The sequence below is a fragment of the Lysinibacillus sp. GW823-FHT06C08 genome, from assembly GCF_058795135.1.
On sequence record NZ_JBXAHN010000005.1, the window covers coordinates 115,343 to 230,685 of the forward strand.

At 37.1% G+C, this 115,343-nt stretch carries 102 protein-coding genes and 1 riboswitch (2 of these 103 running past the window's edge); of the genes, 72 read left to right on the forward strand and 30 right to left on the reverse strand.

Going from position 1 to position 115,343, the window contains the following annotated elements; all coding sequences use genetic code 11:
• From leuC to AC1Q6O_RS13640, 10 genes are all read left to right on the forward strand, one after another.
• Positions 1 to 430, forward strand: partial view of a 3-isopropylmalate dehydratase large subunit gene (gene leuC / locus AC1Q6O_RS13595; RefSeq protein WP_008180497.1) — the final stretch only. Its footprint begins 980 nt before the window's first position; only the last 430 of its 1,410 coding nucleotides appear in the window; the start codon falls outside the window, past its left edge; it ends in the stop codon at positions 428 to 430.
• A gap of 31 nt (positions 431 to 461) precedes the next feature.
• Positions 462 to 1,052 carry a 3-isopropylmalate dehydratase small subunit gene (gene leuD, locus AC1Q6O_RS13600; protein WP_043990735.1) on the forward strand — a complete coding sequence of 197 codons (591 nt, stop codon included), beginning with the start codon at positions 462 to 464 and terminating at the stop codon, positions 1,050 to 1,052.
• 195 nt (positions 1,053 to 1,247) lie between these two features.
• The gene (locus AC1Q6O_RS13605; RefSeq protein ID WP_008180501.1) at positions 1,248 to 1,418 is read left to right on the forward strand and encodes a hypothetical protein; all 171 of its coding nucleotides are present in this window, start codon (positions 1,248 to 1,250) and stop codon (positions 1,416 to 1,418) included.
• Positions 1,419 to 1,494: 76 nt separating this feature from the next.
• Entirely contained in the window at positions 1,495 to 2,379 is an 885-nt protein-coding gene (gene rbsK, locus AC1Q6O_RS13610; protein WP_008180503.1) for a ribokinase, read from the forward strand.
• Between the two features lie 267 nt (positions 2,380 to 2,646).
• Positions 2,647 to 4,497, forward strand: a complete 1,851-nt coding sequence (locus AC1Q6O_RS13615; RefSeq protein ID WP_492401494.1) for a dynamin family protein — start codon at positions 2,647 to 2,649, stop codon at positions 4,495 to 4,497.
• Positions 4,498 to 4,599: 102 nt separating this feature from the next.
• On the forward strand, positions 4,600 to 5,817 hold the full coding sequence (locus AC1Q6O_RS13620; protein ID WP_107922507.1) for an RtcB family protein: 1,218 nt from the start codon (positions 4,600 to 4,602) through the stop codon (positions 5,815 to 5,817).
• Between the two features lie 90 nt (positions 5,818 to 5,907).
• Positions 5,908 to 6,888, forward strand: coding sequence for a LacI family DNA-binding transcriptional regulator (locus tag AC1Q6O_RS13625; RefSeq protein ID WP_258955932.1), 981 nt, complete (start codon positions 5,908 to 5,910; stop codon positions 6,886 to 6,888).
• 95 nt (positions 6,889 to 6,983) lie between these two features.
• Positions 6,984 to 8,405, forward strand: coding sequence for an aldehyde dehydrogenase family protein (locus tag AC1Q6O_RS13630; RefSeq protein ID WP_107922506.1), 1,422 nt, complete (start codon positions 6,984 to 6,986; stop codon positions 8,403 to 8,405).
• A 21-nt stretch (positions 8,406 to 8,426) separates the two neighbouring features.
• Entirely contained in the window at positions 8,427 to 9,272 is an 846-nt protein-coding gene (gene ahlS, locus AC1Q6O_RS13635; protein ID WP_346037839.1) for an AhlS family quorum-quenching N-acyl homoserine lactonase, read from the forward strand.
• Positions 9,273 to 9,289: 17 nt separating this feature from the next.
• A complete protein-coding gene (locus tag AC1Q6O_RS13640; protein ID WP_008180514.1) occupies positions 9,290 to 10,471 on the forward strand; it encodes an iron-containing alcohol dehydrogenase in 1,182 nt (393 codons plus the stop codon).
• Between the two features lie 151 nt (positions 10,472 to 10,622).
• On the opposite strand, the gene AC1Q6O_RS13645 is transcribed toward AC1Q6O_RS13640, so the two are convergent.
• Positions 10,623 to 11,132, reverse strand: a complete 510-nt coding sequence (locus tag AC1Q6O_RS13645; protein WP_069481808.1) for a ferritin — start codon at positions 11,130 to 11,132, stop codon at positions 10,623 to 10,625.
• 340 nt (positions 11,133 to 11,472) lie between these two features.
• A complete protein-coding gene (locus AC1Q6O_RS13650) occupies positions 11,473 to 12,234 on the reverse strand; it encodes a TerC family protein (protein WP_008180519.1) in 762 nt (253 codons plus the stop codon).
• A 416-nt stretch (positions 12,235 to 12,650) separates the two neighbouring features.
• On the opposite strand from AC1Q6O_RS13650, the gene AC1Q6O_RS13655 reads away from it, so the two are divergent.
• Complete coding sequence (locus tag AC1Q6O_RS13655; protein WP_090002614.1) at positions 12,651 to 14,411, forward strand: ABC transporter ATP-binding protein; 1,761 nt, start codon at positions 12,651 to 12,653, stop codon at positions 14,409 to 14,411.
• A 175-nt stretch (positions 14,412 to 14,586) separates the two neighbouring features.
• Positions 14,587 to 15,006 carry an SRPBCC family protein gene (locus tag AC1Q6O_RS13660; protein ID WP_008181801.1) on the forward strand — a complete coding sequence of 140 codons (420 nt, stop codon included), beginning with the start codon at positions 14,587 to 14,589 and terminating at the stop codon, positions 15,004 to 15,006.
• Between the two features lie 39 nt (positions 15,007 to 15,045).
• Here the strand turns inward: AC1Q6O_RS13660 and AC1Q6O_RS13665 are convergent, their stop codons facing one another.
• The 5 genes from AC1Q6O_RS13665 to AC1Q6O_RS13685 form a co-directional block, all read right to left on the reverse strand.
• The gene (locus AC1Q6O_RS13665) at positions 15,046 to 16,533 is read right to left on the reverse strand and encodes a spore germination protein (RefSeq protein ID WP_008181802.1); all 1,488 of its coding nucleotides are present in this window, start codon (positions 16,531 to 16,533) and stop codon (positions 15,046 to 15,048) included.
• Entirely contained in the window at positions 16,533 to 17,657 is a 1,125-nt protein-coding gene (locus tag AC1Q6O_RS13670) for an endospore germination permease (RefSeq protein WP_008181803.1), read from the reverse strand. Before AC1Q6O_RS13670 ends, AC1Q6O_RS13665 begins: the two co-directional genes overlap by 1 nt.
• 144 nt (positions 17,658 to 17,801) lie before the next feature.
• Positions 17,802 to 18,695 (reverse strand): anti-sigma-V factor RsiV, encoded by an 894-nt coding sequence (gene rsiV, locus AC1Q6O_RS13675; RefSeq protein WP_008181804.1) that lies wholly within the window; start codon positions 18,693 to 18,695, stop codon positions 17,802 to 17,804.
• Positions 18,688 to 19,206, reverse strand: a complete 519-nt coding sequence (gene sigV, locus AC1Q6O_RS13680; protein WP_025116216.1) for an RNA polymerase sigma factor SigV — start codon at positions 19,204 to 19,206, stop codon at positions 18,688 to 18,690. Before sigV ends, rsiV begins: the two co-directional genes overlap by 8 nt.
• 156 nt (positions 19,207 to 19,362) lie before the next feature.
• Positions 19,363 to 20,130: a TSUP family transporter gene (locus AC1Q6O_RS13685; RefSeq protein WP_089986340.1), complete on the reverse strand. Its 768-nt coding sequence runs from the start codon at positions 20,128 to 20,130 to the stop codon at positions 19,363 to 19,365.
• A gap of 202 nt (positions 20,131 to 20,332) precedes the next feature.
• Here AC1Q6O_RS13685 and AC1Q6O_RS13690 point away from each other — a divergent pair, with 202 nt between their 5' ends.
• Both AC1Q6O_RS13690 and AC1Q6O_RS13695 read left to right on the forward strand, forming a co-directional pair.
• Complete coding sequence (locus tag AC1Q6O_RS13690) at positions 20,333 to 20,758, forward strand: hypothetical protein (protein WP_043990776.1); 426 nt, start codon at positions 20,333 to 20,335, stop codon at positions 20,756 to 20,758.
• A gap of 76 nt (positions 20,759 to 20,834) precedes the next feature.
• Positions 20,835 to 21,827, forward strand: a complete 993-nt coding sequence (locus AC1Q6O_RS13695; protein WP_008181014.1) for an LLM class flavin-dependent oxidoreductase — start codon at positions 20,835 to 20,837, stop codon at positions 21,825 to 21,827.
• A gap of 391 nt (positions 21,828 to 22,218) precedes the next feature.
• Here AC1Q6O_RS13695 and yfkAB read toward each other — a convergent pair whose 3' ends face one another.
• A complete protein-coding gene (gene yfkAB, locus AC1Q6O_RS13700; protein ID WP_089986342.1) occupies positions 22,219 to 23,331 on the reverse strand; it encodes a radical SAM/CxCxxxxC motif protein YfkAB in 1,113 nt (370 codons plus the stop codon).
• A gap of 275 nt (positions 23,332 to 23,606) precedes the next feature.
• On the opposite strand from yfkAB, the gene AC1Q6O_RS13705 reads away from it, so the two are divergent.
• Both AC1Q6O_RS13705 and AC1Q6O_RS13710 read left to right on the forward strand, forming a co-directional pair.
• The gene (locus tag AC1Q6O_RS13705) at positions 23,607 to 24,308 is read left to right on the forward strand and encodes a YjjG family noncanonical pyrimidine nucleotidase (protein WP_008181008.1); all 702 of its coding nucleotides are present in this window, start codon (positions 23,607 to 23,609) and stop codon (positions 24,306 to 24,308) included.
• Positions 24,309 to 24,447: 139 nt separating this feature from the next.
• Entirely contained in the window at positions 24,448 to 25,083 is a 636-nt protein-coding gene (locus AC1Q6O_RS13710; protein WP_036148871.1) for a 50S ribosomal protein L25/general stress protein Ctc, read from the forward strand.
• Positions 25,084 to 25,167: 84 nt separating this feature from the next.
• Here AC1Q6O_RS13710 and AC1Q6O_RS13715 read toward each other — a convergent pair whose 3' ends face one another.
• Positions 25,168 to 25,794, reverse strand: coding sequence for a YczE/YyaS/YitT family protein (locus tag AC1Q6O_RS13715; RefSeq protein WP_008181003.1), 627 nt, complete (start codon positions 25,792 to 25,794; stop codon positions 25,168 to 25,170).
• Between the two features lie 163 nt (positions 25,795 to 25,957).
• Between AC1Q6O_RS13715 and AC1Q6O_RS13720 the strand changes: the two genes are divergently transcribed.
• The 7 genes from AC1Q6O_RS13720 to AC1Q6O_RS13750 all read left to right on the forward strand — a co-directional run bounded on the left by AC1Q6O_RS13720 (position 25,958) and on the right by AC1Q6O_RS13750 (position 33,549).
• The gene (locus AC1Q6O_RS13720) at positions 25,958 to 26,380 is read left to right on the forward strand and encodes a pyridoxamine 5'-phosphate oxidase family protein (protein ID WP_008181001.1); all 423 of its coding nucleotides are present in this window, start codon (positions 25,958 to 25,960) and stop codon (positions 26,378 to 26,380) included.
• A gap of 95 nt (positions 26,381 to 26,475) precedes the next feature.
• Positions 26,476 to 28,221, forward strand: a complete 1,746-nt coding sequence (gene ade, locus AC1Q6O_RS13725; RefSeq protein ID WP_492401502.1) for an adenine deaminase — start codon at positions 26,476 to 26,478, stop codon at positions 28,219 to 28,221.
• 201 nt (positions 28,222 to 28,422) lie between these two features.
• A complete protein-coding gene (locus tag AC1Q6O_RS13730) occupies positions 28,423 to 29,040 on the forward strand; it encodes a DUF2306 domain-containing protein (RefSeq protein ID WP_043990775.1) in 618 nt (205 codons plus the stop codon).
• A 48-nt stretch (positions 29,041 to 29,088) separates the two neighbouring features.
• Positions 29,089 to 30,486 (forward strand): right-handed parallel beta-helix repeat-containing protein, encoded by a 1,398-nt coding sequence (locus tag AC1Q6O_RS13735; RefSeq protein WP_492401504.1) that lies wholly within the window; start codon positions 29,089 to 29,091, stop codon positions 30,484 to 30,486.
• 111 nt (positions 30,487 to 30,597) lie between these two features.
• Complete coding sequence (locus tag AC1Q6O_RS13740) at positions 30,598 to 31,698, forward strand: alpha/beta hydrolase (protein ID WP_492401506.1); 1,101 nt, start codon at positions 30,598 to 30,600, stop codon at positions 31,696 to 31,698.
• A gap of 233 nt (positions 31,699 to 31,931) precedes the next feature.
• Complete coding sequence (locus AC1Q6O_RS13745) at positions 31,932 to 32,471, forward strand: flavodoxin family protein (protein ID WP_089986347.1); 540 nt, start codon at positions 31,932 to 31,934, stop codon at positions 32,469 to 32,471.
• A 178-nt stretch (positions 32,472 to 32,649) separates the two neighbouring features.
• A complete protein-coding gene (locus AC1Q6O_RS13750; protein ID WP_008180989.1) occupies positions 32,650 to 33,549 on the forward strand; it encodes a LysR family transcriptional regulator in 900 nt (299 codons plus the stop codon).
• A gap of 22 nt (positions 33,550 to 33,571) precedes the next feature.
• On the opposite strand, the gene AC1Q6O_RS13755 is transcribed toward AC1Q6O_RS13750, so the two are convergent.
• Complete coding sequence (locus tag AC1Q6O_RS13755; protein ID WP_089986348.1) at positions 33,572 to 34,600, reverse strand: S-layer homology domain-containing protein; 1,029 nt, start codon at positions 34,598 to 34,600, stop codon at positions 33,572 to 33,574.
• A 126-nt stretch (positions 34,601 to 34,726) separates the two neighbouring features.
• Positions 34,727 to 35,464, reverse strand: coding sequence for an SDR family NAD(P)-dependent oxidoreductase (locus tag AC1Q6O_RS13760; protein ID WP_089986349.1), 738 nt, complete (start codon positions 35,462 to 35,464; stop codon positions 34,727 to 34,729).
• 136 nt (positions 35,465 to 35,600) lie between these two features.
• Here AC1Q6O_RS13760 and AC1Q6O_RS13765 point away from each other — a divergent pair, with 136 nt between their 5' ends.
• The 10 genes from AC1Q6O_RS13765 to AC1Q6O_RS13810 all read left to right on the forward strand — a co-directional run bounded on the left by AC1Q6O_RS13765 (position 35,601) and on the right by AC1Q6O_RS13810 (position 44,692).
• Complete coding sequence (locus AC1Q6O_RS13765) at positions 35,601 to 36,233, forward strand: TetR family transcriptional regulator (RefSeq protein WP_492401509.1); 633 nt, start codon at positions 35,601 to 35,603, stop codon at positions 36,231 to 36,233.
• Positions 36,234 to 36,430: 197 nt separating this feature from the next.
• Positions 36,431 to 36,586 (forward strand): hypothetical protein, encoded by a 156-nt coding sequence (locus AC1Q6O_RS13770; protein ID WP_008180975.1) that lies wholly within the window; start codon positions 36,431 to 36,433, stop codon positions 36,584 to 36,586.
• A 165-nt stretch (positions 36,587 to 36,751) separates the two neighbouring features.
• The gene (locus AC1Q6O_RS13775) at positions 36,752 to 37,666 is read left to right on the forward strand and encodes a metal ABC transporter solute-binding protein, Zn/Mn family (RefSeq protein WP_008180974.1); all 915 of its coding nucleotides are present in this window, start codon (positions 36,752 to 36,754) and stop codon (positions 37,664 to 37,666) included.
• A 9-nt stretch (positions 37,667 to 37,675) separates the two neighbouring features.
• The gene (locus AC1Q6O_RS13780) at positions 37,676 to 38,404 is read left to right on the forward strand and encodes a metal ABC transporter ATP-binding protein (RefSeq protein WP_043990773.1); all 729 of its coding nucleotides are present in this window, start codon (positions 37,676 to 37,678) and stop codon (positions 38,402 to 38,404) included.
• A 12-nt stretch (positions 38,405 to 38,416) separates the two neighbouring features.
• Positions 38,417 to 39,289: a metal ABC transporter permease gene (locus AC1Q6O_RS13785; RefSeq protein WP_090002617.1), complete on the forward strand. Its 873-nt coding sequence runs from the start codon at positions 38,417 to 38,419 to the stop codon at positions 39,287 to 39,289.
• Positions 39,286 to 40,155, forward strand: a complete 870-nt coding sequence (locus AC1Q6O_RS13790; protein WP_008178609.1) for a metal ABC transporter permease — start codon at positions 39,286 to 39,288, stop codon at positions 40,153 to 40,155. Before AC1Q6O_RS13785 ends, AC1Q6O_RS13790 begins: the two co-directional genes overlap by 4 nt.
• A gap of 226 nt (positions 40,156 to 40,381) precedes the next feature.
• Entirely contained in the window at positions 40,382 to 41,569 is a 1,188-nt protein-coding gene (locus tag AC1Q6O_RS13795) for an MFS transporter (protein ID WP_008178607.1), read from the forward strand.
• A 155-nt stretch (positions 41,570 to 41,724) separates the two neighbouring features.
• Complete coding sequence (locus tag AC1Q6O_RS13800; protein ID WP_090002618.1) at positions 41,725 to 42,375, forward strand: ArsR/SmtB family transcription factor; 651 nt, start codon at positions 41,725 to 41,727, stop codon at positions 42,373 to 42,375.
• A 70-nt stretch (positions 42,376 to 42,445) separates the two neighbouring features.
• Positions 42,446 to 43,714, forward strand: a complete 1,269-nt coding sequence (locus AC1Q6O_RS13805; RefSeq protein WP_492401513.1) for an MFS transporter — start codon at positions 42,446 to 42,448, stop codon at positions 43,712 to 43,714.
• A 189-nt stretch (positions 43,715 to 43,903) separates the two neighbouring features.
• On the forward strand, positions 43,904 to 44,692 hold the full coding sequence (locus tag AC1Q6O_RS13810; protein ID WP_090002633.1) for a lipid II flippase Amj family protein: 789 nt from the start codon (positions 43,904 to 43,906) through the stop codon (positions 44,690 to 44,692).
• Between the two features lie 92 nt (positions 44,693 to 44,784).
• Here AC1Q6O_RS13810 and AC1Q6O_RS13815 read toward each other — a convergent pair whose 3' ends face one another.
• Entirely contained in the window at positions 44,785 to 45,669 is an 885-nt protein-coding gene (locus AC1Q6O_RS13815; RefSeq protein WP_090002620.1) for a gluzincin family metallopeptidase, read from the reverse strand.
• Between the two features lie 210 nt (positions 45,670 to 45,879).
• On the opposite strand from AC1Q6O_RS13815, the gene AC1Q6O_RS13820 reads away from it, so the two are divergent.
• From AC1Q6O_RS13820 to AC1Q6O_RS13835, 4 genes are all read left to right on the forward strand, one after another.
• Positions 45,880 to 46,554, forward strand: a complete 675-nt coding sequence (locus AC1Q6O_RS13820; RefSeq protein ID WP_089986356.1) for a response regulator transcription factor — start codon at positions 45,880 to 45,882, stop codon at positions 46,552 to 46,554.
• Positions 46,551 to 47,909, forward strand: a complete 1,359-nt coding sequence (locus tag AC1Q6O_RS13825; RefSeq protein ID WP_492401515.1) for a HAMP domain-containing sensor histidine kinase — start codon at positions 46,551 to 46,553, stop codon at positions 47,907 to 47,909. Before AC1Q6O_RS13820 ends, AC1Q6O_RS13825 begins: the two co-directional genes overlap by 4 nt.
• Positions 47,910 to 48,110: 201 nt before the next feature.
• Positions 48,111 to 49,052, forward strand: coding sequence for an alpha/beta fold hydrolase (locus AC1Q6O_RS13830; protein ID WP_492401575.1), 942 nt, complete (start codon positions 48,111 to 48,113; stop codon positions 49,050 to 49,052).
• A gap of 144 nt (positions 49,053 to 49,196) precedes the next feature.
• Positions 49,197 to 50,069 (forward strand): DMT family transporter, encoded by an 873-nt coding sequence (locus AC1Q6O_RS13835; protein ID WP_492401517.1) that lies wholly within the window; start codon positions 49,197 to 49,199, stop codon positions 50,067 to 50,069.
• 29 nt (positions 50,070 to 50,098) lie between these two features.
• Here AC1Q6O_RS13835 and AC1Q6O_RS13840 read toward each other — a convergent pair whose 3' ends face one another.
• Complete coding sequence (locus AC1Q6O_RS13840) at positions 50,099 to 50,785, reverse strand: ArsR/SmtB family transcription factor (RefSeq protein ID WP_008178590.1); 687 nt, start codon at positions 50,783 to 50,785, stop codon at positions 50,099 to 50,101.
• 86 nt (positions 50,786 to 50,871) lie between these two features.
• Between AC1Q6O_RS13840 and AC1Q6O_RS13845 the strand changes: the two genes are divergently transcribed.
• The 4 genes from AC1Q6O_RS13845 to AC1Q6O_RS13860 all read left to right on the forward strand — a co-directional run bounded on the left by AC1Q6O_RS13845 (position 50,872) and on the right by AC1Q6O_RS13860 (position 53,594).
• Positions 50,872 to 51,174 carry an antibiotic biosynthesis monooxygenase family protein gene (locus AC1Q6O_RS13845; RefSeq protein WP_089986358.1) on the forward strand — a complete coding sequence of 101 codons (303 nt, stop codon included), beginning with the start codon at positions 50,872 to 50,874 and terminating at the stop codon, positions 51,172 to 51,174.
• A gap of 35 nt (positions 51,175 to 51,209) precedes the next feature.
• Positions 51,210 to 52,040: a CbrC family protein gene (locus AC1Q6O_RS13850; protein ID WP_427071121.1), complete on the forward strand. Its 831-nt coding sequence runs from the start codon at positions 51,210 to 51,212 to the stop codon at positions 52,038 to 52,040.
• Between the two features lie 27 nt (positions 52,041 to 52,067).
• Positions 52,068 to 53,180: a PA2928 family protein gene (locus AC1Q6O_RS13855; RefSeq protein WP_107922490.1), complete on the forward strand. Its 1,113-nt coding sequence runs from the start codon at positions 52,068 to 52,070 to the stop codon at positions 53,178 to 53,180.
• Positions 53,181 to 53,306: 126 nt separating this feature from the next.
• Positions 53,307 to 53,594 carry a hypothetical protein gene (locus AC1Q6O_RS13860; protein ID WP_008178582.1) on the forward strand — a complete coding sequence of 96 codons (288 nt, stop codon included), beginning with the start codon at positions 53,307 to 53,309 and terminating at the stop codon, positions 53,592 to 53,594.
• Positions 53,595 to 53,688: 94 nt separating this feature from the next.
• Here AC1Q6O_RS13860 and AC1Q6O_RS13865 read toward each other — a convergent pair whose 3' ends face one another.
• Genes AC1Q6O_RS13865 through fdhF form a run of 3 tightly spaced genes read right to left on the reverse strand, consistent with a single transcriptional unit; the run spans position 53,689 to position 58,167 of the window.
• Complete coding sequence (locus AC1Q6O_RS13865) at positions 53,689 to 54,735, reverse strand: Mrp/NBP35 family ATP-binding protein (RefSeq protein ID WP_089986361.1); 1,047 nt, start codon at positions 54,733 to 54,735, stop codon at positions 53,689 to 53,691.
• 11 nt (positions 54,736 to 54,746) lie between these two features.
• On the reverse strand, positions 54,747 to 55,226 hold the full coding sequence (locus AC1Q6O_RS13870; protein ID WP_089986362.1) for a helical membrane plugin domain-containing protein: 480 nt from the start codon (positions 55,224 to 55,226) through the stop codon (positions 54,747 to 54,749).
• Between the two features lie 4 nt (positions 55,227 to 55,230).
• Positions 55,231 to 58,167 (reverse strand): formate dehydrogenase subunit alpha, encoded by a 2,937-nt coding sequence (fdhF, locus tag AC1Q6O_RS13875; protein ID WP_089986363.1) that lies wholly within the window; start codon positions 58,165 to 58,167, stop codon positions 55,231 to 55,233.
• 579 nt (positions 58,168 to 58,746) lie between these two features.
• On the opposite strand from fdhF, the gene AC1Q6O_RS13880 reads away from it, so the two are divergent.
• The 3 genes from AC1Q6O_RS13880 to moaA are packed head-to-tail and all read left to right on the forward strand — an operon-like array spanning position 58,747 to position 60,943.
• Entirely contained in the window at positions 58,747 to 59,094 is a 348-nt protein-coding gene (locus AC1Q6O_RS13880) for a Na-translocating system protein MpsC family protein (RefSeq protein ID WP_492401520.1), read from the forward strand.
• Between the two features lie 13 nt (positions 59,095 to 59,107).
• Entirely contained in the window at positions 59,108 to 59,926 is an 819-nt protein-coding gene (fdhD, locus tag AC1Q6O_RS13885) for a formate dehydrogenase accessory sulfurtransferase FdhD (RefSeq protein WP_375106265.1), read from the forward strand.
• Positions 59,927 to 60,943, forward strand: a complete 1,017-nt coding sequence (gene moaA, locus AC1Q6O_RS13890; RefSeq protein WP_492401522.1) for a GTP 3',8-cyclase MoaA — start codon at positions 59,927 to 59,929, stop codon at positions 60,941 to 60,943.
• Between the two features lie 46 nt (positions 60,944 to 60,989).
• On the opposite strand, the gene moaC is transcribed toward moaA, so the two are convergent.
• The 3 genes from moaC to AC1Q6O_RS13905 are packed head-to-tail and all read right to left on the reverse strand — an operon-like array spanning position 60,990 to position 62,546.
• Positions 60,990 to 61,472 carry a cyclic pyranopterin monophosphate synthase MoaC gene (gene moaC / locus AC1Q6O_RS13895; RefSeq protein WP_492401524.1) on the reverse strand — a complete coding sequence of 161 codons (483 nt, stop codon included), beginning with the start codon at positions 61,470 to 61,472 and terminating at the stop codon, positions 60,990 to 60,992.
• Positions 61,465 to 62,055: a molybdenum cofactor guanylyltransferase gene (locus AC1Q6O_RS13900; protein ID WP_171365059.1), complete on the reverse strand. Its 591-nt coding sequence runs from the start codon at positions 62,053 to 62,055 to the stop codon at positions 61,465 to 61,467. Before AC1Q6O_RS13900 ends, moaC begins: the two co-directional genes overlap by 8 nt.
• On the reverse strand, positions 62,052 to 62,546 hold the full coding sequence (locus AC1Q6O_RS13905) for a MogA/MoaB family molybdenum cofactor biosynthesis protein (RefSeq protein ID WP_492401577.1): 495 nt from the start codon (positions 62,544 to 62,546) through the stop codon (positions 62,052 to 62,054). The genes AC1Q6O_RS13900 and AC1Q6O_RS13905 overlap by 4 nt, the downstream gene beginning before the upstream one ends.
• 175 nt (positions 62,547 to 62,721) lie before the next feature.
• Between AC1Q6O_RS13905 and AC1Q6O_RS13910 the strand changes: the two genes are divergently transcribed.
• Genes AC1Q6O_RS13910 through moaD form a run of 5 tightly spaced genes read left to right on the forward strand, consistent with a single transcriptional unit; the run spans position 62,722 to position 66,232 of the window.
• On the forward strand, positions 62,722 to 63,738 hold the full coding sequence (locus AC1Q6O_RS13910; RefSeq protein ID WP_107922542.1) for a thiazole biosynthesis adenylyltransferase ThiF: 1,017 nt from the start codon (positions 62,722 to 62,724) through the stop codon (positions 63,736 to 63,738).
• A gap of 13 nt (positions 63,739 to 63,751) precedes the next feature.
• Positions 63,752 to 65,041 (forward strand): molybdopterin molybdotransferase MoeA, encoded by a 1,290-nt coding sequence (locus AC1Q6O_RS13915; protein ID WP_008178562.1) that lies wholly within the window; start codon positions 63,752 to 63,754, stop codon positions 65,039 to 65,041.
• A complete protein-coding gene (gene mobB / locus AC1Q6O_RS13920; RefSeq protein WP_107922487.1) occupies positions 65,005 to 65,529 on the forward strand; it encodes a molybdopterin-guanine dinucleotide biosynthesis protein B in 525 nt (174 codons plus the stop codon). Before AC1Q6O_RS13915 ends, mobB begins: the two co-directional genes overlap by 37 nt.
• Positions 65,526 to 66,002, forward strand: coding sequence for a molybdenum cofactor biosynthesis protein MoaE (locus tag AC1Q6O_RS13925; RefSeq protein ID WP_492401527.1), 477 nt, complete (start codon positions 65,526 to 65,528; stop codon positions 66,000 to 66,002). The genes mobB and AC1Q6O_RS13925 overlap by 4 nt, the downstream gene beginning before the upstream one ends.
• Positions 65,999 to 66,232 carry a molybdopterin converting factor subunit 1 gene (gene moaD, locus AC1Q6O_RS13930; protein ID WP_008178556.1) on the forward strand — a complete coding sequence of 78 codons (234 nt, stop codon included), beginning with the start codon at positions 65,999 to 66,001 and terminating at the stop codon, positions 66,230 to 66,232. Before AC1Q6O_RS13925 ends, moaD begins: the two co-directional genes overlap by 4 nt.
• Positions 66,233 to 66,268: 36 nt before the next feature.
• Here moaD and modB read toward each other — a convergent pair whose 3' ends face one another.
• Together modB and modA are read right to left on the reverse strand one after the other, a co-directional pair.
• A complete protein-coding gene (gene modB / locus AC1Q6O_RS13935) occupies positions 66,269 to 66,925 on the reverse strand; it encodes a molybdate ABC transporter permease subunit (protein WP_008178554.1) in 657 nt (218 codons plus the stop codon).
• Positions 66,926 to 66,928: 3 nt separating this feature from the next.
• A complete protein-coding gene (gene modA / locus AC1Q6O_RS13940; protein ID WP_107922485.1) occupies positions 66,929 to 67,714 on the reverse strand; it encodes a molybdate ABC transporter substrate-binding protein in 786 nt (261 codons plus the stop codon).
• 158 nt (positions 67,715 to 67,872) lie between these two features.
• On the opposite strand from modA, the gene AC1Q6O_RS13945 reads away from it, so the two are divergent.
• The 12 genes from AC1Q6O_RS13945 (at position 67,873) to AC1Q6O_RS14000 (ending at position 95,714) form a co-directional block, all read left to right on the forward strand.
• Positions 67,873 to 68,793: a substrate-binding domain-containing protein gene (locus AC1Q6O_RS13945; protein ID WP_008178550.1), complete on the forward strand. Its 921-nt coding sequence runs from the start codon at positions 67,873 to 67,875 to the stop codon at positions 68,791 to 68,793.
• 241 nt (positions 68,794 to 69,034) lie between these two features.
• On the forward strand, positions 69,035 to 69,628 hold the full coding sequence (locus AC1Q6O_RS13950) for a trimeric intracellular cation channel family protein (RefSeq protein ID WP_427421890.1): 594 nt from the start codon (positions 69,035 to 69,037) through the stop codon (positions 69,626 to 69,628).
• 504 nt (positions 69,629 to 70,132) lie between these two features.
• Positions 70,133 to 70,855 carry a 4'-phosphopantetheinyl transferase family protein gene (locus AC1Q6O_RS13955; RefSeq protein WP_492401531.1) on the forward strand — a complete coding sequence of 241 codons (723 nt, stop codon included), beginning with the start codon at positions 70,133 to 70,135 and terminating at the stop codon, positions 70,853 to 70,855.
• Positions 70,848 to 78,245, forward strand: coding sequence for a condensation domain-containing protein (locus AC1Q6O_RS13960; RefSeq protein ID WP_492401533.1), 7,398 nt, complete (start codon positions 70,848 to 70,850; stop codon positions 78,243 to 78,245). The genes AC1Q6O_RS13955 and AC1Q6O_RS13960 overlap by 8 nt, the downstream gene beginning before the upstream one ends.
• Positions 78,242 to 79,555, forward strand: a complete 1,314-nt coding sequence (locus AC1Q6O_RS13965) for an MFS transporter (protein ID WP_008178539.1) — start codon at positions 78,242 to 78,244, stop codon at positions 79,553 to 79,555. The genes AC1Q6O_RS13960 and AC1Q6O_RS13965 overlap by 4 nt, the downstream gene beginning before the upstream one ends.
• Positions 79,533 to 83,381, forward strand: coding sequence for a beta-ketoacyl synthase N-terminal-like domain-containing protein (locus tag AC1Q6O_RS13970; protein WP_239355157.1), 3,849 nt, complete (start codon positions 79,533 to 79,535; stop codon positions 83,379 to 83,381). Before AC1Q6O_RS13965 ends, AC1Q6O_RS13970 begins: the two co-directional genes overlap by 23 nt.
• 41 nt (positions 83,382 to 83,422) lie before the next feature.
• Positions 83,423 to 84,676, forward strand: coding sequence for an ACP S-malonyltransferase (gene fabD / locus AC1Q6O_RS13975; RefSeq protein WP_090002627.1), 1,254 nt, complete (start codon positions 83,423 to 83,425; stop codon positions 84,674 to 84,676).
• Positions 84,677 to 84,698: 22 nt separating this feature from the next.
• On the forward strand, positions 84,699 to 89,555 hold the full coding sequence (locus AC1Q6O_RS13980; RefSeq protein ID WP_492401536.1) for an amino acid adenylation domain-containing protein: 4,857 nt from the start codon (positions 84,699 to 84,701) through the stop codon (positions 89,553 to 89,555).
• 22 nt (positions 89,556 to 89,577) lie between these two features.
• Positions 89,578 to 92,775 carry a condensation domain-containing protein gene (locus tag AC1Q6O_RS13985; RefSeq protein ID WP_089986373.1) on the forward strand — a complete coding sequence of 1,066 codons (3,198 nt, stop codon included), beginning with the start codon at positions 89,578 to 89,580 and terminating at the stop codon, positions 92,773 to 92,775.
• A gap of 2 nt (positions 92,776 to 92,777) precedes the next feature.
• The gene (locus tag AC1Q6O_RS13990) at positions 92,778 to 93,566 is read left to right on the forward strand and encodes a thioesterase II family protein (protein WP_008178530.1); all 789 of its coding nucleotides are present in this window, start codon (positions 92,778 to 92,780) and stop codon (positions 93,564 to 93,566) included.
• Positions 93,556 to 94,944: a lysine 2,3-aminomutase gene (gene kamA, locus AC1Q6O_RS13995; RefSeq protein ID WP_089986374.1), complete on the forward strand. Its 1,389-nt coding sequence runs from the start codon at positions 93,556 to 93,558 to the stop codon at positions 94,942 to 94,944. Before AC1Q6O_RS13990 ends, kamA begins: the two co-directional genes overlap by 11 nt.
• 14 nt (positions 94,945 to 94,958) lie before the next feature.
• Entirely contained in the window at positions 94,959 to 95,714 is a 756-nt protein-coding gene (locus tag AC1Q6O_RS14000; RefSeq protein ID WP_346037859.1) for a class I SAM-dependent methyltransferase, read from the forward strand.
• A gap of 316 nt (positions 95,715 to 96,030) precedes the next feature.
• On the opposite strand, the gene AC1Q6O_RS14005 is transcribed toward AC1Q6O_RS14000, so the two are convergent.
• Genes AC1Q6O_RS14005 through crcB form a run of 3 tightly spaced genes read right to left on the reverse strand, consistent with a single transcriptional unit; the run spans position 96,031 to position 97,081 of the window.
• Positions 96,031 to 96,378 (reverse strand): hypothetical protein, encoded by a 348-nt coding sequence (locus AC1Q6O_RS14005; protein WP_239355155.1) that lies wholly within the window; start codon positions 96,376 to 96,378, stop codon positions 96,031 to 96,033.
• A gap of 14 nt (positions 96,379 to 96,392) precedes the next feature.
• Entirely contained in the window at positions 96,393 to 96,722 is a 330-nt protein-coding gene (locus AC1Q6O_RS14010; RefSeq protein ID WP_008178522.1) for a fluoride efflux transporter FluC, read from the reverse strand.
• Complete coding sequence (crcB, locus tag AC1Q6O_RS14015) at positions 96,719 to 97,081, reverse strand: fluoride efflux transporter CrcB (protein ID WP_008178520.1); 363 nt, start codon at positions 97,079 to 97,081, stop codon at positions 96,719 to 96,721. The genes AC1Q6O_RS14010 and crcB overlap by 4 nt, the downstream gene beginning before the upstream one ends.
• Positions 97,082 to 98,070: 989 nt before the next feature.
• On the opposite strand from crcB, the gene AC1Q6O_RS14020 reads away from it, so the two are divergent.
• Both AC1Q6O_RS14020 and AC1Q6O_RS14025 read left to right on the forward strand, forming a co-directional pair.
• On the forward strand, positions 98,071 to 99,813 hold the full coding sequence (locus AC1Q6O_RS14020; RefSeq protein ID WP_008178515.1) for an ABC transporter ATP-binding protein: 1,743 nt from the start codon (positions 98,071 to 98,073) through the stop codon (positions 99,811 to 99,813).
• The gene (locus AC1Q6O_RS14025) at positions 99,810 to 101,543 is read left to right on the forward strand and encodes an ABC transporter ATP-binding protein (protein WP_089986377.1); all 1,734 of its coding nucleotides are present in this window, start codon (positions 99,810 to 99,812) and stop codon (positions 101,541 to 101,543) included. Before AC1Q6O_RS14020 ends, AC1Q6O_RS14025 begins: the two co-directional genes overlap by 4 nt.
• 235 nt (positions 101,544 to 101,778) lie before the next feature.
• Here the strand turns inward: AC1Q6O_RS14025 and AC1Q6O_RS14030 are convergent, their stop codons facing one another.
• Positions 101,779 to 102,147 carry a hypothetical protein gene (locus AC1Q6O_RS14030; RefSeq protein ID WP_008178511.1) on the reverse strand — a complete coding sequence of 123 codons (369 nt, stop codon included), beginning with the start codon at positions 102,145 to 102,147 and terminating at the stop codon, positions 101,779 to 101,781.
• Between the two features lie 216 nt (positions 102,148 to 102,363).
• On the opposite strand from AC1Q6O_RS14030, the gene AC1Q6O_RS14035 reads away from it, so the two are divergent.
• The 3 genes from AC1Q6O_RS14035 to AC1Q6O_RS14045 all read left to right on the forward strand — a co-directional run bounded on the left by AC1Q6O_RS14035 (position 102,364) and on the right by AC1Q6O_RS14045 (position 104,672).
• Positions 102,364 to 103,119 carry an SDR family NAD(P)-dependent oxidoreductase gene (locus AC1Q6O_RS14035; protein WP_008178510.1) on the forward strand — a complete coding sequence of 252 codons (756 nt, stop codon included), beginning with the start codon at positions 102,364 to 102,366 and terminating at the stop codon, positions 103,117 to 103,119.
• A gap of 25 nt (positions 103,120 to 103,144) precedes the next feature.
• Entirely contained in the window at positions 103,145 to 103,579 is a 435-nt protein-coding gene (locus AC1Q6O_RS14040) for a MarR family winged helix-turn-helix transcriptional regulator (RefSeq protein WP_025117349.1), read from the forward strand.
• A gap of 319 nt (positions 103,580 to 103,898) precedes the next feature.
• Positions 103,899 to 104,672 (forward strand): IclR family transcriptional regulator, encoded by a 774-nt coding sequence (locus AC1Q6O_RS14045; RefSeq protein ID WP_008178508.1) that lies wholly within the window; start codon positions 103,899 to 103,901, stop codon positions 104,670 to 104,672.
• Between the two features lie 23 nt (positions 104,673 to 104,695).
• On the opposite strand, the gene AC1Q6O_RS14050 is transcribed toward AC1Q6O_RS14045, so the two are convergent.
• Together AC1Q6O_RS14050 and AC1Q6O_RS14055 are read right to left on the reverse strand one after the other, a co-directional pair.
• Positions 104,696 to 105,910: an aminotransferase class V-fold PLP-dependent enzyme gene (locus AC1Q6O_RS14050; RefSeq protein ID WP_492401541.1), complete on the reverse strand. Its 1,215-nt coding sequence runs from the start codon at positions 105,908 to 105,910 to the stop codon at positions 104,696 to 104,698.
• Between the two features lie 14 nt (positions 105,911 to 105,924).
• Positions 105,925 to 107,010, reverse strand: coding sequence for a M24 family metallopeptidase (locus AC1Q6O_RS14055; RefSeq protein ID WP_492401542.1), 1,086 nt, complete (start codon positions 107,008 to 107,010; stop codon positions 105,925 to 105,927).
• Between the two features lie 302 nt (positions 107,011 to 107,312).
• Between AC1Q6O_RS14055 and AC1Q6O_RS14060 the strand changes: the two genes are divergently transcribed.
• The 3 genes from AC1Q6O_RS14060 (at position 107,313) to lepB (ending at position 109,419) form a co-directional block, all read left to right on the forward strand.
• Complete coding sequence (locus tag AC1Q6O_RS14060; protein ID WP_089987376.1) at positions 107,313 to 108,251, forward strand: LCP family glycopolymer transferase; 939 nt, start codon at positions 107,313 to 107,315, stop codon at positions 108,249 to 108,251.
• A 345-nt stretch (positions 108,252 to 108,596) separates the two neighbouring features.
• Entirely contained in the window at positions 108,597 to 108,707 is a 111-nt protein-coding gene (locus AC1Q6O_RS14065) for a hypothetical protein (protein WP_008178501.1), read from the forward strand.
• 151 nt (positions 108,708 to 108,858) lie between these two features.
• Positions 108,859 to 109,419 (forward strand): signal peptidase I, encoded by a 561-nt coding sequence (lepB, locus tag AC1Q6O_RS14070; protein WP_036126595.1) that lies wholly within the window; start codon positions 108,859 to 108,861, stop codon positions 109,417 to 109,419.
• A 7-nt stretch (positions 109,420 to 109,426) separates the two neighbouring features.
• Here the strand turns inward: lepB and AC1Q6O_RS14075 are convergent, their stop codons facing one another.
• The gene (locus tag AC1Q6O_RS14075) at positions 109,427 to 109,663 is read right to left on the reverse strand and encodes a hypothetical protein (RefSeq protein ID WP_008178497.1); all 237 of its coding nucleotides are present in this window, start codon (positions 109,661 to 109,663) and stop codon (positions 109,427 to 109,429) included.
• A gap of 160 nt (positions 109,664 to 109,823) precedes the next feature.
• Positions 109,824 to 109,923: riboswitch (purine riboswitch) on the forward strand.
• Positions 109,924 to 110,128: 205 nt separating this feature from the next.
• Here AC1Q6O_RS14075 and AC1Q6O_RS14080 point away from each other — a divergent pair.
• The 3 genes from AC1Q6O_RS14080 (at position 110,129) to AC1Q6O_RS14090 (ending at position 114,553) form a co-directional block, all read left to right on the forward strand.
• On the forward strand, positions 110,129 to 111,319 hold the full coding sequence (locus tag AC1Q6O_RS14080; protein WP_025117356.1) for an MFS transporter: 1,191 nt from the start codon (positions 110,129 to 110,131) through the stop codon (positions 111,317 to 111,319).
• 90 nt (positions 111,320 to 111,409) lie between these two features.
• Positions 111,410 to 111,697, forward strand: coding sequence for a hypothetical protein (locus tag AC1Q6O_RS14085; protein ID WP_008178492.1), 288 nt, complete (start codon positions 111,410 to 111,412; stop codon positions 111,695 to 111,697).
• Positions 111,698 to 111,946: 249 nt separating this feature from the next.
• A complete protein-coding gene (locus AC1Q6O_RS14090) occupies positions 111,947 to 114,553 on the forward strand; it encodes a cation-translocating P-type ATPase (RefSeq protein WP_089987375.1) in 2,607 nt (868 codons plus the stop codon).
• Positions 114,554 to 114,699: 146 nt separating this feature from the next.
• Here AC1Q6O_RS14090 and AC1Q6O_RS14095 read toward each other — a convergent pair whose 3' ends face one another.
• On the reverse strand, positions 114,700 to 115,176 hold the full coding sequence (locus AC1Q6O_RS14095) for a DUF3231 family protein (protein ID WP_008178489.1): 477 nt from the start codon (positions 115,174 to 115,176) through the stop codon (positions 114,700 to 114,702).
• A 107-nt stretch (positions 115,177 to 115,283) separates the two neighbouring features.
• Positions 115,284 to 115,343: the 3' portion of a cupin domain-containing protein gene (locus AC1Q6O_RS14100; protein ID WP_237068898.1), read on the reverse strand. It continues 615 nt past the right edge of the window; 60 of the gene's 675 nt are visible here — the last part of the coding sequence; its start codon lies beyond the right edge, outside the window; it ends in the stop codon at positions 115,284 to 115,286.

Sequence of the window (115,343 nt, forward strand, 5' to 3'; positions counted from 1 at the left end):
AGAGGAAGGGCAACCATTAACGTCCATTGATATCCAGCATGTCTTTATTGGCTCCTGTACAAACTCGCGTATTAGTGATTTACGTGCAGCTGCTGATGTTATTAAAGGAAGAAAGGTACATGGCGATGTTACAGCAATCGTTGTTCCAGGCTCTCATACTACGAAAAAACAAGCAGAGGCAGAAGGTTTAGATAAAATCTTTATAGACGCCGGCTTCGAATGGCGAGAGTCAGGTTGCTCCATGTGTTTAGCGATGAATGATGATGTAGTCCCAGCTGGTGAACGCTGTGCCTCCACATCCAACCGCAACTTTGAAGGGCGTCAGGGAGCTGGTTCTCGTACACATTTAGTATCTCCACCAATGGCAGCTGCAGCCGCAATTGCAGGGCATTTTGTAGATGTACGTGAATTTGTAAAGGAAACTGTGTAAAGCTTGTTTTTACACGGAAGGGATGTTGAAAATGGAACCAATTAATATCGTAAAGAGTGTTATTACACCACTGGATCGTAAAAATGTGGATACAGACCAAATTATTTCAAAAGAGTTTTTAAAGCGTATTGAGCGCACAGGCTTTGGACAGTATTTATTTTATCACTGGCGCTTTGATGCAGACGGCAATGAAATAAAAGACTTTGTATTAAATAAACCAGAATTTAAAGAGTCAAAGATTCTAGTGGCACAGGATAATTTCGGCTGTGGTTCTTCTCGAGAGCACGCACCATGGGCCATATTGGATTATGGATTTAATGTCGTCATTGCGCCTTCCTTTGCAGATATTTTCCATAATAACTGCTTTAAAAATGGGATTCTTCCTATTAAGCTAACAGAAGCAGAATGTGATGAAATTCTAGCGAAGGGCAAAGCAAATCCATATTCAGTGGAAGTGAATCTTGCAGCACAAACGGTATCAAATGATGATGGAACAGTCTATCATTTCACAATTGATCCGTACTACAAGGAAACATTGCTAAATGGTTGGGATGAGATTGCCTTAACTTTTAAATACGAAGAACATATCGCTACTTATGAAGAGAAGCGAGTAGCCTATTAATATATTATTGGAGACTGAAGACAAACTGAGAGTTGTCTTCAGTTTTTTTGCGTTAGCAAATAACCATACTAATAATTATGGATAGAATGTGAATAGAAGTAAGTTTGACAAGAATATTCTGAATATAAACATTGTGAATAAATGGTATTTTTTGATAATGTGGAAGTAGCAAGTTATTTGAAAGGAGAATAGATTATGATTACTTATTCAGTTTCCTGTATTTTTTGCAAAAAGACGTTTGAGGTTGTGGAAGGGACAAGGAAATATACCTTGTATAAAAGAAATATGAAAGGAAAATTCTCCTGCGAAGATTGTGATAGTAAAATTGAACGTGAGGCTAGAAAAGGATTATTAGGAAAACTTTAAAAAGGCTATTAAAACACCCTGTCCTTGACCTTTTTTCTCCATTAAAATAGAGCTTAGAAGAAAGGTAGGGAAATTAATGATTACAGTTATAGGAAGTTTGAATATGGATTTAGTTGTACAAATGAATGCTTTTCCAAAGCAAGGAGAAACCATTCTTGGCCATGCATTTCAAACAGTTCCAGGAGGAAAAGGGGCAAATCAGTCAGTTGCGGCTGCTCGACTTGGGAGTGACGTGGCGATGATTGGCTGTGTCGGTCAGGATAGCTTTGGTGAAACATTATGTGCAGGTTTACAGCAAGAGCAAGTAAACACAGATGCCATTGTTCATAGTGCTACAGCTCCAACAGGTATTGCTAATATACTTATTTACAATCAAGATAATCGAATTGTAGTGGTGCCTGGCGCAAACTATGAATTAGCACCTACACATATTGAGGCATCCAAAGAGTTGATACAAAAAAGCCAAATGGTGATCATTCAACTGGAAATTCCAAAAGAGACAACAGCATATGCCATTCAACTATGTAAAGAGGCGGGAGTGCCAATATTATTAAATCCTGCACCAGCGGCAAATTTTGATAAACAGTGGATGAAGGATATCGCCTATTTAACGCCAAATGAAACAGAATGTGCAGAAATTTTTAACGAGCCCATCGATCAGCTGCTAGAAAAGTATCCTAATAAGCTCATTATAACGCTAGGAAGTGATGGTGCGCGTTATTTTGATGGTATATTTCCCGTTCATATACCAGGCTATATGACGACTGCTGTGGATACAACTGGTGCAGGTGATACCTTTAACGGTGCACTAGCTTATGCCTTAGTAGAGGGTCAATCATTAGATGAGGCAGTGTACTTTGCTAATCTTGCTGCCTCATTGTCTGTTGAAAAATTTAGTGCACAGGGAGGCATGCCTACACTTGGGGAAGTTTACGCGCGTATGGCAGGCACCGGGGAATAGTATTCCAAAAAGAACAGGTAGATCTAAATAGCTATAATAAAGGTTATTTACGCTGGCGATTTTAGTAAAATTCATAAAATTGGCTATTTCTTTTAGTCTGAATTGTGAATGAAATGTGAAATGACATTACAACGGTATAAGGATGAATTCCTATTTGTCGTATAAATGCATAAGTATATTGTCCTCTTTTCGTTGATCTATATATTAGTAAAGCATTAGTATCATTTATAATGGTCTTATAGATGCATACGAAAAGAGGTTTTGAGGATGACGAACATTGACCATACGCCAATCGAATATACAACCTCAGCGAATAATATATTGCCACAATTTGTTGATCAACTTCGACAATTGTACGGTATTATTGTCCAAAATACATATGTGAAAGATACAGCTAAACATTTAAATCGTATTATTCAAGATGCTAATAACCAAACGATGATTTTAATCGTCGGTAAACAACGAGTAGGCAAAACGACACTAGTCAACGGACTCCTCGGACGTGAGGTTTTATCTGTAAATGATCAACATCCGACAGGTGTCAATACATTTATTCGATATGGCGAACAAGAAGAGATTAAAGCCTATTTTTTAGATGGCGTTGTAGCCATATTTGATCTTAGTAAATTAGAACTACTAACAACAGGTGATACATTTGCTTCGCAGATTTTACGTGAACATTTAGATTACTTGGAAGTATATTTAAAAAATGATTTATTAAAATCTGTGACAATCATTGACTCGGTTTCCTTAGAAGCTGGGGGAGGTGAAATGGCCTATTTCTCTGAAGCACTGATGAACCGTGTAGATGAGATTTTCTGGGTTTTACGTGCCGGCTCTAGGGCGATTGATGCTGAGCTTTTATTAATGGATACGTTAAAGCATAAAGGAGTGGAGCCTTTATGTGTCATCAATGGTATTGATGCTGATGAGCATGCAGACGCATTTATTACTGCTGAACAACAGCGTATTGGCCATTTGATGAGTGATTTTATAGCTATTTCCGCAACGAATGCACTGGCAGCCAAGCAAACGGGCAACCTTGAGCTTTGGCAGAAAAGTCAATATGACCATTTAATAGCTCACATACATCGTGTGGCTGAAAATAGTGAAAAAAAAACCTATGCCATTTTAATTCGCTTCTTGCAATGGCTTGAACGGTTCCGCTTCGAATTAACTGTTATTCCACGACGTGACCCATTTCAGTCTGCTGTTGAGAATATTGAAAAATACGCAGGTGATACCCAATTTGAGTTTTCTCGCTATCAGCGTGACTTAGCGATAGTTAAGGAATATGAGCAAGAATATGAGCAGGTGGCCAATACATTTACACATGTTCAAACCCTTTATCAGCTCTTACAAACTATCTCGCAGCATGATTATTTACAAGATGAGAAGGTAGAAAAATTTACTGAAATCGCTGTATATTATCAACAAATGTTACGGGAGTATCGTACTATGCACAGTGAGTATTCACGAGAATATGAACGCCTAGATGCACAGCATAAAAAGATTCATGGTAAAGGGCTTATGAAGGCTATCTTCGGTCAGCATACCCAAAATGAATTTTTCAAAGAGCGTGTGCAAAAATTAAATGAGCAGCAAGTGGTTTGTGTAGCTCAATACGACAATGTACTGCAAGCAGAAACGTCCATGTTGCAAGCAGTTCGAGACATTCAACCTTATTTAGTCAATTTAGTAAAGGAACGTATGAGTCGTATTGAACAAAAAGTGCAGGAATTAAATCAACAACGTGCGAAAGAGAAGCGACAATTAAAGCGCTATGCTGAAAAATTAAATGAATTTTCATGTTTAATTGAAGCACAGGGCTATATTAAGGAACATCTTCAACCTTTCTTAATGCAGGAACAAATGCCACTGAAAGCAAAGGACCTAGAAATGCTTGAAGAAACGGTGCAGGCTATTTTGAACATCGATCTTTCGAGGAATGGTTTATTGGCACGTAGTCAAATGAATAATAAAATGGAGAGTATTGCTATACCTTTTGAGGTGGAGGAAATGTATCCACAGCAATGCTTAACGTTACAAGAAGAAGATGTGAAATCGAATGATATTCCAGAGATACCAAATAAACTAGCCATACAATATGCAGAATAAACTTTACAAAACGTTCTAAAAGAATGAATCTTTTAGGGCGTTTTTTTATGGAATGAAACATATCATTCCATTTGTACGTATAAATGGTAAGGAGGGGTAAAAATGATTGAAATTAAAGGACGTTACACGGAGGCTAAAATTTATGCTGAAACAGCATTGCCATCAGCGATCGATCAAATTCAAGAATTGACGAATCAGGCGTTTATGTCAGGTACAAAGGTACGTATTATGCCTGATTATCATGCAGGGAAAGGCTGTGTTATTGGCACGACCATTCACCTACAGGAGCGGGTTGTGCCAAATTTGGTCGGTGTGGATGTGGGCTGTGGTGTATTTGTAGCGCAATTAGATGTAACGAAGGTAGATTATGAGAAACTCGATACTGTCATTCGAACGTATGTACCGAGCGGTCAAGAGGTTCATAAGGAACTATCGCCTGACCGACAATTTTTAGCGTTCGAAGGTAAACAGTTCAAAGCAAGTGGCTTTAAGGATGAGTATACGAATCTATCGTTAGGGACACTTGGTGGAGGCAATCATTTTATTGAATTGGCTAAAGATGAGGAAAATCAGTTCTATTTACTAATTCATACTGGTTCACGTTATGTGGGGGCAAAAGTAGCAAACTGGCATCAAAAAAGAGCCTATGACAATTTACGTCAGCAAGATTTGACTGAAAAAATAGAGGGCTTTAAACAACAAGGGCGAGAAAAGGAAATCCAAGCGATGATTCAAGCCTATAAAGAGAAACACCCTGTGGTTCCGAAAGAGTTAGCCTATCTGGAGGGCGAACATTTCCATGACTATATTCATGATATGAAAATCGCGCAGCAATTTGCGCAGATGAATCGTTGGACTATTGCTGAAACCATTGCAAAACATATGAATTGGCAGTTGATAGATACATTTGATACGATTCATAACTATATTGAGACAGAGACAATGACGCTACGTAAGGGAGCCGTCCGTGCCAATAAAGGAGAGAAGCTTGTCATTCCTATGAATATGCGCGATGGATCACTTATTTGTATAGGGAAAGGCAATGCTGATTGGAATAATTCAGCCCCACATGGTGCAGGACGTATGTACTCACGCCGTGCCGCTAAAAAAGCGTTGAATATGGAAGATTTTAAAGAGACGATGGAGGGAATCTGGACAACATCAGTCAATGAAGAAACATTAGACGAGGCACCAATGGCCTATAAGCCTATGGCAGAAATTACATCTGCTATTGGAGAAACAGTGGATATTATTAAGATGATTAAGCCTGTCTACAATTTCAAAGCGAGTGAAGCGGTAAAGCCTTATGAGAGAAAGTGACCCCCTAACTCCCTATCATCAATAGGTATGTATGGTATAATATAGCTTTACAACAATGAAATGGGTGGTTTTTTGGTTTCTTCAAAAGATGTGGCAAAGCATGCTGGTGTATCTCAAACAACCGTGTCAAGAGTGTTGAATACACCAGAGCTAGTAAAGCCAAAAACAGTTGAAAAAGTGATGAAAGCGATTGAGGACTTAAACTATATTCCAAATGATATAGCTAGATCGCTTGTTCAGAAAAAGACAGGCATTATAACATTAATATCAGGTCCTTTACACAATCCTTTTTTTGTTGATACGACGACCGCTATCGTTAATTATGTCAACGCCCGTGGCTATAAAGTTAATGTTTATTTTGGTACAGAAGATAATTTACACTCGATTTACAATGCAGTTTTAGAAACGAAGGCAGATGCCATTATATTATCTTCGATGCTCTATCAAGATGATTTATTTTTTACATTAGAAAAACTAGGAATTCCATTTATTATGTTTAATCGTAAGCATCAAGAAAATAGACATTTTGTAGAAATAGATAATGTGCAAGCAGGATATCTAGCAGCTAATCATATTTTATCATTAGGGCATCAATCACTGTGCTGGATTGGTGGTCCACATCAAATGAGTACTTTTTTTGGTCGCTACCATGGGTTTGAAAAGGCACTAAAGGATCATGAAATAGAAGCTAAATCTGTACCTACATTTTTTACCAATACTAATAAGGAAGATATCGAAAAGGCTTTTGAGGAACTATTAAAACTGGACAGAAGACCTACAGCAATTTGTGCAGCAACAGATGCCATCGCTATAGAAATTTTGAACCTTTGTTTAGAAAGAGGCTTTCAGGTTCCTAGGGATTTCAATGTGATCGGCATTGATAATGTGGAGCTTAGTAAACATCATTCCATTGCTTTGACAACAGTAGGGATTACATCAGAAGAAAACTTAGGATTTTTAGCGATTGAAAAATTATTTGAGGTTATGGAGAAAAAAAATACTTGCATCCAGCAAACAGAGTCTGTTAAACTTTTCCCAAGAAATACAACGTGTAAAAATGAACTGATTTAACGTCAGTTTATTTTTTGCACCGAAATGGTTACGTATTCATTTCTTTATTTTCAGAAATGAATACGTAACCATAAATGAAAGGAGTGAGATAAGTCTTGAAAAGGGGCTTATGGATTCATGGAGAATGGAAGATGACTGCAGAGTATATGGAGGTTCAAGCCCCGCATTCACAAGAGGTGATTGCCCATTTTGCAATGGCCACTGAACAAGATATACATGAGGCCATTGCAAGTGCACAAATAGCTGCGAAGAGCATGGCTGCGTTAACGGCTTTTCAACGAGCAGAAATTTTGGAGCATTTATCGACACTCTTTTTGGAAAATCGAGAAGAGGCAGCTAGTATTATTTCACTAGAATCAGCAAAACCGCTCAAGTATGCCTATGCTGAAATTGATCGCACCATTGAAACCTATAAATTTGCCGCAGAGGAGGCTAAACGATTATCTGGCGAAATGATTCCGATGGACGCTTCTAAAAATGGGGAAGGGCGTTTTGCCTATACCATTCGAGAGCCAATCGGCGTAATTGCAGCAATTACACCGTTTAATTTCCCACAAAATTTAGTTGCGCATAAAGTAGGTCCTGCTTTAGCGGCAGGTAATACGATTGTGTTAAAGCCAGCTACTCAAACGGCTCTATCCGCTCATTTTCTAGCAAAACTATTGGCACAAACCAATTTACCGGCGGGAGCTTTTAATCTAGTGACTGGGCAGGGGAAATTAGTAGGAGATGTATTTTTAGCACATCCTCATGTGAAAATGATAACGTTTACGGGAAGTCCTGCTGTAGGGATTTCGCTACGAAATCGTGCAGGTTTAAAAAAGGTAACGTTAGAATTAGGGTCGAATGCAGGAGTGATTGTTGACGAAGGCGTTCAACTTGATCAGATTATGGACCGAATAATTATGGGGGCATTTTCAAATCAAGGTCAGGTATGCATTTCATTGCAGCGAATATATGTAATGGAAAGTATCGTAAATGAGTTTTTAGACAAGCTCAGCGCTAAAGTGGCACAGCTAGTCATTGGTGATCCTCTTGATGAAACAACGGATATAGCCATGATGATTTCAGCAGCAGAACAAGAACGAGCCCATGAGTGGATTGAAGAAGCAGTTGCTGAAGGGGCTAAAATCATTGCTGGTGGTTATATTGACAATCAGGTTTTATTGCCAACTGTTTTATCGAACGTATCTTCACAAAGTAAGGTATCCTGTGAAGAAATTTTTGCGCCAGTTGTTATCGTGAATTCAGTATCTACTATAGAGAAGGCAATAGAAGCTATTAACGATTCTCATTATGGACTACAGGCAGGTATTTTTACACCATCAATTGAGACGGCTTTTAAAGCTTCCAAAGCATTACAGGTAGGGGGCGTCCTTATTAATGATGTGCCAACTTATCGTGTAGATCATATGCCATATGGTGGCGTGAAGGAAAGTGGTACAGGCCGTGAAGGCATTAAATATGCAATGGAAGAAATGACAGAAATGAAGCTCATTATTTGGAATAACCAATAATCACGAATGGAGATGGGAAACATGAAAATGATCAAACAACACCCAAAATTGTATGTAATGGACAACGGTACGATGCGAATGGATAAGAATTATATGATTGCCATGCACAATCCAGCAACAATCGATCATCCAAATCAACCAAATGAATTTGTAGAATTCCCCGTTTATACAGTACTTATTGATCATCCAGAGGGCAAAATTTTATTTGATACGGCGTGTAATCCAAACGCTATGGGACCCGATGGACGTTGGGGAGAATTTACACAAAAAGCGTTCCCTATTAATATGCCAGAAGAATGCTATTTACATCATCGATTAGAAGAATTAAATGTTCGTCCTGAGGATATCAAATATGTTGTAGCATCCCACTTGCATCTCGACCATGCAGGCTGCTTAGAATTATTTACGAATGCGACGATCATTGTACAAGAAGATGAGTTTAATGGCACATTACAAACGTATGCAAGAAATGTTAAAGACGGTGCCTACATTTGGGGCGACATTGATATGTGGATTAAAAATAATTTACAATGGCGCCTTATTAAACGTGGTGAAGATCATGTGAAGCTTGCAGAAGGCATTCAAGTATTAAACTTTGGTAGTGGCCATGCGTGGGGTATGCTCGGTCTGCACATTAATATGCCAGACACAGGTGGAATTATTTTAGCGTCAGATGCCATCTATACGGCGGAAAGCTTTGGCCCACCTGTTAAGCCACCGGGCATTATTTATGATTCGGTTGGCTATAATTCTACAGTTGAACGCATTCGCCGACTTGCCAATGAAACGAATTCTCAGGTTTGGTTTGGTCATGACCCTGTCCAATTTAAATCATTTAGAAAATCGACAGAAGGATATTATGAATAGATAGGAGTAGAGAAGCCATGCATAAATTAACCTTTACGCCTGTAAGCTATACAGGTTGGGGATGTTTAAATCAGCTTCTGCCTGAAGTAGAAAGATTTAAAGCTACAAATATTTTAATTGTCACAGACCCATTTTTAAAGGAATTAGGGCTAGCAGATAAAGTCCAGCAGCCCTTGCGTTCAAAAGGATATGCAACGACCATTTATACAGATATTGCCCCAGAGCCCCCACTTGCTATTGGAGAAAAGCTAGTTGATTTTACTAGAAAACATCAATTTGATTTGGTCATCGGTTTAGGTGGAGGAAGTGCTCTTGATTTAGCTAAGCTTGCTGCTGTTTTAGCCGTACATGATGGGAAAGTAGCGGATTATTTAAATTTAACAGGCACAAAAGCACTTGAACAAAAAGGATTACCTAAAATTTTAATACCAACTACATCTGGAACAGGCTCAGAAGTGACAAATATCTCAGTCCTGTCCCTCGACACAACAAAAGACGTTGTGACACACGACTACTTATTGGCGGACAGTGCGATTGTAGACCCAGAGCTAACGATTTCATTACCACCAAAGGTAACAGCTGCAACGGGGGTTGATGCTTTAACACATGCCATTGAGGCATATGTTTCAGTCAATGCCAATGAAGTAACGGATGCACTTGCACTACAAGCTATTCGCCTAATTAGTGGCTCTATTCGTACGGCTGTGCTGGAAGGGGAGAATAAGCAGGCACGTTCAGATATGAGCTATGGTAGTTATTTAGCTGGTTTGGCATTTTTCAATGCAGGAGTAGCCGGTGTTCATGCTTTAGCTTATCCTTTAGGAGGTCAATTTCATATAGCCCATGGCGATTCCAATGCCGTACTATTACCATATGTCATGGGGTATATTCGTCAAAGCTGTGAAAAACGAATGAAAGATATTTTAGATGCCATGGGTTTATCATCTGCCTACTTATCGCAAGAAGAGGCTTCCTATAAATGTGTGGATGCATTACAACAGCTCGTTCAAGATGTAAAAATTCCTTCCACGTTAAAGGGATTTAATATACCAGAAGAAGCCCTAGGACAATTAACTGACGATGCAACAAAGCAAACAAGAATTTTAGCTCGAAGTCCGATGCCATTAGAACGAGAAGATATTTATGCTATTTATCGGGCTGCATTCGATGGAGAAGTCCGAGAGCCAGCTGAATCATAAAGAAGAAAAGAGAAACGTTGATTGTTGACGTTTTTCTTATAAAAAATAGCTATAGTTTTATAGTATATTTAAAGCCTAAAAATCAGGCTACGAAGCTTCTTTGATGAAACTTCGTAGCCTTTGTCATGGGTTAGCTAATTTAGTAAGTATGTTATGCTTCTGCATCAGGCGTAAATGTACGCGTAGCTAATTCTGCATCTAGCATAAAGATAGCGTTGGAGTCGTTTTCGATACGTTCGATTTTACGAATTAATGTATCAAATGTAGATTCTTCCTCTACTTGCTCATCGATGAACCATTTTAAAAAGGCCATTGTCGCATGCTCACGTTCATCTAAAGCGATATCTGATAAATTATATATACGGCGCGTCACTTCTTTTTCATGAGAAAGAGCTGTTTTAAAGGCATCTAAAATCGATTCAAAATGATTGCCTGGGCTTTCAAAGCCTTGAATTGTTGCACGGTAGCCCATATCACTTAAGAAGTTGTAAAATTTCATCGCATGGAAGCGTTCTTCTTCGGCTTGTACTAAAAAGAAGTTAGCGAAACCATCGTAATCCTGGTCTGTGCAATAAGCCGCCATTGCCATGTAAGCATGAGCCGAGTAAAATTCAAAATTCATTTGTTCGTTAAGTGCTGTGTGTAGTTTTTCAGATAACATAAAAGTTTTCCTCCTTTTGCAGTAAATGCCTTCTTCACTAGTATACAATGTTAGAGGTTCTTCATACAAAAATTTTAAATTTCATGGAAATATGTGCAAAACTTAATTGATATTTGTTCTCAATTAGAAAATTTACACTTCTTTATTTTTCGATACAACGGCAGGAAAGGCTATTGTGTCGTTTGTAAAGTCAAGTATTAGTCGGGGGAATTGGATAGGGCGACCTAGCGAGGTTACAATGACATGAAAATTTATTTAGCATGGCGCTGTTAATAAAATAAAATGTTACATATAAAATAGAAAATCGCCTCGACATAGGTCGTGGCGATTTTTTTAATCATTATTGTGCTTGAGTTTTTTGGTTTTTGACCCCAATTAAGTAACCACCTAGGGCAATTGCTACTAGGACAATCCAGAAAATAGCTTTCCAAATTGTAGAATGTGGGAACTCATGTGGAATAATGCCTAATTTTTCATGTGCTAATGTTAACACAGCTAATTTCACACCAACCCAACCAACGATTAGGAAGGCAGCCGTTTCTAGTGAAGGGAATTTATCAAGAACTTTCACGAACCAACGAGCCGCGAATCGCATCATGATAACCCCGATAAGACCACCTAAGAACATAACGGCGAACTGTCCTGCATTAATACCACCAATATCAAAATCACCGATATGTGGTAATGTTACAGCAATAGCAACCGCAGCTAGAATAGAATCTACCGCGAACGCGATATCAGCAAGTTCTACTTTTACAACCGTCATCCAGAAGCCGGATTGCTTTTTCGGCTCTTGGATCTCATCGGAGCTTTGCGATGCTTTCCGTGAATCATAAATATGCTTAATAGACATAAACAATAGATAAGCTGCACCTATTGCTTGAATTTGCCAGAAATTAACGAGTGTTGTAATAAGGAATAATGCGGCGAAGCGGAAAACAAATGCCCCCACTAATCCATATAACAAAGCTTTTTGTTGTTGTGCTTTTGGTAAATGCTTAACCATAACTGCCATTACCACTGCGTTGTCAGCTGCCAACAATCCTTCTAATACAATTAATACGACGAGTACCCATGCGTATTCTAAAATAATTGCCTCCAAATTTGTTTCCTCCTTTAATTATTGAACAGAAATGAATGGTTGCTTCTAACATATTCTTCCCAATTTTAAGCAAAAGAAAAAGACCCCTGCCTAAAAAATAGGCAAAGGTCTTGCTAAGCAATTTACTGTTCGTTGCACAGAAATTATTCTGTGAGACAATTTATGCCATCACACCCGATGGTACGAAACCATGTAATGACGAATGTGAATCAGATGCTTCGATCGCATCCGCTAGCTACTCCCCTTTGACAATAAAGTCAAAAGCTATTCAATTCTTACACCAATCATAGCATGCGAAAAACTGAAAGTAAATAAAAATATACTGCTATGGAGAAAAAATACTTTTCCGTTACGTTTGCACAAATGGTACTATTAAAAGATAGGCGAAATTTTTACAACTTAGAAAGGAGACAAACATGTATAGAAAATTTTTTTCCTATTATAAGCCGCATAAACGATTGTTTGTCATCGATTTTTCAAGTGCAATCATTGTAGCCATTTTAGAGCTCGCCTTTCCATTAGCCGTTCAGTGGTTTATTGATGAGCTATTACCAACAGGCGATTGGGGAATGATTGTAAAAATAAGTGTATTATTGCTGCTAGTGTACGCAATAAGTACGTTTTTAAACTTTATCGTGAACTATTTAGGGCATAAATTGGGGATTAATATTGAGACAGATATGCGTCAGGAATTATTTACGCATGTACAAAGGCAATCATTCCGATTCTTTGATAATACGAAAACAGGTCATATCATGAGCCGTATTACCAATGATTTATTTGATATTGGGGAATTTGCCCATCATGGACCTGAGGATTTATTCATTGCCATTATGACCTTTGTTGGGGCCTTTGCTATTATGTTTAATGTGAACCCAACACTCGCTTTAATTGCAGCGATCATGGTGCCATTTTTAACATGGCTTGTGACATTTAGTAATATAAAAATGAATAATGCTTGGAAAACGATGTATGGCAAAATTGCTGATGTTAACGGACGTGTAGAGGATAGTGTGTCCGGAGTCCGTGTTGTGAAATCCTTTACAAATGAAGATTTTGAAATCAAACGCTTTAAGGAGCAGAATGGATTTTTCCGTACGGCTAAATTATATGCCTATAAAATAATGGCAGGAACCCACTCGAGTATTTACATGATGACACGCCTCCTTACATTAATGGTGTTAGTAGTCGGCGCTTGGCTAAGCTTTAATGGAAAATTATCTTACGGGGAGCTAGTGAGCTTTGTTTTATATACAAATGTACTCATTAAACCAATTGATAAGATTAGTGCTTTATTAGAGCTTTATCCGAAGGGGATGGCTGGTTTTAAGAGATTCCGTGAATTAATTGAGCAGGAACCAGAAATTCAAGATCATGAGAATGCGAAGGTCATTAACCATTTAGATGGTAATATTTCCTTCAATAATGTTCACTTTAATTACGATACTTCGAAACAGGTTTTAAAAGATATTTCATTCGATGTAAAGGCTGGACAAACTATTGCTTTTGTTGGCCCTTCAGGTGCCGGTAAAACGACCATTTGTTCGTTAATTCCTCGCTTCTATGAGGTTTCAAAAGGTGCTATTTCGATTGACGGTATCGATATTCGCAATATGACCCAGGCTTCCTTACGATCTCAAATTGGTATCGTACAGCAGGATGTCTTCTTATTTACAGGGACAATTCGTGAAAACATTGCCTATGGAAAGCTAAACGCCAGTGAAGAAGAAATTCGTGAAGCAGCGAAAAAGGCCCATTTAGAGGCATTCATCGCTGAGCTACCTGATGGTTATGATACGCAAATTGGGGAACGAGGCTTGAAATTATCCGGTGGACAAAAACAACGATTAGCCATTGCGCGTATGTTCTTGAAAAACCCACCAATTTTAATTTTAGATGAAGCGACCTCTGCATTAGATACCGAAACAGAGATGATTATTCAGCAATCTTTATCAGAGCTAGCTGAAAACCGTACTACGTTAGTTATTGCCCATCGCCTGGCAACTATTAGAAACGCAGATCGGGTAATGGTCGTGACGCCAAAAGGTATTGAGGAAGATGGTACTTATGATGAGTTAGTGGCTCACAATGGTATCTTTGCGAAGCTCCATCACATTCAATTCCGTAAGGGACAAAACGAACAAAGCATACAAAATGATTATGTAGAGCTGACGTAACCGTATGTCGGCCCGATTATTAAAAGGCAGAAATGTGTGAGAGCATTTCTGTCTTTTCCTATTTTTATATATTTATCGCAAAGGATAAGGACTAATAGGACAAGGAATTTTAGAAGAGGGGAGGAATTATTAGTAGTGAATAGACAATGACAGATTAATAGATGGAGGTTAAGACATGGACAGCCACAAAAGTATTGGACTAACCAAAACAGTTGGTTATCAAGTAGGGGTTAGAAAAACGTTTCCAATCTCGCAACAGCAAGCATGGTCACTTATTACAGCGGAGGAAGGTTTGAATGCATGGTTAGGAGGAGGGGGAAATATAATCCTTAAACCTGGTCATCAGTATCGTACAACGGTGGGAACCGGAGAAATTCGGATCGTCAAACCACTTTTGCAACTCCGTCTTACTTGGAAAAAAGAGGAGTGGCAACGACCTTCTACCATACAAATTCGAATCCTATCCAAAGAAAATAATAAAACGACCATTAGTTTTCATCAGGAACATCTTGCTAATCAGCAAATAAGAGAAGAAATGAAGCGATATTGGGAATCGAGGTTAGCATCTATCGAAGAGAGCATACAAAAGATGTAGCCAAAAATAACTAGCATCTCCTCAATATGTGAGGGGATGCTAGTTATTTTCTTGGTCTTTTTTGTCTACGCTATGAGCATCAGCTGAACGGGTTGCATCCTGAGGAGCAAGTGCTTTATTGCGCTCCGTGTAACCTTTTGGTGATAGACGAAAAATAGATTTTTTGATGGTAGACCAGTTTAAATCTGTTGCAAGGTTCATGTAAGAGTAGCCGTAAATACGGATATTGCATAAGTAAAGAAGTGTCAAATATAAAGAAACAAAGAAGCCAAATAATCCGAAAAAGGCACTAGCTAGGATAAAGGCAACACGTAATATGCTGACGGATGTCACTAGGGATTGATTGACCAAGGTAAATGAAGCGATGGTAGAGATGGCGATAACAACAATCATTTCAGGACTTGTTACACCTGCTCGAATTGCAGCATCTCCAATAATGATTCCACCTACAACACTGATGGTTCCCCCAATTACTGAAGGAAGCCGTAACCCTGCTTCACGGAACAATTCAAACATCAAAAGCATTAGTAGCATTTCAAGTGAAGAAGGGAGGGGTAATCCAGCTTTGGCCTGTACAACGGTTGCCAGTAACTGTAATGGCAATTGATTTTGATGGTAGGTTGTTAAGGCAAGCCAAAAGGCAGGCAGTAGTAATCCTATAAGAATACCGAGTATCCGTAGTACTCGTTCTACAGAACTAAAAATGACCGGATATTCATTATCTTCCGCAGATTTCAATAATAAGAAGAGATTCACAGGCGTGATAATACAATAAGCGACACCATCTACGAAAATAACAAAGCGGCCCCTTGCTAATGCTTGAACGGCATAATCGGGTCGCCCTGTATAATCGAACTTTGGAAATAATTTAGAATTTTTATTCACGCGTTCCATCAATAAATCGCCACTAAAAACGATATCTGTATCGACCGCAGCTAGCTGTTTCTTAATACCATGTAGAATGTCCATATCCACAATATCTTCAAAGTACAGAATCGCCACTGTTGTTTTTGAGCGTTTTCCGAGCTCCACCTTTTCGACGCAAAATGAATTGGTCGGTAATCGTTTGCGAATTAAAGCGATATTGACGCGGATATCTTCAATAAAGTTATCCCTTGGCCCTTTAATAAGAACCTCCATACGCGTTTCTTCCGGCTTACGATTAGGTTTTTTAGCGATATTGCTTGCATATAACAGATGATCTTGCTCAAAATACATCAACAGGAAGCCACTATAAACGGATGAAATAAGCTGTTCCTTATCTTGGATTTTTTGAAGGCTTGGAACATGGAGATGCCTCGCTATATTTTCCTCAAAAGAAACGTCATCCAAATGATCATACAAATACTGGGTCCGCTGAATAATGACACCATTCAGCATTTGCTGATCAATCATGGCATCACATGTGATAAATTGTACCTTTTGTTCATTAAAGCTATATTCCTGAAATTGTATATCTGCAGATTTTTGAAATAGTTTTTTTATTGTATTTAAATCTATCTCTAACTCATGCTCCTGTTGAGACATTATGATTCACCACTTTTCATGTCTTGTTTTTCAGTTTTCCCCTTTTTAGAAGAATTATCCGATAAGTAAGCAACGACAATGAAAAAAATTGATAAAGCAAAAAAGAAAATAAACGTAGCACTTAAAATATAATGTCCCTTTACTTTTAAAAATAAGCTTTCATTTAACATAATTAACGGTAAACAAATGATGAAGAAGGGTGGAGCGAGCATTTGCCAAATACGCTTTGGATCGCCAGTCATTTTTAATAAGTCTGCCACAATATATAAGAGGAAACTTACACGAATGAAAGTCCCTGTTAACCATTGGTAAATAGAGAAGAAGTCTAAATGCTCAATATAGCGTCCGATGGTCACTAATCCCCATTCTTCATAAGCAGGATAACGTTGTTTCGATGCTTCACTTGGTCCGAATTCAGTAATGGCTCCAATTAATGGACCTAATGTAAGGCCAATTAAGATAGCCAGTATAATAGTGAAATGGTACCAACGAAGACGTTCTTTAAATTGGTGCTGCAAAAATAATAGTAATAATAGCTCTATAAATCCTGAAGCAGGAAAAATCATACCATGTATGATAGGCTGAAAACCATGTTCAAAAAAGGGGCGCAATAAACTATAATCTTTTACTTGTATATTGGTAAAGGCGACAAAAAAACCAAGGATTACAACTCCAAATAATACAAAGACATTGACAATAACAATTGTTTGTAAGCTAGTTGTCACAAGTAAAATGCAAAGAATAGTATAAACAAACAATAATATAAGGACAGGTGTTTGAGGTAAAAATGTGCTATTTACCCATTGTAATGTTTCCACCATTGTAAATGCTGCGATAATCAATAGAAAAATGGCGACAATATAGATGATGGTAGTAGAAGCGACTTTTCCTATTTTTTCGCTGAGCCAGTCTCGAATGGGTTCCTGTTTAGATTTTTTTTGGATGTAAACTAATAAAAATAACCAAAAGAAAATAACACCCCCAGCAAATAGTACAGATAGCCAGCCATCTCTTTTGGCGGCATCTAGCAGTGGAGGAATAATAGTTACATGATTTTTTAAGCCAATAACGGTCATTGATAGGAAGATTACATGTAAAATACTGATGGATCCTACACTTTTCATGATGAAAACCCTCTAACATTGATTGATACATATTAGCTTAGACAAAAAACAGTAGCTTTATAAGCAGAAAATGGGTTCTTCTCCATGAAAAAAACGAGGTATTTGATGATGTAATCGTCAAATACCTCGTTAAGTCCTATATAATTAATGGATGTATTTTGCGCTCACAAGATCATCCTTTAAGATGTCTGTTGGGATTTCAAATTCCACAACGCCCATAAAGCCTGGTGCCACTTCATATTTATCAAAGGAAATCACAAGCTTACCTTTATCTGAAATGTAGAACTGCTGATCAGGTTGAATGGCTGTAAATTCCTCCATCAAATCTTCATCGGCCATGCCAGCACCCTTCACCCAATAAACTTTATCCTGATTGGATTCAGCGATTTGCGTACGCATTTGTTCCTTAATATTTTCACTAATAGCTTCAATATAATTTTTATCTTTAAAAAGCATAGGTAAAGTAATTAAAATTTCGTTTTCTTTGTCAATCGTATCGTATTCCATCACAGTGGAAGAAGAGCCGACAGTATTTACCACATAACGACCAATCGATAAAATTTGGTCATTATCAGTTTTAATTTCAAAGCCACTATCAACGCCTAAATGACCACCACTACCACTGGCTTTTAAATCACCCACTTCAGTGATAAATTCATCGTAAAGAGCTTTCCCTTCTGCACGATATTTTTCATTTAATGTATTGGCAAGATCTTGATTGTCTAAATTTTCAATAGCAGGTACTTTAATATTGGCATCAAAATTATCTTCTGCCACCTCATATTCTGTCCAAGTTAATACTTTGACAACACTTCCTACAACAGGTATGTCTGAAAGTGTTCGAGCCATTGCTGGACTCACATTTAAACTAGCAGTAAATAGCATAGCTGCAGCTGCCGAGCCAAGCAACCATTGAGGAGTACGGTTTTTTTTCTTTTTTCGACCTTGCTTTAATGCTCGTTCTACCACCAAATCTAATTCCTTAGGAATGGAAACATCTGTATATTGTTTTTCTAAATTTTTTAATTTTTTATCCATGTGCAGTTTCTCCCTTCACATCTTCCAATTGTATTTTCAATAGTTTTAATGCTTTATAAAGACGCGATTTGGCTGTACTTAACTTAATATCGAGGATGTTCGCAACGTCTGCGAGCTTTAAATCCTCGAAATAATGGAGAATCACAACCTCTCGATACATTTGCGGTAGCTCATCTAACGCATGCTCTAAATCGACGTTTTCATAGACATCCTCTTGAGCGGGGGTTAAATATTGCAAAGTATCATCATCAGTTACTTGTAAGCGTTTATGCTTTCGTAAAAAATCAATGGCTGTACGAACGACTATTTTATAAAACCAGCTTTTCATATAATCAACATTTTCAAGTCGATCTAATGACAGCATGGCTTTTTGAACACTGTCCTGTACAACATCTAGTGCGTCCTGTTCATTTTTTGTATAGCTATACGCGAGCAAATAAAAACGCTCTTTTTGTTCACGAATGAATTGGACAAACACCTCTTCATGTTGAAATGCATTTCTTGTTTTCATGTCCAAAGAAGCTCCTTTTTTAACATTGTCAAATTGTATACATGTACTAGACGTACGAAATGAGGGAAAAAGTTGAAAGCCATTAAAAAAACTTACCCCAATATGAGATAAGTTTTAGCCTTCTATATTGTTGGCATACGTCAGCATAACAGATGATTATGAGAAATAGTCATATGTATTTTTCAAGAGTAATAGAATGGTCACAACGATAAATAACTTACGTACATAACCGCTGCCACGTTTAATCGCAAATTTGGAGCCCACAATGGCCCCAGCAATTTGCGCAAGCCCCATTGGTAAACCATAGGCATAATTAATTTGCCCTAAGTATATAAACATAAGAAGGGCTGCAACATTACTACCGAAATTTAAAAATTTCGCATTACCTGCAGATTGTAAAAAATCAAAACCGACCATGAGAAAGGCAAATAATAAAAATGAACCTGTACCAGGACCTAAAAAACCATCATAAAAACCAATGCCAGTAATTACTACTACAAAAAATAAATAACGTTTTGGTGTTAACTTTTTAAAGGTAGTGATGCTTCCCCAATCCTTTTTAAAGATCGTATAGATAGCTACGGCAGCCAGCATAAACAGCATGAGCGGCTTCAGGACACTAGGATCCATTAAATGGACAACCCAAGCTCCAAGCATTGATCCGAAAAAGACAAATGGAAATAGCTTATAGACCGCTTTAATATCAAGCTTGCCAGAGCGATAAAATGTCAAAGTACTTGTAAGTGATCCCATTGTACCTGCTAATTTATTGGTTGCCACAGCGCTAGAAGGTGGGAGACCTACAAACATAAGGGCTGGTAAAGAAATAAGTCCACCGCCGCCAACAACTGAATCAATGAATGCGGCTAAAAAACCAAAAACGATAAGAATGACTAAAATATTTAAATCTAAATCAAATGGCACAACAGGTCATCTCTTTTCTATCATAATAATCTGATAGTAGCGAACTGAGGTTGGGCTGTAAATACTCTTTCTATAATTTTGCGGAGCTTGTATAATGAGTTTTCGTAAAATTTCTACAATAATCAAATATTTTCTACTTGGAGTTAGAAATTTGATGTATTATGTAAATGGTGGTGTTTTTACGTAAAGGGGACGTGATGACATGAGTTTAGCAAATCATATACGTGTATTTCTCTGTGTCGTGTTTATGGGGATGCTTGTTGGATATGTCTTTAATGCTAAAAAAGATATAACAGATCATGAGTATATTGATATTGTCAAAGAAGGTTATTTGGAAAATTTTTCTGATGTCACGGTTCGTAATGCATTTAACTATGCATTCTTTGAACCATATTGGCGATATTATCAAGCGAAAACAGGGGAGCAAGTTGTAGAATTATCAGGTGATATTACGTTTCAAGATGAAAAAGGACATGCTATTTTACAATTCGTCGTTGACGAACAAACAACGCAATTTTCCCTTCGTGCGATGAAATTTAATGAAAAAGTTCTAAATGCTGAACAAAAACAGAAACTCGTCGGCATGGTCTATCAAACATGGGAAATGAAACAACTAGCTTATGAGTAAGGTTTTTTGCTTTGTAAATAAGCAGAACTATATTACAGTTAAAAGGGGGAGCTTACAGACAGAGAGGATGTTTTGAATGAAGTTAAGTATTTTAGATCAAATGCCTATACCAAAAGGTCATTCGGCAGAGGAAGCCTTCCAACGTACAGAACAACTAGCTTTATTAGGGGAAGAACTCGGTTATCATCGTATGTGGCTAGCTGAACACCATAATAGTCAGTCGCTGGCAAGTTCAGCTCCCGAAGTAACCGCTGCTTTTTTAGCTGCGAAAACGAAGCGACTTCGCATTGGGACGGGTGGCGTCATGATGATGCATTATTCACCATATAAGATTGCAGAGGTTTTTAAAACATTGTCAGGATTAGCACCTCATCGAATTGATTTCGGAGTGGGGAGAGCGCCAGGTGGTGATCATGCCTCTATTTATGCGCTTGCAGAAGGAAGAAGACAACGCTTCACTGAGCAATATGATAAGCTTGAAATTATTTTAAAGCTGATGAATAATCAAAAAACGGGTGAACATGTCTATGATCAAGTCGTTGCGGCACCGGTTCATATTACATTACCTGAGGCGTGGCTACTAGGTTCAAGTGGTCAAAGTGCGATGCAGGCAGGACAGCTAGGTGTTGGTTATTCCTATGCCCAATTTTTCACAGGCAATATGTCGAAGGATATTTTTGATGCCTATAAAGCCTATTTTACGCCTTCTTATTATATGGAAAAACCACAAATCATTGTGACCTATGCGGCGACGGTGGCTCCTACTTTAGAGGAAGCGGAATACTTGGCAAAACCAATCGATATTTCTCGTCTTCAGCTGATGAAGGGGCAAATTATTCAAACTATATCACCCGAAGAAGCAAAGGATTATCCATTAACAGAAATGGATAAAATGACAATCGCCAATAATCGCAAAGCAAATCTTGTCGGCACACCAAAGGATATTGCCGCATTTTTAGTGAAAGAACAAGAACACTATGGCTTTGATGAAGTCATGCTGAACTGTAATCAATATGAATTAGCAAGTCGTTTAAATACCTATAAATTCCTAGCGAAGGAATTATTATAGAACAAAATCACCTCGTTGTTACGCTTCGAGGTGATTTTTATTGGGCTTGACTGCTTTTTACCATACATAAAATAGAAAAACCCGGAAATAAATTTCCGGGTTCGATTACCACTTACATTAAATACTCCATGACACACTGCCTCGCTTCCGCATAGAATCTTAAGATATTCCTAAGAACTGTACTTTACTCAGCTTTGATGGTCCTTTTGAGTTATCGATCAATCGCACTCATCGGGTTAACCCTCCTAGTCATAGGATTTGAAGTGAAATCTTTAATAGTATAGACCACGACATATTTTTTATACATTGTTGAGAAATTTTTTTAAACAATAAAAAAAAACTCCATTTTGATACAGATTCTTCAAAAGGAGTTTCTTTAGTTATAAGTCGCTTAAACGCGGCCAGAGCCACTAACAAACGCTTGATCTTGATAATACATATTTTTTACTAAAACGTTAGGGCCAAGGCATTTAACAGCTGGACAATGACAATTGAGTGATTTAGCCAGATCAGTTGCCATCCATTTATCAAACACAGCTGGAAGCTTGTCATGTACAATGTTACCTAGAGCTGGTGTATCACCGAAATCAGTAACGATGACATCGCCCGTAAAAATGTTGATATTCAAACGTGAACGGCCATCTGGGTCATTACGCATTGTGACATTTTTCGCTGTACGAAGACGTTGAAGTAATCGTCGATCTTCCTCATTCGTACTGCAAGGGTAAAATGGAAGTGTTCCGAATAACATCCATGTATTGTCATCACGAATATCTAGTAGATGATGGATCGCTTCACGTGTTTCCTCTAGTGAAAGGGATGTCAGGGCACTAGCAAAATCTGATGGGTACATAGGATGCACCTCATGACGTGCACATTTCATTTCATGGATGATTTGGTTATGAATATGATCTAAGTATGGTAAAGTTTTTTTGTTTAGCATGGTTTCGGCTGAAACCATGACACCGTGTTCCGCAAGCATTTTTGAGTTATCAATCATACGTTGGAACAGAGCTGCACGTTGGTCATAGGTAGGCTTGCGCTCCATCATGGCAAAGCCTGTTTCAACGAATTCATCGATAGTACCCCAGTTATGTGAAATATGCAAAACATCTAAATACGGGGCAATTAATAAGTATCGTGCCGGCTCCAATGTTAAATTAGAGTTAATTTGTGTGCGTACACCTCGTTCATGAGCATATTTCAAAAGTGGCAACACATAATTTTGTACCGACTTTTTACTCATCATCGGTTCTCCACCTGTAATACTAAGTGTTTTTAAATGAGGTATTTCGTCTAAGCGACGTAAAATTAAATCTATTGGCAATGCCTCAGGGTCTTTATTTTGTAATGTATAGCCGACTGCACAGTGTGCACAACGCATATTACAAAGGTTAGTTGTTGTAAATTCAATATTGGATAGAGTCATTTGTCCATGTTGTTCAACATCTAAATACGCTTCCCATGGATCAAAGATAGGCGTTATTTTTTGTAAGGTCGTCATCTTTCGTACATCTTCCTTTCTAGCATTCTATTGTCTCATATTCATCGATAATTTCAAATATGAAATTACTGAAAGGGCTATTTTAGGATTAGATGAACATTTTTTTACCCAATAAAGGAAAATGCTCGCAAATCCAATAACACTGAAATGGATGAAGATAAAGCGCCTACAAGTCCTACTATTCTGAAAAAGGTGGTTTTACTGTTATTTTTCTAAAAAAACGTTATCATGGATAGAGAAAATAGCACAATGCATCATAGAAAGTAGGTACGGACATGACGAAATATGAAATATTATTATTTGACGTGGATGATACGTTACTAGATTTTGATTTGGCTGAAAATGCTGCACTTGACCGCATGTTTAAAGAAGAAAACATAGTAGTTACTTCCGAGATGATTGCACGTTACAAAGAAATTAATGAGTCGATGTGGCGAGCGTTTGAGCGTGGAGAAGTAACGAAAAATACATTACATAATACCCGTTTTTCGATTGCTTTAAAGGAATTTGGCATAGAAGTTGATGGGACCTATTTTGAATCACTTTTCCAAAAATATTTACGTGAGGCCCACCATTATGTTGAGGGTGCTTATGAGGTAATCGCTCAGCTAGCCAATCATTATCATTTATATGTCGTATCGAATGGGGTAACCGTTACACAAAATAAACGTCTTGTGGATGCGAATTTAGCGCAATATTTTAAAGGCATTTTTATTTCGGAGCAAACAGGCTATCAAAAGCCTATGCCCGACTTTTTCGATTATGTGTTTGAACGAATTGATAATTTTGATAAAGAAAAAGCGTTAATTATTGGCGATTCTTTGACATCCGATATAAAGGGTGGTTTACAGTCCGGTATCGATACTTGTTGGTTTAATATCCGCAATGTTGAAAACACAAGTGGCATTGAACCGCATTATGAAATTAAAAAATTGCAGGACTTACATGACTTACTGAATCAAAAAGTAGCACTATAAGTAATCATCAGGCACCTTCTTTGTTTTTTAGACAGAGAGGTGCTTTCTTTTTGCTCAGTACAGGTCATGCAGGTATAAAAAACCGAGGAAAGGGCAAAACCATTTATGAGACTAGTTTCCATGAAAGGGGAAATATTCGATGAATACGGTTTTAACAGCCAATAAACGCCAAAAAGGACGTCAATCCTCATTAACACAACTTCGACAAAACGGTGCCATCCCAGGTGTTGTCTATGGCTTTCAAATGGAATCAACAGCCATTACATTAGACGCAAGAGTATTTGCTAAATTACTTGCAGCGCATGGTACAAAAAGTGTTTTTCAATTAGATGTTGATGGAAAGCGTATTAATGCTGTTTTATCAGAAGTTCAGCGCTGTGCTTTAAAGGGGAATATTAAACATGTTGATTTTAAATCGATCAATATGTCAGAAGAGCTGGAAGTAGAAATTCCAGTAACCGTAATCGGTGATGCCATCGGAGTAGCAGATGGAGGCTTCCTCTTACAGCCTAATCGTGAGGTTCGTATTAAAGTGAAGCCAACAGAAATTCCCGAAACAATCGAAATCGATGTCACGAATGTAGCAATTGGGACGTCCCTATACGTAGGAGATATACGTCAACAATTTTCATTTGAAATTTTACAAGAAGATGACTATACACTGGTGACGATTACACCGCCATCTGCTGAAAATGTTCAAGAAGACGACACTGTGGACGACACGCCTGAAGTGATTGAAGCGACAGGGCAAAATACGTCTGAGCCAGAAGCATAGCGTGAAACAAGGAGCCATTTCCCAACATGGCTCCTTGTTATTTCCCTAAAAAAAGACAATGCATTCTTTGCATTGTCATAAAGCTTAAATGACGGCGCTTTTCACGCCCGTCCATCTCATAAATAATTTTTCGTTATAAGTTAAGGCAAATTGTACAATTGGTCCAAGTCCAAAGGCCATAATCACCGTACCAATGCCGATAGGACCGCCAAGTAAGAAGCCGAGTACAGCGACCGTAACTTCCATGGTTGTACGGGAACGTGTGACGCTCCAGCCAAGTTTATGAACCATCATTAGCATTAAGGTATCACGAGGACCAATTCCTAAATTAGCCACCATATACATACCGCAGCCCCAGCCTAGTAATACTAACCCTGTTAGGTAAGAAACAAGTTGCATCCAAAAGCCATCGATATCAGGTAGCCAATAATTAAAAATATCAATGAAGATGCCAGCTAAAAACATATCGATAAAAGTTCCTGGCAATGGGAATTTTTTTGTTATTAGCATATCAAACGCTAAAATAGCCAGTCCTAAAATGATGGACCATGAACCGATTGTTAGCCCGAGTGTTTTGGTTAAGCCAATATGTAAAACATCCCAAGAGCCTACGCCAAAAAGCTGCCCTTTAATGGTTAATGTGATGCCAAAAGATAGCACGATAATGCCTGTTATGAAAAATAAACAGCGCGTAAAAAAAGCTTGTTTCATTTTTTAACCCTCATTCATCCGTAAATTCCTGTTGTCCATCCAATTATTATAACAAGAGATTTTCAATTTGTCCGAAGTTTGTCATTTCACATTTTTCAAAAAAAACAGTTTAGCTTTAGGTGGAGAGGGCAAAATATAGGTATAGGAGAAAGGATGGGATGAAATGACTTCTGTACGCGAAGAAATTTTAGAAGTATTGAACCGTGAAAAAATTGGAACAATGGCTACTGTAGAAAACGGGAAACCTTATTCGCGCTATATGACGTTCCAGCATGAGGATTTTGTGTTATATACTGTGACAAATAAGCATTCTGAGAAAATGGAGGAGCTCCGTCAAAATCCATATACCCATATTTTATATGGCTATGAAAATGGAGGCTTTGGTGATTCTTATGTGGAGATAGAGGGCAAGCTCACTGAAGTACACGAAGAAGGAATCAAAAATAAAATTGCAGAAATTTTCACGAGTATTTTTATTGGCAATCAGGATGAAATGGTGACCTTAAAAATTGAACCTATTCGTATGCGTTTGATGAATAAAAAAGGACAACCACCAAAAGAGCTAGAATTTTCGAGCGACCATTAAACTATGGTCGTTTTTTACTGACTTGACGATTAATAGTTGCAATGATAGACAACTTTCAGGCATGATAGTTCTTAAAAGAAAAAGGAGTATAGGCTATGACAACAAAATTACAACAATTAACGCAAAATATTTTATCATCTCAAGGTAAATTAGAGGCAGATTTTATTCTTAAAAATGCACAAGTTGCCGATGTCTTTACATTAACGTGGAAGAAAGCGGACATTGTTGTGAAGAATGGCATGATTGTGGCACTGGATACTAACAACAGATTTCATGCAAAAGTGGTAGAGGATGCAGCGGGGAGCTACGTCATTCCTGGATTAATAGATGGCCATATACATATTGAATCTTCGATGCTAACACCGGGGGAATTCAGTCGTGTCTTAATTCCTCATGGTATTACAACCGTGATTACAGATCCACATGAGATCGCAAACGTAGCAGGAGCAGAAGGAATCCAATTTATGCTGGATGATGCACAAAAAGCTGATATGGATATTTTTGTAATGCTTCCTTCAAGTGTACCAGGGACACAGTTTGAAAACGCTGGCGCAACATTAACAGCCCAAGATTTGGAGCCATTTCTGCACCATGAACAAGTTCTTGGCTTAGCGGAGGTTATGGATTTCCCAGCCGTGTTAAATGGAGAAGAGGGAATGCTTCAAAAAATTTTATTATCAAAGGAAGCAAATCTAGTTATTGATGGGCATTGTGCGGGCTTACAAAGTGAGCAAATTACAGGCTATCGGGCTGCAGGTATTCAGACGGATCATGAATGTGTGACAGCCGAAGAAGCCATTGACCGTGTAGAGCAGGGGATGTATGTCCTTATTCGAGAGGGATCAGCAGCGAAAAATTTACGTGATTTATTACCGGCCGTTCAGCCACACACTGCACGTCGCTTTGGTTTTTGTACGGATGATAAATATGTGGATGAGCTGATTGATGAAGGTAGCATCAATTACGATGTTGCGATGGCAATAGAGGAGGGGATGACACCATTGCAGGCAATCCAGCTAGCAACCGTGAACACAGCAGAATGCTATCGTTTATTTGATCGAGGGGTACTGGCACCAGGCTATAAAGCTGATTTTGTGTGTATAGATGATTTATCGACGATGCAGGCAAAAGCAGTTTGGAAGAATGGTCATAAAGTTGCTGAAAATGGCAACATGCTGACAAATCGTCAGGAGACAATAGTTCCTGCCCATATTCATCACTCTGTTCATTTACCAAGCATCACAAAGGATAGACTACAATTATCATTCACCAAGGGAACGAAGGCGAATGTAATGGAAATTGTACCGAATCAGCTAATTACCAATCATTTAGTCATAGATGTACCTGTGAAAGACGGCGTATTTGTCCCATCGGTAGAGGAAGATTTACTGAAATTAGCGGTTATCGAACGCCATCATCAATTGCATACGACAGGCTTAGGCATAGTGAAGGGATTTGGGTTACAAAAAGGCGCAGTAGCTACTACAGTAGCCCATGATTCACATAATGCTCTTGTTGTAGGCACAAATGATGAGGATATGGTTCTGGCACTTTCCCGCATTCAGGAAATCCAAGGTGGCTTCGTTATTGTAGCAGACGGTGAAATTCTCGCAGAGATGCCTTTAACAATTGGGGGCTTAATGACAGATGTACCAGCACAGCAGGCGAAGGAACAGCTAGCTGGCTTACACGGTGCTTTACAGAAGCTCAACCCAACTTTAGATTTTCATTTTCTACTGACATTCTCTTTTGTAGCATTACCAGTAATTCCTGCTTTAAAATTAACAGATACAGGGTTATTTGATGTAACAACCTTCCAGCATATAGCAGTGGAAGCATAGAAAAAAACGACCTAGTTGCGGAGAGCGATTAGGTCGTTTTTTTGCTTAAAATTGTCTAGTAACAAAGGTGAATGATTAGTATCGGAAGAAGAGTCCTTAATGATAGACTGTTTATAGATACTTTGAGATAGACAGATGTACCATTTTGATCGGACACTAGTGTATCTAAAGGGCACTTTACAAACAGAGAGGAAGCAGGACATGAGAAGTAGAAAAGGCTTAGTCATTAGTTTATCGGTGATAGCTGTAATGTGGATTTTACATACAACATCTAAAAATTTTATGGTCGATCCGACATTTTCGACATTTCTTTCGAACAAGGAAATAGAACTTCCGAATGAAAAATTATGGATTGTCATGATCCAACTACATATCGCTTTAGCCATTATTGCTTTAATTACTGGGCCATTAGGTCTTTCGAGAGCGATGAGAATGAAAAACCCTCATCTACACCGCTGGAATGGTCGAATCTACGTAATGGTGATTGTATTTAATATACTTCCAGGATATTATGTAGCTCTCTACGCAAATGGGGGTATATGGAGTACGATTGGTTTTCTCATTTTAAATACACTCTGGTTGCTTACGACGATAAACGGTTATCGCTTTATAAGAAAAGGACAAGTTCATCGTCATCGGAGCTGGATGCTAAGAAGCTTTTTCTTAACGTTTGCCAATCTAACTATTTACATACTTGTGACGATATTTCAATATGTAGCGGGTCTTTCATATGGATTTTCGTATTCGTTAGGAGCGTGGTTAGCCTTTATGATTAATTTAGTATTGGCAGAGATTGTGATTAGAAAATCGACCATTTAACGTCGTTTCAAAAAAGATTTTAGAAATTATCGTGAAAAGGGAGAATATATGAAAAAATGGATTTTATTTTTTTTGATTATAGCTGCTGTGATGATCGTTTTATCGACGAATGATACAGAAACAAAACAGGATAGGACAATATTTGTAGACAGCAATGGAAATGATTCTAATAATGGTACAAAATTAAGCCCATACCGAACACTAAAAAAGGCAGCATTAGAAGCGGAAGCAGGGACAACTGTATTGATACGGAAAGGCATTTATAAGGAAAAGCTTTCTGTTATACATAGTGGTACAAAATTAAACCCCGTTATTTTCAAGGCGTATGAAAATGAAGAAGTTATTCTTAGTGGAGAGTCGATGGAAAATACTGACGATGATGCAACTCTTGTAACGATAAAGAATAAAAATTACATTACCATTAGTGGATTCACTATCCAGGATTTAACGACGGAACAACAAGATGAAACAGTGATGGGAATCTATGTAACAGGCTCCAGTAGCCATATTACCGTAGCGAATAATCATGTGAAAAGCATAAAAACCTTTGCCGAGGATGGAAATGGCCATGGTATCGCTGTCTATGGAACAGGTTCAATGAGAGATATAAATATTGTAGGTAATACAGTGGAAGATTTAATAGTAGGTGCAAGTGAATCGATGGTCCTGAATGGGAACATTGATGGATTTACAATAGAAAATAATGTAGTTCGTCGAAGCAATAATATCGGAATTGATCTGATTGGGTTTGAAGGAATTTCAAATGATAAAAAATTGGACTATGTACGAAACGGTGTTGTAAAAAATAATCAAGTTTATGAAATTTCCTCCTATGGTAATCCAGCATATGGCGAGAATTATTCTGCTGGGGGGATATATGTCGATGGTGGAAAGAATATAACGATTGAGAACAATACTCTTTATAAGAATGATATCGGAATTGAAGTAACATCTGAACATGCAAATAAGTATGCAGATAATATAAAAGTACTAAATAATACAGTATATAATAATTTTTTCACAGGAATATCGATTGGTGGGTATGATGAAGAAAGAGGAGGGACGAAAAATTCGATTATCTCACACAATATTATTTACCGTAATGATACGATGGAATTAAATGGAGGACAGCTTTTATTACAGTATGATACTCAAAATAATGTAATCGAAAAAAATATACTAACAGCTGGATCATCTCGAATATTTATAGCTAACTATTTTACTAGTAATAAAAATAATAAATTGGCGAGGAATGTGTTTCATCAAGAAAAAGGGGAGGATGGTATTTGGATATGGAAGGATACCGAGTATGATTCGTTTAAAAAGTTTAAAATCGCTTCCAATAGTGATGCGACATCTAGTTATCTAGATCCTCAATATAAAAACATGGACAAATTTGATTTTAGACTTGAAAAAGATTCACCTGCAGAACATATAGTGAAGTAAAAATTACGAAGGCTAAGGCTAAAAAGATGCTTGAGTTGTCAATAAAATCATCTTTGGGTAATTCGTAGATGCTCGTCAAACTTTTTTCACTACTTACGGAGGTTAGTGATTATGAAAATAATGAAGAAAACAGCCAAGTTTGTGGGATTATTGCTAGCTATATTGGTTTTGATCATAGGGTTTGGTTATGCTTTTCTTGAGATCAATCCATTTGGCAATAAACCAGGGAAGCCAGTTGCCGATATTGAACGTAAGGTTGAAATTTGGGGAGAAGAAGTTGCAGGTAATCATTCTGGAAGCAAGCTAGACGATATGAATATTAAAGGCAATCCTAATAGACTGCTGGCTACATTTAAATTTATCGGCAATATTGTAGGAGAAGACTATCAAAATAATGAGGCTGCCATTGATACGTTTACATATGTCCATGAAATAGAGGGAGGCTATGAAAAGTCTACCTATGAGGATGAGCCATATTTGATTCCATATACGGTGTCAAACAGTGATAGTGCGGTCATTGTGATTCCAGGTGGTGGCTATGGCTTTAAGGAAATGGATGGCGGCACTACTGAAGGAAAAGATATCGCTGAATCATTAAATAAGGCAGGTATCAACGCGTTCGTTCTACACTATCGTTCCAATCCCTATGAATGGCCCATTCCCCAATTAGATGTGCAGCGTGCTGTCCGTTATCTACGTTATCATGCAAATGATTATGGTATACATCCTAATAAAATTGGATTGATAGGCTTTAGTGCAGGTGGTTTTCAAACAGGAAGTTTTATTAATCTCATTCAGGGAGAAAAACGGCTTCCAAAAAATTATCAGCTTGATGCTATCGATGCAGTTGATGACCAAGTAGCATCTGCAGCTATGATTTACCCTGCATTGACGTACCGCTATAATATCCCAATGCTCTTTGCATCTTTTGATGATAAAGTGGTTAGAGATCCAGAAGAACGAGAAGAGCTTTTGCTTAAGACTGATTTATCCAAGCATTTCAGAACGGCTCATATCCCTCAATTTATTGCTTATGGAACAAAGGATTCAGCAGTTGGGGTAAAAGGACCTCAGGAATATATTCAGTCCGCACGAAATGCAGATGCGGATGTCACTGTGATTGTAGCAGAAGGTCAGAATCATGGCTTTAAGCAGCAATACTATATGCGTGAGTATCTTGAATGGGTAAAGAAAATTTTTGATTCTGTATAATGTGGAGGTCTAATCATGAAGAATCATTCAAGAGGATAGCCATTTATCCCATTAAAAAAATCCTTTTTCTGAAATTTTTCATGATGTATTTCCCATGCTAGTCACTTCTCTATAATCGATTTTTTCGATTCATTTTATGGAAATAATCATCTTTATCGATTTGTGAAATCATAATAAGATATAACTATTCGGGAATAATACTAGAAAACTTTAAGGAAGAAGGGATCACCAACATGTCAATAGCCGTTATTTATGGTGGAAATCGTCCGAATGGCAATGCAGAAACGTTAACAAAATTAGTCACTCAAGATTTAAAAGTTGAAGAAATTTATCTAAAGGATTATTCAATTCTACCTATAATAGATAAACGCCATACAGAGGAGGGTTTTTCTACAGTCAATGATGATTATAATTCCATCATTGAACGTATACTTCCGCATGATATTCTACTATTTTCTACACCTATTTATTGGTATAGCATGACAGGGCCGATGAAAAACTTTATTGATCGTTGGTCACAAACTTTAAGAGATTCAAATTACCCCAATTTCAAGGACAATATGTCTTCTAAAAAAGCGTATGTCATTGCAGTTGGTGGTGATATGCCCTATATAAAAGGGCTACCAATGATCCAGCAGTTTCAACACATCTTTGACTTTATGGGGACATCATTTGAAGGATATATTTTAGGAGAAGGAAATAAACCAGGAGATATAGTTCAAGATTTAAAAGCGATGTCAGCAGCCGAATGTCTTAGAAAAGAACTGCAATAGCATGAGATTAAAAAAGGATTTGGACGATAAAGTTTCCAAATCCTTTTCTGTTTAATGGACCTCGTTTGGTTGAAAAGTTATTCATTTTTGCTAAGCTAGTGTAAACTGGATTTACTATCGATAAATGTGAATGATTCATAAAAATATATCGAAAAAGTTGTTTAAGAGGGGTGCGGAAATGGATATAAAGCAGCTTCAAACATTTTTAACAGCAGCAGACACATTAAGCTTTACACAAACGGCACAGCGCCTAGACTACGCTCAATCAAGTATTACTGCGCAAATTAAAACATTGGAACAAGAGTTAGGGGTTATACTTTTTGAGAGGCTTGGGAAGCGGATCATTTTAACAGAGGAAGGCAAGCGTTTCCAACAATATGCTGAAAAAATGTTAGAGCTAGATCGTGAAATGAAAAAGGCGATGTCCAATGAACAAGAACAAGTAGTGTTAAAAGTAGGGGCACAGGAAAGTCAATGTGTTTATCGACTTCCAAGCATTTTGCAGCAATTTCAACAGGCGCATCCCCATGTGAAAATTATATTTAAGCCTGTGCATACGACTGACATTGCCAAGGAGTTATTGCAATCAGGTAAGTTAGATGTGGCCTTTATTACAGATACATATCAGGAAACAGCGATGCTACATCGAGAACGTTTACTCGAAGAACAGCTTATTTTTGTGAGTGCCTCGAAAGCTAGAAGAGAGCCTCTCGTCGCTTCTCATCTTTCAACAGAAACCATGCTACTAACGGAAACGGGGTGCTCCTATCGCAATCATTTAGAAGCACAGCTACAGCAGGAAAATATTTTGCCTCTACAAATGATAGAGTTTGCGAGCATAGAAGCGATTAAGCAATGTGTGATGGCTGGTTTAGGTATTACATTTTTACCGAGAATGGTCGTAGAAAAGGAATTAGCAAATGGACAATTAGAGGAAATTCACTCGACAATCAACTTAGCACCAATCTTTACAGACATTGCTTGGCATAAAGATAAACATATGCAGCCTTGCCTTCTAGATTTTATTGCCATAGCCAAGGAGCAATATAAAATTTTTGGTGCTCAAAAAAGAGCCTGAACGAATCAGACTCTTTTGTGTACTATTGTTGTTTTAGTGTACCAGAATAATTGGTGCCTTCACTACGCTCTGCACGGCAATCCACTTCTGTAACTTTCAGCGCATTATTTGTTAATCGCTCTAGCTCAACGACACAACGATTGCCGTTAGAGGACTTATTCATTAATGCCTTATTCGAACTTGTTATCGTGGCAGTTCCGTTGACTTTCCCTGTAGCTGTCCCATCATTCGCAGTTAAAGCAATGGAAAAGCTATTGCTTGTGGCGTTTGAAATGATAGCATCTCGACGGTTAAAGTCATTTGTTCCTTTACCCCATTTATAATAATACGTATAAACCCCTTCCCAAGCACTCTTGCTAGGTGTAGTTTGTTGCATTGATTTATCGAGCTGATTTTGGGCATTTTTAGCACGAGTGTTTAACGATAATTTGTTGGCATTGTCTTGAATGGCTTGTGCATCCCCTGAAATTTCATAAAAATTTCGTTCATCCATGCGATACAGCATTGTCACAACCTGTGCTCGTGTCATATTGTTGGTCACACCATAAAACTTTTGTAAATTACGGTCTTCATACTGTGGATTTTGCCCAGAAGAAATATAGTAATCAAGTAAAAATTGAATAGATGAATCTAATCCTTTTTTTCCACTGGCTAAATGAGTAATAGCCTGTGCCACGACACCACGCTTCACGGTAGCAGCTCGTAGCCGATTATCGAAATAGCCGTTTAAAGGGACACCATAGCTAGCAAGCTGGTTATAAAATTCATCCGACCAGATGGCAGAAGGGGTCTGTTTTTTTAATTCATCGATGGGAGATTCAAGCTCGTAAAAGATAGCTAAAAGTTTAGCTAATTGCTGTTCGGTAATAGTAGCATTCGGTTTAAATGTACCATCAGCAAAACCATTCACAATATCATATTCTTCTGCCCATAAGATAGCTTCATAGGCATAATGATCCTCTGACACATCTTTAAAACCAGCAGCTTGTACATTGCTTGCACTGCCTACGATAAGAATGGAAAATAATAATATACCTATTAATTTTTTCATTTGTCATCTTCATCCTTTCCTGCTCGATATGTTAATAGTTTGCAGGAAATGGATAAAAACTGCAAATTTTTCTTAATAAAAAAATAATCGCTACCCTCTACAGGGGAAGCGATTATTTAGTGTTATTTATTGGGCAGTATAGCCACCATCCACCGTTAATGTGTTGCCTGTCATAAATGTTGAATCATCGCAGGCCATGAATAAAACGGCTTTTGCCATTTCCTCTGGTTGACCTAAACGTTGCATGGGTGTTACTTGACGTAATGGCTCTTTGCTTTCTTCAGGAATAATCGGTGTATCAATAAAACCAGGGCAAAGGGCATTGACACGGATGCCGCGCGTAGCAAACTCTAGTGCTAGTGAACGTGTTAAGTTGATAACGCCACCTTTCGCTGCATTATAGGCTGCAGACCCTGGTGAACCAACCCATCCATACATGGAGGCAGTATTGACAATTGTCCCGCCTTGCGCTTTTAGCATTTCCTTAATGGCAGCCTGTGCCATTAAAAATACACCATCTAAATCTACATTCACTGTTTGACGCCATTCTGCATAAGGTAACTCCTCAGTTGGCGTTACTCGTCCAATTCCTGCATTATTAAATAGAACATCGACTTTGCCAAATGTCTCTAGTGTTGTTTGATAAATAGCGGCCACTTCATTTTCATCTGTTACATTCGCTTTAATAAAGAGAGCCTCTGCTCCGCCTGCCTGCAGTTGGGCTGCAAATGCTTGGCCTTTTTCTTCATTAAGATCTACAAGTACTACTTTAGCACCTTCTGCTACAAATAATTCAGCAGTTGCTGCACCAATTCCTGAAGCACCACCTGTAATAATTGCGACTTTATCTTGTAATTTCCCCATATATGACACTCCCATAAAAGTAAATTTTCTTGCACACTGTGTCAATCACGGTGTACTTTTATTGTAAAACTCTATAAAACAGAAACAATCATTAATGTTATGGCAAGTGTCTAACTAGTAGACATATCTATATAAAATGTCTAAAAGGGAGGAAGAAATAGTGACAAAATGGACACAAAGACAGGAAAGAACCCGTCGTCATTTTTATAGCACTTTAGTTGATTTAATTAAAAAAAAAGGATTTCAGGCAATTACAGTAAAGGATATTGTAGAACAAGCAGGCTATAATCGTAGTACTTTTTATGTGCATTTTCAGGATAAAGTTGAGCTAGCAGAAAATTTGCTAGAGCAGATGTTGAATGGACTAGAACAAGCAGTGGGGGAACCATATTTATTTGGTGAAAGAGTGTACACAACGAAGCTCAAAGCTCCTTCATTTAATATTATTCATTACATGTATCAGAATCGTACATTTTTTGAGCTATTAAATTTTGAAGATACGATTCCTAGATTGCATACGCGCATGCCTTTGACGATTACGAAAATTTATCAAGAGCAATTTAACTTTGAGACCATAAACAATCAACCAGTGAATATGGATATGTTCAAACATTATACCTCTTACGGCTTCTACGGATTAATGATGCAATGGATTGCAAGCGGCTATGAAAAATCAGAAGAAGCTTTAATAAAAGACGTCATTGAATTGACTCGGACGCATATTTATGCATTTGAATATATAGGAAAACCGCTAGCAATCAACGATTGACCGTATTTAATATCACTATTTTATAAAAAATCTCTAATCATAGCATTAGAGATTTTTTTGTTTGGGCGAAAGTAAATTTTCCTCTAGAAAAAAATTTTTTTAAAGAAATTTTCATAAAGTAGTTGAATTATTTTTGTTTTAAGCATATATTTTTCCTAAGGGAAACAAAATATCTCTAAAGAAAGAAGAGTGCATGAATGAAAGAGTTAGGTGAATTCAAGCTGACGATTCTTCCAATGGTTGTTTTATTACTTCTTACGATTCTTTGGAAACTTACAGAGTCTGTAGGAGCAGGCATAATATTAATCCTTTTCTGGATGAGCTGGCGCCAGTTTATTCGGAAAATTATATAAATAAAGTGGCAGTATGAGAAAGAGCGATGCATGTAATGATGCAAGTCTGACAAGGCGGGCGTAGCCGAAAGATTTAATAAGGCATGTCCGCCACCCCCTTTATAGGTGCAGCATGACCGCTTTTTTTCAAGCAATGACTAATAAAATGAAAGTAGAGGTAAGTCAATGAAACAATGGTTAGGTGTATTCGTACTATCACTCTCACTTCTGTTATTCGGTTGTTCAACTGAAGCAGATGGAGAAAAAAAAGGAATTGTTGTCGCCACAACAGGACAAATTGCAGATGCTATAAAAGAAATTAGTGGCGATCATTTACAAGTATCAGCATTAATGGGACCAGGGGTTGACCCCCATTTATACAAGGCTACCCAAAGCGATTTATCGAAATTGGATAAGGCCGAAGTTATTTTTTACAATGGTTTACATTTAGAAGGACAGATGCTCGACATTTTTGAACAAATGGCAAAAGATAAAACCGTGTTAGCTGTTGGGGAAACATTAGATACTAAGCAATTACTTGCTAGTGATAGTGATGCCATGCTACATGATCCTCATATATGGTTCGATATTGAACTTTGGAAGGGAGTTGTCCAAGCAATCAGTTTGCAACTCCAAGAAGAATACCCAGAATTCAAAGAGGATTTTCAACAGAATGAAATGTCTTACTTAAAAAAGCTAGATGATTTACAAAGCTATGCAAAAAAACGTGTCGAAGAAATTCCAGAGCCGCAAAGGATTTTAGTAACTGCCCATGATGCTTTTAATTATTTCGGTCGAAGTCAAGGCTTTGAAGTGCGTGGCTTACAAGGCTTAAGTACAGATTCAGAGTATGGAGTCAAAGACGTTCAGGAAATGGTTGATTTCTTAGTCGCTCATAAAATCAAGGCAATTTTTATCGAGTCTAGTGTATCTGATAAAGCGATGAAGGCGGTTATAGAAGGGGCTAAAGAAAAGGGACATGACATTGTGATCGGTGGAGAACTATTTTCGGATGCAATGGGTGCGGAAGGCACAACAGAAGGTACGTATATAGGGATGTATCAATATAACATCGACACAATTGTCGATGCATTAAAGTAGGTGGATAAAATGGATGCATTAACAGTGGAAAATCTTTCAGTAGCTTATGATAAGAAAACAGTATTGGAAAATGCCTGTGTGACGGTTCCTAAAGGTCATCTAGCTGCGATTATCGGGCCAAATGGTGCCGGAAAATCAACGTTTTTAAAGGCTATATTAAACCAACTTCCAAATAAAGTTGGAAAAGTAGAAATTTTAGGAAAAATCTTTGAGCCAAAAAGTTTAGTAGTTGGGTATGTACCACAGCGAAATGCCGTTGATTGGGATTTCCCGACAAATGCTCTCGATGTTGTGTTAATGGGGAGATATGGTCATACAGGTTTATTTAAAAGACCGACGAAACAGGATAAACTAGTCGCTCGGCAAGCATTAGCAAGTGTAGGGATGCTGGACTTTGCAGAGCGTTCTATAGGTCAGCTTTCGGGTGGACAGCAGCAGCGTGTATTCCTAGCAAGAGCTTTAGCACAAAATGCAGATATTTATTTCTTAGATGAACCCTTTGCTGGGGTCGATGCTGCAACAGAAAAAACGATCATTGATATTTTAAAAGAATTAAAGGCTCAGGGAAAAAGTATTTTTGTCGTGCATCACGACCTTCAAACGGTCAAAGAATATTTTGATTATACAATTCTATTAAACAAAACGATATTAGCATCAGGTGCAACAGAAGAAGTTTTTACACCAGAACAATTGCAAAAAACATATGGTGGTAAACTATTCATGATGCAGCATGCGTAGGGAGGGATCAGGATGATAAGTGGTAACTTATTGTGGGTACTTAGTGGCACTATGTTACTCGGTATAGCTGCAGGCATAACAGGTACCTTCTCCTTCTTGCAAAAACAAAGCTTAGTGGGCGATGCTGCGGCACATGCAGCATTACCAGGCATCGCGCTTGCATTCCTCCTTACAGGGCAAAAGGAATTACCAATTTTGATGCTCGGAGCGGGTATTACATCTGCTTTATCTGTGTATTGTATACAATGGATTGTGTCTTTTTCAAAGTTGAAGGCGGATGCGGCTATTGGGTTAGTACTGACCGTATTTTTTGGCATCGGTGTTGTGTTTTTAACTGTTGTTAACAGAAGTCCAATTGGAAACCAGAGTGGTCTTAATAACTTTATTTTTGGTAAAGCCGCAACGATGACAAAGGCTGATTTAATGTGGCTGTTCATTAGTGCAGCCGTAATTATTTTAGTTAGTCTGTTCTTTTATAAGGAATGGAAATTACTCATCTTTGATCCTGTTTATGCAAAAGGGATTGGCTTACCGATTGAGGCTTTAAAGGCTACGCTAACCGTATTAATTGTCATGACGATTGTTACAGGTATCCAAGCTGTAGGTGTAATATTAATGTCAGCTTTATTAATTATCCCTGCTGCAAGCGCCAAATTATGGACGAAAAAACTGAGTACGATGCTCCTGTTGAGTGCAGCGATTGGAGGTATTTCAGGTGTTACAGGTACTTTTATTAGCGCGATTCGAACAGGATTATCAACTGGTCCAATTATCGTTCTAGTGGCGGCTGGTATATTCTTTATCTCCTATTTTATAAGTCCTGCTGGTCAAATTAATCAATATCGTAGAAAAATGCAATTTCGAAAGCAGGGTGATATAGGATGATAGAGTTTTGGGTTGTATTAACTGGCTTATTAGTGGGTGTAACATGTGGGATTGCAGGCGTTTTTCTTATTTTGCGTAAAATGTCTATGATAGCCGATGCCATTAGCCATACTGTCCTCTTTGGTATTGTGATGGCCTATATCATTACCCAATCATTGAATGGCTTTTGGATGCTAATAGGTGCAGCAGTTGCGGGTATTTTAACTGCTTATCTCGTACAATTATTACATTCTTCTGGTATTCAAGAAGATGCAGCGATAGGGGTGGTATTTACATCCTTATTCGCGGCGGGTGTCCTGCTCATTACATTATTTGCAAGTAATGTCCATTTGGATGTAGAGCATGTTTTAATGGGAGAAATTGCTTTCGTTCCATGGGATCGATGGACGGTTTTAGGTCTAGCCATGCCTAAGGCTGTATGGATGCTTTTACTCGTATTAGTCATCAATATTGTATTTTTGCTACTATTCTTTAAGGAAATGAAGCTTGCAACCTTTGACCCTGTCTATGCCGCAACAATTGGTATACCCGTAGTCTTTCTCCACTATGGATTTATGACCTCGATTTCATTTACAACGGTTGCAGCATTTGATAGCGTAGGAGCCATTTTAGTCGTTGCCATGCTAATTGGACCAGCCGCAACTTCTTATTTAATTAGTAAGACGATTAAGCAAATGTTTATCTACAGTATGCTCTTTGGTGCTGGTGCTTCTGTCATTGGCTATTATTTAGCGAAGCTATGGGATACCTCTATAGCAGGGATGATGGCCACAACTGTAGGCTTATTATTTATCATTACATTAATTAGTCAAAAAATAATCGAGCGCAGAAGAAAAGCGCTTGTGCATAAACTAGAACTATCATAATAAAAAACATCGTTTGATACTTTCATCAAACGGTGTTTTTTGCTTGAATAATTCAAACTTTTGGATGAGTATTTTTTATAGGAAAAATAGTATACTCTTTAAAAAAGATTGAATTGGGTGGAATGGCATAGAAGCTAGTAATATTTTTTTATATCGCTATGTACGAATATTTAAAATTTTGTTACGATAGGTTTTATGACATTGTAAGATCAACGAGGAGAACAGCATGTGGCGAAATCGAAATGTATGGATTATTTTATTAGGTGAATTTGTCGTAGGTCTAGGCTTGTGGGCTGGTATTATTGGAAATCTCGCCTTTATGCAAGAGGTAGTACCTTCAGACTTTCACAAATCATTAATTATTTCTTGTGGGATTTTAGCGGGCTTGGTCGTAGGGCCTATGGCTGGTCGCATTATTGATCAATCGAAGAAAAAAACAGTTGTACAAATGGCAAGTATTGGGCGAATCGTGAGTGTTTTATTTATGTTTATCGCACTTTATACCAATTCGGTCGTATGGATGATTTTATTTTTAATTACATTGCAAATAGCAGCTGCCTTTTATATGCCTGCACTGCAATCGATTATTCCAATGATTGCAAAGGAGCAAGATTTAATTACGCTAAATGCTTGGCAAATGAATGCTAGAACTATTTCTAGAATCATCGGCACGGCCGCAGCAGGATTTATGCTAAGCTTTTTTGATTTAAAGTGGTTATATATCATTTCATTTATCGTTTATATCGTCATGTTTGTGATTACTAGCTTATTACAACTAGATGAAACGACAAATGAAACAGTAACGAATAAAGAAAAAGGAAACTTTAAAGAGGTATTACCGATGGTAAAAGAGCATCCAATGGTTCTAATGACTTTGGTTCTTATGTTAATTCCAACGTTATTTTTAGGCTCTTTTAATTTAGTCATTATGAAAATTTCGGAAATGCATCAATCTACAACGATTTCAGGTTTGTTGTATACAGTGGAGGGGATTGGCTTTATGCTAGGTGCTGCAGGCTTAAAAATAATTGCTGATCGAGTACAAATGGGTACGCTCCTCTTTACATTGGCATTTATTATTGGATCTATGGAGCTCTTGCTGTTACTAGCAGATATCAAACTTTTTGCTTTAGTAGCTTTTGGGGTATTTGGCTTTACAGTAGGCTGTTTCTTCCCAACTACTATGGTTATTTTTCAGAAACAGGTTCCTAAACAATTCCATGGGCGTTTTTTCTCTTTCCGAAATATGATCGATTCGGTGGTCTTTCAGGTCGTGCTGTTGTCTACAGGTATGATGCTAGATTTAATTGGCTTAAGTGGAATGGGGCTTGTGTTCGGCATTATTAGTTTAAGCTTAACGACGACATTTTTATTGTATTCTAAGAAGAAGAAAGTCGTTATGCATGCCCTCTAGTCCTATTGAAAGAACATGTTTTTAAAACATGTTCTTTTTTTGTGCTTAAATAATGGTTTTCTTCGTAACATTAAGTACTTGACAATGGTAAAATAAAGAATTAATATTCAACTATTCAATAAATTAATTGAATAGTTGAAAGGTGGGACTCGAAATTGCATGAACGACATTTAAAGGACTTGTTATATCAAGAGTTCGCTAGAATTGGCAAAAGTTTATCCAGTCCTAAACGATTAGAAATACTTGATATTCTCTCTCAAGGTCCAAAGTCTGTTGATGCATTAGCTAAAAGTACAGATATGTCCGTAGCTAATGTGTCTCAGCATTTAAAGACACTTTTTAATGCCAGATTAGTAAAGTTTTCAAAGGAAGGTAATTTTGTTATTTACGAATTGGCAGATGAAGTGATTGCTAAATTCTTAACAACATTACATGCACTATCTGAAAAGCAATTGATTCAGGTTCAACAAATAAAAGAAGAATTTTTTAATGAGCATCTTGGCATAGAGGGGGTATCGCTTTCGGATCTCGTAACACGGATGGATAAGGGAGAAGTGCTATTACTCGATGTTCGACCAAAAGAAGAATTTGAACAAGCACATATTCCAGGAGCCGTTTCTATGCCTATCGAAGAGTTAGAGGATCAATTAGCTACAATACCAACTCATGTTGATATTGTAGCTTACTGTAGAGGGCCTTATTGCTTAATGTCAGCCGAAGCTGTAAAAATGTTGAAGGAAAAAGGGATCAAGGCTTTCCGGCTAGAAGAGGGTGTTTTAGATTGGCAGAGGTTGGCTGGAGAATAACGTAGTGCTAGCTGGAATGAAATATAGGGGCAAATAAAATCTTGTGCAAACTAGAAAGAGGGGGTAAAGAATGTCTGGAAAAGTGGAAGTCACGATAGAATCATATATAGAGTCACCAGAAAAACTAAAAAGCTTATACAGGCGTGTATTAATCGTAGTGAGCCTATCTCAAATATTTGGGGGAGCAGGGCTGGCAGCTGGTATTACAGTAGGTGCTTTATTAGCTCAACAAATGCTTGGAACTGATGCTTATGCAGGAGTACCATCCGCATTATTTACGTTAGGGTCAGCTGGTGCAGCTTTCATTGTTGGTAAATTATCACAACGTTATGGCCGTCGAACAGGATTATCTACTGGCTTTATTGTTGGAGGGCTAGGAGCCATTGGAGTCGTCATGGCTGCGATATTTAATAGTGTTAGTATGCTGTTTATCTCTCTATTAATCTATGGAGCTGGAACTGCAACCAATTTACAGGCACGATACGCAGGTACAGACTTAGCGAATGACAAACAACGTGCGACAGCTATTAGTACGACTATGCTTATGACAACATTCGGCGCAGTTTTAGGTCCCAATTTAGTAGAATTGATGGGAAAAGTGGCGCTATCGATTGGTATTCCCGCGCTTGCTGGTCCTTTTCTATTATCTGCTGCTGCTTTTATAGTAGCAGGACTTGTTCTATTTGTGATGCTGCGTCCTGATCCCTTAGAAATTGCTAAAGGAATAGAGGCACATAAGCAAAAATATGCTCAGGAACATCAAGTACAGTCCACACATCCAATAGGGAATAAACGTGGCCTGGCAGTAGGGGCAACCGTGATGGTTTTAACACAAATTGTTATGGTAGCGATTATGACGATGACACCCATACATATGAAACATCATGGACATGGTTTATCGGAAGTAGGCATTGTTATTGGATTTCATGTAGGTGCTATGTATCTGCCATCGCTTGTAACAGGTATTCTTGTTGATAAAGTTGGACGAACAGCCATGAGTATTGCCGCCGGTGTTACGTTGCTACTAGCGGGTTTATTAGCGGCATTCGCTCCAAGCGATTCGATGATTTTATTAATAGTAGCACTTTCTTTACTAGGGTTAGGCTGGAACTTCGGTTTAATTAGTGGTACCGCACAAATCGTTGATGCGACCGAGTCGTCTACACGAGCCAAAACACAAGGGAAAATGGATGTTTTTGTAGCATTGGCAGGGGCGTCTGGTGGTGCTCTTTCAGGGATGGTCGTAGCGAATGCTAGTTATGCGGCATTGTCCTTAGCAGGAGGGCTATTGTCGTTACTGCTCATTCCCGTAGTGATTTGGTCTAGAAGAGCAGTTTAATATAATGGGAGAAGGAGACTAGAACTAAACTAGTACTCCTTACGCCTAGTGGAAAAAAATCTTACCCTTTCATTTGTGGGGTAAGATTTTTCTATCGGAACTATTTTGATTGTTTTGCGTCAGTATGTAAAATCGTTAGAAAGCAAAGAGTAGGTACACAGTGTGGATTTAATAACAAATAAATTAATAATGATTGCCTTGTTTATTTTAATCATTCATGCCATTGAAACGCTTGCCTATGCGGTACGTTTATCTGGAGCGCGTGTCAGGTTACTAGCATCTGCTTTAGCTCTTTTTAATGTAATGGTCATGGTTTCACGGCTCGCTAATATGATGCAACAGCCATTTACGGGTAGTTTGGTCGATACTGCACCTGTGGACGATGCCTTGACACATGTAGAACAGCAGTTTCGAATCATTATTGGAGCGGCATCTCTTGGTACACTCATAGGTATCTTACTCATCCCAACTTTCGTAGCCATTTTTTCAAGAGCTATCGTCCATTTGGCTGAGGAAAGGGGCTCCATCCCAGCATTAATGAAAAAGGGTTTTACGTATGAATATGTAAGACGTGGCTTGAAGCATATTCATACGCCACGATTTACCTATTTAAAAGATATTGGATTACGAGATATCCCTCTACAATTATTTATTACGAATATAGTCATTACGGCAATCTATACTATCGGCGTTTTATCTGCTTTGTATGCAACTTTATTAGTACCGGAATTAAAAACAACTGCCGTTATGGCATCTGGTTTAATTAATGGCATAGCGACCATTCTGTTAATTTTATTCATTGATCCAAAAATCTCCATTCTAGCCGATGATGTAATTAATAAAAGGGGAAGCTATTTAGATTTAAAAAAAGCCTCGGTCATGATGATGTTTTCAAGATTTTTAGGGACGATTGTGGCACAGTTATTATTCATTCCTGGAGCGCATTATGTGGCATGGTTTGCCAAGCTAATTGCCTAATTGAAGTTGAGAGCATGTATAGGCAAAAAGGAAAGATCTAAGTCCGGTATGTTGCGAACTTAGATCTTTTGTGCTGAACGTAGGGCTCTTTACTACTTTTTAAAATATGTAGGATCAAGCTGGAGAATAATTGTATTTTTATCATAGAAATCAGGCGATTTAAACTTTTCTTCATAGGTAAATCCGGGTTGATTGTTAATAAAGGCTAACCAATCCATTTCAATTTCATGTACTCCTTTTCCGTATACTTCTTCTATTTTATTTGCCAAGTCCTTCTTATCGTATATGTTTTCAAATTTTTCGAGTCCATAGGTATCAATTAAATATTTAACAAATGAAGCTGCGTGAGTATAGCTCATCCATCTAAGTGTATTCAACTCATTTAGATTTGTAAGATTTGGGCGGAAATAGGCATCGTCTTGATATGGATCTATTAATTTGCTAATGGGAATTAATTTATCTGAATCCATAAAATACTTCATATACTTTTCGATATCATATTCACTTTTACTAAATTGTTCGTCCATATAGACCGCATAACCCTCTTGTGTAAAATAACCATGATCAGTATCAAAATTGCCCCCATAACCAAGTAAGGAATGTGTCATTTCATGAACAAGTGGATAAAAACCTTCTTGACTGATAGCTAATTCTATTCTCGATGCAAAACCCCATGATTCAGTGTCTTCCCCATTTAGAAATATTGTTATTTGCTCAGATGGAACATATGATGTATGGATGGATTGCATAATATCATCATAAGCCTTTAGGATTTCATCTTTTATCGTATCCACAGTTTCTTTCGGAGCCTCTATGTTATTCATAATTTTAAAGGTAAGTTTACCATCTGCTGTTACCACGATATTTTCATCCATTTTTTCTTCTTGTAGTTGCTCTTTAGGAACTACATTCTCCTGAGAGCAGGCTGCTAATAAGCATATAATAAAGATAAGGGAAAAGCCTCTAATTTTAAACATATGACCTCCAGAAAAATCAGTATTTTCTAATAATACGAGCCTAAAAACCAAAAGTTTCATTTTATGTAAAAATAAAAGGAATTAGAGAAGGGTGTTCTTTTTCTTAATGGAAGTTTTTCTCTTAGAAAGGAGAGTCATGTAGGCGAGAAGTGAAGTTCATTTATAGTATAATAGGGTTGACTTTTATATTGGAAAAGAGGGAACGGATGTATGACGACTATACTTGTTGCTGACGATGATGCGAATATTCGCGAGCTTGTATGCCTGTTTCTGCGCAAGGAAGGATTCGCAACAGTGGAAGCCGAAGATGGTAAGGCAGCATTATCCATCTATCACTCAACACCTGTTGATCTTGTAGTGCTTGATATTATGATGCCAACGATGGATGGTTGGACTTTATGTAAGGAGCTACGGAGAGCAAATGCTGAAATCCCATTACTTATGCTGACGGCAAGAGGTGAAACATGGGAAAAAGTCAAGGGCTTTGAGCTCGGTACAGATGATTATTTGACCAAACCATTCGATCCTTTAGAATTGACGGTACGTGTAAAGGCTTTATTAAAGCGCTACAGGATTGGCTACTCGCAGACCATTAAGCTCGGTGCTATTACCCTTGACCGTCAGACCTATAAAGTTATGACAAGAACGGATTCGATTACGTTGCCACTGAAAGAGTTCGAATTATTATATAAGCTAGCCGAAACGCCTGGACAGGTTTATACACGTGAACAGCTGATCGATCAAATCTGGGGAATAGATTATGCTGGCGATAATCGAACAATTGATGTACATATAAAGCGCTTGCGTGAACGCTTCGCGATGATAGCTGATTTTCATATTGAGACGATACGAGGTCTTGGGTATAGGTTAGAGGTTGATGAATGATTAAATCTTTATATACACGTGTAGTGTTGACATTTCTTGTTGCGGTCATTGGGGGGACAGTCGTTTCCTTCTTCGTAGCCACATGGCTATTTAAAGATAAATTGAATGAGTACTTACAAATCCCCTTGCTGAATTTTGGACAGGACATTGTCTTAATTTTTGACACAATGCCTTTTCAGGAGGCAGACAATTTACTTAGCCAAATGAATCAACTGAAATCGTATGATGTCTATGTTTATGATGAAGCAGGGAAGATGAAGGCTTATGGAGATGCTCCAAGCGATAAATTAGTTGACGTGACTAAGACGCAAGTTCGAGACGTGTTGGATGGTAAAGTTGTGCAAGTGAATCCGAACGTTTCTTCAGGACTTGTCGGTATGCCTTTAACAACTGACAAAGGAACCAAAGCGATGTTTATCGAACCAAAAGCTGTCTCCTCTGCCTCTTTTGCGCTCACGGTAATTTTAAATTTTTCCACATATGCGCTAGTTATAGGCAGTGTAGTATTTCTAATAGCGGCTATGTTTTTAGTGAGACCGATTAAAAAATTAACAAAAGCCACGAGACACATAGCAGGTGGAGATTTTAATGTCGAGCTCAACATTAAACAATCAGGAGAATTAGGTGTTTTGGCCAGAAGCTTTGAAGAAATGGCTTACGATTTGCAGCAATTAGAGCAAATGAGGAAAGAGTTTGTCTCGAACGTATCCCATGAGGTTCAGTCACCCCTTACCTCAATATCTGGCTATGCTCTGGCACTAAAGCAGGTAGACTTAACGGATGAGGAAAAAAACCGTTATCTTGATATTATTATGGCTGAAGCTCAACGAATGTCTAAAATGAGTGATAGTCTATTAAAACTAAGTTTACTTGAATCTAAGGCACCGCCGATGCAGCCTGTGTCGTTGAGCCTAGATGAACAAATTAGACGTGTAATCGTCGCAATCCAGCCACAATGGATGGCTAAAAACATCCATTTTAACCTCCAGTTGCAGTCGATGTATGTCATGGCAGATTACGACCAATTAAATCAGGTATGGACAAATCTTCTTACGAATAGTATTAAATTTTCAAAGGATGGCGACATGATAAAGATCAGCATGTCACAAGAGGCTCATCATGTGTTAGTTCGTATAACAGATACGGGCATTGGCATTTCTCAAGAGGATCAGAAGCGGGTATTCGAGCGATTTTTTAAGGCGGATCGTTCCCACAGTCCAAAATATGAGGGAAGTGGGATGGGACTTGCTATTGTGAAACAAATCGTTTCCTTGCATAAAGGGGACGTTCGGGTGGAGAGTGAGCTTGGACAAGGAACGACATTTATTGTTACATTGCCAATCACAGCCCATTAAAAGATAAATGTTAGGATTCCTATGTAGCTATTCACATAGGATATCGTAACATTTTTTTATTGTTCATATTGCGTTCATATTACCGTCATTGGGAAGACATCTTCGTCCTTTACACTGTTGTTAACGGCTCATAAGGTAGCTGTTAACAACAGTGTAAAGGAGGCAGGCACGAGTAAAGGTGAACCCCCTCGTGTGTCAAATATGAAAAAATTTACTAGAATCTTATTGAAATCGATAGCGATTATAGGTGCAATAGGATTGCTACTACTCGCTATTGTTTTTACAGTTAACATTATTTGCAACAAAATAGAACAAGGTAAAATAGAACCCTATGGTCAGCTCGTTGCTGTTAATGGAGAAAATATGAATATTACTATTCAAGGGAAGGGGACAGAAACCATTGTCTTACTACCAGGCTTCGGAACAGCAGCTCCAACGCTTGATTTTCAGCCACTGATTGAGGAACTAGCTCCACACTATAAGGTAGTTTCTGTAGAGCCTTTTGGCTATGGGCTAAGCGATGATACTAAGAAAGAGCGCAGCACAGAGAATATAGTTAGTGAGATTCATGAAGCGCTACAGACATTAAAAATTGACAAGTATATGTTAATGGGACATTCGATAGCAGGGATCTATGGACTCGATTATGTCAATAAATATCAGGATGAGGTAACTGCATTTATCGGAATTGATAGCAGTGTCCCTACTCAGGGTGGTATGGATACGGAGTTCCCAATTAAGTCGTTACAGTTTCTAAAAAAATCAGGCATTGCTCGAGTAGCTCTAAAATTATCGGGAACTGATCCATATGCTGGATTACCTTATGACGATAAAACAAAAGAGCAAATTAGGATGATTACCCTTAAAAACTTTTATAATACGAGTACTTCCAATGAACTAAAGGGGATATATCAAAAATTTAAAGAAGCAGAAAACCTTACATTCCCTAAAGATTTACCTCTATTGTTATTTGTTCAGGCGAACAACAATGATGGAATTGAGAAAAACTGGATACCACTCCATGAAGAGCAAGTCAAAAATTCAGTGCATGGCAAAGTCATTATAATGGATGGAGATCATTACTTACACCATACAAAATCACGAGAAATTGCTGAAAACTTGAAGATATTTATGGAAAATTGATATTTATAGCATCTTACCTCTTAGTTATTAGAGGTAAGATTTTTTATTACATGCTTTTTTTGTAATCCATACTTCGATAAATGTTGAATTACTTCCTGTTTATAATCGATATAAAGTGATTAAATCAGGTAAGGAGAAATTTGTATGAAAAACTATCAATTTATTGCACTATTAGTAGTTACGACCTTTTTAATGGGTTCATCTTTTGCCATCGTAAAACTAGGACTACCCTATTCATCCCCATTATTATTGGCTGCATTGCGTTTTATATTGGCAGGGATCATTATGACTATCGTTGTTAGGTTCTTTAAAAGACCACATCCAACCACAAAGGAAGGGTGGTTCAAGTTATTGATGATTGGAGTCTTTCAAACGGCTGGAGTGATGGGGTGTATTTTTCTAAGTCTACGTACCATTTCAGCAAGTGAGTCTTCTATATTAACATTCACAAACCCATTACTAGTTGTCATATTTGCCACTATTTTTACCAAAGTACGTTACAGGTTCCATCAATGGATAGGTGTTTTGCTCGGTTTAATCGGCGTGATCATCACAATGGGTACCCAAGTTGAATGGAAGATAGGTATTCTATTTGGATTTTTATCTGCTGTTTTTTGGGCCATTGCAACATTATTAGCCAAAAAATGGGGTCTATTATTTGATACTTGGGTTTTATCAGCCTACCAAATGCTGTTTGGGGGCTTCCTTCTTTTCCTTGGGAGTACCTTGTTAGAGCAACCATTTTTCATTGTCAATCAACAATCATTATTGATTTTAATATGGCTTAGTATCTTTTCTTCCATCATTCAATTTGCTGGCTGGTACTATCTACTTCAAAATAGCGATCCTGGAAAAACAAGTGCCTATCTGTTTTTAGCGCCCTTTTTCGGAGTTTTAACGGGCTGGCTGTTATTAGATGAGCCATTACAACCATCTTTAATGATAGGAGGGCTATTCATACTGGTCGGAATTTATTTAGTAAATCGCACTTTTAGTAGAGGAAAAGACTTGAGGTAATAGCGACCTACCTCAAGTCTAGTTACTCTTTATAGCTCTATTTGAAATACCTCTTTCAATCCAATTTTACCTTTCTCCGTCACCTGAATGGCGCGAATAGAAGGGACACGAGTAAGCCAGCCAAGCTGGAATAAATGATTGAATAGCTCACTACCAAGAGCACCAGCCAAATGATAACGCCGTTCGCTCCAATCTAAACAGGCATGTGAGAAGGATCTTCTTTTCTTTTTTAATGCAGGTAAATCGATACCAAATGATGTGAAAAATAATGTGCCTTCATCTGTTAAAACAAACTGCTTTTCTTCTAATTTTAAATAGCCCGCTCGCATCATCGATTCTGTCAAATGAACACCTAATTTACCAGCCAGATGGTCATAGCAAGTTCGAGCCTCCTGCAACAATTTTATTTGGCTAGATTGTTTTAAAGATCGTATTTCAGGAGGAGGTGAAATGGCTAGGAAGGATTCAAGAAATTGAGCAATTTCCTCGTCTGCTAATTGAAAATAGCGGTGTCTACCCTGTTTTTCCACCTTTATTAGTTTTCCTTCTACTAATTTAGCTAGATGGAAGCTAGCTGTTTGAGGTTTAATAGCAGCCATATAGGCTAATTCACTAGCCGTATGGAAACGACCGTCCATCATACTAGCGAGTATTGTAGCTCTTGAAGTTTCGCCGAGGAGCGCTGCGACTTCAGCCATATTTGGATTAATTCCCATTTGTCACAATCCTTTCGTTTGCTATATTTTGATTTTAGTCAAAGTCATTATCGTTTACAATAAAAGTTATAGAGGGGGAGAAATAAATGGAAACATATTATGCAGTGATCTTTACATCACAAAGAACCGAACATGATGGGGAGGGCTATGGTAAGATGGCCGAAATAATAGATGCTTTAGCCAAGCAACAGCCTGGCTTCCTACGTGTTGAAAGTGTAAGGGATGAGGACGGAAAGGGCATTACCGTATCCTATTGGGAATCACTAGAGGCTATTCAAGCTTGGAAAGCTAATGCCAAGCATTTAACGGCCCAGCAATTAGGAAAAGAGAAATGGTACACACATTATCAAGTTGAAATTTGCCAAGTCATGAAAGAGTATTCTTTTTAATATTAAAATTAGGTAAACGAAGGAGGCAGATTTTGATGACAATTGCTGAAGAATGGCAGGAGCTTAGAAATAATTTTAATCCTTCTCAACCAATAACGGTTAACCGGATGCATATTTTTAAAGATCAATTAAAGAATGAGCCACAAACGCAAGAAACATTGAGAATACTAGTCGAGGTCTATTGTTTACTAAGGATGTATCCAGAGGCGTATCGACTATTTACAGCTATTATGAATAATAAAGATAAAAAAGATCGAAAAAAATTAGGAACGCTACAAACCTACATAAATCAACCAAATTCAGTGGTTCCGTTGATGCCACAAAAGATAAGAGATCAACGGACTATCCAAACGTTCATCCCTACGTTTAAATATTTACCAAATCCAATAGAGGCGAAAATTTTTGAAACAGATGACATCGTTGAATGCGATTGTTGTCAACAGGAAGTGGATGTCTATTATACAGGTGGTATTTACGCGATAGAGGATGTTGATTATCTTTGTCCTTCTTGTATTCATAGTGGAGAAGCTGCCCTAAAATATGATGGTTCCTACCAGCAAGATTTAATTCATGATGAACAGATTACAAATCCTACATTAGCAGAGGAAGTGCTATATCGAACGCCAGGTTATGTGAGCTGGCAAGGGAATAATTGGGTAGCCCATTGTTCAGATTACTGTGCATTTATTGGCTATGTTGGTTGGAGTGATATGGTGGAGCTAGGCATAGACGATAAGTTTGACAATTATACGGGCTTTTCGCTAGAAGAGCTTTCTGCCTCCTTAATGAATAATGGGCATCATCAGGGGTATTTATTTCAATGCCTGGAATGTGACAGCTATGTGCTTTATTCAGATTTTAGCTAATGGTTGTTTGGTAAAGGAGGTAGTAAAGTGGAACAATTTCTTCAACGGTACATGTATTCTTGGCGCTTAAACGGCTGGCTTGTTCACGATATTTTTTTAGAGGTTATCTTTGGACTGGGATTGTTCCTGCTATTATTTATAGCTATTAAACGGAAGCGTCTTATTATTTCTATCAGCTTGCTCGTCATTTATATAGTAGTAAGTAATGCACTAATGATAGTTTTCGGTTTAGCAGGACGAGGCTTTCCGATCAAATCGGACTCCTCTATTTATACAGATGAATCACAAAAAATTGCTGTCCAAATGGTGCAGGGCTCTGAAAATAATGGAACATCCAATGGCATTACACACTTGATTTCACATTATCTTATTGTAGCTGTGAATTTGGAGACAGGTGAAAAGCAATGGACAAAATCGGCTTCTTATAAAGAAACGCTTATTGGAAACTTTATGGGTGGCTTACTTATTCACCATCGAGATGGTGAGTATGGGCAATTGTCACTTTTAGATATAGAAACGGGAAAAGAAATTCTTTCTGAAAAGGAATTTCGCCAGCAGCACCAGCCATTAATAGATATTTTAAGCAATGGTGCGCAACAGATGGTAGCTTTACAACACGAACTTTATTTAGAAGGTGTCGATGGTCATTTTTATCATTATGATGGTAAGACTTTAAACAAAGATGATAAAGCCCAAAATTATATAGCTGCTCGTTTCTTTATTGAGTCGGATTTGCCAGGTTATTTTGCTACGCATCAGCATCCCTTAGATAATTATGAGGAGATTCAAGATTTTAGTCACCAGGTGTTGTCAGAGACTGCTATACGAACCTATCAAAATTTAGAGCCAAAAGTGATGGATGTAGATTTAGCCAACGGCACTGCCCTCCTTTCATATCGAAGGACTCAGCGAGAGAGTGCAGATCATCTGCTCGTGCTGTACGATATGAAAAAGCATCAATTACTATGGGAAGAGAAGATTGGTGCCATTAATTCCTATCAACAGCAGCCTAAAGTACGAACAGTGGAGAAGGGCTATATCATCCAAACAGGGGATCAGCTTATAGTCCTAGATAAACATTCTAGGGATAGGGTTGTTCAATATCACCTACGTTGGAATCGACCAATTGATGAAATGTAAATGACAGTGTGATGAAATAACTTGTGGCAAAAAATGATTTAGCTCAGGAAAGCATTATTTGCTTCTAATAAAAAAGAGTATAATTTAATAGGAAGAAACTCTGTAAAATAAGGATGGAGTAAGCTAATGAATGAGCAAATAATAGATTGGATTATTCGCTTTCAAAGGGATAAAGATATCGAAGCTCTCGCGCATTTAAAAGACTATTGCTTTGCGATGATTGAACCTTTGATTGAGGAATTTACAGAGAAGCATGGTGAAGAGGCGGGACAGTTATTACGTTTAAAATGGGATAAACGATTTTATTTTATTTTTACAAAATATCAGGTGAATGTAGGGCTCCCATTAGATACTTTTGTCCAAAATACGTATCGTTTTTATTTCATGCAAGTATTAAAAAAGGCTGGCTATTAGTGATCCGTTAAATTCGGTGAATGCTTGAAAAAAATAACAGGAAAAATAAAATCCCTTGATTTGTGTATGTATAAACAAATCAAGGGATGATTTTTTATTGATAAAGTATATCTTCTGCTAGGTGAGTAAACACTTCACCAATAATTGTATCTGCATCGTATACGGAGGAGCCCGTATTTTCTTCAGGTTGAGCAAAAGGAATATGTGCTAAAACATTAGTTTGCAATAATTCGGCTAGTTGCTCAGCGCCACCTTGTCCAAAAAGATAGTTTTTTTGACCATCTGTCCCTTCAAAATAGGCCATATTTTCAACGACACCAAGTATGGTGTGCTTGGTATGTTGAGCCATTAAACCTGCTCGGGAAGCAACGTGAGATGCAACAAGATGCGGTGTTGTGACAATCACTTCCTGTGCTTGAGGAATCATCGCCGCCATATCAATTGCCACATCACCTGTACCTGGTGGCAAATCGATGAGAAGATAATCTAATTCTCCCCAATGGGTGTTGACCAGGAAATTTCGAATCCATTTGTTGAGCATAGGTCCACGCCACATGACAGGCTGGTTGTCATTTGTAAAAAAGCCCATCGACATGATTTTGACGCCATGAACCATCACGGGAATAGCAGTTTGGTCCAGCATGGTCGGTTTTTGGTCAACATTCATCATCGTTGGTATACTGAAGCCGTAAATATCTGCATCTAAAATACCGACACGTTTCCCAAGACGGGCAAGAGCAACAGCTAGGTTGATCGTTACGGTAGACTTACCAACACCACCTTTACCACTAGTTACTGCAATAAATCGAACACCTGAATGGGGCAATAGCATTTTTGGCATCCCTTTATCTGTCACATTTTTCGCTTGTAGAGAGGCGATTAAGGTGCGACGTTCCTCTTCAGTCATTGCCCCAAAGCTAATGATAACAGGGGAGACACCAATCGCTTTTAATGCCCCCTCCACCTCCTGCTGAATTTTTGCTTTTAAAGGGCAGCCAGGAATAGTCAAAATGATATCAAGCGATACTTGTGTACCATTGATTTGAATATTACGCACCATATTTAAGTCTATAATACTTTGGTGAAGCTCTGGATCTTCTACCTGTTTCAAGGCGTTTAGTATATTTTCTTTCGTTAACATGTAGGCACCACCTAATCTTTTAAGCCTTTACCAAGTCCTTTTAAGAAATGGACACCGAAATTGACTGCACGATTAACATCTGGATCATTTAACATTTTAACTAGCTTAAAAGCACTCACTTTTTCATCAGTTTCTAGAGCTTTGTTCGCTTCGTCTACTCCAGTATTTAAGCCTTCAATAAGTTTTGTTGTCGTTTCAGGATTTAGCTCTGTCAAGGCTCCTGCAACACCCATCAAATTATTAATGATATTCGTCACAGGCTTTCGTGTTAATTGTCCAAGTGCTATATGAGCAACATCTTCTTTCGCTTCAAGTAACTTAGTAGCGGCTTCTAATGCACCAATATCATTTAATTCTGCCATAATGGTAAATACTTGCTGAACTGCTTCTTCATGATCAGAAAGTAGTTGTTTTAGATTATCTAATTTTTGTTCTTTTAGTTGTTCTTCCGTAAATTGTTGCTTTTTTATGCTTGTAATCGGTACAGCCATGCTCTCACTCTCTTTCGTTAGTAGTTGTTAAGTGAACGTAGCCAGGACGATTCCATTTCCGTTGTACCTCGACGCCATTTTGAGGATGACGCTTTTTATAGCGTGGGTTTGTTCGAGGAAGTGGTGATTTTCCTTTTGCTTTTAGCACTTCTACTCGAACTTTCGTTTGTTTATAGGCAGGTGTTGACGTATTCACATCTGCGGCTGGACCCGTTAGGAAATTAATTGCGGAATCCTTGCTAACAGAGTTCATTGGTAAGAATAGCTCGTTACCTTGTACGCGATCTGTAACAAGAGCATTTAGCTTTAATGCACCATATGGCGATACTAAACGGAGTAGGGCACCATCCTCGATGCCTCGTTCTTTCGCTAGTTCGGGTGATACTTCTACAAAAATCTCAGGAACTTTTGATTGAATACCCTTTGATTTATTCGTTAAGTTGCCTTCATGGAAGTGTTCAAGCATACGACCGTTATTAATATGACAATCATACTGTGCCTCAAATTCAACTGGTTCCTTCCAGTCATTTAATGCAAAGCGTGCCTTTTTATCAGGGAAGTTAAATCCATCCTCATATAGTAAAGGAGTATCTTTCCCATCATGACTACCCCAGCAGAAGCTACCCCAGCCCTCTAAAACATCATAGTTGGCTTGCGAGAAAAGGGGAGATAGGCTAGCCATTTCGTCGAAGATGTCGCTTGGGTGATTGTAATGCCAGTCAGCACCAAGACGATGAGCAACTGCTTGTAGAATTTCCCAATCTGCCTTCGACTCACCAAGTGTCGGCAAAACCTGATATAGACGTTGAACGCGACGCTCTGTATTAGTGAATGTACCTTCTTTTTCAAGGGAAGGAGCAGCTGGTAAAATTACATCCGCATATTGTGCCGTGCGTGATAGGAAACAATCTTGGACCACAAAGAAGTCTAATTGGGATAGCACCTCATCCACATGGTTCGCATTGCAGTCAACAAGCGCCATATCTTCACCTACTAAATACATCGCCTTCATTTTACCTTCCATAATCGCATCTAACATTTGCATATTATTACGACCTGGCTGTGGTTGAATGTTGACACCATATGCTTTTTCGAATTTAGCACGGGCTTCATCATCTGTTACTTTTTGATAGCCCGGCAATAGATTTGGTAGTGTACCCATATCACATGCGCCTTGAACATTATTATGACCGCGAAGAGGGTAAGCACCTGCACCTGGACGACGGTAGTTACCAGTTGCTAAAAGTAAATTAGAAATGGCAGCCGATGTATAAGATCCACCTGTATTTTGTGTGACGCCCATACCCCAAAGAACGCAAGTGCCGTCTGCGTCACGAATCATTTCTGCCACCTGAATGATGGTTTCTTTTGAAATTCCAGTCATTTCTTGTGCATAGTCAAGTGTATATTTTTCAAGAACTTGTTTGAAATCGTCCAAGTGTAGGACATTTTCCTGAATAAAGGCTTCATCATGCCATCCTTGATCCATCATATATTTGGTTACAGCCATTAACCATACTTGGTCAGTACCTTGCTTCGGACGCATAAATATATCTGATCGCTCAGCCATTTCATGTTTACGTATATCAGCAACAATCAGTTTCTGACCATGTAATTTATGGGCACGTTTGACACGAGTAGCCAAAACGGGATGACCCTCAGCCGGATTAGCCCCAATAATAATGACAAGACCTGCCTTGGCAATATCTTTAATTGTTCCTGCATCGCCACCCATACCTACAGTGCGCAATAAACCGTCCGTCGCTGGTGATTGGCAATAGCGAGAGCAATTATCAACATCATTTGTCTTAAACAATTGACGTGCCATTTTTTGAATTAAGTAATTTTCTTCGTTTGTAATTTTAGATGATGAGATAAAGCCAACAGAGCCAGGGCCATATTGTTGTTGAATGCCCCCCAGTTTAGTGGCAATTAAATCAAGTGCTTCCTCCCAAGAAGATTCCACAAAGGCATCAGCTTTACGGATTAATGGCTTTGTTATACGTTCTTCAGAGTTGATAAAGTCCCAACCGAATTTCCCTTTGACACAAGTAGAAATTGCATTTACAGGACCATCGGAAGGTTGTACTTTTAAAATTTTGCGATCTTTTGTCCACACTTCGAACGAGCAGCCTACACCGCAGAAGGTACAAACTGTTTTTGTCTTTTTCGTCCGTTTACTACGCATCGCTGCTTCCACCTCAGAAACAGCAAAGATACCACTATAGCCGGGCTCTACTTCTTTTATCAAACTGATCATTGGATCTAGCATATCCTGTTTAAGACCAGTCATAAATCCAGCCTCTCCGAGCATGGATTTTTCCATTAACGCATTACATGGGCAAACGGTTACACATTGACCGCAGCTGACACAGGAAGAATCATTAATCGCAACGCCAGTATCCCAAATTACGCGAGGTCTTTCTGCCTCCCAATCCAAAGATAGCGTTTCATTCACCTGTAAACTTTGACAAACCTCCACACATTGTCCACATGCGATACATTGGTTTGGATCATATCGGTAAAATGGGTGTGACATGTCCACTTCATGTGGCTCCACTTTTGGTTTGTATGGATATTTTTGATGCTCGATTTCCATTAACTCAGCTGTGTTGTGTAAAGTACAATTCCCGTTGTTATTATCACAAACTGTACAGTACAATAAATGATTTTCAAGAAGTCGATCCATCGCTTCCGTTTGTGCCGCCTTTGCTTTGTCAGAAGTTAATAATATATTCATGCCATCAACTGCCTTCGTTGAGCATGACCGAACTAATTGGCCGTTCACCTCAACGATACATGTATCACAAGTCTCGATTGGATCAACGGTAGGTACATGACAAATTTGTGGATGTGGGATGTCATGTTGATTAATGGTATCAAGGATTGTAGCTCCTTCTTTTACATCGTACGTTACGCCATTAATATGAATTTGAGTCAAGGTAACTTCCTCCTTTTACACTATGAGACTACTCGTACAACCTGTTACGGCTTAAGACAAAAGGGAATTACATTGCGAGTTTTTATTAATGATGAAAAGATTGTCTTGTTATCATTGTAATTCTCAAATGGCCTTGAAGCTACCTCAAAATAGGGTAATTGCTAGAACATAACAAGTTATCCATGTCCCGGATTAAAAAATAAAAAAATCCACCATGAAATGGCACGTCCAAGACATGCTAATACATTCATGGTGGATAAAATTCTTAGCAGGCCTTGCTAAAAACTCAATCAGCTTTTATTTTTGGGTCATAATAGAATTCAAATATTCATAAACACTATGCGATTTCTAAGTAGATGCGACATAGGGATCAAAATACATAAATTCCATTTGTGCTATTATTATAGCCCTTTGCCGCAAAAGGAACAATATAAATCATAAATATTTTTACATGAGAATGATTATCAAAAACATTTTCCCTTTTATTTTTTAAAAAGTTACTATATGATTAACAAACTGTAAGGGTGACCCCATAGTGATTGCCTAAAAAAGTATAATGATGATGGGAGAATCATTACGATGTCTAAAAAAGTTCATGAATTTAACGATATGATTCGTAAATTACGAAAAGAAGTTTTTGGTAAAGGACCAGAACGTATTCATACGGTTTTTGTTGAAAATATGGCTGTCTCCACTTTATACGGGAATATCACCCCAACTGAAAAATTCATTGCGGGTTCACCCGAAGGATTGAAAATGGTTCATGCCGCAAGGACGAGCATGATTCAAGATTTATATGCACAATCGCCACCTGAGGGCATGGAAGAATTAATGGGCAGTAAATTACTCCATTTATTTTCAGATATTAAAATTGAAGAGGATTTTGCGATTTCAGTCTTTGTTTTTGAAAAGAATATAAGTGAATAAAGGAGGATGCCTTATGGAGAGAGCCGTTACGAGGAAGATTGTGCGGGTTCAGGGGCAGCAAGTGAAGGAAATAGATGATTTAATTGTCTCAGAATATGCTGTGACCGTAAAAATTAATCAACAAGAATTTGTCACGATGGTTTGTACGCCAGAATATGTCGAGGATATGGTCATCGGTTATTTAGCGTCTGAACGGGTGATCCGTAATTACGAGGATATTGAGGATATTTGGCATCAAGAACAAGAAGGCTTTGTGCACATTAAAACCAAGCATGTCAATCCTTACTATCAGCAAACGCAAAACAAACGCTATATAACGTCTTGCTGTGGAATGAGTCGACAAGGCTTTGTTTTCACAAACGATGCTTTAGTAGCAAAAAAAATGGAAGATATTCATGTCCAAATTACGACTGAAGATTGCTTTCGTTTAATGCACGTCATGCAGGAGACGGCTGATATATTTAAAAAAACAGGTGGTGTGCATAATGCAGCGCTATGCGATGTCAATGGCATTGTTTTAAGTCGCATGGATATTGGTCGCCATAATGCTTTAGATAAAATTTACGGCTATTGTTTACGTCAAAATATAAGTATGCACGATAAAATTATTGTTTTTAGTGGACGGATATCATCAGAAATATTACTAAAGGTATCTAAAATAGGCTGTGAAATAGTATTGTCTAAATCGGCACCAACCGAATTAGCCTTGCAATTGGCTGAGCAGCTTGGCATTACGACCGTAGGCTTTATTCGACAACAAACATTGAATATTTATACACATCCAGAACGCATCATCATGCCAGCACAGAATGTACGGAAAGAAGGAGATTAAATGACGGATCTACAAGACCAACTACGCAGACCGTTAAGAGATTTAAGAATATCCGTGACAGATCGCTGTAATTTTCGCTGTCGTTATTGTATGCCAGCAGAAGTATTTGGTCCAGATTATGCATTTTTACCGTCTGATAAAATATTAAACTTCGATGAGATTGAAAGATTAGTCAAAATCTTCGTCTCATTAGGTGTTAAAAAAGTTCGTATTACAGGTGGAGAGCCTTTATTACGCCGTGATTTAACGGAATTAATTGCCCGAATTCATCGCCTAGAAGGTGTAGAGGATATCGCCTTAACAACAAATGGCACTTTATTAAAAAAATATGCACAGCCATTGGCACAAGCAGGCTTATCCCGAGTTTCAATCAGTTTAGATTCACTAAACGACGAGCGTTTTTTTGAGATGAATGGACATCGAGGGAAGGTGTCAACGGTGTTAGAGGGTATTGAAAAGGCAGAGGAAGCAGGTTTACAAGTAAAAATTAATATGGTTGTTCAAAAAGGAAAAAATGACCAGGATGTTTTAGAAATGGCACGATTTTTTAAAGAAAAACAACATATTTTACGCTTTATTGAGTATATGGATGTTGGGAATTCGAATGGGTGGCGCATGGATGATGTATTGGCTAAAAAAGACATCATTGAGCAAATCCATCAGCATTCACCGCTGCAACCGATTGCTCCTAATTATCACGGGGAAGTGGCGACACGTTACCAATACAAGGATAATAAGGGGGAGATTGGTATTATATCATCCGTCACAGATTCCTTTTGCACTTCTTGCTCACGTGCCCGCCTCTCAGCAGAGGGCAAATTATATACTTGTTTATTTGCTACAGAAGGTACGGATTTAAGAGAGCTATTAAGATCAGGACAAGATGATACAGCAATTATTAATTGTATAAAAAATGTCTGGAGAAAAAGAAATGATCGCTATTCAGACGAGCGGAACGAACAGACGATGGCAAGCAGGAAAAAGGCTAAAGTTGAAATGTCTCATATCGGGGGGTAAACATGAAAAACAGAAAAAAATCGGCAAGATGCCGAATTTTTTCTGTTTATTTATGCGTAAAGGCACCGCTTTTTCCGCCTGTTTTTTCTACAAGATAGGTTTCTTTAATGACCATCGTTTTATCAACCGCCTTACACATGTCGTAAAAAGTGAGGGCAGCGATGGACACAGCTGTAAGGGCCTCCATTTCGACACCAGTTTTTCCATTGCATTTGACAGTAGCTTGAATGTGTAGCTCATAACCATGATCCGTTTTCTGATAATCAAATTGCAGATCCGTGCCCTGTAGCATAATAGGGTGGCACATTGGGATGATATCTGCCGTTTTTTTAGCGCCCATAATACCTGCAATTTGAGCGACTTGTGTAGGGTCACCTTTCTTGATACCCCCTTGCTGGATGGCCTGATAGACCTCATTGGATAATGTAATGGTACTGCGTGCTATGGCTGAACGCGTTGTTATTTCTTTTTCAGATATGTCGACCATTTTGGGACGACCTGCTTCGTTCCAGTGGGTAAAATTATTCATTGTTAGACTCCTTTGTAACTGTTTGTAGCCAATCATGATGAGCATTGATATTAATAAATGTTGGACAGTTCTCATTAAAAGGAACATAACTAACACGAAGCTGATCTAAAAGCACTTTCATACTCCGTTTGTTTTGTTCCATCAATTGTTTTGCTAAGGGTAGGGCAGTGCGTCGATATAAGGCTGCTAATGGCTGGTAGCGTGAATTTTGTTTTGGAACAATCGCATCATAAGAATCATTGATATTGCCTAGCATCTCTTCAACAAAAGGTGCATTCATATAGGGCATATCACTAGCGACGACAAAAAACCATTCTACCTCAGGAAAAGCTGTCAGTATATGATGCAGGGCAAAAAGTGGCCCTTGATGAGGCTGCTGTTCTATGATCCATTGTACATTCTCAGGACCAAAACTTGGTTGCAGGCTAGCGTTTGTAGCGATCACCAAAGGATGTAGCTGATTTCCTTGGAGAGCGTTGAGGCTATGCTTATATAAAGGCAGCCCCTCAAACGTCTCAAACATTTTCGGTTGACCATACCGAGAGGATTGACCACCAGCTAAGATAACACCTGCAACGTTCATAGACGATTCAATTCTCCAACAAAATGTTGTACGGTCGGTAAAATAAGCTTGGTTATGGCCAATGTCACAGCATTAGTAGAACCCGGTAAAACATAAATAGCCGTTTGATGGCGGCTGCCAGCTGTGGCCCGACTAAACATAGCTTTTGGACCAATTTCCTCATAGCTTAACGTTCGAAATAATTCTCCGAACCCCATCATTTCTTTTTCAAAAAGAGGGGAAATGGTGTCGTAGGTTTGGTCTCTTGGTGTAAAACCAGTTCCGCCAGTGACGATAATGACATTGATGTTGGCATGATTGCACCATTGATGAATAAGTTCTGAGATTTCAAGCGGTTCATCCTTTGCTATTTGGTAGTCAACTACTTCAAAAGCAGCCTCTTGAAGTAAAGAAAGAATGCGCTGACCCGCTAAATCATCTGCCTTTGTCCGTGTATCACTCACAGTTAAAATGGCCGCATGGATGGGTTGTTGATGATGTGTAGGATGCAAGGTAGAATGACCTCCTTTTCTTGCGTTATTGGAGTTTTTCACAAAAAAGGCTCCATTCGTGAAGTGAGGAACGAACACGAAATAGAGAAAAATTTTCTGAGTAAGTTTCACTTTATTATAATGCTATCGACGAAAAGGTCAAACGAAAATTCATAGAAGGAAAGGCAAAATGCTCATGAATAATAGATATTCGAGACAACAATTATTTAGCCCTATTGGACAAACAGGGCAGCAGGCAATGAAACAAAAACATGTCCTCATCATAGGGGTTGGCGCCCTAGGGAGTGCTAGTGCAGAAGCACTCGTGCGTGCAGGTGTTGGGAGATTGACGCTGATTGATCGAGATTATGTGGAATGGAGTAATTTGCAACGACAACAATTATATACGGAGCAAGACGCACAAGAGAAATTGCCGAAAGTGATCGCAGCGAAAAATCGACTGCAACAAATTAATGCAGAGGTGGCCATTCAGGTTGCTATTATGGATGCCTGTACAGAATCATTGCTACCGTTGCTAGACGATATAGATGTCATGGTAGATGCTACTGATAATTTCGATGTTCGCTTTTTGATGAACGATCTTGCACAACAGCATCGTATTCCATGGGTGTACGGTTCCTGTGTAAGTAGTTATGGAGCTACCTATACGATTGTGCCAGGAAAAACACCATGTTTACGATGTTTGTTAAAGGTAATGCCTCAAACAGGGATGACCTGTGATACAGTAGGAATTATTAGCCCTACAGTCCAAATAGTAGCGGCATATCAAGTAGCAGAGGTGTTAAAACTGCTAGTTGGCGATGAAAAGGCCTTACGAAAAAGCTATTTAACGTTTGATGTTTGGCAAAACCAACATTATGAAATCAACGTAGATAAAATGCGTCAGGATGATTGTCCAACCTGTGGTCACCATCCTACGTATCCATCTTTAGCTTATGAAAATCAAACAAAACTAGAGGTGCTTTGTGGTCGTGATGCGGTACAAATCCGACCGCCAAATCCGACTCACTACAATTTAGAGCAGTTGGCAGACCAACTTCGTACCTATGGTGATATTCAAATTAATCCTTATTTGCTATCTTGCCAAACAGAAGATTATCGCATTGTTATTTTTCAGGATGGGCGTGTAGTGATTCATGGAATTCAGGAGATCCAACAAGCAAAAACCATCTACTATCGTTTATTAGGATAAAGGAGTGTGCCAAATGTTAGAAAAGAGACAACCAATTCCAGTGTCAGAAGCTGTACATCGTGTAATGGATTATGCTTTTCAAGCCAAAAAGGAGTTTGTGCCATTATCACAGGCATATGGACGCTTTATTGCGGAGGATATTGTCGCCGATCATGACGTACCAGCCTTTGATCGATCCCCTTATGATGGCTATGCCATTCGTTCTATCGATAGTCAAGAAGCATCATCAGCACAGCCAGCCATATTTCAAGTCGTTGGAGAAATTGGTGCTGGCTTTGTTTACGAGGATGAAGTTGGATATGGCCAAGCAGTACGCATTATGACGGGGGCGCCAATACCAAAAGGATGCGATGCAGTTGTAATGCTAGAATTAACCCAGACATTCGTGGAACATCAGCAAACATTTATGTCGATTAAACGGGCGTTTACAGCAGGCACTAATATTTCTTATAAAGGTGAAGATGTACAGCAGCATACTGTTCTAATTGAAAGAGGACAATATATTAACCCCGGTGTCATGGCCTTACTAGCTACCTTCGGCTATGCGCAAGTGCCTGTCTTTCGTAAATTAGTGGTAGGTGTCATTGCCACTGGCAGTGAGTTACTAGAGCCAGAGGAATCTTTACAGCCAGGAAAAATTCGAAATAGCAATGCTTATATGATCATGGCACAAATTGAACGTACAGGTGCAGAAGTTCGATACTTTGGCAAATTTAGCGATGATCTTGATTTATGTATTCGTATCGTTGAAAAAGCATTACAGGAAGTCGATATTTTACTGACAACGGGAGGCGTTTCCGTTGGAGATTATGATTATTTACCGGCTATCTATCAAGCTATTGACGCTAAGGTATTATTTAATAAGGTGGCGATGCGTCCAGGAAGTGTAACAACAGTTGCTGCTAGAAATGATCAATTATTATTTGGACTTTCCGGTAATCCTTCAGCATGCTATGTGGGCTTTGAGCTATTTGTACGCCCTATTATTCGCACAGCATTTGGCAATCAACAGCCACATGTCCGCAGAGAGCAAGCTATTTTAGGGGCAGATTTTACAAAGCCCAATCCATTTACTCGCTTTGTAAGAGCTCGTGCATATTATGAAAATGGTCAGCTAGTAGCTGTGCCATCTGGTTTTGATAAATCGAGTGCCGTTTCGTCTTTAGCGTCAGCTAATGCATTTATTGTCTTACCTGGTGGCTCCCGTGGCTATGAAAAAGACATGCAGGTAGCAGTTTTATTGCTAGAAGATTTGCGAGGAAGTGAGTGGCCTTGGAACACCATCGAAAAATCATACAGATAGTTGGCTATCAAAATAGCGGAAAAACGACTTTGATGGAGCAATTAATCAAGCAAGCCACGTCAGAAGGGCTACGAGTTGGGACCATTAAACATCACGGGCATGGTGGAGCACCGGTAGAAAATTCTTCGAAGGATAGTAGTCGACACGAACAGGCAGGTGCTCGTGTTTCAGCAGTAGAAGGGGAAGGTACTTTACGGTTAAGTATTCACCAACATAGCTGGCAGCTTGCTGATATACTTGCGATTTATGCTAACTTTTCAATGGATATTATTTTGATTGAAGGATATAAAAGAGAAGATTACCCAAAAGTCGTATTACTACGAACAGCACAGGACTATCTGTTACTACAACAAATGTCTAATATCCTTTGTGTAATTTATTGGCCGAGCTATCCAATTGATCAAAACATAAGGATTCCAAGCTTTTCTATTAATGAAGAAACAGAATATATGGAATTTTTGTTGAATGAAATGAGGGAAAAACTATGACGACAGCCATGTTTGAAATTATTGATAAGCCGATTGATGTGGAGGAGGTACGGCACAAAGTACTTAGTCGAAATGCTGGAGCGATTACGCTGTTCATCGGAACTGTACGTGAAATCACACAAGGTAAGAAAACATTGTACTTGGAATATCAAGCATACCCAGCTATGGCAATTAAAATGTTTGAGCAAATTGCACAGGAACTAAAGCTGCAATGGCCAGAAGCAGAAATAGCGATTACACATCGTGTAGGGCGATTGGATATTACGGATATTGCCGTAGTCATTGCGGTATCATCCCCACATCGAAAAGTAGCCTATTTGGCAAATGAATATGCAATTGACCGCATTAAACAGATTGTGCCCATTTGGAAAAAAGAACATTGGGAAGATGGTACACAATGGATCGGGGATCAATTAGAAAATGTCCCGTATTCTGAAGGAAAACCCGCGATTGATGAGGAGGAAAAATTGTGATTAATATCTTATTATTTGCTCATTTACAAGAAGCGGTTGGTGCGTCAACACTATCAGTAGAACTGTCAGACGTGACGGTTGCTCAAGTAAAAGAATGGATGGAACAGCATTATCCTCAATTGACATTGCAGCAAATGATGACAGCCATTAATGAGGAATTTGCAATGGATACAACCATTGTTAGATCAGGTGACACAATCGCTTTTATTCCACCTATTAGTGGGGGATGACGAAAAAGAGGTGGCTGTTTAAACCAGCTACCTCTTTTATACTTTTAGAATATGAATGCTAAGAAGCATTAGGAAAGAAATAGCGATCATGCACAAAACCCATGTCCAGGCAAGGGTCATGTTCCCCGAATCAATGGCCATATAAATAGCCAATGGCGTTGTTTGGGTTTTTCCTGGAATATTACCCGCAAACATTAATGTGGCCCCAAACTCACCTAATGCACGAGTGAAGCTCAAAATTCCTCCTGAAACAAGAGCCTTTAATGCAAGTGGAATGGATACGAACATAAAGACTTGCCATTCGTTAGCCCCATCCACACGTGCTGCATGCTCAATATCGCAATCAATCGAAGAAAAGCCCGTTTTCGCCGATTGATACATTAAGGGAAAGGCAACGATGGTAGAGGCAATGACGGCTGCCCACCATGTAAACATGACAGGCTGATCAAAAAGCCAAATAATTAGATTTCCTAATAAACTATTCTTGCCAAATATAACGATGAGCAGGAAACCTACTACAGTTGGAGGTAATACTAAGGGCATCAGCAAAACCGTTTCCAGTAATAGCTTCCCCTTAAAATGATGGGTCGCCATCCATTTGCCCATTAAAATACCTGCCAATATAGCAATGATACCAGCAACAAAGGCAATTTCTATCGAAAGCCTAAGAGGAGACCAAAAATCGGTACCCATCCTTTATTGTGCTCCTTTAAACCCATACTTTTTAAAGACTTCCATTGCTTCATCACTTTGTAAGAAATGATAAAAATCTTCAGCCTCTTGTACATGCTTACTATTTTTAATGACACCAACAGGATAGATAATTGGTGTGTGTATTTGATCATCTGCAGTTGCAACGACTTCGACCTTATCTGATACAAGCGCATCTGTTTTATAAACAATTCCTGCATCTACATTTTCTGTTTCACTATAAGTAAGGACTTGGCGTACGTCTTTTGTATACACTACCTTGGATTCAAGTGACTCCCACAATTGCATATTTTTTAACGTTTCCACACCGTATTGCCCCGCAGGCACTGTTTCAGGTGTACCCAATGCAATTTTTCCTGCTTGTTTTAAATCTTTAAAGGATTGGATTTGTTTGTCATTTTTTTTAGGAACGATTAATACTAATTCATTTGCTAAAAGATCCACCCCCTGATTAGGATCAATCATCTCTTTTTCTACAAGCGCATCGAATTTATCTTCGGCTGCCGAAAAGAAAAGATCTGCAGGAGCACCCTGTAAAATTTGTTGCTGTAATGCGCCAGAACCTCCAAAGTTATAGAGAATTTTAATTGTATCGTGTTCTTTTTCATAAGCTGTTTTTAGTTCTTCTAGGGCATCTTGTAAACTAGCAGCCGCAGAAATGGTTAATTCAATTGGCACTTTTACTTGCGGATCTTTTTCTTCGTTTCCACAAGCAGCTAATAGACCAACTAGAATGAGTATGGATGCAAAGAAACTATAAAATTTTTTCACTTTATTTTTCTCCTTTTATAACTCGTTATAACAAGACATAACTAATTATAATAAGTTATAAGTGAAAAAGAAACCTGTAATTGGTAGGAAATTTCAAGATGTTCACACGTAAATAAATAAGTTACCATGTAAGAAGAGGCTTATAGGAGGAGAATGATATGTCACAAGAACAATCCTATACAATTGAAGAGGTTGCACAATTATTAAAGGTTTCGAAATTAACGGTCTATGATTTAGTGAAAAAAGGAGATTTGCCTGTTTTCCGAGTAGGACGCCAAATGAGGGTGGACCGTGCTGATTTACAGGGCTATATACAAAAACGTAAGACAGGTAATGCCGCATCGACGCCAGTAGTAGCTAGGCAAACAAAAAAACTTCCAAAAATGATTATTAGTGGACAAGATGTAGTGTTAGATGTATTAGCAAAATACATGGAAAAAAGACAGTCTAGTAAAGTATTGAGATCTCATGAAGGTAGTTTTAATGGTATCATGGCGATGTATAACGGGGAATGCGATATAGCCAGTTTACATATGTTTGATGGGGACACAGGAGACTACAATACACCCTATGTAAAAAAGATTTTTGTGAGCCATCCTTTTTTGCTCATTAATGTAGTGTCCCGTAGAGCAGGTTTCTATGTTCAGCAAGGAAATCCTCTCCAACTAGAATCCTTTAAAGACTTTAAGACCAAGTCATTTACGCTCATCAATCGTGAGAAAGGATCGGGTGCACGTACTTTATTGGATGAGCAATTGCGCATTCATCACATAGCTCCGTCTATGATTGATGGGTATGACAAAGAAGAAATGAGCCATCTCGATGTCGCATCGGCTGTAGCAAATGGGCATGCAGATGTTGGCATAGGGGTTGAGAAAATTGCTAAACTAGTAAACGTTGATTTTATTCCTGTTATTAGAGAGCGCTATGATATTGTGCTGTTAAAAACACCTGACAATCAACAATTAATTGATACGGTGAAGGAGATTTTGACTTCAGCAGATTTCCAATCTGAAGTGGCTGCATTAGGAGATTATGATGTTTCTCAAATGGGTCAGGTCATCTATGAAACACTGTAACTCAAATTATCGTTTGTATTTCTAGCATAAATGGTTTACAATTTTACTTGGAAATTTTATGGTCGTTGTGTTTTCTGTACATTGCAGAACGTCTATGAAATTTCAAATGAAGATTTGGTGAGATGGATAATTTAGTAGGTAAAACTGCTAGGATATTAGCCCACCATAAAATAGTTGGCGTCAAAGATGCGCAACTATTTTATGGTGGGCTTTTTACTGTAAACAAAAGGAGTTGGATCAGATGACGTGGACAGTGTTACACATTATTGGCATTATTGCCTATGCAATTAGCGGCGCATTTGTCGCCTTACAGGCCAAATACTCTTTTATTGGTATATTTGTACTTGGCCTAACAACCTCTTATGGTGGGTCCATTATTCGCAACGTTGTCCTTGATATACCTGTGTCCGATATATGGGAGCGACAATCCTTTCTAGTCGTTTTAGTGACGCTGACAACTATTTTATTTGTGAAAAGAAATTGGATACATCACTGGAACCGCTGGGGCTATTTCTTTGATTCAATTGGTCTTGCTTCTTTCGCAATACAGGGTGGATTATTAGCCAAAAGCCTAGATCACGATCTAGGGATCATTATTATAGCGTCCATGTTTACGGGTGTTGGCGGTGGCATGATTCGGGACTTATTGGCTGGTAGAACGCCTCTTGCATTAAGAGAAGAGATTCATGCCGTCTTAACATTTGTCTGTGGGCTTTGTATTTGGGCAGGGTGGAGCAGTCCGCTTGAATTATCAGTTATCGTTATTTTCATTGTGGTCATTCGAATGTTATCTGTGAATAATAAATTGAAGTTTCCTTTGAAATTTTTGCATTAACCCAAATTCTCTTGTGGACTTTAAATGAAAGAATATTTGCTGTATCTAGTACAAATGGTTTTAAGAAGGGAAATTTAAACGTTTAATTTATGATGTTGTTTTTCATCATAAAGGATATTCCTCTGCTGGTGTTGGATTGGTAATAGATCTTAGTAATCGAACATTCTAATATTTGTTCAATAAACATTCATGTTTATAACTATCAACATAGTATAATTTTGTTTTAAAAGGAATTCTAAATGGGTAGAATCCTTTTTTTTTGTGATTTTTTAAAGTGTTAACAAGACTCTATGGAAATACTCGTAGACTAAGAATAATTAGTGTTAAATATAACTGAATTGGTATTTTTTATAAATTTTGGTGGGTAATTTATTGACTATTTATTCCATGGTGTTTAATATTATAAATGGAAAATAGCTTTATTTTTACAAGTTAATATCCTTTATTGTAATTTTAAGGAATTATCACTCTGAGGTTATGAATAAAATTTTGGGGGCGTGATATGTGATAGAAATTTGTTTAATTAAAGTACCTGTACATATTTCAAATTATTCTGAACTAATGAATTTTGTATGTACAAGAAAAGCAAGAAGAATAGAAGCTTACTTAAATAAAATAGATGCATATAGGTCCTTACTATCCGAATTGTTGATGAAATATTTATTGATGAAGTATTTGAAATGTCATCCTTCCGACATAAATATCCAAACGAATACATATGGGAAGCCATATTGTATCAATGGGGATTATGAATTTAACGTTTCTCATTCAGGTGAATGGGTTATAGGTATCATTGGCAATTGTGATGTAGGAATTGATATTGAAGAAATGAAAGATAATTACGAAGATGAAATAATTAAAAATTATTTTTCGAGTATAGAATACGCTTCGTACAATCAAACACCAACTGAAATGAAAAAAGAACGTTTTTATGACTTATGGACTTTGAAGGAAGCTTTTGTGAAAAATATTGGACTAGGTTTAAGCATTCCTTTAGATTCTTTCAGCATTGAGACTAGTCATAATGAAATTTCAATTGTACAAGATATTAGTCCGTATCCTTATTATTTCAAGCAATATAACTTGATTAATGGTTATAAAATTTCCGTATGTAGTAAAGTAAATGTATTTCCATCAGAGCAACAACTAAAGATAAAAGAGTTTTCGGCCTTAGAAAAAATTTTTTTGAATAATCTAATATTAGAGGAGGATAAATATTATGAGTAAATTAATACCTCAAGTTTTAAATCTTCTTAAAAATAAGGAACTAACAAAAGACGCAGCGAAGCAAATCATTGAATCGGTGAATGAAATTAAAAGTGAGTCTAAACCGAAAGTGGATAAAAAAATTGCCATAATCGGCATTTCAGCAGAATTACCCGGTGCTAAAAATTTTGATGAATTTTGGAATGTTTTAAGCAATGAACAGGACAAAATAACAGAATTAAGTGATAGTAGGAGATCGTTGTGTGAGGGGTTCCTTGTTAATAATATGGAAAAACTTAAAATTTCAAAAGAGAAGCCGTTTTGGGATGCAGCGTGGCTAGATGAAGTTGATAAATTTGATGCTGGATTTTTTAATATTTCAGCTGCTGAAGCAAAAGTAATGGATCCACAACAGCGTAGATTTCTTCAAATCGCATACCAATGTTTTGAAGATGCTGGATACGCAGGGAGTCGAATAAAAAATTCAAATACCGGTGTTTACATTTCAGCAGCTATGACCAATTACTCTGAAGGATTGGCTGAATTCACACCATTAAGTGTTCCAGGAAATATTCCTGCTTTTACGGCTTCAAGAATTTCTTATATTTTTAATTTAAAAGGACCGTCTTATGTTGTGAATGCTACCTGTGCCTCCTCCATGTTGGCAATTCATGAGGCCTGTGTGGGTTTAATGAATAATGATTGTGAAACGGCATTAGTCGGCGGTGTTAATATTTTCCCTTATCCAATAAATAGTGAAAAACTGTTTATGAATGCTGCGGGTATTATGTCTGAGCAACAAAAGTGTAAACCTTTTGACGACTCAGCTAGTGGGATAGGAAGAGGAGAAGGGGCAGTAGCCCTGTTATTAAAACCTTTAGATCAAGCAATAGAAGATAATGATAATATCCACGCTGTTATAATTGCCTCTAAGGTAAATAATGATGGGACTTCAGCGGGTATTACGGCGCCAAATCCTAAAGCACATGCGGATTTATTAGCTGAAACATGGGATTTAGCGGGCATTAAGCCTGAGCAAATTGACTACATTGAAGCGCATGGCACAGGCACTCATTTAGGTGATCCTATTGAAATAAAAGGCATTCAAGAAGCAGTTGAACGAAGTAATAACGATAAACAATTCTTACCAATTGGTTCTGTGAAGGGAAATATTGGCCATTTACTTGATGGAGCTGCAGGTTTATCGGGTGTAATCAAAGCGCTACATGTAATAAAAAAAGGAGTAGTTCCACCTACAATAAATTTAGTTGAACCAAATACACATATTGATTTTGTAAATTCGCCAGTTTTTATTCCGACAGTACCATTTAACATTAAAGAGAATAAAAAAGAAAATGAACCTATTATAGCTGGTGTAAGTTGCTTTGGCTTTAATGGTACAAATGTTCATTTACTATTAGAGGGAGCTCCAACGAAGGCTGAAATTCATAACAAAGATCATAAAAGAAAAGCATATGTCATTCCTTTTTCAGCAAAATCTGAATTATCTTTGCGAGGTACGATTGAACATTTCTCTAATTTATCTGGGGATACGATTAATCTAAGTAATTTAGCATATACGATGTGTACAGGTAGGGAGCATCATGAAATAAGATTAGCTATTATAGCTGAGACAATGGACGATCTAATAGGTGCCTGTAAAAATTTAGTCAATCTTGATATGACTAATTGGGAAAAAATTATTGATATGACAACCGATGACGATAACACTATCAAAAAATTAGCAGAAAATTTTATTACAGTTGAAAAATGTAGTTGGCATAAACAATTTCAGGATGAGAATAATCATAAAATTTCTTTACCTACATACTACTTTGATGAAAAATCTTATTGGTTACAGAGTGATGCTAGCGTAAAAGCTATAGAGGTAAAAGGAAAAACAGCTCTTGAAGAAATCATTAGTTTAGCGGAAATAATCTTAGAAACTGAGAATATTAAGCAAACGGATAGTTTTATTTCAGTAGGTGGAAACTCTCTTTCAGGACTACAATTTATTACCCGTTTGAAAAAACAATTTAATAGAGACTTTGTCTTAGATGATGTATTTCTTACATTTGAACAACTAAGTAAACAAGTAAACAATGAACATTCAGAATCGACAGAGGTCATACCTCAAATTAGTGTAGAAAACCATGAATTTCCATTATCATATGGTCAAAACAGATTGAGCATTATAGAACAATTAACAGACCAAAAAATGGTTTACAATACTCCATTTATTTTTAAAGTTAACGGGTTAGTTGACATTGAGAGGTTACGCCAAACATTTGATGTACTTTCACAAAGACATGAATCTTTAAGAACAGTATTTGTAAAGCATGAGGATGGAAATAAACAGAAAATACTGCAAAAACCAAACTATTTATTTGAATACAAAGATTTCAGTATAGAAGATAACGCAGAAGCAAAAGCAATGGATCAACTAAATCGTTGGAAAGAAACTCCGTATGATTTAGAAGCGGGACCACTTTTAAGAGTATTTGTGTATAAAACAGAAAAAAATAAAAGTCTGTTTGCTTTAATGATGCACCATATTATTGTAGATGGCTGGTCATTATCACTATTATCGGATGAACTTTTCACTTTGTACAATAGTAGTAATAATGAAACCTTGCCGGAAATAGAAAATACGTATGTAGATTTTGCTGCATGGCAACGTGAAAATATAGAAGGTGGTAGGTTTAAACAACATGAAGATTACTGGCTTGATACATTAAGAGGAAGTCTACCTATTACAGAAATAACGGGCGATAAATTAAGACCAAGCACTTTCCGATATACTGGAAGGCTTACAAGATTTGATATTAGTGCTAGCTTAGCAGATAAATTAAGAGCTTTTGCAAATACAAATGAAAGTACATTATACATGGTTTTAGTGTCGAGTGTATTTAAACTAATTAATCAGATGACTGGTGATACAGATATGGTGATCGGTACACCTGTATCTGGAAGAGTAAATGAAGAACTGGAAAAAATCATTGGTTTATTTACGAATACTATCCCATTAAGGGTTAATTACGAAGAACATGATAATTTCCTTACTTTATTAAGAAATGTTAAGACCATGTTATTGGATAGCTTTAAACACCAAGAATATCCTTTCGATTTATTAGTGGAGAAGTTAGATTTACCTCGGGATACTAGTCGTTCACCTTTATTTAATATAAACGTGGCACTTCAAAATTTTAAATTTAAAAATACGACGTCAGCTTTTGATGAAGCAGAATTAACACCTATTCTTTCTGAACACAAAACTAGTAAATGGGATCTTGAATTCGAATTTGTTGAATTACCAAATGGAGAGCTATTCTGTAATCTTGAGTATTACGACGGTGTCTATTCATCTAGATTTATTGATTCATTAATTGAAACGTATTTAAAAATACTAGATATGATTTTACATGAGCATGAATTAACTAATATTGATGTAGAAAAAAGTAAAAGTGCTATAAATGGTCAATTTGTCGAGGATGGCAAAAACTTTTTAACTACTATATTAATGATGGCAGAAAAGAACCCACAAAAAACAGCATTGAAAGATAGCGCAGGTTCATTAACATATCAAGAGTTAGTAGATAGAAGTAAATCAATAGCAGAAAAATTGTTGAACAGCAACAGTGAAGTTAAAAATGCTGTCATTATTTCTGACAATAATAGAACGGCTATTTTAGGTATTTTATCTTGTTTAATGAGTAATGTCACATTTATACCTGTATCACCTAAAAACCCAAGAGCTAGAATTGAATCTATTATCAAACAAAGTCAAGCTAACTTTATTATTTCGGAAAAGAAATTCTATTCCTTGTGTAATAGGCTGTTATTTGAAAATAAGAATATTCAAACGGTTATGGTGTTAGGAGAAACAGATTTAGATCAGTGTGCTGTTGTTGATTCAAGTGATTTAATGAACGAATCATTGTGGAACTATTTTGCAGAAGGACAGAAAACAGAAATAGAGGCTAGTGGTTGGAATAGTAGTTATACAGGTGAAGCTTTCAGTGCCTTAGAAATGCAGGAGTATGCGGAAAACGCAGTAAACAAAATAAGAAAGTATTTACCTCAAGATTCAAATGTATTAGAGCTTGGCTGTGGCTCAGGTTTGACAACATTTGCACTTGCTCCATATACAAAAACGTATACAGCTATGGATTTATCTTCCTCTATTATCGAGAGGAATAAACAGATTGCTCAGAAATCTAACTTTAGCAATATTAAATTTGACATTTCGAAGGCTCATGCCTTTAAGAAGTTTGAAACAGCATTAGATGCAGTTGTCATTAATAGTGTTATTCATTGTTTCCCAAGCTATGGCTATTTAAAGGTAGTCCTTCAAAAAGCTATTGACTCTTTAAAAGAGGGCGGAATAATTTTCTTGGGGGATTTATTAAATATTGATACAAAAGATGAATTTGTCTCTTCTTTACAAGCATTTAAAGAAGAAAATATGGATAAGAATACTAAATTAGATTGGGATACAGATTTATTTATTAATGAAGAAATTTTAAAAGAGCTTCTCAGTGATGTAGGAGCAGATATACAAATTGAATGTTCGGAGAAGACATACACTGTAAGCAATGAGCTCAATCAATTTAGATTTGATGCTGTGATCATTGTAAAAGATAAGGGCGAAAAATATAAACGAAGCAGCTCTAAAAATATGCTAAGTGAAGGTATTCATCTAGATAAGCATGTGGAAATTGAGTTAAATTCTTTTGCTAAAACTTCCCCTGCATATATTCTCTTTACATCTGGAAGTACTGGAAAGCCAAAAGGTGTAGTTGTTTCAGGTAAAAATCTTAATAATTATTTAAACTGGGCTACTGCATACTATTCACCTACTGGAAAATCGTTAGATATGCCATTTTTCACTTCCATATCTGTCGATTTAACAATTACTTCAATGTTTATTCCATTGATAACGGGCGGAAAAATCATTTGCTGTGAAGGGGAAATCGATCAGGCTTTTGAAAGTGTAGCCAAGATAAAAGAAACCATAACGATAAAGGGTACACCTAAACAGATCCAATATTTAATTGAGGATGAGAGATTTGCACCAAATGTAGAATGCTTCATTCTAGGGGGAGAAGCTTTAGATATAACTTTATGTAAAACGTTGAGAGATCAATTCCCTCATGCTCGTATCATTAATGAATATGGGCCAACTGAGGCTACTGTTGGAACGATTTATCATGAAGTAACAGAGGAAGATTTACACTCAGATTATATTCATGCGCCAATCGGATTACCGATTTATAACACGTCTGTTTACATTTTGAATAATCAGAATCAGCTAGTCCCTTCATACGGGGTTGGAGAAATCGTATTAAGTGGTGAGAGTGTTGCCCTAGGCTATTTGGGAGAGCCTAATTTAACTAGAAATAAGTTTATAGCTAACCATATTAATCATTTACAATCAGGATATTTATATAAGACAGGGGATTTAGGACAAGTATTGCCGAACGGTAAAATTGTTTGTTATGGACGGAAAGATAATATGGTTAAAATTCGAGGCCACAGAGTGGAACTCGAAGAAATCGAAAGATATTTGCGAGAAATTCCAAGTATTAAAGATGCCGTAGTTAAACTATATAAAAATGAAGATGGTGAACAGCTTTGTGCTTACTTAGTCAGTCAACAAGAGATTAATCAAAGGGATTTTGAAAAACATCTTTTACGATATTTACCAGAATCATTAATTCCAACGTATTATCAAAAAATAGAACAAATTCCAATGTCTAATAGTGGAAAAGTAGATAGACTTTCACTGCCAAGTCCTGAATTATACGACGATAGAATAGTTCAGATAGATGATATTAGTAGTTTGACAGAGATTGAAAGAGAATTGCTGTCCATACTAAAAGGGATTTTAAGTGACCGTCAATTTAACATTGATTCTGATTTCTTTAAAATTGGAGGGGACTCCATCAAGGCATTAAAGTTTATCTCAAAGGCAAAGGAAAAAAATATTAATTTGAAAATTGACCATATCTTTAATTGTAGAAGTATTCGAAAAATAGCTATGAACACTACTAAAGAAATGGACATTCAAAAAGAATGGCAGGAATTAAGTTCTAAGGAGATTCCACTTGCTCCAATGCAAAGATGGTTCTTCCAACAAACATTTAAACATGCCCACTATTGGAACTTATTAATGTCAGTAGAACTGCCTAAGAAAGTGGATATAGCTGCTTTAGAAAAGTCTTTCCAATCAATTATTTCGGTTAATGAGAGCTTGATGACATGGTTCGATGTGAACGAGAGCAAACCAAAGGCTTTTGTTGAACCAAGCTTAGTAAACACATTTAAGCTCATTGTGAAGGATCTAAAATTAACACCTCCGGGTAGGCTAAAAGAGGAAATTGAGAACATTCAATTCCAATTACAAAATAACTTTAATTTTGGAAAGGTATTACCAATAGGAGCAGTAGTGTTCCTAACAGCTAAGAAGCCTATTTTGACATTCTTTATTCATCATCTAGTTGTTGATGGAGTTTCATGGAGGGTTTTATTAGAGGAATTAGAAAATAATTATTTAGCTATAGTAAATGGCGAAGATAAAATCAGCTTCCCTATGACGCAGTTTTCTGATTGGATAGGAGAATTATATAAAAAAGAATTACACACGAATCATTCTTATTGGGAAAATATAGATGTGGAAAATGTACATCCATTATGCATTCAGCCTGTCAGAAAAGATTATCTATTTAAGGATCGATATCATGTAACCAAAACTCTGAGTGAGGAAAGTACAAAGCAATTTTTAAATGCTAGAGAACATTCAGAAATTTATAAACCTGATGTTTTGATTGCAGTAACATTTGCTCAAGCGTTTAGTCAACTATTCGGTCAACAAGATGTGTTATTTAACTTTGAAGGGCATGGACGAAATAGTCGCCAATCAGCGTTAGATCTTAGTAGAACAATAGGTTGGTTTACTACGATGTATCCACTACAGGTGACAATTAATACGCTAGAAGAAATGCTTTACACAGTTGGACAATCATTGAGCGAAATAGGCAGTGGATTGGACTTTATGATAGCAAGATGGATCAAAGAAAATAACAACATTACGCATATTCAACCATCCATATTGGTCAATTATTTAGGGGATTTTGATAACGATATTAGTACTTCTACAAATAGTAAAAATGGAGGGGACGGGGTGCTACAATACTCCTCAAATCTTCCTCAGGCTCCTGCTATTCATCCTGATAATGAGCTTTCTAATATTTTGGAAATAAACATCTTTATTTTGGATGGAAAACTTAATCTAAGCTTAGAGGTAGATACACAAGTTATTAGTAATGAAAAAGCTCAACTTCTCTTATCAAAATTTGAAGAAGCTTTGGTTGAATGTAGTGGAAATGCAAAGGAGCCCCAAAATACATGATAACTTCTTTTAGCAAACAAACAAACAGAGGATTTACAATCTTTTTAATGGTTGTAGCTACTCACTTTATATCTTTATTAGGTTCTTCTGTTGCAAGGTTTGGGCTTGGTGTCTGGGCTTACCAAAGTACAGGTCAAGTATCTAGTTTTGCGGTCGTTTTAGTTGCAGGATTTCTTCCAGCGATTGTGTTATCGCCTTTTATAGGAATATGGATAGATAGGAAAGGTCCACGATTATTAATATTATTAGGAGATATTATTGGACTAATTATTTCTTCAATAATTTTCTCCTCCCTTTTATTAGGGAATATAAGTATGGTTCATGTAATTGCAGGTGCTATATCGCTTTCGATAGTTAGCTCAATGCAAACGCCAGCATTACAAACATTAGCACCTAATCTAGTGCCTAAAGAAATGTTATCAAGAGCAAATGGTGTATTTTCTATGGCATCATCGACTAGTGATGTTCTGGGTCCTGTAATTGGTGGTGTAATAATGGGGTTTGGAAGTATTGTCTATATCATTGGTGCAGAGCTAGTTACTTATTGTATTGCTATTCCTATTCTCTTAATACTTTGGACAAAATTAACTGTAAAAGTGAACAATGACAATGAAGATAGCCATGAAAATAACTCCATTTTAGGTGATCTAAAATATGGTTTCAATTATTTAATCGAGCATAAATCTCTTCTAACTTTAGTGCTATTATTCACGGTTTTAAATTTTGCACTAGGGTTCAATCAAGTAGTTGGACAGCCATATATATTGAGCTTTGGAACTGTTGAACAATTTGGCTTACTAAGCTCTATATATGGCGGAGGAATGGTATTAGGCGGGGTACTAATGTCATTCATCAAGCTGAAGAAGCACATAATATGGTTAGTACTGATTTCCAATTTTGGTATCGGTGTATTTATAACGCTAACAGGGTTATTCAATAATATGCTGCTAATTGCAGTTTTTTGGGGTGGTTTAGGGTTATTACTGCCAGTGGTTAATACAGGTACACTCACTTTAATTCAACTCCATACAGAACCCAAATTATTAGGAAGAGTTTTTTCAATTGCTAGAACATTCGCTTGGATTTCATTACCCCTCGCTTATATTCTAGGAGGAATACTTGCTGATAAATTAGTTGCCTCAAACGTAAATATTATCCCTTATTTAGGTAGTGGAGAACGAGGAGTGTATGGGACGCTACTCTTACTAGCTGGAGGCTTAATTATAGTAACTGTGGCAATTTTCGCTCAACTAAAATACATTAAAGAATTGGATAGGAGAGAAGAAAATGATGTACAGCACAATGTCTAAAAAAATATTAAGTTTAGTAGAAGAAAATAAATTAGATACAAATTTAGCATTAAATTTACTAGATGAAATAGAAAAAGAAACAAGTGAACCACTCGCAGTTGTTGGTATGTCTTTAAGATTTCCCAATGTCTCCAATCTGGATGATTTATGGACAGGTCTTATAAATAAAAAGGATTTTGTGACTGAATTTTCAAAAGAGCGTTTTGAATTGATTGTTAATTCTAATCCTAAATTACATGAATTGTATAGCCATTTGAAAAATAATATAACAAATGATCCAAGATCTTATGGCTCATGGCTATCTAGCATTGAACAGTTTGATCCTGAACAATTCGGATTGAATGAACATGAAGCTCAATTTATGGGGCCAGCAGAGCGTCTGTTTTTACAGGTGGCATTAGAGTCCTTATACATGGCAGGTTACAAGGAAAATCATCTAAAGGATTCAAATACTGGCGTATTTATAGCACACACACCTCATCCTGCATTTGATTATTTAAATTTATTTGAAGAAAAAGATGAACGAGCTTTTATTTCAAACATACCTGCTAATCTGGGCTATCATTTATCATATGCATTTGATCTTAAAGGCCCAGTTATGACCATTAATACGAGTTGTTCGTCTTCTTTAGCTGCTGTTCATGTTGCTAAAAATGCGCTTAAGCAGGGGGATTGTAACTTAGCAGTAGTTGCGGGAGTGAATTTGAATTTATTTCCGTATTGGGAAGAGGAAGCACCTGATTATGTTGTAAGGAGCACAAAATATAGATGTTCACCATTCGATGAAAGTGCAGATGGGATTATCGGAGGTGAAGGTGTTGCTGCTATTGTTGTAAAGAGATTATCTGATGCTATAAAGGACAACAATCACATTCATGCTGTGTTAAAGGGTTCGAGTATAAGTAGTGATGGTGCATCAAATGGAATGCAAGTCCCTAATCCTGACGCACAATCTAAAGCAATAATGGATGCTCTGGACGATGCAAAGTTATCATTTAATGATATTGATTTTGTTGAGGCACATGGCGCAGGGACTCAAGTAGGTGATTTACTCGAAGTAGAGGGGCTTAAAAAGGCCTATCTACAAAAATCAACTAAGACAACGGAATGTCAATTAGGCTCAATTAAGTCGAATTTTGGCCATATGGGTGATGCAGCAGGTATTGCAGGATTAATAAAAGCTGTACTATCCATAGAAAAAAGAACAGTTCCTGGTCTTAATCATTTTGCAGCAGAAAATCCTAAAATAAACTTCAAAGAAACGCCGTTCAAAGTTAGCTCAGAAAATAAAACGTTTGATGAACATAAAATTTTAAGCGCAGGTGTGAATTCTATTGGCATAAGTGGTACGAATGTTCATGTCATACTGGAGGAGTATCGACACAATAAACAGGAGCAATTAACTGAAAAATTGACACCATTGTTTATTTCAAGTAAAACTCGTAGAGCGCTTTGGGATCAAATAAAAACCTTAGCTATTCATCTTAAAAATAATGAAAATTACAGTATTCAAGATTTAGCCTATACATTCAATAATAGAAGAAGCCATGAGCAGTCTAGAGTATGTATTTTTGCAAGCAATTGTCATGAACTACTTCGAAAAGTCGAAAGATTATTAAATGTAAGAACATTTGAAAAGGTACCGAGGAATTTTTATACACAAGGTATATTTTTAGCTGATGAACATGAAACGAAAGTTGATAGTATTAAAAATTTAGATGAATTTACCGCTACATCTCCAGCAGATAAAGCACTTATTAAGCGATATCTAGAAGGTAACAATATTATGGAGGAGTGTCGCGAATTATTTAAAGATGGGAAGTTACTACCGTTACCAGTCAGTATTTTTAATACAAAAAGAATATGGCCATCTAGTAAAGAGACATTCCGAAATCAGACGAAAGACCTGTTCTTTGAGAAAAAATGGTTACATTATCCTCATGATAATGAGACTACACATGAAGCATTAAAAGAAGGAACGACTTGGCTATACTTTATGAATAAAGATGATGAAAATATAGTTGCACTAAAGAATAGAATGACTGCTTTAGGTATAAAAATAATTGAAGTACTTGAAGCAGATAAATTTGTGCAATATACACCTGAACAATATGGTATTGACATCAATTCTGAAAAAGATATGTATAAGCTGTTTGAAAATATAGGTCTGGAAGAATTAAGAAATTTAAAAGGGATTATCCACTCTTACACATTTAAGCATTTAGATGAAACAATGGAATCAAAAGAAAATATGGAAAAATCCCAAGAAGAAGGTATTTTCTCACTATTCAATATAACAAAAATGTTATTAGAGTTTGAGGTGACACATCCAATTCAATTAAATGTCATATCATCATTAACTGAGCAAGTTAAGAACAATGAAAAAATAATTCCTGCTAGGGTAACAACCTTTGGCTTAGCGAAAGTTATCTCGCAGGAACAACCGACTATTTCATCCTACTCTATCGATCATGATTTGGACGGAAGCTCTCAAGACATTGCTTCCCAATTATTAAGAGAGTTACAACAAGATAAAGATCATAGACCAGAATTAGTGGCATTTAGACAATCAAAAAGATATACAAAAGTTATTGAAAGACAAAGCGATGACTTTAATGGCAATGAAATTATAGTAAGAGAGAATGGAAATTATGTTATTGCCGGTGGTACAGGATATTTAGGTGTTCAATTAGGAAAGTTTTTAAGTGAAAAGCAAAACGTCAATATCATTTTATTGGCTAGAAATTTATTACCAGACCGAATGGAATGGGAAAAAATTATTGAGAATAATCAAGAAGAAGATGACATGTTGATTTATAAGCTGACGTCAATTATGGAAATTGAAAGTCGAGGTTCTACAGTTACAATCATGGAGTGTGATGTGACTGAGGAACACGCTGTTAAAGAAACGTTTGCGAAAATTAGACAAGATTTCGGTGAAATCAATGGTGCGTTTATGTTGGTCAAACAACTTTACCATCTATGGATAAAAGAGTTAAAGCTTAGTCAATTCAAAAAAGGCATTCATAACAGAGTAATCGGCACCTATTTAGTAGAAAAGGAATTAAATCCAGAACCATTAGATTTCTTTATACTATTTTCTTCAATCTCTTCTTTAATGGGAACGAAATCTGCAAGTGAATGCTGCGCTGTGAATCAATATTTAGACTCAATGGCTGGGTATTTGAATCAAAAAGGAATAAAAGGTAAAACGATGAACTTTACGTTAATACTAGATAATAAAAAAGATTTTGGAAGTGATACGGCCATACCTCCGATTGATTTTGTAGATTTCCAAAATTCATTGAACTTATTCTTCAATAAGGGCTATGAATGGAGTCTAATTTCACGTTTTGATTTAGAGCAAGTCCATTATCTTAAACCAGTCATTAAAATCCCATTTGGTGAGAGTTTCTGGAGCGAAGTAGAGCACTTTAATCATTCAAAAAATAATCAAAACGAAAGTATTTCAATGGAAGAAGAAGTAGTGAAAAGTGAGTTTACACTATCTGAAATTGAAGCAAGTATACGTGAAATTTGGAAAACAGTTTTAGGCATTTCAACTATTAAAGAAATTGATAATTTCTTTAGTTTAGGAGGAAGTTCTTTAAGTGCTCTAAGATTTGTTCATTTATTTAAAAATAAATTCATTGGTTTAAAATTTGAAATCTCTGATTTATATAGCAATCCTACATTCCAAGACCAAATTGTATACTGTGATCATTTTTATAACGCTAAAGATGAATTAAGCGATATTCTAGATGCATTTGAAAGTGATGATATTTCATCAGAAGAGGCACTGTCTCTATTATTGAATAAGCATTGAGTTGAAAGGGAAATGACTATTAACATTTGGAGGGATATCGTTTGAACACTGCAATTGTATTTCCGGGTCAAGGTTCACAATATGATTCTATGGGACAAGAATTATGCGAGAATTACCAAATAGCTCGCGATTTGTATAATGAGGCTAGCGATATTTTGGGCTACGATTTATTGAAAGCTTGTGAAAACAAAAATGGAGAGCTTCGTAATACGGTAATAGTTCAGCCTGCAATTCTAGTTTATAGTATTGCCTGCTGGGAGATATTTAAAAAGAATAATGATGTAAAACAACTCTATTTAACTGGACATAGTCTAGGTGAACTGTCGGCAGTAGTTGCTGCCGACGGAATCCCTTTTGCAAAGTCCGTTGAATTAGTAAAGCTTCGTGCAACTGCTATGAGTGAATGTACTCAAGAAGGCGGTATGGTTGTTTGCTTTGGACTTAGTGGAGAAGAAGTGGAGGAAGTATGTCAAAGATTAGATACTGACAATAATCATGTAACTGTTGCAAACTTTAATTCGACAAATCAAATTGTGCTAAGTGGTCATAAAAGCGCATTGGAGCAGGCATCCATTGAGTTACAGAAAAAGGGAGCCGTTACAAAGATACTACCTGTTAGTGTTCCAGCTCATAGTAGACTCATGAAGCCTGCAGAAATAAGATTTAAAGCAGCTCTACAGCAAACAAAGATGAATGATTGTCAATATCCTATATTTTCCTGCGCTACAGGTCAACTATACAGTAGGGCTGACGAAATAGCAGATCAATTAAGTAAACAACTTACCGAAAGTGTTAGATGGCCAAAAGTTATGAACGTTCTCATTAATAAAGATGTTGACACATTTATTGAGATGGGTCCTAAAACAATTCTAACGGATATTATGAAGATGGAATATCCTGATTATCGAGCGATACCGGTTAACGAGAAAAATGGCATCCATTCTATTTTAAATAATCTTAATGAGAATATGTTAAAAGTAGAAGAGACTATCCACTTTTTACAAGCCTGTTTAAGAGTTATCATTGGGACACCTTTTAAAGCGAAAATCGATAAGCAAGACTTTGAAAGAGAAATCCATTCTCCTTATCAGCTCATTAAACAGGAATTGAAAGAGATGAAAGAGAGCAAACAAATTACAGTAGATTCTCATAGAGTGGCAAGTTTATCTCAACAATTTTTCTCTATTTTAACGCATAAAGGATTCCATAAAAATGAAACATTAGAAATTTTAAAGTTATCAATCGCAAATCCGAATTTATATTCTAAATATCTAAAAATTAATAGTTTTAAATAATTTGTTAGATTGGGGTAATAGAATGTCAAATTTCTATGAAAGTTTTTTTAGTGAAGAAATTGATTACTATGACGGACAAAGCTTATGGTTCAATCAAAAAAAATACAGTTTAAAACAATTGACTCATAAATCGTTTAAATTAGCAACCGCTATGCAAGAGAAGGGGATTAAACCGGGCTGTGAACAAAAGGTTTTGATTGTTCTTAGGAGGTCACCTGCTCTTCTTGTTGCACATTTATCAACATTTATTGCTGGTGGGGTTATTGTTTGTATTGATCCAGAAACACCAAGGGACAGAATCGACAACATCATTGACGATATCAAACCTAGCATAATCATTACCCATCCAGATATTTATAAGGCAAATGCTTTTCAAGATCAGATCACTTTTAAGCTTGATGATGTTCTTCAGCATTTTAATCTGGATCATAAGGATATTAACATAAATATTCATTTTTCTTTGAAATCAGCTGCTTATATTGTTTTTACATCAGGTACTACAGGCAAACCTAAGGGTGTAGTCGTTGAATGGAATTCTTTAAATCGCTTAATCGATTGGCATACAAAAACGTTTGATGTGACAAAAGATTCAATAGTATCTTTAACCTCTTCACCTGGATTTGACGCTTCCATTTGGGAGATTTGGGGTGCAATAGCTTCCAGAGCGTCTATATATATGACGACAATAGATGAAAGACTTAATCCAGAGCTTCTAAAAAATACTTGGATAAAGCACCAAGTAACGCATTCATTTGTATCTACCCCTATTGCTGAGCGACTAATGGAACTGGACTGGGATAATAGTCACGTAGCTTTAAAATATCTTTTAGTAGGGGGAGATAAACTAACAAAATACCCTTCAAAAGATTTACCTTTTCATGTGGTTAACAATTATGGACCAAGTGAAGGGACTGTTGTAAGTACTTCTGGGATTGTAGAGAGAGCAGATGGCAAGGTGAAAAAGCTACCTCATATTGGTTCCGCTTTACCTTATGTAAAGTGTTTTATTTTAGATCGAAATTTACAAATCATTCATGAGGTAGATAGAAGAGGAACACTATGGATATCTGGTGATGGATTAGCGCGAGAGTATATTAATTTGCCGCATGAGACAAATGAAAAATTTAAACAGTTAGAAATTGACGGTGAAAATGTAAGAGTCTACAACACTGGAGATGTCGTAAGTAGAGATGTTCAAGGGAATTTTAATTTCCATGGTAGAGAAGATTTTCAATTAAGCATTAATGGAGTGAGAATTGAATTAGGGGATATTGAAAGTACTCTTCAAAAACATAATAGAGTAAGTCAAGCTATAGCACTACCATTACATATAGCTTCAAATACGCTATTGACAGCATCCATTGTCTTAGAAGAGGAATCATCGATTTCAGAACTTGAACTATTTAGCTATTTGAAAGAGAAGCTGCCTAAAAATATGATACCCGTTCAACTTATTTTTCATAAACATTTACCGTTGACTAGAAACGGGAAAATAGATCGTGAATTGTTGAACAAACAGCATATAGAATATTTCAATAGTAAACAATTACTTGAATCTTCATCTAATATAAGTGAATCTTTGCAAAAGATTATTGATATTTTTTCTTCAACCTTAAACTTAAAATGCTCATCACAAACAGATTTATTTGAAGTTGGAGGAAATTCCTTAGACGCAGCACAAATTGCTATGAATGTTTCAAAAGCATTTAATGTTGATTGTTTACCATGGCAAGTACAGCAGCAGAGAAAACCATGTAATTTATTGGATATTCTTTCTACTTTACCAGCCTTATCATCAAATAATGAACCTACTATGTTTAATCAAAACGAGTGGTTTCCTGCAACGAGTATGCAGAAAGGTCTTTGGTATTTGTGGAAAACAAATGAAGGAAATCCATTTTATAATGTAGGCGCTACTTTTCAGATTAACGGTCTTTTTGATGAACATAAGTTTTATAGTGCCTTTGTCAATATCATAAAGAAAAATGCCGCCTTTTTTGTGAATTTTAGAGAAAATACCTCCTATGGAATTGAACAAAAAATTAGAAATATAGATGAAATAGTAGAGCATCTGGATCATCACATACAAATCTTACAGGTGAAAAATATGGAGGAGGCGCGCACACTTGCAAAGACAATTTATAATCAACCTTTCCAGTTAGAGAGCGATTTATTGTTTAGAGGGGCAATCATTCATACAGAGAATGCAGGAGCTGTTTTTGTACTTGTATCTCATCATATTGTATGTGATGGCTTATCTTTAAAAAATATACTGCAAAATATAGCTAAAGTTTATAATGAGGAAATTACTATAGATGACATAAAATCAAGTAGTTCTGAAAATTTATATAAGAATATCAATAAATTGGTTAAAAAATCACAGGATCAAAATTTGAAGGATTTTTGGTTTGAGCAATCTAAGGCATTTAAACTTGCTCAACTACCTATTCAAGAGAAATCCGAAGAATATATAAGAATTGGAAAGATTTTAGAGATTGAAAGCCATAAAGGGCTAGGTAAAAAAATTGATCAATTTTCACAGGAAATGAAATTGAGTCAGTTTACAATATTACTAACTGCTTGGGCACTAAATTTAGCAAAATATTGCATGCAAGATACAATAACGATAGGAATTCCTTATCATGGCAGAACAAATGAAAGTTTAAATGATGTTGGAATGTTTGTTAATTTAGTTCCTTTAACGCTTTCATTAAATAAAAAGGCCTCTTTTAAAGAGCTCCTGCTTGAAATTAGTAACACTGTTCATGAAAATATTGCTCATGGAGATTTCTCAATTGTTGACATTGCGGCTAACATTGATAAAAGAGAGTATCTTGATGTAGTAAATAATACATTCAGTCTTAAAGTGAATCTTGAAATGGATTTAAAGAATATCAACACAAGCTTTATCGAGCAAGATACTGGTGGATCAAGATTCCCTTTAAGTTGTTTCTTCAATGTGGAAAATGGAGAAGTAAAAGGACATATAGAATATTCATTTGCCCATTTTACAGAAGTAGAGATTCAATTGTTGGCGAAGAATTATTTGAGTTTACTTGCCTCATTAATAAATGAACCAGATCAATTATGGGGTACTGCATTTACTAAAGGTTCCATTATATCCTCCAATGATAATGGGGAACTATTACAAAAGGCTAAGCCACTCCACTGTCAATTTGAAGAGGCAGCGAAAAAATATAAGGATTATATTGCCATTCAAGAGCTGGATAGAGCATTAACATATGAACAACTCAATCAAGAAGCAGAAAAATATTCTTCATTACTGCTATCAATGGGTATTGAAAAAGGCGATTACGTGCCTATGTATATGGACAGAGGAATAGATGCCATTGCAGTAATACTAGGTGTTCTGAAAGCAGGCGCAGTATATGTTCCTTTAGATACGGAGCATCCTATAGCAAGAACACAGAAATTATTAGAGCGATTAAATCCAAAGGTTTTAATGGTAAATACAATAGATGAAATACCATATGGAGAATGGGAAATTGTAAATACTCTAGAAAAAAATATAGTTAAAAATAATGTAAAAGTAATGGGACCTATCTCTGTCGATGATCCAGCATATCTTATGTTTACTTCTGGCTCGACGGGTGAGCCGAAAGGTGTAGTATGTCCACATTTAGGGGCTTCTTTACGCATCGAATGGCAAAAAAAACAAAATAAGCTTAAACCTGGTAATAAAACGTTATTTAAAACGCCATATACATTTGATGTATCTGTTTGGGAAATATTTTATACCCTTTGTACAGGTGCTACGTTAATTGTTGCTCCTAAAGACTTGCATCGTGATCCTTTAGGTTTACTGAAATTTATTTGTGATGAGTCAATTGATTTGTGTCATTTTGTCCCTTCTGTGTTGCAATTAATGCTTAATGAAATGGACTCTCAAAAAGATTACAAATTGCCATTAAAGTATCTTCATTTAAGTGGGGAAGCACTACCAGCTCCATTAGCTAAAAAAATAAATGAGTTGTTACCACAAGTCAAAGCATTCAATTTATATGGTCCAACTGAGGCAGGAATTGAAGTTACGGTTCAACAGGTAACAAAAGATCATTATAATATTGGTTTTCCATTACCGTATGTAGAAATGGAAGTGGTCGATGAAGCCGGGCTACCAGTTCCAAAAGGTTTTCCAGGTGAATTAATGATTGGAGGACCTTCTTTAGCAAAAGGTTATTTCAAGAATGAAATCGAAACGGACAAAGTTTTTGTAAAGCGAAATGGAAAAACCTTTTACAAGTCTGGTGATTTGGTAAAAATTTCAGCGAATGGCAGTTTAGATTTTATAGGTAGGAAAGATTCACAAGTTAAGGTAAATGGTGTAAGGATTGAGATAGAAGAAATTGAAGCTTGTGTTATACAGCAATCACAAGTTAACGATGCAGCAGTCGTATTAGGGCATGATCAAAATAACAAACCATGCTTAGTCTGCTTCTACACTTTAAATGTGAAAGATAGTCTAAGTAGAAATGATTTGAAAAAAGCTGTTTCTAAAGACTTACCAGTAACGTATATCCCATCGATGTTCGTTGAGTTAGAAAAATTACCATTAACATCTAGCGGAAAAAGAGACAGAAAACTACTTAGCTTAGAAGCTTCACAATACCTTGCAGACGGTGCTCAAAATACATTTAGGGAGCCAACGACCGAACTGGAAAAATCAATTGTAGAGGTTTGGGCTGAAGTGCTAAAGGTTAACGAAATAGGTATCGATGATAACTTTTTTGAAATCGGTGGAGATTCCATTAAATCACTTCAAATAGTATCTAAATTGCGTACCAATGGTATTGACATTACTCCGAAAGACTTTTTGAAGCACCCTACGGTATCAGAGATGTCTCTCATACTTAAATAATGTGGAAGGAGGTTAGCATAGAATGGTACAAAATGAAAAAAAACTCCCGTTAACACCATTGCAATTGGTTATGTTAATGGAAACATTAAAAGACCCAGCGTCAGAAGCGTATTGGCAAATTCTGTCTTATGAAATTCCTAACTCATTTACATTCAAAGAGATTCAAGAAGCTTGGTTAAATACTGCCAGAGCCAATCCAGCATTAAGAACAAAATTTGAGTGGGAGCAAGAGATAGAACCAATCCAAATTATTCAAAGCAATGTAGAAGAAATTAATGTATTAGAGGTTAATTATTTATGGATTCAAGATGAATTTATGAATATAGAGAATTGGTTTAAAAGTGAGATTGGTAGGCTACAGCGAACGTTGCTAAATAAGACACAACAATTTTACCTTATTCAAAACTGGAAACCTTCTAAAAATCTATTAGTATGGGTGCATCATCATATTATTATGGATGGTTGGTCAATTGCTCAGACACTTGAAGATTTCTTTAAGCTTTTAAATAAGGATGTCACTTCATTAGCAATTCGTCCAGATATCGAACCATATTTACATTATATTAATGATCCAATGTATCAAAAAGGGCTGGAAAAATATTGGGGAAATGTGTTAAGTGATTTAGCTGAAGCAGAAACATTAGCGATAGAAAAATCACAACATATGGGTCAAAAACCATTATTTAAGTATTTGGATAAAGAGTTAAGTAAGAGAGCGGCAGAAAATCTTCATGCCTATAGCATTAAGAACAGAGTGACTACTTCAAGCATCGCTTTAACAATATGGGGCGTGTTAATTAATCGATATCAACATACGAATAAGCTATACGTAGGTTCGACTTTTGCATTAAGACCGTATCAATTAATAGAGTCGAGTGATATGAATGGGATGCTCATAAACACATTACCAGTCAAAATAGGTATAGAAGATGAACTAACGTTAAAAGAAGTATGCCTCCAGACAATGGATCATCTGCAAGATGTATCTGAAAATAGCGGAATTCCGTATTCTAAATTATTACAGCTTGGTGGTGTATCTGGAAATACAGAAATCTTTAAAACCTCTGTCATTTTCCAAAATTTCAAGGGAAGCTTAAATAATAAAAAGAATGGTGATTTGGTTCACCAGTATGGAACAAGCTCTGATCCTTTATCAGTAACATTTGATATTACACAAGGCTCCATATGCTTACGATTAGGTTGGGATCAACAACGTTATGAGCAAACAGAGCTTCTGAGACTTCTAGATTCTCTTGAGTATATATTTGAAAATATAGATAACTATAATAATATGTTGGTTAAAAATATTAACTTAACACAAATCGAAGAGCTATATTTAAAAAATGTTTTAACAACAGATGTTTCTGCAACGTCTGAAAATTTTTCGATTCAATCTATTTTAGGAGACTACAGGGAAGATTCTTTAGCCATTTCAGATGGACAAAGAAATTTAAGTTATCAAGATGTGAAAAGATATATCAATATTGTGGCTAATGAACTACTCAAAGAAGGGGTACAGAGTGGGGATACTGTTGCATTGGTAGGAAAAAAATGTATTGAAACAGCAATCGGTATTTTTGCTGCTTGGACAATAGGCGCTGCATGGTGTGCTATTGATACGAGTATACCTGAAGCAAGAACTAAACGTATATTAGAGATATTGCAGCCTAAAACATTATTATTCCTAGATAACATTCCAACGATTATTGAACGTAGTACGGATGAGAAAGAAATAATAAGTGAGGCCTACAAGTTTAACTCGGGAGATGTGGCTTATTATATTTCTACTTCTGGTAGTACAGGAGAACCTAAAATTGTTTCATTAAAAGCAGAAGGGTTGTCACAAATCATACAAAGCTGGAAACAATTTTATCACCTTGATAGTGAACAGTATGTTCTTCAACTAGGGAGTTGGACATCGGATGTTTTTTTAGGTGATTTGCTGAAGGCATGGTCAACGAATGGATATTTGTTTGTTTGCGAGGAAGAAAAAAGAATTGATATGGCCTATTTAGCAGAAATGGCAGCTAAATATAATGTTTCATTTTTAGAGTCAACACCTGTTTTAGTAAGGGAATTTATCCACTTTTTAAATGAAGAAAATAGGGTCTTAAAAGATTTAAAAACAATCGTAGTAGGTGCTGATACGTTCAGACTTGAAGAAAAGAATGAAATATGTGACATGCTTTGGGAAGGCGTCAATTTTTATAATGGTTATGGTCTAAGTGAATGTACAATTGAGTCTCTAGTTTATATGTGTAATAACAATCAGGATAGTTCTAACTCAGGACTTTGTCCAATAGGTAAACCATTACCGGGAACAATGCTGAGAATTGTTGATAAAACAGGTAATTCTGTAGCTCCTGGCATGATAGGTGAATTACACATTGGAGGGAAACAAATAACAAAAGGCTATGTAACCGAGGAGGGTTTAGTTACCTCCACTTGTTATACTCTGGATGGTGTTAGCTACTTCCGGACAGGTGATCTAGTAAGATTAAATGCTAATGGAGTGATAGAATTTTATGGACGCAGTGATCAGCAAGTAAAAATTCGAGGCTATCGATTAGAATTAGGAGAAGTAGAGAACGCGTTATTATCACTTCAACCTGGTATGGAATGCTTTGTTAGCTGTCTTCCAAGTAATAACGGTGAAAATACTTTAATTGCCTTTATCAGTGGGACAGACCAAAGTATTGAGACAATTAATAGTAGGATTTCTAAGATACTTCCGGATTTTGCTATTCCGAATGTAATCGTTCCATTAGAAAAGCTACCTCGCAATACGAATGGCAAGATTGATAGAGTGTCGCTAAGGAAACAAGCTGAAGAATTACTGAATCAATTAACCGCTACGTCGACTATCTCAATGTCAGGCGATATGGTTGATAGGGTAAGAGAGACATGGGAAGTAGTTTTAGGAAAAAAAGTACAGTTGAATCGGAGTCTATTCGATCAAGGTGGCCACTCTTTAATTGTACTGAAATTATATAACTTACTTCGAAAAGTGTTACCTTCATATGAGTTTGTAGTTGGTGATCTTTTCCGATATCCAACTATCAATCGGTTTGTAGAAGAAATTACAGCTAGAAAAGAGGCAGAGCCTATTGCAGAAAGTACTATTCCATCTTACAGCAAAATTGAAGTACTTGAAAAAGTGAAACAAGGCGAGCTTACAGTAGAGGAAGCTATGAAAATAATAGGTGGTCATAGATTGTGAAGATGAAACAAGAAAAAGGATATTTAGTATATAACCCAAGTCCACATGCAAAATTAAAATTGCTATGTTTTCATCATGCTGGAGGTTCAGCACTTTCAATGGTTCCTTTAGTGAGAGATTTACCTGAAGATGTAGAAGTATGTTTGTTTGAATTACCTGGTAGAGGAATGACAAATGATTTACCCTTCCTATCAACATTTTGTGAGGCAAAAGAATATCTATTTAAAACGGTATTTCATTATATTGATCGCCCAGCTGTTTTATTTGGTCATAGTTTGGGAGGACTATTTGTCTATGCTTTATCAAGTTTACTGGATGAGAAAAGTCAATATATTAAAAAATTAATTATTTCAGCTGCTAGGTCCCCCATAACTGTAGCTAATCATGCGACGTATCCTGAAGCTCCGTTTACGAGGCGAACGAGGGAAAGTATTATAGCAGATATTAGAAGGCTAGGTGGAGTGCCAAATGAGCTTGAGTCTGACTCGAGACTATTCAATTCAATAGTGGATGTTACAGGCAGAGATTTTCATTTGCTTGATACATTTAAATTCGATGATAAAGCATTGGTCAACTATCCAATGGAACTTTGGTTAGGTACACAAGATTCAGCAGTTCCTGATGGGGAAGTTAAACTGTGGGAGAAAATGGCGCTCAATGACTATAAATGTAGGTATTTTAATGGTGGTCATTTTTACTTGAGTGAGAATGAGGAGCCTGCTAAAGAATTGAGACAGGAACTCATGAATATTTATACCAACATCAAAGGAGGGGTGATTCATGCAAACTAAACTTAAACCAGGTGAAAGAAGACATTATAGGGAAATTGAACTTTGGAAAGATATTACCAAAGAGCAATGGGATGATTGGCATTGGCAATTAACGAACACTATTAAAACTTTAGATGATTTAAAGAAAGTTGTAAACTTAACTGAGGAAGAAGAAGAAGGAGTCAAAATTTCTCTACAAACGATTCCTTTAAATATAACTCCTTATTATGCATCTTTAATGAATCCTGATGATGTACGATGTCCAATACGTATGCAGTCAGTGCCATTATCTGCTGAAATTATGAAGAGTCATTATGATCTAGAGGATCCATTGGATGAAGATGAAGATTCCCCTGTACCAGGTATAACTCATAGGTATCCTGATAGAGTATTGTTCCTAGTTACCAACCAATGCTCCATGTATTGTCGATATTGTACAAGAAGAAGATTTTCTGGGCAGGTGGGGATGGCAGTACCTAAAAAGCAGCTTGATAGAGCTATTGATTATATTAGGAATAATGAAGAAATTAGAGACGTTTTATTGTCTGGCGGAGATGCTTTATTAATTAACGATAAAATTCTTGAATATATTTTAAGCAGTTTAAGAGATATACCGCATGTTGAAATAATTCGGATTGGTACTAGAGCACCAGTCGTATTTCCTCAAAGAATAACGACTGAGTTGTGTTCGATTCTAAAAAAATATCATCCTGTATGGCTAAATACACACTTTAATACGTCGATCGAGTTAACTGATGAGGCGAAAGAAGCCTGCGAGAAGTTAGTCAATGCGGGGGTTCCAGTGGGGAACCAGTCTGTTATTCTGACAGGGATAAATGATAGTGTGCCAATAATGAAAAAATTAGTACATGATTTAGTGAAAATCAGAGTTAGACCATACTATATTTATCAGTGTGACCTGTCTGAGGGGATTAGCCATTTTAGAGCGCCTATTTCTAAAGGATTGGAAATAATTGAATCTTTAAGAGGACATACTTCTGGTTATGCTGTGCCCACATTCGTGGTAGATGCACCAAACGGAGGTGGGAAGATAGCGTTACAGCCAAATTATATACTTTCCCAGAGTCCTGAGAAAGTAGTTTTAAGAAATTATGAAGGCGTTATTTCTTCTTATCCAGAGATAAAGCACTATGAATCAGGTACAGCCGATAGTTATTTTTCTGAAGTTTATGATTTAAAATCATATGACTCAACAGGCGTTTCAAAGCTTTTAGAGACTGAACCTTCGAAAAGCTTAGTACCTACAAATCTTCGACGGTATAAATTAAGAGAAAGATATAAAGAAGAGGGAGTGGAGACATTAAAGGATAAAAGAGAGAATAGAGATGTTTTAAAACAAAAGAAAATGTTACAAGCACAGAAAACAAATAAATGTTAGATAGGGGAATCGTGATGGTAAGCTTTTATGGTAGTTTATCTACAGAATTATATGATATAGATAAATATATTGGTAAATCATTTGGAGATGTAGAGTATTATTCAAAAAGGTTAGAAGGTGTAAAGGGAAAGATATTAGAGCCTGCCGTTGGTAATGGTCGTATCCTAATACCTTTATTGCATAAAGGACTAAATATTGAAGGTTTTGATCTTTCTGATGACATGTTACAATTATGCAAAAAAAATTGTGCAGAAAGTGAGCTTACACCAAATCTATATTCATTAAATATGTGCAATTTTTCTTTGGAACAAAAATATGAGGCGATTATTATTCCGACTGGTTCATTCCTATTATTACATCAAAGAGAAGATTCTTTAAAAGCCTTAAAGTGTTTTTATGATCATTTAGAGGATGGAGGCCGTTTAATAGTAGACACTTTCCTTCCTGATTCTTTTGAGAAGGGGTATGTTTCAACTAGAGTATTTAAGAATCAAAACGGTGACTCTATAACATTGGAAGAAGTATTGGTAGATGTGGATTACATTAATCAATTTACGATTACTCACAATAAATATCAGAAATGGGAAAACACTAAACTAATTGATACTGAGTTAGAGATCTTCCCGTTAAAGTGGTATGGAGTAGAAGAGTTTAGAGGAATTTTACAAGATATTGGATTTAAGGATGTAACGATTTCTTCAGATTATGAGTATAATAAATATCCAACAAATGGTTCACAGGTATTTACGTATGAAGCAATAAAAGAATAGCACTTAATAATGATAACCCGCAATAAAAGGTGTTTGTTATTCAAGTCCTTAAAAGTTCGATTGGTAAACGATTTGTTTACCAATCGAACTTTTTCCTTTTTTGTTGAAAGTAGTATGGGACACGTTTTCAGTAGAGCAAGGGCAAAAGAATACGGTGAGTCAAGTTTTGAGGTAAATCACATCAATTAACTGCACAAGATGACAGAAGGAAAAAGGCTAGATTCACAACAGACAACTGCATTTGATTCGACAGAGGATGGGAAAATAAAAGAACCTATACATTTAAAATAGGCGCCCTTATAAAACTAAGAGACGCCTAAAACATTTGCGGTAAAAATTCTTTCATGAAGCGTTGATTTTTCCGTAACCATATTTTTAATATCATCCGATGTGTTAATAATCGATGCCGCTTATTGGGCCTTGTCTTCGCTTCAATTAAGCTTTGTAGTAGAATACAAGTTTCCGTGGCAAAGGCTTGGGGCTCTACGAGAACATCAAGCTTATAGTCGATGAGCTGTGCTGCCTGAACCTTTGCAAGTAGTTGAGCAAATTGTGTGTTCATCGCCGCATAATTTTCTGCTAATTCTAGGTCGATCAGGGTAGAGAGTGCATGTTCAATCTCAAGTTCTAATTCTTGTAGTAGCTCATTGGATGGCTGTGTCATTCCTATCACCTCTTTTACACGGCAAAATAACCAATGGTGGCAAATAGTATGCCAAACAGCAGGGTACTAGCGATATAGCTTATTACTTGCCCCCATTTTCGCTGTTCAATTAACTGTAATGATTCAAATCCAAAAGTCGAAAATGTTGTATAAGCTCCTAAAAAACCAATGCCAATCAGCTGCCATAACCAATCACTGAGATGGAGGGCAAAAACAAGACCGAGTGCAAAGGAACCTGTACAATTGATAATAAAAGTTGCCCACGGATACGGATGGGCCAATAGTTTGCCTAAATAAAACCTTAAAATGGCGCCAAAAAATCCACCAATCCCGACAAGAATCATGCCAGTCGCCCCCTTGCAAGACGAATACCCAACCAGGCGCATATTAAACCGCCTACAACACTTATGACAACATAGAGAACTGCTAGGAGCCACTCATTTTGTTGAACGAGTAATAATGTCTCTAAGGAAAATGTTGAATAAGTAGTAAAGGCTCCGCAAAAACCAGTGCCAATCCCAAGTACAACGGGTGTGCGCTTTGTAAAAGTAGTGAAAAGCCATGCTAGGCAAAAGCAGCCAAGTAAATTTATACATAATGTTGTGGATGGAAAACCTTCCGAGTTTGGAATGGCAAGGCTCAGGCCATATCGGCAAATGGCTCCAACAATGCCGCCAATCCCTACAATGAAAAATGATTTCAACGTAAAGACCCCTTACTTAAATGACTATTATTAAAAAGTGTATCACGAGAAGAAAATTTTAGGAATATTCGATAGTGGGAAATTCAATAAATGACCGAATATGTCCCTAGAAGATGTTTAACTAGTTATATAGTTGATAGATCGTACTATAGAAGGGGTGAATGATTATGCTGTAACGATATAATATATAAACATAGTTTTTTCGGTAGGTTTGAGAAAATTTGGAGTCTAGTTGCTAGCTAAAAAAGAGGTACAGGCAATACATGCAAAAATCACCGCTTACGGGTTATCCGTAAACGGCTAAACCAGTAACGGAAAACCCGCCACTACTAATTAATAAATAACTAAATAATAAATAACTAAAAAATAATAATGATGATATATAGACAGCTAGAAAGAAAAAGAAGAATGCTACTTTCTTAAAAGATCGCTGAGCTCGTAGCAAAATTTTTCTCACGCCAGTTCATTTCAGTCTTTAGGTTAATGTAAGCTATCAAAAAATAATGTAATGTTAAAAGCAATAAATGACGAACATGCTTTCCTTTTGGGTCTTTGGTATAAAATTGTATTTTAGTGCTTTAAAGCGCTAACTATTTCCCTGAAAATGATAAAAAATAACTGGGGAATAGTTGACAATTATTTCTATAGTGTGATAATCTTCAAGAACACTATAACAAATAAACCAAAGGAGGGCATGACAATGTTAATTTCATCAGTATCATATTCAATCACAGCTACATACATTGTCCATGCCTAACGCTTATTTAAGATTGCACATAAAGGTATGGATTTGTTCCTGCCTTTTATAAGAGACACATGCTCTTTGGAGGGGTATGTGTCTTTTTTGGTGCCTAAAAAGGTTATAGTGAAAACCAAAAAAGGAGTGTATGTTTATGCGAAACACTGTACGACGAATGATTTTCAAAAAGGAATTTCTAGAAAGTGGGTAGCCATGCTACAACAGTACGGAAGAAAGAAGGTTATCATGTATGTTTGATGTTTTAAGTAAATTAGGCTGGTTCTTCAAACGATATTGGAAACAATATACAGTCGCGATTGTGCTATTGATGATTGCCAGTGGGTTAGAGGTTGTCCCTCCGTATTTACTGGGCTCAATTATTGATATATTGACTGCAGGGGAAATGACGCCAGCTATTTTAACAAAGTATGTGTTTATTTTTGTCGGGATTATTATTGGGGGTTATCTGCTAAATTTTGTGTGGCAATTCCGACTATTTGAAGGGGCTATTAACCTTGAAAAAATTTTACGTCGTAATTTGATGCAGCATTTTTTACGAATGACTCCAACCTTTTATGAAAAAAATCGCACCGGGGACTTAATGGCTCGGGCAACAAATGACTTAAATGCCGTTTCTACGACTGCGGGATTTGGGATTATGACGTTGATTGACTCAACGATTTATATGGGTTTTATCATTTTTGCAATGGGCTATATGATTTCTTGGAAGCTAACACTCTTTGCTATGCTACCCGTTCCTATTATGGCCATCCTCATTCAATATTTAGGAAAGATTGTTCATGAACGTTATATGAAGGCTCAGGATTCTTTTGGAGAATTAAACGACAGTGTTCTTGAATCAGTCGCAGGTGTGCGAGTAGTGCGTGCCTATGTGCAGGAAAAAAAGGATGAGGCTAATTTTGCGGATATGAGTGAAATCGTTTATGAGAAAAATATTCATACGGCTAAAATTAACGCTTTATTTGGCCCGATTACTAAAGTGGGCACAGGAATCAGCTATGTTGTTGCGCTCGGATATGGTGCTCATTTAGTGGCAACGGAGGCCATGACGGTAGGGCAACTTGTTACCTTTAATGTTTATTTAGGATTAGCGGTTTGGCCAATATTTGCCATTGGAGAGCTGATCAATGTCATGCAACAAGGGAATGCATCACTCGATCGTGTACAGGAAACGTTAAACTATGAGGCGGATGTTCAAAATATTCCGAATCCCCAAATGATTGCGACACCTAAAGCGATTGGTTTTGATGATTTAACATTCCAATATCCAATGAGCCAAGTGAAAAATCTACAACAAGTTTCATTGTCATTGAAAAAAGGTCAAACACTTGGAATTGTTGGAAAGACAGGCGCGGGGAAAACAACCTTCCTCCGTCAATTATTACGTGAATATCCAATCGGTCAGGGACAGCTTTCTATTGACGGTATTGACATTACGGCTCAAACGAAGGAGCAGATTCTAGATTGGATTGGCTATGTACCACAAGACCATGTGTTATTCTCACGGACTATTCGTGAAAATATATTATTCGGGAAAGAAGATGCGACCCAGGCAGAATTGCAGCAGGCGATACGTGCGGCGTATTTTGAAAAGGATTTAGAAAATCTATCAATGGGTCTTGAAACGCTTGTAGGTGAAAAAGGTGTATCTCTTTCGGGCGGTCAAAAGCAACGTGTATCCATTGCTCGCGCATTAATTAAAGATCCTGAAATTTTAATGCTAGATGATTCACTGTCAGCTGTTGACGCAAAGACAGAAGCTAGAATTATTGAAAATATTCAGCGAGAGCGTGATGGGAAAACAACGATTATTACCACGCACCGATTATCGGGTATTCAACATGCTGATATTATTATCGTGTTGGATGATGGGCAAGTTGTTGAGCAAGGAACACATGAGGAACTTCTTTCACGACAAGGATGGTACAAGGAGCAATTTGACCGTCAGCAGCTAGAAGGAGGTGCCTCATGAGTACGAGTCAACGTTTAATGCGCTATGCAATGTATTTTAAAAAGCCTATTTTTCTAGGCTTATTCTTCTTAACAATCGCCGTTTTTACGGAGCTTGTTGGGCCATTTATTGCTAAACATATTATTGATAATTACATGACGATTGGTCATATTGAAATCAAACCGATTACTTGGTTATTAATTGTTTATTTACTATTAGCTATTGCTACAGCGATATTACGCTATTTTATGTATATTTACTTACAAATAGGTGCGAATCGGGTTGTTCAAAAATTACGTAAAGATGTGTTTGAACATATTCAAACATTACCGATCCAGTACTTTGATAATTTACCAGCGGGCAAAATTGTTGCGCGTGTTACAAATGATACAGAGGCGGTTCGAAATTTATATGTACAGGTGCTCTCCAATTTTGTGACAAGCTTTATATCCATCTTTGGAGTTTATATAGCACTCTTTATTTTAAATTGGAAAATGGCAATGCTTGCTTTAACAATGATTCCTATTGTGTATTTATGGATGATTTTGTATCGAAAATTTGCTTCCAAATATAATGATGTGATCCGTACGAAAATTGCCGATATTAATGCCATGATTAATGAATCTATTCAAGGGATGACCATTATTCAAGCATTCCGACGTGAGCAACAAATGACGAAGGAATTTGATGATATGAATAATGAGCATTACGCTTACGAGCGAAAGCTTTTAGTTCTTGATTCAGCCACATCCTTTAACCTGGTGAATACTTTAAGGATGATTATGTTTACAGTCTTTATTGTCTATTTTGGTACACAATCCTATACAGCCACTGAAGTGATTTCAGCGGGTACATTATATGCGTTTGTCGATTATTTAACAAAGCTATTTAATCCTATTACGAATATCGTGAACCAATTTTCTCAGCTTGAACGTTCTCTAATTGCTGGGAAACGTGTGTTTGAGGTGCTAGATACAGATGGTGAGCCTGTATCAGAAAAAAGTTTACCAAGATATAAGGGCAATGTGCTTTTCGAGGATGTTTCATTTGCCTATAAGGACAATGAATACGTACTTAAGAACCTTTCATTCGAGGCACATCAAGGTGAAACCATCGCCTTAGTTGGTCATACAGGCTCCGGGAAAAGTTCGATTATGAACTTACTATTCCGCTTTTATGATCCATCAAAAGGGAAAATAACCATTGATGGTGTTGATATTACATCTGTCCCTCGTCAAACAATGCGGGAGCATATGGGAATTGTGCTTCAAGACCCGTATTTATTCACGGGAACCATTGCCTCCAATGTGAGCTTAAATAACCCAAACATTTCTCCAGAAAAGATTAAGGCTTCCTTAAATGCTGTTGGAGGAGAACGTGTTTTAGCGAATTTACCAAATGGCTATGATGAGCCTGTAATCGAGAAGGGAAGTACATTATCTTCAGGACAACGTCAGCTCATTTCCTTTGCAAGAGCTCTTGCCTTCGATCCAGCCATTTTAATACTGGATGAAGCAACATCTAATATTGATACAGAGACAGAAGAGATTATTCAGCATGCCATGGATGTCCTGAAAAAAGGACGAACAACGTTTATTATTGCCCACCGACTTTCTACGATTAAAAACGCAGATCGAATCCTAGTGTTAGATCGAGGGGAAATTGTCGAGAATGGCACACATGATGAATTGCTTGAGCTTGGTGGAATTTATGAAAAAATGTATCAAATGCAAGCTAATTCCTTACAATAATTTAGATAATAAAATAACACGGGTCAGACCGTAGATAAGAGCCATTGAGAATACTAATCTCGATGGCTTTTATCATTTTCCTCCTGGACGCTCCCGAGGTAACTAGTACTTTTCTTCATGAATTTTACTGCTCTTGATGGATTGTCATGGAAATGAAAAAAGACTATAGGCAACTCAAAAGTTTTAGAGTTGATCTATAGTCTAATCCCACTTCTACTAAATTAGGGCATTTTATTTATTTCACATATTTAAAGACATTGACAAAGAATAACAGTACGGAAAGGGCTACAGCAATGCCGCCACCTGAAACGAATAGCTCAAATAACCACCGTGGCACATCTAGATAGACCATCATCATTCCAACTAATAGGAATGGAAGACCAATATTATAAAGCCAGAACTGTGCTTTAGCGAGACCTGTTTCCGCAGCATCTTTATAAGTCGAATAAATTAAACCAATGAATCCAGTAGTCAGCCAACCTACCACACCAATATGAGCATGTGTCGCTTTCCATTGAAGTTGAACAGTATAATGCATAAACAGTCCAAAAGCAAAAACAATCAATAAATAGAAGACTGAGAGCTTTATCCATTTAGCACCCATTTTCAACAACTCCTTTCCTGAAAGTGAATTTAGCTAGCTGCTACAGTATATTCGTGTCAAATAAAAATGATGCTTGTATGTATTTGAAAATATATGTCTTTTGTTGTTTTTTCTAACAGAAATAGAATGGGAGCTGTGACGGAAGTAAAATAGTTTAAATATAAATAGTTTATTGTTAAACTATTTTTTGAATAGATTAGAAGGAGATGTGTATGAATGGGTAAATTAGATAACAAAGTAGTCATTATTACTGGTGGTGCAGGTGGTATTGGCAGTGGTATGGCTAAAGCAATGGCAAAGGAAGGAGCCATTGTCACGATTGTTGACTTAAATGCAGAAGCAGGCGAAGCCATGGAGAAAGATTTACAACAAATTTCTCCAAAGTCTATGTTCTTGCAAGCAAATTTAATGGAACGAGATCAATTACCAAAAATTATCGATACAGTTGTAGAAAAATACGGTAAACTAGATGTGCTAGTTAATAACGCTCATGCTGCGAAACAAGTTACAATAGAAGAAACAACACAAGCGGATCTTGACTTATCATTTGGAACAGGTTTCTATCCGACATTTTATTTAATGCAGGCTGCATTACCACATTTAAAAGAAACACAAGGTAATATTATTAACTTTGCATCTGGAGCAGGTATCCAAGGCCATGAGACACAGGCAGCCTATGCTGCAGCTAAGGAAGCAATCCGAGGCATTTCTCGTGTTGCTGCAAATGAATGGGGCAGATATGGCATTAACGTCAATATCATTAGCCCACTTGCAGATTCACCAGGTGTACAAGCATGGGCAAAAGCACAGCCAGAGTATTATGAAGCAGTGAGAAATAAAATTCCACTAGGTCGTTTTGGTCATATTGAGCAGGATATCGGACGAGTAGCTGTCTTCTTAGCTTCCGACGATTCGCAATACATTACAGGTCAAACGATTATGGTAGATGGTGGTTCATTAATGCTTCATTAATGCTAGGCGTTTGAGGAGGATTTTTTTGAAACAGACAAGTATTTTTAAACTGATTCATATGATTGAACAGGTGAATAACGCCAATATTATACGTTTTACAAAAGCGTTTCCTTATCCATTAGGAATTTCACCAATTTTAGTATTAAATGAGCTGCATGTTAAAGGCCCTCAAAAACAGGCAGAATTAGCTGAAACCATTGGCTATACAAAAGGTGCAATGACAAGCATTGCTGAAAAATTAGTCAAGCTTGGATTAGCTGAAAGACTGTATGATCCATCTGATCGCCGTACCATTCGCCTGGACATTACTGATGAGGGAAAAGTAGCCCTATCAAAGGCTCAATCTATAGGGAAAGAAGTCTTTGTACAACTTTTTGAAGTATTAGATGATACAGAAATTGCCCAATATTTACAGATTCAAGAGAAGCTAGTACAGGGCATTCAAAATAAAAATGAATAACTAAAATTTATTTTATGTAAGAAGATGACCTATCCAAATCAACTCACCTCGATCAATTTTTTAGAGGTGGGTTGATTTTTTATTGTATATTTGTTGATTAACTAACAAGAAGGAATGAAAGCATAGCCTCAAGACTAGTCAAATACCATAAACAGGAAAGCGAGCTAGAGGTACATCTGATCATCTACTAAATGTTGTTGAATCTTTGCAGAAAAAAATATGTGCATCAATTTGTAAAATAGTTGAATTTATTGAAAATTGTCCGCCTTCATTTTATAATACAATTACGGTTCTATTATAGAGACATATGAGGTGTAAGATGACATTAAAAACATTAGATAACTCATTAGAGGTTCTAAAATATTTTAATAAAGAAAATCCTACATGGGGTGTTCGAGAATTAGCGAAAGAAATGAACATTAGCCATTCTATTATTTATAGGATTTTAGCTACATTTGAAAATCAGGGCTTTCTAATTCAACACCCTGAGACAAAGAAGTATGAACTTGGGCTTCGTTTTCTAGAGTACGGTCAGATGGTAAAGGATAAATTAAACCTTTCTGATTTTGTATTACCCATTATGAAAAATCTGGCTGAAGCCATTAAGGAATCCGTATTTCTAACATGGCTAGATGGCACAGATGGCGTGACAGTAGAGATTGCAGAGAGTTCTCAAACTATTAAGTTTTCTGTGTCAATTGGCACACGCACCCCATTACATATCGGGGCATCATGTAAAACAATCATGGCTTTTCTTCCAGAGGAGAAGAAAAAAGAGATTATGGACCATGGCATGAAAAAAGTAACCCCAGAAACGATTACAGACCCTGATCAAATGTTAGCCGATTTGGAGAAAATTCAACAGCAAGGCTGGTGCTTTACTACGGGAGAATATTCTCACTCGGTATTTGGGGTAGGGGTCCCTCTTTTTAATAGCAAAAAAGAAGTGATTGCTTCTCTAACCATTGCGGGTCCAATTTATCGTAAACCAACAGAGGAGAAGCTACCTGAAATGATTAATGTTCTTCAGTACGGCGCGATGAATATTCAACGATATTTCGATCAATATAGCTTTAAATTGTACCAAGAATAAGGATGGAAAAAAGCCCGCGATAGTTAATGACTATCTGGGGCCTTTGTTTTGGTTAGCTCAATGAATTCCTTGATGCTGGTTACCGCGCTATCGATTTCTTCGAATGTATTAAAATAATGAGGTGAAAAGCGAGCCATTTTACGAATATGATTGCGCTCCATGATAGTATTAGCCATAAAAGTACCAGCTTCTATAATAATGCCTCGATCTGCTAAAAAATTAGTAACATCATCTGGAGCAAGTCCCTCAATATTAAAGGGTGTAACCGATAATCGATATTCGCTATTTTGTGGGCCATAGAGGACAATGCCTGGAATCGTTTTAAGCTGCTCGATTAAATACTTCGTCAGCTGTTGAACACGCTCATATATTGGCTGCATACCAATCGCATTTGCGTAATCGATGGCCGCCCCTAACCCTAATATACTTGGAATGACAGGACAGCCTGGCTCAAAACGTTTAGCTGTCTCTACGAATGAGTAATCGTTGTTTTCATAATTCCAGTTCGTGCTACCCCAGCCGATCATGATAGGGGTAATGGTTGGAATCAAGGCTTGTCGCACATATAAAAGACCAGAGCCTTCTGGACCACGTAGCCACTTTCGCCCACTAGCGACTAAAAAATCACAGCCTAGCTCTTCCACATGGATAGGGAGTAAACCGACTGTTTGATTGGCATTAATGAACGTAAGCACGTTGTATTGTTGAGCAAGCTGACAGATTTCCCTTGCTGGCTGAAGGGCACCTGCAGCGTTTGACATATGGGCAAAGGCTATTAATCTTGTACGAGGTGTTATGAGCTGTTCAAGCTCTTGTAAGTCCACTATATAGTCCGCATTGGTTTTCAAAACTTTTAAGTGAACTCCTCGTTGCTGAAGGGCAAGCCAAGGTACATAATTACTTAACATTTCTGTATCAAGTATGATCACCTCATCATCTAATTGCCAATCTATGCCACCTGAAATATAATTAATAGCCATTGAACCATTTGGTACAAAGGCAATTTCCTCTTTTTTGGCACCGATAAATAAAGCCGTTTTTTCCCGAATTTGCTCTACCTGTTCATACGTTTCTTTACGAAAAGAAGGTAAATAAGGGCCGATACTCGCCTGTTTTTGAAGATAACTTATCATAACATTCACTACAGGCTGAGGCATGGCCGAAGCGGCAGCTGTATTCAAATATATATATTGCTCTAGCAGGGGCATATCCTTTTGAATGGTCATCATATCCATCATTGCATTCACCAGCCTTATAAAATGATTAATTCTTTTGAAAAGGTCATTAAATTCTCGTAACCATTATTCGTAACTATGAGATTATCCTCGATCCGAACCCCGGCAACATCCTGTATATAAATTCCGGGCTCCACAGTAAATGCCATGCCTTCTTCTAACACAAGTGAGTTACGTTGCATTAAGTAAGGTTCTTCGTGAGCGCTCAAACCAATGCCATGACCAAGTCGATGTGTGAAATAGTCACCATAACCACCATCGCGAATAATTTCTCTTGCAATGCTATCTAGGCTTTGGGCAGTCGTCCCTGGCTTAATAGCTTCTATCGCTGCTTCATTGGCTTGTTTAACAAGGCTATAAATGTTTTGTAACGTTGGAGATACATCTCCTAAAGCTACTGTTCTAGTCATATCAGCCACATAGCCCTTATAAATAGCACCAAAATCAATGACAGTGAATTCGCCTGCTTCTATTTTTTTAGTGCTTGCTCTGCCATGTGGGAGTGCACCACGATAACCTGAAGCAACAATAGTGCCAAATGGTGTTCCTTCTGAACCACGACGTCTCATTTCATATTCCAATTGAGCTGCTACTTCCATTTCGGTCACACCCACTTGTATCGTCGGTAAAGTAGCTGCAAGACTTTCCTCGACAATTTGTACAGCCTGTCGCATGTAGGCTAGTTCTTGCAGATCTTTTTTCATGCGTAATTCGCGAATGGACTCGCCAATATCAGATAAGTTTTCATATGTAAGCATTTCAATCGATTTCTGTTCATGGACACGCATAGTGTCAAATTCTACACCAATGGTCTGCAATGTTCCCATTTCCTTTTTTAGTCGCTGAATCGCCAGTGTAGGCCCTTCCTCATCAGAATAGGATAAAATAACGCCACCATTGCTAAGATCAACTTTATTTAGTTCTACTTGTGGCAAAATAAAATATAAATCATTATTAGCCGTTATAACAGCAAATGTTAGACGTTCACTTTGCTTTAGATGAAGACCAGTAAAATAATGCATATTTGGCCCTGGTACCAAAATAGCTATATCCATATGCTGCTGCATACGGGAAACTAACTTCTCTCTTCTTGTTTGAAACATAGGGTGATTCCTCCTAAAGGTAAGCAATAATAAGTTGGTAAAACGTTTCTAATATAGAGACGTTGTATCTTAAAAATATTATAAATCAACAATAATGAATTTTCAATTTATTAAAGCGGAGAAACATACAATAGTAAAGGAAATGAAATAACAAATGTGGGAATAGTTTGGGGTAAATAAAGTAAATACTAGTGTACGTCTTTTTTTCGTCTAATATGCATATAAGTAGACTAGATAAACTTTTTTCCAACTTAATACGTCAAAAAGAGGGGCAAAATTGTTAAGCAAGAGAGGACTAACGTATGGAAAAAAACATGAAACGCTCTAAAGAGAAAAAGAGCAAGAAAAAATTATGGCTGTGGATCGTTGGTAGCCTACTAACTATTTTTTTAATTTTTATAGGAACTGCCTACTTTACCATCCAAAAAACAATGAACAAAATAAATACACCACTTTTACAAACAACAGATGCAGCACAGCTAGAAGAAAAAACAGTGATTAAAAAAGAACCTTTCTCGGTTCTGATGCTAGGCGTAGATGAACGAAAAGATGATAGTGGACGTTCTGATACGATGATTGTGATTACTGTGAATCCGGAAAAGCAAACAATGAAAATGCTTAGTATTCCCCGTGATACTCGTACAGAAATTGTCGGTCATGATACCGTTGATAAAATAAATCATGCCTACGCTTTTGGTGGTGTTCCAATGGCTGTAGATACGGTAGAAAATTTTCTAAATATACCGATTGATTACTATGTGTTTATTAATATGGAGGGCTTTTTACAAATTATAGATACGCTTGGTGGCGTGACAATTAACAATGATATGGATTTAACCTATGACGAATATCATTACCCAAAAGGAGAAATCACATTAGATGGTAATGAAGCACTTATTTTTTCCCGTATTCGTTATGAAGATCCACGAGGAGATTTTGGACGTCAAATTCGACAGCGACAAATTATTGAAGCGGTTATGAAAAAGGCCTCAACTCCGGCTACATTATTAAAGGCAACAGATATGCTGACGGTTTTAGGCGATAACGTTCGCATGAATTTCTCAGTAAAAGAGCTTATTCAGCTTCAAGGTATTTATAAGAAAATGGATAAGGGTATTGAGCAATTATCATTTGAACAAGGTGATGGTGAAAGGATTAACCGCATTTGGTACTACATTCCGAACGAGGAAGAGCTTCAAAAAATACAAGCCGATCTAAAAAACCATTTACAAAGCAAGTAAGCTTTTGCTTACAACAAGTATAATATATATGTAAAATTTTTGGCCATGAAGGGAGGGAGATGAATGAATGGGAGGACCCAGGTCCTTAGGTATACAGCTCTTAATCATTGCATGCAAAGCTATGTACCTAAACGCAAAACGCGAAGAAATCCAGTCCGTTCAACTATTAGAGGCCTACAAATATTATGTTTAAAATTATTTATGTAGTGCATAAAAAATCATTCATGTAGGGTGCATGCCTAGTTGAATGATTTTTTTTGACATGAATCATTTATCTATATTTCTTGAAATATCTGAAAATTCGATGTATACTGATATTAGAAATGGTTCAAAGGAGTGATTGTGATGATTATAGGCACAATTTTATTAGCAATTGCATTACCAGTTGGTATCGTATTAGCAGTAGATTTATTGAACGAGCAGCAACAGGTTGCTCCACAATCTAACCATTCTTAATTGGCAAATAAACAGAATCAGATATTTCTAGACAATGCTACATAGTAGCCTTGTCTATTTTTTATGGCGAATGAAACAATTTGTGTGATTCATTCGTCAATGAAGTATAGAAAATGTTATACTATTAAAAAAACAGTATCGGGGAATGAACATGCAAGAGGAAAAAACAACAAGCTTTAAAAAAGAACTATTATCCTACATCAAAATTATTGTCATTACAGCAATTGTCGTGTTTGGCTGTAAGCAATTTTTATTTGCCCCCATTAAAGTACAGGGGGCATCGATGTACCCAACCTACCATGATAAAGATGTGATAATTGTAAGTAAAACAAGTAAAATCGAGCGTTTTGATCAAATTGTTTTCCAATCACCTGTAGAAGATGAACTATATATTAAACGTGTCATCGGTGTACCAGGTGATAAGGTGGAAATGAAAGATGATGTATTGTATGTGAATGGCAAAGCCTACAAAGAAGATTACGTCAATCGTGAAACAGATGATCCTAACCAATTACGCATTACTGAAAACTTTACATTAGAGCAATTAGTGAATGAAAAAGAGGTGCCAAAGGGCATGTATTTTGTGCTTGGGGACAATCGCCTAAAAAGTAGTGATAGTCGCCATTATGGTTTAATTTCAGAGGATGCTGTTTATGGCGAGTCGAAATTAATCGTCTATCCATTTAAGCATTTTCACGTTGGCTCAAAATAAGAAATGATTAAGAGGCTACTTTAATAGTGGCCTCTTTCTCTTTATGGGATGGTACATCTTTACATATTTTATAAGAGGGATAATAAACACAAATCATTGAATTTTCAACGGTTTCTTTAATAGGGGTTTGATTACTTCTTATGTGAGAACTGAGAGCTGGTTCTTCGATTGTGAGCTCTTCGGCTACTAATTCAACACCATAAAATAGTAATAAAAAATAGCATACAAATCCTACTATTCGCAAACAATCACCTCGTAAAATAGTTATTGTATGTTATTATGTATGGTCAAATTCATCAAAATATAAGCAGAAAATCGAAATTTTCTCTCGAGTAAACGAAATTTTTATGAAATGAACTCTATGAAAAAAAGGTATTGTCAATAAATTTTTCATGTGCTACTATAGCTAAAGTAAATATTTGAACTGTATAACCTCAATAATATGGATTGAGGGTCTCTACCAGGAACCATAAAATCCTGACTACAAAACTTTGTTTCATTTTTGTAGTCAGGATTTTTTTATTTTGATGCAGCCCATGATGTTGATATAGAAATGTCTGCTGAATCAAGCTCATGCAGCCTCAAACATATATTACAGATTTTGCAGTAGAGCTTATGTGGCAAGTTCTTCTGCAAAATCTGGACAGGGGTATCATGGCTGATGAAAAATCTCCTATAAAAGTGAAAATGTAACGAAAGGGAGATTTCAATGAATTGGAGAGTTTATATTCTTGCGGTGACTACCTTTGCAGTAGGTTTAGTTGAATTAATCGTAGGTGGAATCCTACCAAATATTGCAAAGGATTTGAATGTTTCTTTAGCAACAGCAGGGCAATTAATCACTATTTTTGCACTTGTTTATGCGATTTCAGCGCCTGTTCTACTATCTTTGACAGCGAAGGTAGAACGAAAACGCTTATTCCTTATATCCTTATTTATTTTTACATTAGGTAATTTAATGACCTTCTTTAGTACAACGTTCACCGTTGTCCTAATTGCCCGAATTTTTACAGCGATGAGTACAGCATTAGTCATCGTTCTATCATTAACGATTACAACGAGAATTGTAGAGCCTAGACACCGTGCGAAAGCATTGGGGCTTGTTTTTATGGGCGTAAGTTCTGCACTTGTTATCGGTGTGCCAATGGGGATTTTTATTACGGAAGCTTTCGGTTGGAGAGCCGTATTTTTAGGCATTAGTATTCTTTCAACAATCTCAATGGTTTTAATAGCTTTGTTATTAGACAAAATGCCAATCGGGGAAGTCGTACCACTGAAGAAGCAAATGAAGTCATTGGCGAATTTAAAAATCCTTACAGCGCAATTAACGACTTTGTTTATGCTAGCAGGTCATTATATGCTCTACGCATATTTAACACCCTTTTTAGTAGAAGCCTTTGATATGAATGCTTCATGGATTAGTATTTGTTACTTAATCTTTGGTATTGCCTCTGTGAGCGGTAATGCTGTAGGTGGTTGGGTGAGCGATAAAATCGGGACAAGTAAAGCCCTTATTTTAATCGTCTCTACATTTGCGCTTGTCTTGTTTAGTATCCCTTATACAGTCATTGCCTTACCGGTCTTTTTACTGTTTACCGTTTTATGGGGAGCATTGAGCTGGGCTTTAACACCGCCATTACAAAATTATTTAATTCAAGCAGATCCTCAATCATCCGATATACAGCAAAGCTTAAATACCGCTGCGCTTCAAATCGGGATTTCCATCGGCTCAGCGCTGGGTGGTGCCGTATTTGCCTTTACTGGTTCTGTCATGCATTTAGCAAGTTTCGGAACTCTATTAGTTCTCTGTGCTTTAGGATGTGCTATCTTCTCCATTAAAAGAGCGCCTGTCTCACATGAGCATTCTGCGGATTATTCATCAGCGCAGCATCACTCATAATAAATGGTGAAATTATCCAAAAGTGATCCTGCTATAGCAGGATAATAGCAGCCTGATAGCGAATGTAAGGATAGAGGAGGTTGGTAATAGATGCAAGTAGATTTAACCGATTTTCAAAATGTCAAAGTCATCGCGACGATTGATCAAACTTTTTATAGAAATGTAGGTGCTATCATATTATATGAAGAGGATTCACACACATTATCTGTACGAAAATTGACTCGGAAAACAGTGGATCATTTTATACCAACAGACGAACTCGAACACTTTACATTTGCCTCTCATGCAGATGCCATAAAGTTCACGCACAAGCTTACGCGCATGAGTGCCTTGGATTACTTATTAGTGGCCCATAAAGAGAGACCCATACAATCATAACTGCCTTTATAAGCATTGGGAAAATAAAACATTCCCAGTGCTTTTTTTTGTCTAAGTGAATCTATTTGAGTTTTCTCTATAAAAATTAATTTCTCACTAGTTTATTATCATACTCTAGTTAACTATGGAATAGATTGTTGTAGTTAATGAATTTCACACAGACTGATGAAGTTTGAGATTTTATGGTGCCTATTATTTTCCAGAAAATAGTATGTGACCTTTAAATCTTGTGAATGGAAGGAGAACCCTATGACTGAATATCATCAACAATCGTCTACTGAAGTCATGAAGATATTGAACGTCACCACAGAAGGCTTGACCGATGGGGATGTTCAAAAGAGGCAACAAGTCTATGGCTATAACGTATTAGAGGAAGGTAAAAAGACTAGTACATGGGCTGTTTTTATGGGCCAATTCAAAGATTTATTAGTCATTATTTTATTGGTCGCTGCCTTCGTTTCCTTTCTACTTGGAGAGGTAGAAAGTACAATTGTCATCATGATTGTTGTTTTTCTAAATGCTATTTTAGGCACGGTACAGCATGTTAAAGCTGAACAATCTTTAGACAATCTGAAGGCGCTAACCTCGCCGATTGCCAAAGTAATGCGTAATAATCAGCTTATGGAAATTCCTTCTGAGGAAATTGTGGTGGGGGATCTTCTTATGTTAGAGGCTGGCGATTACATCAATGCAGATGGCAGACTATTGGAAAGTCATAATTTGCATATCAATGAAAGTTCTCTTACTGGAGAATCAATTGCCGTTGCCAAAAGTACTGACCCTATTCGAAAAAACAATGTTACGATTGCCGATAAGAAAAATATGGTGTATTCAGGTAGCTTCGTGACCAATGGACGAGGCATTGTAATGGTTACAGCTATCGGGATGCAGACTGAAATCGGGAAAATTGCTAATTTACTCGATACGGCTAAGGAAAAGAAAACACCTTTACAAATTAGCCTGGATCAATTTGGTGAAAAATTAGCATTAGGTATTACAATCATTTGCTTAGCCATTTTTACAATTGATCTTATTCGTGGACGAGCATTGGTAGAATCCTTTATGTTTGCCGTATCTCTAGCTGTCGCAGCTATTCCTGAGGCTTTGAGTTCCATCGTTACAATCGTCTTAGCATTCGGTACACAAAAGATGGCGAAGGAAAATGCCATTATCCGTAAGCTTTATGCGGTAGAAAGCTTAGGAAGTGTATCTGTAATTTGTTCTGATAAAACGGGTACTTTAACAGAAAATAAAATGGTTGTACAGGAAGTTTTTGTCGATCAGAAAAAAATTCCTCATGATTGGCTAAACCCAACAAATTCAGTGGAAAAAGAACTGATGGTAAAGGCACTTTTATGTAGTGATGCTGTCGAGCGTGAGCACAAGGAAATTGGTGATCCGACAGAAATAGCGCTTGTGAAATTAGGAAAGCATTACGGCTTAGATGAATTGATGATTCGCGAGCAATATCCAAGACTAGCTGAAATTCCATTTGATTCGGCACGAAAGCTTATGAGTACTGTAAATAAAATAGATAAACAGCCTGTTATGATTACTAAAGGAGCATTAGATGTTCTCTTGCCTAAAGTGACTAGAATAAAAACGGCAACAGGCATTTTTGAGATGACAGCTCAGCATCGCCAAAAAATCGAAGCGGTCAATCATGATTTTTCGAGGAATGGTTTACGGGTGATAGCCATTGCCTACAAAGATGTTTTACCGCAGCAAACAATTGATACAAGAGTAGAAAGAGATTTAATATTTGTCGGCTTAGTGGCTATGATGGACCCACCAAGAAAAGAGTCCAAAGAAGCTGTAGAAAATTGTATTAAGGCAGGCATTAAGCCAGTTATGATTACAGGTGACCATAAAATTACAGCTACAGCGATTGCCCAACAAATTGGGATTTTAAAAAATCCAGATGAAGCCATTGAAGGACATGCTCTCGAAAAATTCACAGATCAAGAGCTACAGGAAAAAGTTGATGATTATTCTGTGTATGCGCGTGTTACACCTGCTCAAAAGATTCGTATCGTCAAAGCGTGGCAGGATAAGGGTCATGTTGTCGCGATGACAGGGGATGGCGTCAATGATGGGCCGGCACTAAAACAAGCAGATATCGGGGTGGCAATGGGAGTGACTGGGACGGAGGTCGCAAAAGATGCCTCATCCATGATTTTAACAGATGATAATTTTTCTACGATTGTCAAGGCGATCGCCAATGGTCGGAGCATCTATACAAATATTAAAAATGCCATTTTGTTCTTATTATCAGGGAATGCAGGAGCTATATTTGTAGTGCTATATGCTACAGTACTCGGCTTACCAGTTCCTTTTGCACCCGTTCATCTATTATTCATCAACCTATTAACAGATAGTCTTCCAGCAATCGCAATCGGATTAGAGCCGAATAATAAGAAAACGATGAAGGACAAGCCTAGAAATGTTCATACCCCTCTATTAAATAAATCATTTACGACACAGGTGGTGCTAGAAGGAATTTTAATTGCCATCTCTACCATCATTGCTTTTCAAATTGGATTATCAACTGGCGATACATTAACGGCAAGTACAATGGCGTTTACAACACTTTGTTTATCAAGATTAGTGCATGGCTTTAACTCCAGAGCTAAACAATCGATCTTTACGATTGGTGTCTTTTCGAATAAATATGCATGGATTGCATTTTTAATCGGTGTCCTAAGCTTGCACATTGTATTGTTTATGCCAATGCTAACAACGGTCTTTGAAGTGGCTCCATTAACAATTGCCCAATTAGGCTTTATTTATAGTCTATCCGTGTTACCGTTCCTCGTAAATCAATGGTATAAGCTCCTGTTTGTAAGAAGTCGATAGAAGATGATTGAATGTTAAAACCACCTACATATAACGAGTAGGTGGTTTTGCTATTGTTTAATATTTAAAATGTACAAAAAAACACACTATTAAAAGTAGATTTAATAATGTGCAACGTAATGAATGATTTCGTTCAGCCAACATTTTTATTGGGCTGGTGCTAGAAGCCAGCCTTTAATTTTACTCAGTTCGATCAACTTAGACCCAAGTATAGCATAGCGCATATGGAGTTCACCATATTTGGCAAGATGCTTTTTCTTTACTGACAATTCCAATGCTTGGCTTACAGCAAGTAAAGAGGAAGCAATATTCATAGATAAAATGGCACTAATTTCACTATCATTAATGATGGATTTTCCACGTATATCCGTCATTTTCATTTTACTGTATGACATAGTTGTAGTGGGGGCAAGAACACCATTTTCCTTTAATAATAATGTCAGCTGTTTATTTTCCTCTTTTAAACATTGAATGAATTCCAAAATCATAATCTTTAATTTTTTATCTCGGGTATGGTTAAAAAAGGCATGGCTTGAAGCAATATAGCTTTGATTGACACCGAGCTGCGACCAAAGCCTAAACATCTCCTTAAATTGTAATGATGCTAGTTTGTCATTTATCATCGTTATTGTGACACTTCCTAACTCCTAGTATTTATCTAAGATTAGGATGGAACAGTTTATGACATTCTATTCATCTTTTACAATAAAAGTTTAATACAAGGGGTATTTTAATAATACGTGCCATACGCATACATATGTGGGGAAGGGTAATGGTATGGATATGGATA

Coding starts and splice junctions, on each gene's coding strand:
- AC1Q6O_RS14065 (WP_008178501.1), top strand. CDS start 108,597: ATGATTATAGGCACAATTTTATTAGCAATTGCATTACCAGTTGGTATC.
- AC1Q6O_RS13820 (WP_089986356.1), top strand. CDS start 45,880: ATGACGACTATACTTGTTGCTGACGATGATGCGAATATTCGCGAGCTT.
- AC1Q6O_RS13670 (WP_008181803.1), bottom strand. CDS start 17,657: ATGAAAAGTGTAGGATCCATCAGTATTTTACATGTAATCTTCCTATCA.
- AC1Q6O_RS13615 (WP_492401494.1), top strand. CDS start 2,647: ATGACGAACATTGACCATACGCCAATCGAATATACAACCTCAGCGAAT.
- AC1Q6O_RS13840 (WP_008178590.1), bottom strand. CDS start 50,785: ATGGGAATTAATCCAAATATGGCTGAAGTCGCAGCGCTCCTCGGCGAA.
- AC1Q6O_RS13665 (WP_008181802.1), bottom strand. CDS start 16,533: ATGTCTCAACAGGAGCATGAGTTAGAGATAGATTTAAATACAATAAAA.
- AC1Q6O_RS13755 (WP_089986348.1), bottom strand. CDS start 34,600: ATGAAAAAATTAATAGGTATATTATTATTTTCCATTCTTATCGTAGGC.
- AC1Q6O_RS13765 (WP_492401509.1), top strand. CDS start 35,601: ATGTCTAAAAGGGAGGAAGAAATAGTGACAAAATGGACACAAAGACAG.
- AC1Q6O_RS13705 (WP_008181008.1), top strand. CDS start 23,607: ATGACGAAATATGAAATATTATTATTTGACGTGGATGATACGTTACTA.
- yfkAB (WP_089986342.1), bottom strand. CDS start 23,331: ATGACGACCTTACAAAAAATAACGCCTATCTTTGATCCATGGGAAGCG.
- AC1Q6O_RS14000 (WP_346037859.1), top strand. CDS start 94,959: ATGGTAAGCTTTTATGGTAGTTTATCTACAGAATTATATGATATAGAT.
- AC1Q6O_RS13965 (WP_008178539.1), top strand. CDS start 78,242: ATGATAACTTCTTTTAGCAAACAAACAAACAGAGGATTTACAATCTTT.
- fdhD (WP_375106265.1), top strand. CDS start 59,108: ATGGAGAGAGCCGTTACGAGGAAGATTGTGCGGGTTCAGGGGCAGCAA.
- AC1Q6O_RS13900 (WP_171365059.1), bottom strand. CDS start 62,055: ATGAACGTTGCAGGTGTTATCTTAGCTGGTGGTCAATCCTCTCGGTAT.
- AC1Q6O_RS14025 (WP_089986377.1), top strand. CDS start 99,810: ATGAGTACGAGTCAACGTTTAATGCGCTATGCAATGTATTTTAAAAAG.
- AC1Q6O_RS13815 (WP_090002620.1), bottom strand. CDS start 45,669: ATGTTTAAAATTAGAGGCTTTTCCCTTATCTTTATTATATGCTTATTA.
- AC1Q6O_RS14005 (WP_239355155.1), bottom strand. CDS start 96,378: ATGACACAGCCATCCAATGAGCTACTACAAGAATTAGAACTTGAGATT.
- AC1Q6O_RS13785 (WP_090002617.1), top strand. CDS start 38,417: ATGATAAGTGGTAACTTATTGTGGGTACTTAGTGGCACTATGTTACTC.
- AC1Q6O_RS13915 (WP_008178562.1), top strand. CDS start 63,752: ATGTTAGAAAAGAGACAACCAATTCCAGTGTCAGAAGCTGTACATCGT.
- AC1Q6O_RS13960 (WP_492401533.1), top strand. CDS start 70,848: ATGAGTAAATTAATACCTCAAGTTTTAAATCTTCTTAAAAATAAGGAA.
- AC1Q6O_RS13835 (WP_492401517.1), top strand. CDS start 49,197: ATGAAAAACTATCAATTTATTGCACTATTAGTAGTTACGACCTTTTTA.
- AC1Q6O_RS14080 (WP_025117356.1), top strand. CDS start 110,129: ATGAATTGGAGAGTTTATATTCTTGCGGTGACTACCTTTGCAGTAGGT.
- AC1Q6O_RS13945 (WP_008178550.1), top strand. CDS start 67,873: ATGTCACAAGAACAATCCTATACAATTGAAGAGGTTGCACAATTATTA.
- AC1Q6O_RS13660 (WP_008181801.1), top strand. CDS start 14,587: ATGGACAGCCACAAAAGTATTGGACTAACCAAAACAGTTGGTTATCAA.
- AC1Q6O_RS13695 (WP_008181014.1), top strand. CDS start 20,835: ATGAAGTTAAGTATTTTAGATCAAATGCCTATACCAAAAGGTCATTCG.
- AC1Q6O_RS14050 (WP_492401541.1), bottom strand. CDS start 105,910: ATGATGGATATGATGACCATTCAAAAGGATATGCCCCTGCTAGAGCAA.
- AC1Q6O_RS14045 (WP_008178508.1), top strand. CDS start 103,899: ATGACATTAAAAACATTAGATAACTCATTAGAGGTTCTAAAATATTTT.
- AC1Q6O_RS13645 (WP_069481808.1), bottom strand. CDS start 11,132: ATGTTATCTGAAAAACTACACACAGCACTTAACGAACAAATGAATTTT.
- AC1Q6O_RS13880 (WP_492401520.1), top strand. CDS start 58,747: ATGTCTAAAAAAGTTCATGAATTTAACGATATGATTCGTAAATTACGA.
- AC1Q6O_RS13925 (WP_492401527.1), top strand. CDS start 65,526: ATGACGACAGCCATGTTTGAAATTATTGATAAGCCGATTGATGTGGAG.
- kamA (WP_089986374.1), top strand. CDS start 93,556: ATGCAAACTAAACTTAAACCAGGTGAAAGAAGACATTATAGGGAAATT.
- AC1Q6O_RS13825 (WP_492401515.1), top strand. CDS start 46,551: ATGATTAAATCTTTATATACACGTGTAGTGTTGACATTTCTTGTTGCG.
- AC1Q6O_RS13850 (WP_427071121.1), top strand. CDS start 51,210: ATGACAATTGCTGAAGAATGGCAGGAGCTTAGAAATAATTTTAATCCT.
- AC1Q6O_RS13990 (WP_008178530.1), top strand. CDS start 92,778: ATGAAACAAGAAAAAGGATATTTAGTATATAACCCAAGTCCACATGCA.
- AC1Q6O_RS13980 (WP_492401536.1), top strand. CDS start 84,699: ATGTCAAATTTCTATGAAAGTTTTTTTAGTGAAGAAATTGATTACTAT.
- leuD (WP_043990735.1), top strand. CDS start 462: ATGGAACCAATTAATATCGTAAAGAGTGTTATTACACCACTGGATCGT.
- moaA (WP_492401522.1), top strand. CDS start 59,927: ATGACGGATCTACAAGACCAACTACGCAGACCGTTAAGAGATTTAAGA.
- AC1Q6O_RS14020 (WP_008178515.1), top strand. CDS start 98,071: ATGTTTGATGTTTTAAGTAAATTAGGCTGGTTCTTCAAACGATATTGG.
- AC1Q6O_RS13790 (WP_008178609.1), top strand. CDS start 39,286: ATGATAGAGTTTTGGGTTGTATTAACTGGCTTATTAGTGGGTGTAACA.
- modB (WP_008178554.1), bottom strand. CDS start 66,925: ATGGGTACCGATTTTTGGTCTCCTCTTAGGCTTTCGATAGAAATTGCC.
- AC1Q6O_RS14090 (WP_089987375.1), top strand. CDS start 111,947: ATGACTGAATATCATCAACAATCGTCTACTGAAGTCATGAAGATATTG.
- AC1Q6O_RS13780 (WP_043990773.1), top strand. CDS start 37,676: ATGGATGCATTAACAGTGGAAAATCTTTCAGTAGCTTATGATAAGAAA.
- AC1Q6O_RS13795 (WP_008178607.1), top strand. CDS start 40,382: ATGTGGCGAAATCGAAATGTATGGATTATTTTATTAGGTGAATTTGTC.
- AC1Q6O_RS13910 (WP_107922542.1), top strand. CDS start 62,722: ATGAATAATAGATATTCGAGACAACAATTATTTAGCCCTATTGGACAA.
- moaC (WP_492401524.1), bottom strand. CDS start 61,472: ATGAATAATTTTACCCACTGGAACGAAGCAGGTCGTCCCAAAATGGTC.
- AC1Q6O_RS13655 (WP_090002614.1), top strand. CDS start 12,651: ATGTATAGAAAATTTTTTTCCTATTATAAGCCGCATAAACGATTGTTT.
- AC1Q6O_RS13690 (WP_043990776.1), top strand. CDS start 20,333: ATGAGTTTAGCAAATCATATACGTGTATTTCTCTGTGTCGTGTTTATG.
- AC1Q6O_RS13740 (WP_492401506.1), top strand. CDS start 30,598: ATGAAAATAATGAAGAAAACAGCCAAGTTTGTGGGATTATTGCTAGCT.
- AC1Q6O_RS13730 (WP_043990775.1), top strand. CDS start 28,423: ATGAGAAGTAGAAAAGGCTTAGTCATTAGTTTATCGGTGATAGCTGTA.
- AC1Q6O_RS13750 (WP_008180989.1), top strand. CDS start 32,650: ATGGATATAAAGCAGCTTCAAACATTTTTAACAGCAGCAGACACATTA.
- rsiV (WP_008181804.1), bottom strand. CDS start 18,695: ATGGATAAAAAATTAAAAAATTTAGAAAAACAATATACAGATGTTTCC.
- AC1Q6O_RS14010 (WP_008178522.1), bottom strand. CDS start 96,722: ATGATTCTTGTCGGGATTGGTGGATTTTTTGGCGCCATTTTAAGGTTT.
- AC1Q6O_RS13865 (WP_089986361.1), bottom strand. CDS start 54,735: ATGTTAACGAAAGAAAATATACTAAACGCCTTGAAACAGGTAGAAGAT.
- AC1Q6O_RS13985 (WP_089986373.1), top strand. CDS start 89,578: ATGGTACAAAATGAAAAAAAACTCCCGTTAACACCATTGCAATTGGTT.
- AC1Q6O_RS13715 (WP_008181003.1), bottom strand. CDS start 25,794: ATGAAACAAGCTTTTTTTACGCGCTGTTTATTTTTCATAACAGGCATT.
- ahlS (WP_346037839.1), top strand. CDS start 8,427: ATGAAAATGATCAAACAACACCCAAAATTGTATGTAATGGACAACGGT.
- AC1Q6O_RS13805 (WP_492401513.1), top strand. CDS start 42,446: ATGTCTGGAAAAGTGGAAGTCACGATAGAATCATATATAGAGTCACCA.
- AC1Q6O_RS13870 (WP_089986362.1), bottom strand. CDS start 55,226: ATGGCTGTACCGATTACAAGCATAAAAAAGCAACAATTTACGGAAGAA.
- AC1Q6O_RS13970 (WP_239355157.1), top strand. CDS start 79,533: ATGATGTACAGCACAATGTCTAAAAAAATATTAAGTTTAGTAGAAGAA.
- AC1Q6O_RS13735 (WP_492401504.1), top strand. CDS start 29,089: ATGAAAAAATGGATTTTATTTTTTTTGATTATAGCTGCTGTGATGATC.
- AC1Q6O_RS13605 (WP_008180501.1), top strand. CDS start 1,248: ATGATTACTTATTCAGTTTCCTGTATTTTTTGCAAAAAGACGTTTGAG.
- AC1Q6O_RS13830 (WP_492401575.1), top strand. CDS start 48,111: ATGAAAAAATTTACTAGAATCTTATTGAAATCGATAGCGATTATAGGT.
- AC1Q6O_RS13710 (WP_036148871.1), top strand. CDS start 24,448: ATGAATACGGTTTTAACAGCCAATAAACGCCAAAAAGGACGTCAATCC.
- AC1Q6O_RS13860 (WP_008178582.1), top strand. CDS start 53,307: ATGAATGAGCAAATAATAGATTGGATTATTCGCTTTCAAAGGGATAAA.
- AC1Q6O_RS14060 (WP_089987376.1), top strand. CDS start 107,313: ATGGAAAAAAACATGAAACGCTCTAAAGAGAAAAAGAGCAAGAAAAAA.
- AC1Q6O_RS13620 (WP_107922507.1), top strand. CDS start 4,600: ATGATTGAAATTAAAGGACGTTACACGGAGGCTAAAATTTATGCTGAA.
- rbsK (WP_008180503.1), top strand. CDS start 1,495: ATGATTACAGTTATAGGAAGTTTGAATATGGATTTAGTTGTACAAATG.
- AC1Q6O_RS13640 (WP_008180514.1), top strand. CDS start 9,290: ATGCATAAATTAACCTTTACGCCTGTAAGCTATACAGGTTGGGGATGT.
- sigV (WP_025116216.1), bottom strand. CDS start 19,206: ATGAAAACAAGAAATGCATTTCAACATGAAGAGGTGTTTGTCCAATTC.
- AC1Q6O_RS13770 (WP_008180975.1), top strand. CDS start 36,431: ATGAAAGAGTTAGGTGAATTCAAGCTGACGATTCTTCCAATGGTTGTT.
- AC1Q6O_RS13720 (WP_008181001.1), top strand. CDS start 25,958: ATGACTTCTGTACGCGAAGAAATTTTAGAAGTATTGAACCGTGAAAAA.
- AC1Q6O_RS13810 (WP_090002633.1), top strand. CDS start 43,904: ATGATTGCCTTGTTTATTTTAATCATTCATGCCATTGAAACGCTTGCC.
- lepB (WP_036126595.1), top strand. CDS start 108,859: ATGCAAGAGGAAAAAACAACAAGCTTTAAAAAAGAACTATTATCCTAC.
- AC1Q6O_RS13745 (WP_089986347.1), top strand. CDS start 31,932: ATGTCAATAGCCGTTATTTATGGTGGAAATCGTCCGAATGGCAATGCA.
- AC1Q6O_RS13950 (WP_427421890.1), top strand. CDS start 69,035: ATGACGTGGACAGTGTTACACATTATTGGCATTATTGCCTATGCAATT.
- ade (WP_492401502.1), top strand. CDS start 26,476: ATGACAACAAAATTACAACAATTAACGCAAAATATTTTATCATCTCAA.
- AC1Q6O_RS13760 (WP_089986349.1), bottom strand. CDS start 35,464: ATGGGGAAATTACAAGATAAAGTCGCAATTATTACAGGTGGTGCTTCA.
- AC1Q6O_RS13845 (WP_089986358.1), top strand. CDS start 50,872: ATGGAAACATATTATGCAGTGATCTTTACATCACAAAGAACCGAACAT.
- AC1Q6O_RS14085 (WP_008178492.1), top strand. CDS start 111,410: ATGCAAGTAGATTTAACCGATTTTCAAAATGTCAAAGTCATCGCGACG.
- AC1Q6O_RS14095 (WP_008178489.1), bottom strand. CDS start 115,176: ATGATAAATGACAAACTAGCATCATTACAATTTAAGGAGATGTTTAGG.
- AC1Q6O_RS14035 (WP_008178510.1), top strand. CDS start 102,364: ATGGGTAAATTAGATAACAAAGTAGTCATTATTACTGGTGGTGCAGGT.
- AC1Q6O_RS14030 (WP_008178511.1), bottom strand. CDS start 102,147: ATGGGTGCTAAATGGATAAAGCTCTCAGTCTTCTATTTATTGATTGTT.
- AC1Q6O_RS14055 (WP_492401542.1), bottom strand. CDS start 107,010: ATGTTTCAAACAAGAAGAGAGAAGTTAGTTTCCCGTATGCAGCAGCAT.
- AC1Q6O_RS13775 (WP_008180974.1), top strand. CDS start 36,752: ATGAAACAATGGTTAGGTGTATTCGTACTATCACTCTCACTTCTGTTA.